Genomic DNA, 112,575 nt, shown 5'->3' with positions numbered 1-112,575 from the left:
ACCGTCGCCTGGTGCTTCTGGGCGATCTCCCTGACGATCGCCAGGCCCAGCCCGCTGCCGTCGGACAGCGTGCCCAGCACCCGGTAGAAGCGGTCGAAGACCCGCTCGCGCTCCTCCGGCGCGATGCCGGGGCCGGAGTCCTCTACCTCCAGGATGCCCTGGCCGCCGTGGCCTTGCACCCGCACCGTGATGTGGCCGCCGCGCGGCGTGTAGCGCAGGGCGTTGTCGACCAGGTTGTTGAGCAGCTCCGCCAGCAGCAGCGGGTTGCCGTTGATCAGCACCGGCGTCTCCGAGCCTTCGAAGCCCAGATCGGTGCCCAGCGACAGCGCTTGTGGCACCCAGTGCATGGCCTGCTCGTAGGCGATGGCGTTCAGATCGGTGGCGGCCAGGCCGATGGCGCTGGGGTTTTCCGCCCGCGCCAGCAGCAGCAACTGGTTCACCAGGCGGGTGGCGCGCTCGGACCCGGTCACCAGCTGGCGCAGGCTGGCCTGCATTTCCTCGGGGCTGGCATCGCGCAGGGCCAGCTCGGCCTGGGTTCGCAGACCGGCCAGCGGCGTCTTCAACTGGTGCGCGGCATCGGCGACGAAGCGGCGCTGCGCCTGCACGTTGGCCGACAGGCGGTCGAGCAGATCGTTCATGGCCGCCACCAGCGGCGCGATCTCGGAGGGCGCGGCGCGCTCGTCGATGGGCGAAAGATCGTCCGGTCGGCGCGCCCGCAGCCGCTGTTGCAGCGCGTTCAGCGGCGCCACGCCGCGCGACAGTCCGAACCACACCAGCAGCACCGCGATCGGCAGCACCACGAACTGGGGAATGATCACGCCTTTGATGATGTCGTTGGCCAGTTGGGTGCGCTTTTCCACCGTCTCGGCCACGATCAGCAGCGCCGGCTGGGTATTGGGCAGGTTCAGGTCGACCCAGGTGAAGGCCAGGCGGATACCGAAGCCGCGCAGGGTGTCGTCTTCGTATTGCACCTCGCCGGGGCGCGGCTGGCCGACCGACGCCGGCAGGGGCAGGGCGCGATCGCCGCCCAGGTATTCGCCGCGGCTGCCCAGCGCCAGCCAGAACACGCTGTCGGTTTCATCGGCGCGCAGCACCTCGCGCGCCGGGTCGGTCATGCGCAGCACCGCGCGGCCGTCCTGGGCGTGGACCTGGCGCGTCAGCACGTGCAGGTTGTTGGCCAGCGCGCGATCGTACGGCACGTTGGCGATGTTCTGCGCCACCACGTAGGTGATGGCGACGCTCATGGGCCACAGCAGGAACAGCGGCGCCAGCATCCAGTCGAGGATCTCGCCCAGCAGCGAACGTTGCGGCGGCGCAAAGCTGGGGCCGCGGGCCCCGGCCCGCATCACATCCAGCGCTTCCTGGTTGAGCGCCTCCGGCTGTGGCGGTTCAGCTTGCGAGGTAGGCCGCACCCTGGTCCCGTTCGAGGCAATAGCCCAGGCCGCGCACCGTCACGATCTTCACGCCGCTGGGCTCGAGTTTCTTGCGCAGGCGGTGCACGTAGACCTCAATGGCATTGGTGCTGACTTCCTCGCCCCATTCGCACAGATGGTCGACCAGCTGGGTCTTGCTGACCATGCGCCCGCTGCGGGTCAGCAGGATCTCCAGCAGGCTGACCTCGCGCGCGGAAAGGTCCAGCGTCTGGTCGTCGACCATGGCAACGCGCCCGGTCTGGTCGAACACGAGACGGCCGTGCTTGAGCAGCGTGGCGCCGCCGCCGGCGCCGCGGCGGGTCAGGGCGCGCACGCGGGCTTCCAGCTCGGACAGGGCGAAGGGCTTGGCCATGTAGTCGTCGGCGCCCAGGTCCAGTCCCTTGACGCGTTGCTCGATACTGTCGGCGGCGGTCAGGATCAGGACAGGCAGGGCGGAATTGCGGGCCCGCAGCCGGCGCAGGACCTCCAGGCCGGCCAGTTGCGGCAGGCCGAGGTCGAGGATCAGCAGGTCGAAGGCCTGGGCCGCCAGCGCCGAATCGGCCGCCAGGCCGTCGCGCACGGCATCGACCGCGTAGCCGTTGTGACGCAACGAGCGTGACAGGCCGTCGGCCAGGATGCTGTCGTCTTCCGCGATCAGGATGCGCATGGGCAGTCGAAAAGAAGAAGGGCGCCGGGTGAGCGGCGCACGCGTGCCGCCCTCGGTGGGAGGCCGGGGCGGCGTGCCGGGAGCGCAATGGGGACATAGCGCCAGTTTTTTCCTCGATTCTGTCATACGGCACCGGGCTTGCCCACTCAGGGAATACGTGGAAAACTGTGGCACACTGTTTTTTTGTACAGTACAATCCGATGCCATAATCTGCGCTATCGCTTTACTGATCACGCTTGAGCGCCACAGTTTGCACTGCCAGTTTTCTGGCAACAGCTGTCAGGCAACGGCCCGATCACCCCTTGCGACAACCCGTGCGCTGACCGACACCCCGTGCCGCGCCCCGATACGTTACAGACCCAGACCTGACAGGACACTACATGGACGACAAAACCACCAAGGCCGCCGCTTCGGAAAAAGCCAAGGCGCTGGCCGCCGCGCTCTCGCAGATCGAAAAGCAGTTCGGCAAGGGCTCGATCATGCGCTACGGCGACAACGAGGTCTCGCATGACATCCAGGTGGTGTCGACCGGCTCGCTGGGCCTGGACATCGCGCTGGGCGTCGGCGGCCTGCCGCGCGGCCGCGTGGTGGAAATCTACGGTCCGGAATCCTCGGGCAAGACCACCCTGACCCTGCAGGTCGTGGCCGAAATGCAGAAGCTGGGCGGCACCTGCGCCTTCGTCGACGCCGAACACGCGCTGGACGTGCAGTACGCCTCGAAGCTGGGCGTCAACCTGGCCGACCTGCTGATCTCGCAGCCGGACACGGGCGAGCAGGCGCTGGAAATCACCGACGCGCTGGTGCGCTCGGGCTCGGTCGACCTGATCGTGGTCGACTCGGTCGCGGCGCTGGTGCCCAAGGCCGAAATCGAAGGCGAAATGGGCGATTCGCTGCCCGGCCTGCAGGCCCGCCTGATGAGCCAGGCGCTGCGCAAGCTGACCGCCACCATCAAGAAGACCAACTGCATGGTCATCTTCATCAACCAGATCCGCATGAAGATCGGCGTGATGTTCGGCAACCCCGAAACCACCACCGGCGGCAATGCGCTCAAGTTCTACGCCTCGGTGCGCCTGGACATCCGCCGCATCGGCTCGATCAAGAAGGGCGACGAGGTGGTCGGCAACGAAACCCGCGTCAAGGTGGTCAAGAACAAGGTCGCGCCCCCGTTCAAGCAGGCCGAGTTCGACATCATGTACGGCGCCGGCATCTCGCGTGAAGGCGAAATCATCGACCTGGGCGTGGCCGCCAATGTGGTGGACAAGTCCGGCGCCTGGTACAGCTACAACGGCAACCGCATCGGCCAGGGCAAGGACAATGTCCGCGAATACTTGAAGGAACACAAGGAACTGGCCATCGAGATCGAGAACCGGGTCCGCGAGAACCAGGGCATCGTCAGCCGCGCCGCGGAATTCGTGCCCACCGCTGAAGACGACAGCGACGAGTAATCGCGTCGTCGCGTCATCGGATAGCGCCGGGCTCGCCAGCCCGGCCGCCAGCGGCAGGCTCCCTTACCGGGAGACCTGCCGCTGGCACATAGAGGAAGCGCATGAGCTGGAAACCGCCCGTCACGTCCGCTGATCGCCTGCGCGCCAGGCTGGACGATGAATTCGAGACCGTGGCCAAGCCCGAGGGGCTGCGCCGCACGTCTGACCTGCGGCGGGCTGCCGAAGCCTCCGCGGCGGCCGGCCAGGATCCCGAGGGCGCGAGCGCCCCGGCGTCGCAGTGGCAGCGCAGCTCCGAACGGCGCGCGGCCAGCGGACGCGGCCGGCGTGGCAAGGACGGCGAGGGCGATGACACGGGCGAGGGCGCGCGGACATCCGAAGACAAGCCCCGCACGCCTCCCAAGGGGCCGTCGCTGAAAATGCGCGCGGTGGGTTATCTGTCGCGACGCGAGCATGCCCGCGATGAGCTGGCGCGCAAACTCGCGCCCCATGCCGAAGACCCCGATGAGGTCGAACGCGTGCTGGACGCGCTGGAAAAGGAAGGCTGGCTGTCGACCGAGCGTTTTGCGCAAAGCCTGGTGCATCGCCGCGCGTCGCGCCAGGGGGCGGCCCGCATCGTGCAGGAATTGCGCCAGCACGGCGTGGATGACGCCCAGGTGTCCGAGCTGCGCGAGCAATTGCGCGCCACCGAATACGAGCGCGCGCTCGAGGTCTGGCAGAAACGCTTCGGCGCCAGGCCCGAGGACCGCGCCGCCTATGCCAAGCAGGCGCGCTTCCTGGCCAGCCGCGGCTTTGCGCACGACGTCATCCGCCGCATCCTGGGCGCCCGCGACGACGACTGAGCGGGCCGCGCGGCGAAGGCCGGTGCCGGCCCGCCCTTGCCCATTTTTCCTGTTTTTCCTATTTCGCCGACTTGATGCCGGTCAGCGTCTTGAAGCAGACATCGCGCGTCAGCGTCAGGAATTCGTCGATGTACGAGGCGTCGGTGTCCTCGCTGCGCACCGTCGCGTACAAGGTGCGCCACACGCCTTGCGGCCCCAGCCGGCACTGGCGCAGCCAACCCTGGTTCATGTATTCGGTGAGTGCCCAGTTGGGCAGGGCGGCCACGCCGCGGTTGCTGGCCACCAGCTGCGCGATGATGGGCGTCAGCTCCGCCTTGCGGATGGCGGCCGGTTCGACGTCGGCGGGGTCCAGGAAGGCCGTGAAGATATCCAGACGCTGCTTGTCCACCGGGTACGTGATGAGCGTCTGGTCGGCCAGTTGATCCGGCATGACGAACTTGCTGCCGGCCAGCGGATTCGATTCGGACACGGCCAGCACCAGTTCGTACTTGAACAGCGGCAGGTATTCGACGGCGTCCAGTTGCTGCGGGTCGGACGTGATGACCAGGTCCAGGTCGCCGCGCACCAGCGCGGGCAGGGGCGCGAAGGAGAACGCCGCCGACAGGTCCAGCGCCACGTCGGGCCATTGCGCGCGGAATGCGTCCAGCGACGGCATTAACCATTGGAAGCAGGAATGGCAATCGATCGCCAGGTGCAGCCGGCCGGTGCGGCCGGCGGCCAGCCGCTGCAATTCCCTTTCGGTGGCGCGCATGCGCGGCAGCACCTCGTCGGCCAGGGCCAGCACGCGCAGGCCCGCGGTGGTCAGGCGCGCGGGCCGGGTGCGGCGGTTCAGCAGCGGCGTGCCGAGCCGGGTCTCCAGGTCGCGCAACTGGTGCGACAGGGCCGACTGGGTCAGGTGCAGGCGATCGGCTGCTTCCTGCAGGCTGCCGCCTTCACGGATGGCGGTCAGGGTTTCGAGATGGCGGATTTCCAGCATGGGAGGGCGATAGGAAAGGCAGACCGGCACGGTCGGGGCTGGCCACGGAGGTGGGCGGCAATGAGCTTATATTTTATGAGGTTTTTTCATCTTATAAATGTAGACATTGATTTTGATTCATTTTTGTTTGGCTTCAGAATAGCTGGCACTTGAATAAATTTTGTCTGATGACGGGATTGCCATGACTACGATTCATAATTTGGGGTTTCCCCGCATTGGGGCCCAGCGGGAACTGAAGCGCGCCGTCGAAGCCTATTGGGCGGGCAAGCAGACTGGCGAGGCTTTGGAACAGACGGGCCGCGAGTTGCGCGCCCGGCACTGGAAGGTGCAGGCCGACGCTGGCGTCAAGTTCGTGCCCGTGGGCGATTTCGCCTGGTACGACCAGATCCTGGAATGGACCACGCTGCTGGGCGCCGTGCCGGCGCGTTTCGGCCAGAAGGACAACGAGCCGGTCTCGCTGGACACGCTGTTCCGCATGGGACGCGGCCGCGCCCCGTCGGGCAAGCCCGCCGCCGCCTGCGAAATGACCAAGTGGTTCGACACCAATTACCACTACATCGTGCCGGAGCTGGTGCCTGGCCAGACCTTCCGTATTGCGCGTGAATCGCTGTTCGAGCAGGTCCAGGAAGCGCAGGCGCTGGGCCACGCCGTCAAGCCGGTGATCCCGGGGCCGCTGACCTGGCTGTTCCAGGGCAAGGGCGACGCTTTCGGCGAGGGCGCGGCCGATGCGGCCAAGCTGCAACTGCTGGCCAACCTCGTGCCCGTGTACGAAGAAGTGCTGGCGCGCTTGGCCAAGCTGGGCGTGGAGTGGGTGCAGATCGACGAACCGATCCTGGTGCTGGACCTGCCGCAAGCCTGGCGCGACGCCTTCAAGCAGGTGTACGCCACGCTGTCGGCCAGCCCGGTCAAGCTGCTGATCGCCACCTATTTCGACGGCCTCAAGGACAACCTGGGCACGGCGCTGGGCCTGCCGGTGGCCGGCCTGCACGTGGACCTGGTGCGCGCGCCCGGGCAACTGACCGAGGTGTTGGCCGGCCTGGGCGCCGACAAGGTGCTGTCCGCCGGTATCATCAATGGCCGCAACATCTGGCGCACCGACCTGGACGCCGCCCTCGCCACGCTGGCGCCGGTCAGGCAGCAACTGGGCGAACGCCTGTGGCTGGCGCCGTCGTGCTCGCTGCTGCACGTGCCGGTGGATCTGGCCAACGAAACCGAGCTGGACGCCGAACTCAAGAGCTGGCTGTCTTTCGCGGCGCAGAAGCTGGAAGAACTGAGCCTGCTGGGCCGCGCGCTGGACGGCGTGGCCGATGCCGGCGTGCAGGAGGGTCTGGCCAGGCAGCGCGCGGCCCTGGCCGCGCGCCGCGCGTCGACCCGCATCCACAACCCCGCCGTGGCGCAGCGCATGGCGGCCTCGGCCAGCGTGTCGCGCGACCGCGCGCCGTTCGCCGGCCGCATCGCGCGCCAGCAGCAAGAGCTGGGCCTGCCGGCCTATCCCACCACCACCATCGGTTCCTTCCCGCAGACCGCCGAGATCCGCGCGCTGCGCCGCGACTGGAAGTCGGGCGCGCTGACGGACGCGGGCTACGAGACCGCCATCCGCAAGGAAATCGAGGAGGTGATCCGCTTCCAGGAAAAGGTCGGCCTGGACGTGCTGGTGCACGGCGAACCCGAGCGCAACGACATGGTGGAATACTTTGGCGAGCTGCTGGCCGGCTTCGCCTTCACCAAGAATGGCTGGGTGCAGAGCTACGGCTCGCGCTGCGTCAAGCCGCCGATCATCTTCGGCGACGTGGCCCGGCCCGCGCCGATGACGGTGGGCTGGTCCTCGTACGCCCAGTCGCTGACCGACAAGCCGGTCAAGGGCATGCTGACCGGGCCGGTCACCATTCTGCAGTGGTCGTTCGTGCGCGACGACCAGCCGCGTGAACAGACCTGCCGCCAGCTGGCGCTGGCGCTGCGCGACGAGGTGGTGGACCTGGAGGCCGCCGGCATCAGCGTCATCCAGATCGACGAACCGGCCATTCGCGAAGGCTTGCCGCTGCGCCGCGCCGACTGGCAGGCGTACCTGGACTGGGCGGTGGACTGCTTCCGCCTGGCGACCGCCGGCGTGCGCGACGAGACGCAGATCCACACGCACATGTGCTATTCGGAGTTCAACGACATCATCGAATCGATCGCCGCCATGGACGCGGACGTGATCACGATCGAAACGTCGCGCTCCAACATGGAGTTGCTCAAGGCGTTCGAGGACTTCCGCTATCCGAACGACATCGGCCCGGGCGTCTATGACATCCACTCGCCCAACGTGCCGGAGGTGGACTGGATGGTCGGCCTGATGCGCAAAGCCGCCGCCCGTCTGCCCAAGGAGCGCCTGTGGGTGAACCCGGATTGCGGCCTGAAGACCCGCGCCTGGCCGGAAACCGAAGCGGCGCTGATCGGCATGGTGCAAGCCGCCCGCGCGCTGCGCGAGGCCGCCTGACGCGAGGCGGCCGGCCGGTCGGGCGTTTGCCCGGGCCGGCAATCCGGAACCCCTGTGTTGCGTGCGGGATGCACACCACAGGGGTTTTTTGCGTCCGGGCTTGAACGATTTCGCGCCTTGTGGGTCAATACGCAAACATCCCTTCTGCCGGATTGTCGCCGTACCTATGATTCTCCAAGGCCCCTATCGGCCGGATCTGCTCCGAGCGGAGACGCTGCCCGATATTCTGGAAGCCACGATCCTGCGGTATCCCGCCGCCATCGCCATTCATTGGCTGGATCAATCCCTGACTTACGAGGCGCTCGGGCGCCGTGCCGACCTGGCGGCGCACCACCTGATCGAGGCTGGCGTGCGTCCCGGCGATATCGTCGGCCTGTGCCTGCCGCGCGGCGACGATCTGCTGGTGATGCAGGCCGCCATCGCCAAGGCGGGCGCGGCCTGGCTGCCGTTCGAATCCGACACGCCGCCCGACCGCATGCTGGTTTGCCTGCAGGACGCCGGCGCGCGCGGGCTGGTGGCCGGCGGCGAGGTGCAACTGGACGGCATGATCACCTGGACCACCTGGCAGTTGTCGGTGCCGGTCGAGGGGGCGCTGCGCCGGCGCGACGGCCTGCTGCCGGAACATCCGGCCTACGTCATCTATACCTCGGGATCCACCGGCAAGCCCAAGGGCGTGCCGATCAGCCAGGCCAGCATCTGCCATTTCCTGCGCAGCGAGAACGAAGTGCTGGGCGTGCGCCATGGCGACAAGGTCTACCAGGGTTTCTCGGTCGCCTTCGACATGTCGTTCGAGGAAATCTGGATCAGCTACCTGGTCGGCGCCACGCTCTGGGTGGCGCCCAAGATGCTGACCACCGATCCCGAGGCGCTGCCCGACGCGCTGGTGCGCGAGGGCGTGACGGTGCTGCACGCGGTGCCGACACTGCTGGCGCTGTTCGCGCGCGACGTGCCTGGCCTGCGCATCGTCAACCTGGGCGGCGAGATGTGCCCGGAGTTCCTGGTGCAGCGCTGGGCCACGCCCGGACGGCGCCTGTTCAATACCTATGGTCCCACCGAGACCACCGTATCGGCCAGCCTGGCAGAGCTGCTGCCGGGCCAGCCCGTGACCATCGGCACGCCGCTGCCCAACTACGGCATGCTGATCCGCGGCGAGGACGGCGCCGTGCTGCCGCAGGGCCAGACCGGCGAGCTCTGTATCACCGGCCCCGGCGTGGCCGGCGGCTATCTGGGGCGGCCCGAACTGACGGCCGAGAAGTTCCTGACCAATCCGCGCCCTAGCGGCGAACATGACACCCGCATGTACCGCAGCGGCGATCTGGCGCGCATCGACGAGAATGGCCAGATCCAGTGCCTGGGCCGCAGCGATGACCAGGTCAAGGTGCGTGGCTTTCGCGTCGAGCTGGGCGAGATCGAAGCCGCGCTGTACCGGCAGGCCGGCGTCGGCGCGGCCGCCGTGGTGCTGCGCGACCTGGCGGGCATCGACCAACTGGTGGCGTTCCTGACGCCGGAAGGCGATGCCCGGCTCGACCCGCACACGCTGCGCGCGGCATTGGCGGCCGAACTGCCCGCCTACATGATTCCGGCCCGATTCGAGCTGGTGGCCGAAGTGCCGCGCCTGACCTCGGGCAAGATCGACCGCAAGGCCCTGAAGGCGCGCGAACTGGCCACCGCGTCCGAGCCCAGCGGCGAGGACGACACCCCGGTCTCGCCCGCCGAACACGCCTTGTTCGAGGCGCTGCGGCCGCTGTTCCCGGGGCAGCCGCTGCGGCTGGCGAGCGATTTCTTCCGCGACCTGGGCGGCCATTCGCTGCTGGCGGCGCGGCTGGTGTCCTCGCTGCGCAAGCATCCACAGTTTTCCGCGCTGACCATGCACGAGCTCTACCAGCATTCCGTGCTGGGCGCGCTGGCGGCGCGGCTCGACGCGCTGGCGGCCGAATCGGCGGCCGCGGCGGCGCCGGCGCAACAGGCGCCGATCGAACGCGCGCCCGAATGGCGCCGCTGGACCTGTGGCCTGGCGCAACTGGCGGTGCTGCCGCTGTTGATCGGCGTGCGCATGCTGATCTGGCTGACGCCGTTCTTCACCTATCACTACTTTACTGGCGACGAGGGGGATTCGGTGTGGCGCGCGGTGGCCCTGTCAATCGCCAGCTACCTGGCCTGCAACCTGCTCAGCTTCGGCGTCGCGGTGGTCTGTAAGTGGGGCATCCTGGGCCGGCTCAAGGCGGGCCGCTATCCGCTCTATGGCTGGACCTTCTACCGCTGGTGGCTGGTCGACCGCATCCTCGATATCCCGCCCGCGTACCTGCTGGCGGGCTCGCCGCTGCAGGCCTGGTACCTGCGGGCGCTGGGCGCGCGCATCGGCCGCGATGCCGCCATCAGCCGCATTTCGGTGCGCGCCCCCGACCTGCTGACGGTGGGCGATGGCGCCAGCATCGGCGCCGCGGTGAACCTGGAGAACTTCGAGGTGCGCGGCGCGCATTGGGAAGTCGCGCCCATCACGCTGGGCGAGAATGCCTACATCGGCTCCTACGCGGTGGTGCAGGGCGATGTCGTGATCGAGGCCGACGGCCGGCTGGAAGGGCTGTCGTCGCTGCCCGCGGGGGCCCGCATTGGCGCCGGCGAGATTTGGACCGGCGCCCCGGCGCGCCACGACCCGCAGGCGCGGGCCCCAGAATTGCCCGAGCGCCCGGCGCGGGAAGGCCGCTGGGCGCGGCTCGACATGCTGGCCTATGCGGCCGGCGGCACGCTGATCGCGGCGCTGTTCTTCATGCCGGTGTTCCCGAGCTTCGTGCTGATCGACTGGATCGACGCTCGCTGGCTCGACCTGATGGGGTCGCGCGTATCCTGGCCGTACGCGTTCCTGGTCTACCTGTTGCTGGCGCTGCCGGCCAGCGCCTTGCTGCTGTTCCTGACGGTGCTGGTGTCCGCCCTGTTGCGCTGGACCTTGCTGCCGCGTCTGGCCAGCGGCCGATGGCCGGTGTATGGCCAGATCTACCTGCGGCGCTGGCTGACCAACCAGATCCAGGAGTCCAGCCTGAGCGTGCTGCACGGGCTGTACGCATCGATCTACGCCGGCACCTGGTACCGCCTGCTGGGCGCCAAGGTCGGGCGCGGCACCGAGATATCGACCGCGATGGGCATCGTGCCGGACATGTTGACGCTGGGCCGCGACAGTTTCATCGCCGACGGCGTGATGCTGGGCGACGAGGAAGTCGATCGCGGCTGGATGACCATGCGGCCCACCGTCATCGGCAACCGCAGCTTTGTCGGCAACGGCGCCTATGTGCCGGACGGCTCGGTGCTGCCCGACGACGTGCTGATCGGCGTGCAGAGCCGGGCGCCGGCCAACGCCCGCATGGCCAGCGGCCAGACCTGGCTCGGCAATCCGCCGCTGGCGCTGCCGGCGCGCGAACAGGCGGCCGGCTTTCCCGAGCACCTGACTTTCCGCCCGAGCCTGGGCCGCAAGGTGGCGCGCGGCGCGGTCGAGCTGATGCGCATGATCCTGCCGCTGGCGGTGGTGATCGCGGTGGGTTACCTGACGGTCATGAAAGTCATCCCGATCGCGGTGCGCGACGGTTTCGTGGCGGCGTTCGACGAGCTGATGCTGGCGGGCGTGCTGTACGGGGTGGGCACCTTCCTGTTCCTGATCCTGCTGAAGTGGCTGCTGATCGGCCGTTACCGGCCGCGCGCCGAGCCCATGTGGACGCCGTTCGTCTGGAAGAGCGAGGCTGTCACCAGCCTGTACGAATCCATCGCGGTGCCCAACTTCTTCAACTTCCTGCGCGCCACGCCCTGGCTGCCGTTGGCCCTGCGCTGCATGGGCGCGCGCATCGGCAAACGTGTGTTCATGGATACCACCGACGTCACCGAGTACGACTGCGTATCAATTGGGGACGATTCTGTCATGCACGCCTGGTCGGGGCCTCAGACGCACCTGTTCGAGGACCGCGTCATGAAAATCGGGCCGGTGCGGATCGGCAATGGCGTCAACGTCGGCCCGCGCAGCACCATCCTGTACGACACCCGGGTCGAGGACGGCGCCCGCCTGGGGCCGCTGACCCTGGTGCTCAAGGGAGAGAGCATTCCGGCCGGGCAGGCCTGGATGGGCAGCCCGGCCACGCCGTGGACGCGGCGCTGAGCCGGCGGACGCCCGCCCGCCGGCCGCCGGGGCGGGCGCGGCGCGCATTTTGACGGTCGGGGCAGGGCGGGCTGCGCTATACTTTGAAGGTTTTGTTGCCGCGCACCATGCGCCGGCCGTCTCTGCCCCGCAGGCCCCAAGCATGCCCTTGCCACCGCCGGATTGTCCTCGCCAGCCGCTGCACACGCGTTCCATACGCGTGCAGTCGTATGCGCGCGATGACGGCAACTGGGACCTGGAAGCCGAGCTCATCGACGTCAAGGCGTACGATTTTCCCAAGCGCGACGGCGAGATGTTCAAGGCGGGGCAACCCATCCACCATATGCACCTGCGCATCACCATCGATGGCGATTTCACCATCGTGGCCGCGCGGGCCGTCTATGATGCCGCTCCCTACGGCGAGCACTGCATGGCCATCGAATCCGCCTACGCTGACCTGGTCGGCATGAACCTGCTCAAGGGGTTCCGCCGTCAGGTCAAGGAGCGCTTCGGCCATGTCGAGGGCTGTACGCACATGACCGAGCTGTCGCAGGTGCTTCCCACCGCGGCGGTGCAGACCATGGCCAACCGCCGACGGCAGGAAAGCAACCCGAACCGGCGTCCATTCCAACTGGACGGCTGTCATGCCCTGAGCACCGACGGCCCGGTGGTGGCTGAGCACTATCCCAAGTGGTACACCGGGGGTAGCGCTGAGGCATCGGCCGATTCGACCTCCGATTCACCTTCTCTTTCTCATACGTCCTGACAGGTAACACATGAAAATCCACGAGTATCAAGGCAAGGAACTGCTGAAGCAATTTGGCATCCCGGTGCCGCGCGGGATTCCCGCTCTTTCCGTCGACGAGGCCGTGGCTGCCGCTGAAAAGCTGGGTGGACCGGTCTGGGTCGTCAAGGCACAGATCCACGCGGGCGGCCGCGGCAAGGGCGGCGGCGTGAAGCTGGCGCGCTCGCTGGACGACGTGCGCAAGCTCGCCTCCGAAATCCTGGGCATGCAGCTGGTCACGCACCAGACCGGCCCGGAAGGCCAGAAGGTCCGCCGCCTGTACATCGAAGACGGCGCCGACATCCAGAAGGAATACTACGTGTCGCTGGTCACCGACCGCGCCACCCAGAAGGTCGCCTTCATCGCCTCCAGCGAAGGCGGCATGGACATCGAGGAAGTGGCTCACTCCACTCCCGAGAAGATCGTCACCGAATACATCGATCCGCTGACCGGCCTGTCGGCCGAGCAAGCCACCAAGATCGCCAACGCGATCGGCCTGCCCGCCGACTCGACCGCCCAGGCCGTGGACGTGTTCCAGAAGCTCTACAAGTGCTACATGGACACCGACGCCTCGCTGGTCGAAATCAACCCGCTGAACCGTGACAGCAAGGGCAACATCATCGCCCTGGACGCCAAGTTCAACTTCGACTCCAACGCCCTGTTCCGTCACCCGGAAATCGTTGCCTACCGCGACCTGGACGAAGAAGATCCGGCTGAAATCGAAGCCTCGAAGTTCGACCTGGCCTACATCCAGCTCGACGGCAACATCGGCTGCCTGGTGAACGGCGCCGGCCTGGCCATGGCCACCATGGACACCATCAAGCTGTTCGGCGGCGAGCCGGCCAACTTCCTGGACGTCGGCGGCGGCGCCACGGCCGAGAAGGTCACGGAAGCCTTCAAGATCATGCTCAAGAACAAGAGCGTGAAGGCCATCCTGGTCAACATCTTCGGCGGCATCATGCGCTGCGACGTCATCGCCGAAGGCGTGATCGCCGCTTGCAAGGCCGTCAACCTGAACGTGCCGCTGGTCGTGCGCATGAAGGGCACCAACGAAGAACTCGGCAAGAAGATGCTGGCCGAGTCGGGCCTGCCGATCATCAGCGCCGACACGATGGCCGAAGCCGCCACCCGCGTCGTCGCCGCCGTCAAGTAAAGAGAAAAAATCCAAGGATTCACAAATGTCGATTCTGATCAACAAGGACACCAAGGTCATCACCCAGGGCATCACGGGCAAGACCGGTCAGTTCCACACTCGCATGTGCCGCGAGTACGCCAATGGCAAAGCCGCCTTCGTGGCCGGCGTGAACCCCAAGAAGGCCGGTGAGGACTTCGAAGGCGTGCCGATCTTCGCGTCGGTCAAGGACGCCAAGGCCGACACCGGCGCCACCGTGTCGGTCATCTACGTGCCGCCCGCCGGCGCTGCCGCCGCCATCTGGGAAGCCGTCGAGGCCGAGCTGGATCTGGTGATCTGCATCACCGAAGGCATCCCGGTCCGTGACATGCTGGAAGTCAAGAACCGCATGAAGGCCAAGGGCAGCAAGACGCTGCTGCTGGGCCCGAACTGCCCCGGCCTGATCACCCCGGACGAAATCAAGATCGGCATCATGCCCGGTCACATCCACCGCAAGGGCCGCATCGGCATCGTCAGCCGCTCGGGCACCCTGACGTACGAAGCCGTGGCGCAAGTCACCGAGCTGGGCCTGGGTCAATCCAGCGCCGTCGGCATCGGTGGCGACCCCATCAACGGCCTCAAGCACGTCGACGTCCTGAAGATGTTCAATGACGATCCCGACACCGACGCCGTCATCATGATCGGCGAGATCGGCGGTCCGGACGAAGTCAACGCCGCCCAGTGGGCCAAGGACAACATGAAGAAGCCGGTCGTCGGCTTCATCGCCGGTGTCACCGCCCCTCCCGGAAAGCGCATGGGCCACGCCGGCGCGCTGATCTCCGGCGGCGCCGACACGGCCGACGCCAAGCTGGAAGTCATGGAAGCCTGCGGCATCCGCACCACGCGCAACCCCTCCGAAATGGGCAAGCTGCTCAAGTCGGTGCTGTAAGGTTGTGTGCATGAAGAAGGCCCGCCTTGGCGGGCCTTTTTTTCGTTCCAGCCTAGGGAAATCCCGCGTCCATGATGCGGCCGGCGAAACATACGGAAAGCTGAACGAAACTATAATGAAAGAAATTCTGCACGTACCCAGCAAGAATGCCGTCGGGCTCGCACCAAGACGGTCAGTACGTCTTTTTGTCTTTTCCACCCATTCATTTGGTTTGTCCTAGGGGGATCACGTCCTAGGAAAGAGAGGTATGGAACTCAGTTCAGCGGCATTCTGGTTAGCGTTGCTCCAGATCATTTGGGTCAACATTCTGCTGTCGGGCGATAACGCCGTGGTGATTGCGCTGGCCGCGCGCTCGCTGCCGCCGGCGCAGCAAAAGAAAGCGATCGTGATCGGCTCGGCCGCCGCGATCATCATGCGTATCGTGCTGACGCTGGTGGCCGCCAAGCTGCTGATGCTGCCGTGGCTCAAGCTCATCGGCGCACTGCTGCTGGTGTATATCGGCGTGACCCTGTTGCTGCCGGAAGGCGAGGAAGAGGGGGACGGCAAGACCCATGGCAATCTGCTGACCGCAATCCGCACTATCATGATCGCCGACCTGGTCATGAGCCTGGACAATGTGGTGGCCGTGGCTGCCGCGGCGATGGGCGACACCACGCTGCTGGTACTGGGCCTGTCGATCAGTATTCCGCTTGTGATTTTCGGCAGCACGCTGCTGCTCAAGGTCATCGAACGCTTCCCGCTCATCGTCTGGGTGGGCGCGGCGCTGTTGGGCTTCATTGCCGGCGAATTGCTGGTGGGTGATCCCGCCCTGCAGGAGCCGGTGGCGCGCATCGATGCGGCATTGGGCGTGACCCAGCACAGCTTCGCGCTCATGTGCGGCGCGTTGGGCGCGGTGCTGGTCCTGGCGATCGGCAAAGTTTTGCTTCTGCGCCAGAAAGCTGACTGAAAGCTGAACTACAATAATAAGTTGTTCCAAGCCCGCCGCCACGGCGGCGGGCTGGCCGGCACGGGGCCGGCCTTTATTTTGATAAATGCCTTCGGGGGTTCAAATTGCTTGAGTTTTTCCAGACGCTGAGTTGGGCAGCGGTATTCCAGATCATCCTCATCGACATCCTGCTCGGCGGCGACAATGCGGTGGTGATCGCGTTGGCCTGCCGCAACCTGGAGCCCAAGCAGCGCATGCAGGGCATTCTGTGGGGCACCGCCGGCGCCATCCTGCTGCGCGTGGTCCTGATCGCCTTCGCGCTGACCCTGCTGTCGATCCCGTTCCTGAAGGTAGTGGGCGGCCTGCTGCTGGTCTGGATCGGCGTCAAGCTGCTGGTGCCCGAGGATGACGCCCATGGCAATGTGAAGGGCGGCACATCCATCATCGCCGCCATCAAGACCATCATCATCGCCGACTTCGTGATGAGCCTGGACAACGTCATCGCCATCGCCGGCGCGGCCCAGAACGCTCACGCTGATCATCAGATCGGTCTGGTTATCTTCGGCCTGGTCGTGAGCGTGCCCATCATCATCTGGGGCAGCACGCTGGTGCTGAAGCTGATCGACCGCTATCCGCTGGTGGTGACCTTCGGCGCGGCGCTGCTGGGCTGGATCGCGGGCGGCATGCTGGTCACGGACGTGTTTGTCGAAGGTCAATTCGGCGTCCAGCCCACTGCGGTTAAAATCGGCGTAGAAATCTTCGGCGCCTTGCTCGTTGTTGTCCTTGGACGGTGGCTGGCAAGCCGCAAAACCGCCTCCAAGGAATCCGTACATGAGTCTGCGTAGATCCGCCGATCCCCAGCAAACCGAATCAGGCCTGAGCCTCCTGCAGGGCCTGTTCGTGCTGGCCATCCTCGGGGTCGTGGCGACGGTCATCGTCTCAAACTTCGTTTGATGGCGCGACGTGTCGCTACCGCAACGCTTGGTCATCGCGACCCGCGCCAGCCGGCTTGCCCTGTGGCAAGCCGAGCATGTGCGCGATCGGCTGCGCACGCTGTATCCGGCGTGCGCGGTTGAACTCCTCACCCTGACGACCCGAGGCGACCAGATCCTCGACCGCACCCTCTCCAAGGTGGGCGGCAAGGGGCTCTTCGTCAAGGAACTCGAAAACGCCTTGCTCGACGGCCGCGCCGATCTGGCCGTGCATTGTCTGAAGGACATGCCGGTCGATCTGCAGGCGCCGTTCGAGCTGTGCGCCGTCCTCGATCGCGCCGATCCGCGCGATGCCTTCGTCTCCAATCGCCATGCCACGCTGGCCGACCTGCCGGCCGGGGCCGTCGTGGGCACCTCCAGCCTGCGGCGCGAGTCGCAGATCCGCGCGCGCTTTCCGCAACTGGTGGTCAAGCCCCTGCGCGGCAACCTCGACACCCGCCTGGCCAAGCTCGATCGCGATGAATACGATGCGATCGTGCTGGCCGCCGCGGGCTTGAACCGGTTGGGCCTGGCCGACCGCATCCGTTGCCTGCTCGATCCGGCGGATTGCCTGCCTGCGGCCGGGCAGGGCGCGCTGACCATCGAGATCCGCGACGACCGCGACGATCTGCGCGCCTGGCTGGCCCCGCTGAACGATGCGGGCGCCACCTCGATCGCGTTGGCGGAGCGCGCGGTGTCGCGCCGGCTGGGCGGTTCCTGTCAGGTGCCGCTGGCGGCCTACGCCGAAATCGAGGGCGATGGCCTGCACCTGCGCGCGCTGGTGGCCTCGCCCGACGGCACGCGCATGCTGCGCGCCGAAGGCAGTGGCCCGGTGGCCCAGGCGCAGGCGATCGGCGAGGCGGTCGCCGCCGAGCTGTTCGACGCCGGCGCCCAGGCCATTCTCGACGAACTGCTGCAAGACTCCGCGCCCGAGTGATGGACGGGGCCACCGCCCAAGCGCCGCGCGTGGCCGTGCTGACACGGCCCGCCGGTCGCAATGAGGGGCTGGCGGACCGCCTGCGCGGGGCCGGCTGGATGCCCTGCATCCTGCCCGCGCTCGATATCCAGCCTCTGGCCGTCGCCGCGGCCGACTTGCCGCGGCCGGCGGACTACGATCTGGTGGTGTTCGTCAGCGGCAATGCCGCCCGCTTCTATCTCGATCAACTGGCGCGGGCGGACGGCCAGGCGCCCTGGCCGGCGGGCGTGATGGCCGCCACGGTCGGCCCGGCCAGTGCCGCGGGCCTGCGCGAGCTGCCGGCTTTTGGCGCGAATACAACAGTCCTGCATCCCGGCGACCAGGCCGCCAGCCATGATTCGGAGGCGCTCTGGGAGGTGCTTTGCGGCCTGCCACGGCTGCCGGCACGGGTCTTGCTGGTGCGCGGCACGCAGGGGCGCGATTGGCTGGGTGACCGGCTGCAGGCACATGGCGTTGCCGTGACACGTCATGCGGCCTATGTGCGCCGCCCCGCGCAATGGAACGAATCCGCCTTCGCCCCCCTGCGGCGCTGGGCCACGCAGGGCGTGGCCGCCACCTGGCTGATCACGAGCGGCGAGGGCGCCGATGCGGTGGAAGAGCAACTGCGAGGGGCCGGACTGGCCGACTGGTGGGGCCGCTGCGGCTTCGTGGTGACCCATCCTTCACTGGCCCGGCGCCTGCCGCGGCATGCGCCTGACATGGGCCCGCAAGCAATGGTAAAAATCTGCTTGCCCAACGACGAGTCGATTTTCCAGGCTTTTGTTGCTGCTTGATTCGTTGCTTCGGACGGACACCGAATACAATCGCGTCATGACAGACAAGACTCCCGCTACCGATCCGGCCGTTCATGCGGCTGCCCCGGGCGCCAGCGCGCCCGCATCGGCCCCGGCCGATTCCGTCAAGGCCCGTCCGGCCAAGCGCGGCAGTGGCCCTCTGGTCACCGCGCTCATCATCGTCATCCTGCTGGCTGTCGGCCTGGGCTACGCCCTCTGGCAGCAACGCACCCAGTTCGTCGCGGCGGGCCGCGAGGTCGCTTCGCGCCTCGACACGCTGACGGCCGACGTGGCGCAGGCTCGCAAGGACACCCGTGAGGCCCTGGCCCTGGCGCAAGCCCAGGCTGGCCGCCTGGGCGACCTCGAGGAAAGCGTGCGCGAGACCCAGAGCCAGTACAACGCCTTGCAACAGGCCTGGCAGAACTTCAACGACAGCGCCAGCGACGAGCTGCTGGCCAACGACGTCGAGCGCCTGCTCACCATCGGCAGCCAGCAACTGCGCCTGGCCGGCAACGTCTCCAATGCCATCGTCGCGCTGGAAACGGCGCAAGCGCGCCTGGCCCGCGCCGACCGTCCACGCTTCTCCAGCCTGCAACAAGCCATCAATGGCGACCTGGACCGCCTGCGCGCCGTGTCCACCGTGGATATTCCCGCCCAGTCGGCCCGCATCGAGCGCCTGACCGCGCTGGTTGGCAAGGCGCCGCTGCTGGTGCCGGACGCCGCCGCGCCCGGCATCGCGCCCGCCGGCGAGACCCGTCCCGCCACGCCCGCGCCGGTCGCGGTCGATCCGCAGGCGGCGCTGCCCGCCGACGCGCCCTGGTGGCAACGCTGGCGCGCCGAAGTGGCCTCCTGGCCAGGCCGCGCCGGTTCGGCCCTGGCCCATGAGCTGGGCGGGCTGATCACCATCCAGCGCGTCGACGAGCCCGCCGCGCTGCTGCTGTCGCCGGAACAGGCTGACCAGGTGCGTGGCACGCTGCGCCAGCGCCTGCTGACCGTGCAACTGGCCATGCTGATGCGCCAGCCGACGGTCTGGAAGAGCGAACTCGACAATATCGGCGCCACGCTGGCCAAGTATTTCGACAACCGGTCCCCCGACACCGTCGCGGCCCAGAACCTGGCCCGTGAACTGGCGCAGACCGACATCGCCGTGCGCATGCCCGATGTGTCCGACAGCCTGAACGCCGTGGCCGCGTTGCGCGCCGCCGGCTTCAAGACCAGCGACCAGGATTGAGGCCTATGCGTACCTGGTTCTGGACTCTGCTGCTCGCCGTCATCGCCGTCGCCCTGGCGGTGGTGCTGCGTTCCCATTCCGGCAACGTGCTGCTGCTGGTGTGGCCGTGGCGCATCTCGATGTCGCTGACGCTGGCCGTGCTGCTGATCGTGGCCGCCTTCGTGGTGTTGTATGTGGGCCTGCGCCTGCTGGCCTGGCTGCTGGCCATTCCCGACCGTGTCCGCGCCTGGCGCGGCAAGCGCGCCCAGGCGCGCGATCACGAATTGCTCGAGCGCGGCTGGATCGGCCTGCTGGAAGGGCGCTACTCGCACGCCGAGAAGGACCTGACCCGTCTGCTCGAGCAGACCAAGGTGCAGACCCGCCGCGTGCTGGCCGCCTTGTCGGCCGCGCGGGCGGCGCATGGCCTGGGTGAATTCGACCGCCGCGACCGCCTGCTGGCGACCGCGCAGGAACAGGCTGGCACCGATCCCGGCCTGGTCGAAGCCACCGCGACCGTTTCGGCCGACATGCTGCTCGACCAGGGCCGCGCCGAACGCGCCCTGGCCGTGCTGGCGCCGCTTGCCGACGGCGGCGCGCGCCACTTGCACACCATGCGCCTGCTGCTGCGCGCGCACACGGCCCTGCGCCACGACGAGCAGGTCTTCACGCTGGCCCGCGGTTTGTTGCGCCGTAACGCGCTGGCGCGCAGCGAAGGCGACCACCTGATCGACGTGGCCGGCGCCGCGCGCCTGCGGGCGGGCGCCGCCAACGACGCCTGGCGCGCCATCTGGAAGGATCTCAAGGCCGAGGAACGGCTGTTGCCGGAAATCGCGCTGGCCGGCGCTTCCGCCTTCGAGGCGGCGGGCGAGGCCAACGAGGCCGCCAAGGTGCTCGAGGCCGCCATTGCCGTGAAGTTCAATCCCGCCCTGGTGGCGGCCTACGCCCGTTGTGATGCCGCGCAAGTGTCGCGCCGCCTGGCCAAGGCCGAGACCTGGCTGCAGCAGCGCCCGACCGATCCCGACCTGCTGACCGCGCTGGGCATGCTGTGCCTGAATGGCCAGCTGTGGGGGCAGGCCGAACGCTATCTGCTGCGCAGCCTGTCGCGCCGTGGCGATGCCCAGACCCACGCGCTGCTGGGCAGCCTGTACGACCGCCTCGACCGTCCGGCCGATGCGGTGCGCCACTGGCGCCTGGCAACCGCCGCCAGCATGGCGCTGCCGGTGCTGGCCGCCGACGCGGCATTGCCGGCCGCGGATACCGGTTCGGATCCCTACCATCTGGACGCGGAGGGTGGCTACGCGGTGGGCCTGTCGGATGGCGACGCCGAGATCGGCGGCGACTATCCCGCGCTGCCTCCGGCGGTGGCCGCGTCGGCCTCGGACTACGTGCTGGATCCGGATGCCCGGGCCAGCAAGGAGCAGCAGGCCCGCGCGCTGGCGCCCGAGGACGCGCCGGTGGTGGGCGGCACGTCCGACATCGACGAGTATTTCGACAGCGCGCCGATTCCGGCGGCGGCGTTCGACAACCCCGTGCCGACCTACACTCCCGCCGCCCCGGCCGTGCCGCCTGCGCCGGCCACGCCCAAGCCGGCCGCCGTGCCGGTCCCGACCACCAAGCCGCCGTTCAAGGACGACGGCTCGCTTTGATCCTCTTTCAGACTGACAAGGTTCAATCATGAGTTATGACCGCGTGTCCCCCGGCAAGAAGCTGCCGGAAGACTTCAATGTGATCATCGAGATCCCCATGAACGCCGACCCGGTGAAGTACGAGGTCGACAAGGAATCGGGCGCGATCTTCGTCGACCGCTTCATGCTGACGGCCATGCACTACCCGTGCAACTACGGCTATATCCCGCAAACGCTGTCGGAAGACGGCGACCCCGCCGACGTGCTGGTGCTGACCCCGTTCCCCATCCAGATCGGCGCCGTAGTGCGCTGCCGCGCCATCGGCGTGCTGGAAATGGACGACGAGTCGGGTGGCGACGCCAAGCTGCTGGCCGTGCCGATCGAAAAGCTCTACCCCCCGTACCGCAACATCAAGTCGTACGAAGACCTGCCGGCCGAAGACACGGCCCGCATCCAGCACTTCTTCGAGCACTACAAGGACCTGGAAAAGGGCAAGTGGGTCAAGGTCAAGGGCTGGAAGGGCGTTGATGCCGCCCACGAGGAAATCCTCAAGAGCGCCGAGCGCTACAACAAGGGCTGATCAGGCCTTGCGCCGCGCCGGTGTCGCACCGGCGGGCGCCTTCAAGCGGCGCGGCCGCGACGGCATGATGCCGATCGCCGCCGCGCCGTTGTCTTGCAGGCCCTGCAGATTCTGCGTCACCTGCGCCGCCGCCTCCTGAATGCGTTCCTGCAGCAGCGCCAGCCGCTTGGCGGGCGTGCGCGCCTCGGCGGCGATGAACACCAGGCTGCCCACCACCTTCTGGTCCGGCGTGAAGATCGCCGAGCCGATCCCCATCAATCCCGGATCGACCTCGCCGTGCGAGACGCAGACGCCGGCCGCCCGCAATTGCTTGAGGTTGGCGCGGAACGCATCCCAGTCCTCGCCCAGGCCGGCCTCGCGGATCTCGGCGGCGTGCCACAGCATCAGGTTGCGCAACTGGTAAGGCGGCAGATTGGCCAGGATGGGCTTGGCGGTGGCGCCGCGGAACATGGGGAAGGGGCGGCCGCGCGCGTAGCTGGATTCGATGGAATGGTCGGTCCAGTAGCGGTCCACGCACATGACCTTGTCGCCGTAGTAGCTGCACAGCATCAGGTTGGCGTTGAGTTCGTCGCCCGTGGCGCGCATGACCTCACGGGCCGCGCGCATCAGCGGGTCGTGCTGGCGCAGGTGCCGGTCCAGCTCGATGATGCGCGAGCCGAGCACGTAGGCGCCGCCGGCGGTCGGCGCCAGCAGGCCGCTTTCGGTGAGTGACTTGAGATAGCGGTAGGCGGTGGCGCGCGAACACTCCAGATGCGCCATGACGTCCTCCTGGAACGCGGCGGTGGTGTCGTCGCGGAAGAGGTCGAGGATGGACAACATGCGATCGGGAGTGCTCATTGCTGCTGATGCGCCTAGTGAATGTGGAAGCCGCCGTTGACGTCGACCACGATGCCGGTTGAGTAGGAGGACAGGTCCGAGGCCAGGAACAGAATGGCCTGCGCCACTTCGGCCGGGGAGCCGAAGCGTTGCAGCGGAATGCCCTGTTTGAGTTCTTGTTCCCAATTTTCGCCGAATTTGCCGAGCGTCATGTCGGTCTCGATGATGCCCGGCGCCACGCAGTTGGCGCGCACGCCGCGTGGGCCCAGTTCGCGCGCCAGTGCCTTGGTGAAACTGATGACGCCGCCCTTGGACGCGGCATAGTGCGAACCGCCCAGCAGGCCGCCGCCGCGCAGGGCGGCGGTCGAGCCCAGGTTGACGATGGCCGGGCGGCGCTCGCTTTCCAGCAAGTGGGGCAGGGCGGCGCGCGTCACGTTGTAGGTGCCGGTCAGGTTGACGTCGATCATGCGGCGGAACTCGTCCTCGGGCAGGTCCCAGATGCGGGTCGCGGCGACGATGCCGGCGTTGTTCACCAGCACGTCGATGCCGCCCAGCGCCTGCGCCGCCCGCGCCACGGCCTGCTCGCAGGAGGCGCTGCTCGACACGTCGCAGTGCAGATTGGCGCGGCCGCCGACGAGGCCGGCGTCGGCGTGGTCGGGGTAATCGCGGTCCAGCACCGCGACGCTGGCGCCTTGCGCCAGGAATTGCGCGACGATGGCGGCGCCGATGCCACGGGGGTTGGCGCCCCCCGTGATCACGGCGCGCTTGCCTGCCAGCAGGCCGGGCGCGCCGCCGCTCATGGCTTCACCAGCGCGCAGCCGCCCTGGTCCAGCGGACGGAACGCCTGTTCGGCGGGAATCTTGCGCACCAGCTTGTAGTAATCCCAGTCGCGCTTGGATTCCGACGGCTTCTTCACCTGCAACAGATACAGGTCGCGCATCACCCGGCCATCCTCGCGGATGCGGCCGTTCTCGGTCATGAAGTCGTTGATGGGGGTGTCATGCATCTTCTTGAGCACCGCCTCGGACGCATCGGTGCCGGCGGCCTTGACCGCGTTCAGGTAGTGCATGGTGGCGCTGTAGTTGCTGGCCTGCACCATCGATGGCATGCGGCCGGTGCGCTTGAAGTAGCGCTCGGACCATTGGCGCGCCTTGTCGTCCTGGTCCCAGTAGAACGGCTCCACCAGGTTCAGGCCCTGCGCGTATTCCAGCCCGACGCTGCGCACGTCGACGATGCTCATGAAGAGCGCGGCCACGCGCTGCTTGCTGCCCATGATGCCGAACTCGAACGCCTGCTTGATGCTGTTGATGGTGTCGCCGCTGCCGTTGGCCAGGCCGATCACCTGCGCCTTGGAGGCCTGCGCCTGCAGCAGGAACGACGAGAAGTCGGCGCTGGCGATGGGGTGGCGCACGCTGCCGACCACCTGTCCGCCCTTGGCCTTGACCACCGCCATGGCGTCGCGTTCGAGCGAGTGGCCGAATGCATAGTCGGAGGTGATGAAGAACCAGCTCTTGCCGCCATCTTCCATGACGCCGCTGGCCACGCCGGTGGCGTAGGCGTAGGTGTCGTAGGTCCAGTGCATGCCGTTGGGCGAGCAGGCCTTGCCGGTCAGGTCGGCCGAGCCGGCGCTGGTGAAGATCACCACGCGCTTCATCTGGCGGGTCAGGTCCTGCACCGCCAGGGCGATGGCGGAGTTGGGCACGTCCAGGATCAGGTCGACCTTGTCGTTCTCGTACCAGCGGCGCGCGATCGAGACGCCGATGTCCACCTTGTTCTGGTGGTCGGCGGACACCACCTCGATGGGTTTGCCCAGCACGCTGCCGCCGAAATCCTCGACGGCCATCTTCACGGCCTCGACGCCGAACTTGCCGGACAGGTCGGCCATCATGCCGGACTGGTCGCCCAGCACGCCGATCTTGACGACGTCGTCGGACACCTGGGCCTGGGCCGACAGCGAAACGGCGCCCAGCGCGCAGGCGGCCAGGCAATGCTTGAAACGGATCTTCATGGTTTTGTCTCCTCGGGGGCTTGTCGCTTGGCGCGCCGTCCTGTGCCGGGCGGTCGCGCGGGGTCTTGCCGGGGCGAGCCTATTCCAGCGTCTGGCCGGCGTAGGCGTCGATGAACAGGTTGGGTTTCAGGAAGAAGCTCAGCACCAGCGCGCCATGCGGAGCACGGGCCACGTGGCGGTTGCCGCGCGGGCGCCAGACGTAGTCGCCGGCGCGCACTTCGCCTTCGGCGTCGACGATCGAGCCTTCCAGCACGTAGGTCTGCTCGACCTCGACATGTTCATGTAGCGGCAGCTCGGTGCCGGGCTGCCAGCGGAACAGCGCGGTCAGCAGGCCGGACTCCTTGTCCTGCATCAGCACCTTCATGTCGATGCCTTCGACCTGCGTGGGTTTCCAGGGCAATTCATCCACTTTCAGGAAGCGCGATGCCAGTGGGGGCAGCGCGTTGGCCGCAGGGCAGCCAGGGGTTTCGAGGGCCATGATGTCTCCTAGCCAAAACTCGTTATGGAAGAAAAACTAAAAATCTTGTTATTGAGTGTTTGAAAATAGTCGCGTATATTGAGATTTATGTCAATCACGTTTTCCACCAAGGATGACGGAGCGACACGGGCCGGACCAGGGGGAGCACGCGTCAAGGGAGTCATCCCGGCGCGCATGCCGCTAGAGATCCGGCGCCAATAAAACAAGGAGACAAGCTGTGAATCAGGACTATCTGGGCCAGACCTTCGGGCTGGCCGGGCGCACGGCGCTGGTGACGGGGGGGGCGCGCGGGTTGGGCTTCGCCATCGCGGCCGGGCTGGGCCAGGCCGGCGCCGGCGTGGTGATCAACGACCTGTCGCAGGCGGCCTGCGATGCCGCCTGTGAACGGCTGGCCGCGGCCGGCATCGCCGCGCGCAGCGCGGTGTTCGATGTGGCCGACGGCGCCGCCGTCGAACGCGCGGTGGCGCGACTGGATGCCGATGGCGTGGCCGTCGACGTGCTGGTCAGCAATGCCGGCAACCAGAACCGCAAACCGGTGGTCGAGATGGCGCCCGCCGAATGGCAGGCGCTGCAGAACGTGCACGTGAATGGCGCCTTCCATTGCGCCCGCGCCGTGCTGCCGGGGATGGCGGCGCGCGGCTTTGGCCGCATCGTGCTGATGTCCTCCGTCGCGGGTCAGGCCACCATGCCGAACATCGCCGCTTATGCCACCGCCAAGGGCGCCATCGCGGCGTTCACCCGCGCGCTGGCGGTCGAGTATGGCGGTCAGGGCATCACCTGCAACGCATTGGCGCCGGGCTTCGTGCGCACGGACTTCACCCAGGGGCTGCAGGACAATCCGCAGTTCCAGTCGTTCCTGTCGACGGCGGTGCCGGTGGGACGGTGGGCCACGCCCGAGGACATCGCGCCGGCGGTGGTGTACCTGGCCTCGCCGGGGGCTTCGTTCGTCAACGGCCACGTGTTGGCGATCGACGGCGGCCTGCTGGCCCGCATGTAGGAGAACGGCCATGAGCACCCAAGCGGTTCTGTCCGCCCAGGGGCTGGTCAAGCGGTTCGGCGGCTTCAATGCCGTCGACGGCGTGTCCCTGGCCCTGCGGGAAGGTTCCATCCATGCCTTGATCGGCCCCAACGGCGCCGGCAAGACCACCTGCTTCAACCTGCTGACCAAGTTCCTGACGCCCGACCAGGGCGCAATCCATTATCGCGGCCGCGACATCACCGCGCTGGCGCCGGAGCAGATCGCGCGCCTGGGCATCGTGCGCTCGTTCCAGATTTCGGCGGTGTTCCTGGGGCTGACCGTGCTGCAGAACATGCGCGTGGCGCTGATGCGCCAGCATGGCGACGGGATGCGGTTCTGGCGCAGCCGTCGCAGTGTCGATCGCCTCAACGACCAGGGCCTGGCCCTGCTGGAGGCGGTCGGTCTGGCGGGCCTGGCCGACACCACGGCGGCCCTGTTGCCCTACGGCCGCAAGCGGGCGCTGGAAATCGCGATGACGCTGGCCCTGGAGCCCGAAGTGATGCTGCTGGACGAGCCAATGGCCGGCCTCGGCCAGGAAGACGTGGCCCGCATCGCGGCGCTGATCCGGCGCGTGTCGGCCAACCGCAGCATCCTGATGGTGGAGCACAACCTGTCGGTGGTGGCGGACCTGTCCGATTCCATTACGGTGCTGGCGCGCGGCGCGGTGCTGGCGCAGGGCGACTACGCCACGGTGTCGCGCGACGAGCGCGTCATTACCGCCTACATGGGCGCCGACGAGGGAGACGACTGATGCTGTCGATCAAGGACCTCAACGCCTGGTACGGCGAATCGCATGTGCTGCATGGCGTCGATATTGAAGTGCGGCGCGGCGAACTGGTCACCATCCTGGGCCGCAACGGCGCGGGCAAGACCACCACGCTGCGCGCCGTCATGGGCATCCTGGACAAGCGCCGCGGCTCGATCCTGTTGAATGGCCAGGAAACCGTGGGCATGGCGCCGCACCGCATCCCGCGGCTGGGCGTGGTGTATTGCCCGGAGGAACGGGCGGTGTTCCGCAGCCTGGATGTGACCGAGAACCTGCTGCTGCCGCCGCGCCTGGCCGATGGCGGCATGTCGCTGGACGAGATCTACACCCTGTTTCCCAACCTGCGCGAACGCAGCGCCAGCTCCGGCGGCAACCTGTCGGGCGGCGAGCAGCAGATGCTGGCGATCGCCCGCATCCTGCGCACCGGCGCCCAGCTGATCCTGCTGGACGAGCCCACCGAGGGGCTGGCGCCGGTGATCGTGCAGCAGATCGGGCAGGCCATCCGCACGCTCAAGGAGCGCGGTTTCACCATCGTGCTGGTGGAGCAGAATTTCCGCTTCGCCACCAAGGTGGCCGACCGCCACTACGTGATGGAGCACGGCCGCGTGGTCGACCAATTGTCGGCGCTAGAGGCGCGCAATGATCCCGAGCGGATCGCGCGCCGCCTGGGCGTCTGAGGGGGAGAATCCTGTGTTCGAAATTTTTGGCGTGCCGTCCACGGCACTGTTCGGCCAGCTCCTGCTCGGCCTGATCAACGGTTCGTTCTACGCCTTGCTCTCGATCGGGCTGGCGGTGATCTTCGGCCTGTTGAACATCATCAACTTCGCCCATGGCGCGCAGTACACGGCGGGCGCGTTCCTGGCCTGGATGCTGCTCAATTACCTGGGCGTGAACTACTGGGCCGCGCTGGTGCTGGTGCCGCTCATCATGGCGGCGTTCGCCATCGTGATCGAGCGCGTGCTGATCTCGCGCACCTACCGCATGGACCATCTGTACGGCTTGCTGCTGACCTTCGGGCTGGCGCTGCTGATTGAAGGCGGGCTGCGCCAGGCCTACGGCGTGTCGGGGTTGCCGTACACCATCCCCAAGGCGCTGACGGGCGGGGTCAACCTGGGCTTCATGTTCCTGCCGTGGTACCGCGGCTGGGCGGTGGCGGTGTCGCTGGTGCTGTGTCTGGCGGTGTGGGTGCTGATCGAGAAGACCCGCGTCGGCGCCATGCTGCGCGCGGCCACCGAGAACCCGACCATCGTGCGCTCGTTCGGCATCAACGTGCCGCTGTTGATCACGCTGACCTACGCGCTCGGCGTGGCGCTGGCGTCGGTGGCCGGCGTGATCGCCGCGCCCATCTACCAGGTCAGCCCGATGATGGGCTCGAACCTGGTGGTGGTGGTGTTCGCGGTGGTGGTGATAGGCGGCATGGGTTCCATCATGGGCGCCATCGTCAGCGGCTTCGGGCTGGGCATCATCGAGGGGCTGACCAAGGTGTTCTATCCGGAAGCCGCCAACCTGGCGATCTTCCTCATCATGGTGCTGGTGCTGCTGTGCAAGCCTGCCGGCCTGTTCGGCAAGCCGCTGCAGGTGCAGAACGTGCTGGCGGCCGAAGCCACGCGCGAACCGGTGCAGCTGGGTCGTCGCGCCATGCGCTGGAGCATGGCGGCCCTGGCGCTGGTGGCGCTGGCCGCGCCCTGGTTTGTCTATCCCACGTTCCTGATGAAGGTGCTGTGTTTCGCGCTGTTCGCCGCGGCCTTCAACCTGCTGGTGGGCTATGTCGGCCTGTTGTCGTTCGGCCACGCCGCCTTCTTCGGCGCGGCGGCCTATGCCACCGGCATTGTCATGAAGCTGCTGGGCGCCACGCCCGAACTGGGCCTGCTGGCCGGGGTGCTGACCGGCGGCCTGCTCGGGCTGGCGTTCGGCGCCATCGCGATCCGGCGCCAGGGTATCTACTTCGCCATGATCACGCTGGCGCTGTCGCAGCTGGTGTACTTCATCGCGGTGCAGGCGGGTTTCACCGGCGGCGAGGACGGCCTGCAGAGCGTGCCGCGCGGCAAGCTGTTCGGTCTGTTCGACCTGGACAGCGTGATGCCGATGTACTACTTCACGCTGGCGGTGTTCGCCCTGGGTTACGCCTTCGTGCTGCGGGTGCTCAATTCGCCGTTCGGCGAGGTGATCCGTTCCGTGCGCGACAACGAGCAACGGGCCCGCTCGCTGGGCTATTCGACGTCGCGCTACAAGCTGCTGGCGTTTACGTTGTCGGCCTCGGTGGCGGGATTGGCCGGCGGGCTCAAGGTGCTGGTGTTCGGCGTGGCCTCGCTGACCGACGTGCACTGGCACGCCAACGGCGAAGTGGTGCTGATGGCGCTGCTGGGCGGCATTGGCACGGTGTTCGGTCCGCTGGCCGGCGCGTTCACTTTCGTGTCGCTGCAGAATTACCTGGCGCCGCTGGGGTCCTGGGTGCTGATCGTGCAGGGGGCTATCTTCATCCTGTGCGTCCTGTTGTTCCGCGACGGCATCATGGGGCTGGTGTCGCGCGCCTGGCTGGCCGTCGCCCGTTCGAAAAAGGAGTCGTGATGTTCCTGCATGTCGTGATGCTGCAGCTTTCCGGCGCCGCCGACGCGCGCTTCCATGAACGGGTGCAGGGATACTGTGCCCGCATCATGGCCGAATGCGACGGGGTGGCCGCCTATGCCTTCCGGCCCAACGAGGCCAGCCGCTCGGATGGCCTGTCCCATGCGGTGGTGGCCGGCTTCGCCGACGTCGCCGCCCACGACCGCTATCAGGTGTCGCCCGCGCATCAGGAAATGAAAGCCTACATGGCCGACTTCATCACGCGCCTGGTGGTGTTTGACGGGGAAATCCCTACAATTCCCTGAATATTCGCGTTCCCGGAAAGGGATACACTCGCGGATGATTTTTTGCCATCGGACCGTTCCACCCGTCATAGGTTGATAGATCATGGACTACGTATTGCCTCCCCAGCCGCTGACCGCGGTTCCCGTTGCTGGCAGCGCCGCGCTGTTCCCGGTGCGCCGCGTCTATTGCGTCGGCCGCAACTACGCCGAGCACGCCAAGGAAATGGGCTTCACCGGCCGTGAAGATCCGTTCTTCTTCTGCAAGCCCGCCGACGCCGTGCTGAGCGTGGCCGATGGCGAGACCGGCAAGATGCCGTATCCGCCCAAGACCTCCAACCTGCACTACGAAATGGAACTGGTGGTGGTGCTGGGCAAGGGCGGTCGGGACATTCCGGTGGATCAGGCCAACGATTGCGTCTGGGGCTACGCCCTGGGCCTGGACATGACCCGCCGCGACCTGCAGGGCGAAATGAAGAAGCAGGGCCGTCCCTGGGAAGTGGGCAAGGCGTTCGACCTGTCCGCGCCCCTGGGGCCGATCCACCCGCGCAGCGTGGTCGGCACGCTCGACAAGGGCGCCATCTGGCTCGACGTCAACGGCCAGCGCAAGCAGGCCAGCGATATCTCCCAGATGATCTGGAACATCCCCGAAAGCATTGCCTACCTGTCGGGCCTGTTCGAGCTGCAGCCGGGCGACATCATCTTCACCGGCACGCCCGAGGGCGTGGGCGCCGTGGTGCAGGGCGATGTCATCACCGGCGGCGTGGATGGCCTGGGCGAACTTCGCGTCCAGATCGTTTAAAGTACGCCCCGGAACCGTTTCTTCACTTCAGGAGCGCCAGCATGCGCAGCAAGATCGTGCTGACCGCCTTCGTCGTGTTCGGCTTCGTACTCGCCGGTTGCAATACCGTGGCGGGCATGGGCAAGGACATGTCGCGGGCCGGCAACGCCATCACCAACGCCGCCGACAAATAATCGTCCGGCCGTGTGGAAAAAAAAGCCCCTTGATCGCTCAAGGGGCTTTTTCTTTGGCCGGGCGCGGCGTTACGGGGATTCCCTGCCAGCCGCTCCAAGGGGAAACAGTCCCCTCGGCGGGCAGCTAGCCCACGCCGCGTGGCGGCTCACAGCACGTCCCCGGCGTAGTCCGCCAGGCGCGAGCGCTCGCCGCGCTGCAAGGTTACGTGGCCCGAGTGCGGCCAGCCCTTGAAGCGGTCGACCACGAACGTCAGGCCCGAACTGCCTTCGGTCAGGTAAGGCGTGTCGATCTGGGCGATGTTGCCCAGGCAGATCACCTTGGTGCCGGGGCCGGCGCGCGTCACCAGCGTCTTCATCTGCTTGGGCGTCAGGTTCTGGGCCTCGTCGATGATCAGGTACTTGTTCAGGAAGGTGCGCCCGCGCATGAAGTTCAGCGACTTGACCTTGATGCGCGACCGGATCAGGTCCATGGTGGCGGCGCGCCCCCAGTCGCCGTTGCCTTCGCCTTCGCCCATGTTCAGCACGTCGAGGTTGTCTTCCAGCGCCCCCATCCAGGGCAGCATCTTCTCTTCCTCGGTGCCGGGCAGGAAGCCGATGTCTTCACCGACAGGCACCGTGACGCGGGTCATGATGATCTCGGTGTAGCGCTTGGTCTCCAGCACCTGGGTGATGCCGGCCGCCAGCGCCAGCAGCGTCTTGCCCGTGCCCGCCTGGCCCAGCAGCGACACGAAGTCGCATTCCGGGTTCATCAGCAGGTTCATGGCGAAGTTCTGCTCGCGGTTGCGCGCGGTGATGCCCCAGACGTTGTTCTTGCCGTGGGTGTAGTCGCGCAGCGTCGCCAGCACCGCCATCTTGCCGCTGACCTCGCGCACCTGGGCGTACAGCGGCATCTGGCCTTCGAAGTAGACGAACTGGTTGACCACGAACTGCGAACACAGCGGGCCGTGGATGCGGTAGAAGGTGGTGCCGCCCTGTTGCCAGGATTCGACGTCCTTGCCGTGCTTGTTCCAGAAATCCTCGGGCAGCTGCATCACGCCCGAGTACATCAGGTCCGAGTCTTCCAGGACGTGGTCGTTGAAGTAGTCTTCCGCGGCCATGCCCAGCGCGCGCGCCTTCAAGCGCATGTTGATGTCCTTGGACACCAGCACGACTTCGCGCTGCGGGTATTTTTCCTGCAGCGCCCGCACCACGCCCAGGATCTGATTGTCGGCCTTGCCCATGGGCAGGTCCGAGGGCAGGGTGCTGTGGATGGCGGTGGTCTGGAACATCAGGCGCCCGGTGGCGTCCTTGTTGCCCAGCTTGGCCAGTTCCAGGCCTTCGTCCAGCTGGGTCGCGTCCTGCACCAGGGCGTCGAGCGAACGGCTGACCTGGCGGGCGTTGCGCGCCACTTCGGACATGCCCTTTTTCTGGTGGTCCAGTTCTTCGAGCGTCATCATCGGCAGGAAGATGTCGTGCTCTTCGAAGCGGAACAGCGAGCTGGGGTCGTGCAGCAGCACGTTGGTGTCCAGCACGAACAGCTTGCGCGGCTCGTTCTGGGCGCGCGGCTTGGCGCGCTTGGCCGGAGTCGCGGCGGGCTTGGCCTGGCGCGCCTGGGCGCGCGGCGCCGGGGCCGGCGCGGCGGGGGCCGGCGGCGGCACCTGGCGGGCCGGAATCTGGGCCTTGCGGGCGGGATGGGCCATGCCGTCGAGTTCGGGCTGGACCAGCAGCTCGTCCTCGTCGTCTTCGGCCAGGACGGCCTGGGTGTTCGACCGCGCAGCGGCGGTCTTGGTGCTGCGGGCCTGCGCCCGGGCGTTATCGCCCGAGGGGAAGGTCAGGATGGCTGCGGGGCGGGTGGGCAACTTCGGAAGCGGCATATGCGTCACTCTCCAGTATGGGCCGGCTATGGCACCTGACGGGTATTCCTGTGCACGGCTAACCGATGCTCTTGGCGGCCTGCAGGACTTCCTTGGCGTGGCCCGGGACCTTCACCCCGCGCCACTCCTGCACCAGCACGCCATAAGCGTCGATCAGAAAGGTGCTGCGCTCGATGCCGCGCACCTGCTTGCCGTACATGTTCTTCTGCTTGATGACGCCGTACAGATTGCACACGGTTTCGTCGGCGTCGGAGATGAGAGGGAAAGGAAGCTCGTACTTGGCCTTGAAGTTCTCGTGCGACTTCAGCGAATCGCGCGAGATTCCGACCACCACGGCGCTGGCCGACAGGAAGTCGGCGTGCAGGTCGCGGAAATCCTGGCTCTCGGTCGTGCAGCCAGGGGTGTTGTCCTTGGGATAGAAATACAGGATCACGGCGCGACCCTGGCACTGCTCCAGGCTGATCGGCCCGATGGTGCTTTCAGCGGTGAACAGCGGGGCGGGCTTGCCGATGATGGGCATCATCATGTCTGGGGTTCTCCGTTCGGGGGGATGAGGGCGACGACCACGCGCCGGCCCTCCGCCATCAGGATGTTGTAGGTGCGCGAGGCGGCGTGGGTGTCCATGATTTCCACGCCGATGCCCGCGGCCAACAGGGGACGCAGCACTTCGGGGCGCAGGAACTGCTGGCGGCCGCCCGTGCCGACCAGCAGCACTTCCGGCGCATTGGCCGGGCGGCTGGGGGTGGCTTCGGGTTCGTCCAGGAACGCCAAGGGGTCGCGGACGGGTTCGGACAATCCGGCCGCCTGACGCAAGAGGGTGGGGGTGATGTCGGCCGGCGACTGAACGGGCCAAGGGGCAACTTCGCCTTCGGGGCCAAAAGCGACCGAGGAGGAAAAACGTACCTGGTTGACCTCGATATAACCGTCACCGTAGGCGGTGACGGTGTTCAGGGCGGCCGTCGCAGGATCGGTATGCAGCTTCAATAAATACTCCGGCTTTATGGCTCCGATAATAGCGCATCAGGATGGCGGCATGTTGCAAAGGGAATACCCCCACGCCTTGCTCGCTGCGCACTCTGCCCCGCGGGGGCTGCCCGCCCTTGGGGGCGGCCCGGCGGCCGGACGGGCATTTTTGCCACCAATTTTGCCCTCAAACAGGCCCTATTTTTGTTCCATTTGCCGCCCAGGCGTCCTTGCGCTAGATTACAGGGTTTTGCTGCGCCGCAAACCTTTGCTGGCGCGGCCTTTGAGCCCGTTTCCCCTTCGCGCCCTCGCGCCCTGGATTTTTGCCCCTTCGCCCCCTAAGGATTCCCATCATGAGGAAGTTCTCTCGCATTGAGCGTTTGCCCCCGTACGTTTTCAACATTACCGGCGAGCTCAAGATGGCAGCCCGTCGGCGCGGCGAGGACATCATCGACATGTCGATGGGCAATCCGGACGGCGCCACCCCCAAGCACATCGTCGACAAGATGGTCGAGGCCACCATCCGCCCGACCACCCACGGCTACTCGGTGTCCAAGGGCATCCCGCGCCTGCGCAAGGCCATCTGTGACTGGTACCAGCGCCGCTACGCGGTCGAACTCGACCCCGATTCCGAAGCCATCGTCACCATCGGCTCCAAGGAAGGCCTGGCGCACCTGATGCTGGCCACCCTGGACCGCGGCGACACCGTGCTGGTGCCCAACCCCAGCTACCCGATCCACATCTATGGCGCGGTCATCGCCGGCGCCAACATCCGTTCCGTGCGCATGACGCCGGGCGTGGACTTCTTCGAGGAACTCGAGCGCGCCGTGCGCGAGTCGATTCCCAAACCCAAGATGATGGTGCTGGGCTTCCCCAGCAACCCGACCGCCCAGTGCGTCGACCTGTCGTTCTTCGAGCGCGTGGTGGCCCTGGCCAAGGAACACGACATCCTGGTGGTGCACGACCTGGCCTACGCCGACATCACCTTCGACGGCTATGTCGCCCCCTCGATCATGCAGGTGCCCGGCGCGCGGGATGTCGCGGTCGAGTTCTTCACCATGAGCAAGAGCTACAACATGGCGGGTTGGCGCATCGGCTACATGGTCGGCAACCGCGAGCTGGTCGGCGCGCTGGCGCGCATCAAGAGCTATCACGACTACGGCACGTTCACGCCGATCCAGGTGGCCTCGATCGCCGCCCTGGACGGCCCGCAGGACTGCGTGAACGAGATCGTGGCGCAGTACCAAAGCCGCCGCGACGTGCTCGCGCGCGGTCTGCACGAAGCAGGTTGGAATGTGGAAATTCCCAAGGCGTCCATGTACATCTGGGCGCAGATCCCCGAACCCTACCGGGCAATGGGCTCTTTGGAATTTGCCAAGCGCGTCCTGTCGGATGCGAAAGTGGCCGTGTCCCCCGGGATCGGCTTCGGCGAGTATGGCGACGAATACGTACGCTTCGCTCTTATCGAAAACGAGCAGCGCACCCGCCAGGCGGTGCGCGGCATCAAGGATATGTTCCGCAAGGACGGCTATAGGTAAGGTCCCCCCCGAAGCGCTGCGCGCTTCCCCCCAGGGGGGCATGCTGGCGGACCGGCGGAGCCGGATCCGCGGCATCCCGATCGGGGGGCGCGTTTGTGGACTGCAGCCGTTATTGCGTGAGTGTTTGGAGAACTGAAATGAATTCCCCTCAACGCCCGCCCGCCGAGGGCGCCGCGATGAATCCCATGAAAGTGGGCCTGCTGGGCCTGGGCGTGGTCGGCGGCGGCACCTGGACGGTGCTGTCGCGCAATGCGGAAGAGATCGCGCGCCGCGCCGGTCGCCGCATTGAAGTGACCCGCGCCGCCGTGCGCGACGTGCCCAAGGCGCGCGCCCGCGTCGGCGACACGCTGCCCGTGGATACCGACGTGCACGCGCTGGTGCGCGATCCCGAGATCGACATCGTGGTCGAGCTGATCGGCGGCGATACGCTGGCGCGCGAGCTGGTGCTGGAAGCCATCGCCAACGGCAAGCACGTGGTCACCGCCAACAAGGCGCTGCTGGCCAAGCACGGCAATGAGATCTTCGCCGCGGCCTCCGAGCGCGGCGTGATGGTGGCCTTCGAAGCCGCCGTCGCCGGCGGCATCCCCATCATCAAGGCCATCCGCGAAGGCCTGACCGCCAACCGCATCCAGTGGGTCGCCGGCATCATCAACGGCACCACCAATTTCATCCTGTCGGAAATGCGCTCGCGCGGCCTGCCGTTCGCCGACGTGCTGGCCGAAGCCCAGCGCCTGGGCTACGCCGAAGCCGATCCCACGTTCGACGTGGAAGGCGTCGACGCCGCGCACAAGCTGACGCTGCTGGCCTCGCTGGCCTTCGGCGTGCCGGTGCAGTTCGACCGCGCCTACATCGAAGGCATCTCGCAACTGGCCGCCGAGGACATCGAGCACGCCGAGCGCCTGGGCTACCGCATCAAGCTGCTGGGCATCACCAAGCGCCGCGCCGACGGTATCGAGCTGCGCGTGCATCCCGCGCTGGTGCCGGCCGAGCGCCTGTTGGCCAACGTCGAAGGCGCCATGAACGCGGTGCTGGTCAAGGGCGACGCCGTCGGCCCGACGCTGTACTACGGCCAGGGCGCCGGCGAAGAGCCGACCGCCTCGGCGGTGGTGGCCGACCTGGTCGACGTGACCCGCCTGCATACCGCCGATCCGGGCAACCGCGTGCCGCATCTGGCGTTCCAGCCGGACGCCATGGCCGACACGCCGATCCTGCCGATCGAGCAGGTCAGCACCTCCTACTACCTGCGCCTGCGCGTGGACGACCAGCCGGGCGTGCTGGCCGACATCGCGCGCCTCCTGGCCGACCGCTCGATCTCGATCGGCTCGATGATCCAGCAGCCCTCGCACATCGGCGGCGCGGACATCATCTTCCTGACGCACGAAGCGGTGGAGGGCAACGTCAACCAGGCCATCGAGCGCATCGAGGCCTTGCCGTTCGTGCGGTCCAAGGTCACGCGCCTGCGCGTGGAGCATTTGGCATGAGGAAGGCCCACCCCCGAAGCGCCTGCGGCGCTTCCCCCTCAAGGGGGCGCCGGCGGCGGCCCGGCGGAGCCGGCTCCGCGCGGCCTGGCCTGGCGGGACGCAGTGCATTGTGGAGTCAATGACATGAACTACATTTCTACGCGGGGGGGCATGGCGCCCCTGCCGTTCTCCGACATCCTGCTCGAAGGGCTGGCGCCGGATGGCGGCCTGGCCGTGCCGGAGCAACTGCCGCAGATCTCGGCAGAGACGCTGGAATCGTGGCGTGGCCTGCCGTACGCCGACCTGGCGTTCGAAGTGCTGTCGCGCTTTGCCACCGACATCCCGGCCGAGGACCTGCGCCGCCTGACCCGCGCCGCCTACACCTCGCAGATCTTCAACAGCGAAGACATCGTCCCGCTACGTCCGCTGAACGACGGCCTGTCGCTGCTGGGGCTGTCCGAAGGCCCGACGCTGGCCTTCAAGGACATGGCCATGCAGTTCCTGGGCCAGGTGTTCGAGTACGTGCTGACCCAACGCGGCACCACGCTCAACATCGTCGGCGCCACCTCGGGCGACACCGGTTCGGCGGCCGAATACGCGCTGCGCGGCAAACGCGGCGTGGCCGTATTCATGCTGTCGCCGCACGGCCGCATGAGCGCGTTCCAGCGCGCCCAGATGTACTCGCTGCAGGACGAGAACATCCACAACATCGCCGTGCGCGGCGTGTTCGACGAAGCGCAGGACATCGTCAAGGCGCTGGCCGGCGACCTGGCCTTCAAGGCCAAGTACCGCCTGGGCGCGGTCAACTCGATCAACTGGGCGCGCATCGCCGCCCAGGTGGTGTACTACTTTCACGGCTGGCTGCGCGCCACCGACAAGCCGGGCCAGCAGGTCTCGTTCACGGTGCCCTCGGGCAACTTCGGCAACATCCTGTCGGGCCACATCGCCCGCGGCATGGGCCTGCCGGTACGCCGCCTGGTGCTGGCCACCAACGAGAACAACGTGCTGGAAGAATTCTTCCGCACCGGCATCTATCGCCCACGCCCGGCCGAGCAGACCTACGCCACCTCCAGCCCGTCGATGGACATTTCGCGCGCCTCGAACTTCGAGCGCTTCGTGTTCGACCTGGTCGGCCGCGATGCCGACCGCGTCAAGGCGCTGTGGGCCGACATGGCGCGCGACGGTTTCTTCGACCTGTCGGCGCTCAAGCCGCAATTCGAGGCACAGTACGGCTTCGTCTCGGGCGCCAGCTCGCACGAAGACCGCCTGGCCACGATCCGTTCGCTTTACGACGAGACCGGCGTGCTGGTCGATCCGCACACCGCCGACGGCGTCAAGGTCGCGCGCGAGCACGTCGAGCCCGGCGTGCCGATGCTGGTGCTGGAAACCGCCTTGCCGGCCAAGTTCTCGGAAACCATCGAGGCCGCGCTGGGCCGTCCGGCCACGCCGCCGGGCAATCTGGCCAACCTGGAATCCTTGCCGCAGCGCGTTGAAGTCATGGACTGCGATGCCGCCGCCGTGCGCCGCTACATCGAGGCCCACGCCAAGGTGTAAAGGCAGCTTGCGGTTGTATGGGGTTGCAACCTCTCGCGGTGTGAGCCGCGAGGGGTTTTTTACTTTCATACGCATTTTGGCCACATGCCGTCACTTTTTTTCGGCGCGCATCCGATACAGTGAATCCACCATTCACACTCGGAGAACACGCCCATGAACCTGAAGACCATGACGTTGGCCCTGGTGGTGACCGGAGTAGGGGTGCTGGCCGGATGCTCGTCGCCCTCGGTTATTCAGCAACGGGACGGGACCTCGACCGTGACGCCCGACACGCCGACCTATGACAAGAAGTCCGGCATGTACGAGTACGACAAGGACGGCAAGAAGGTCCAGATCAACAAGGACGATGTGAAGTCCATCGAAGAGGTCAAGTAAGCCCTTCGCCGGATCCCGACGAAAAAAAGCCCCGGCTCAGGCCGGGGCTTTTTGTTGGGCGAACACCGGGCTTACTTGCCCGCGTCCTCGGCGTGGTAGCGGCCCACGCGTTCGACTTCGTTCTTCGAGCCCAGGATCACGCTGACGCGCTGGTGCAGCTTGTCCGGCTGGATGTCGAGGATGCGCTGCGTGCCGTTGATTGCCGCGCCGCCGGCCTGTTCGATGAGGAAGCTCATGGGGTTGGCTTCGTACATCAGGCGCAGCTTGCCGGCCTTGCCCGGCTCGCGCGCATCCCAGGGGTACATGAAGATGCCGCCGCGGGTCAGGATGCGATGCACATCGGCCACCATCGAGGCGATCCAGCGCATGTTGTAGTCCTTGCCCAGGGGGCCGGTGGAACCGGCCAGGCAGTCGTCGATGTAGCGCTTGACCGGGGCGGCCCAGTGGCGCATGTTCGACATGTTGATGGCGAATTCCTTGGTGTCTTCGGGCACGCGGATGTTCTCGTGGGTCAGCACCCAGGAACCCATCTCGCGGTCCAGCGTGAAACCGACCACGCCGTTGCCGATGGTCAGCACCAGCATGGTCTGCGGGCCGTAGACGGCATAGCCGGCCACCACCTGCTTGTTGCCCGGCTGCAGGAAGTCGGCCTCACAGACCGGCGCGCCCGACACGTTGTGCGGGGCGTGCAGCACCGAAAAGATGGTGCCGATCGACACGTTCACGTCGATGTTCGAGGAGCCGTCCAGCGGATCGAACAGCAGCAGGTATTCGCCCTTGGGGTAACGGTTCGGAATCAGGTGGATGGTCTCCATCTCTTCCGAGGCCATGGCCGCCAGGTGGCCGCCCCATTCGTTGGCTTCGAGCAGGATCTCGTTGGACAGCACGTCCAGCTTCTTCTGCACTTCGCCCTGCACGTTCTCGCTTTCGAGACTGCCCAGGACGCCGCCGAGCGCGCCCTTGCTGACCGCGTGGCTGATCGCCTTGCAGGCGCGCGCCACCACTTCGATGAGCAGCCGCACTTCGGGGGCCAGGGCCTGCGCGGAGCGTTGCTGCTCCACCAGGTATTGGGTAAGTGTTTTACGTTTCAAGAGGTTCTCCCTATGCTGCGAATTCTAAAGCCTTGGATACGATTTCCTGCACGTTGCGCGACAGCCCTTCGTGGGCGCGCACCCGCTGCAGCGCTTCCTGCATGGGGCCGCGCAGGGCCGGCACGTAGCGCGACCAGTTGTCCAGCGCGCGCGCCAGGCGGGCGGCGATTTCCGGGTTGAGGGCGTCCAGCGCCAGCACCTGGTCGGCCCAGAAGGCGTAGCCCGAGCCATCCGGGTGGTGCATGCCGCGGGCATTGTTCAGGCAGAACTGGAAAATCAGCGCGCGCGCCCGGTTCGGGTTGCGCAGCGTGAACGCCGGGTGCGTCATCAGTTCGCGCGCGGTCTGCACCGTGGTGTAGCGCGCCGCCGCCTGCAGCGCGAACCACTTGTCCACCACCAGCGCGTTGTCATGCCATTTGTCGTAGAACGCCGCCAGCGCCCGTTGCGGGAAGTCGCCCTGGCCGTAGTTGATCAGGGCCGACAATGCCGCCATGCTGTCGGTCATGTTGCCGGCGTGTTCGTATTGCTGTTCGGCCAGGCGCTGCGCCTCGTGCTCGCCGGCCGCCATCAGGTGGCTGAGCGCCAGGTTCTTCATGGCCCGCTTGCCGGCCGGCACGGGCGCGGGGCTGTATTCGCCCGGCGTCTGGTTGTCGTCGAAGGCCTGGCGGAATTCGGCCGCCAACTGCCGGCCCAGCTCGGCGCGCAGGAAATCGCGCGCCACCGCCAGCGCCGGCGGATCGACGGCCTGCATGCGTTCGGCCAGGGTCTTTTCCGAGGGCAGCGCCAGGGCGCGGGCGCGGTAAGCGGCATCCAGCGCCGGGTCGGTCAACAGCGCGCGCCAGGCGGCGATGAAGGCCGGGTCGGCGTGCAGCGTGCGGCCGGCCTGGCGCGCCTCGGCCAGCGCCAGGATCTGGCGGGTGGCCAGTTCCTGGCCGGCTTCCCAGCGCGCGAACGGGTTGCCGTCGTGGGCCGACAGCAGCGCCAACTCCTCGTCGGTCCAGTCGTAATCGACGATCACCGGCGCGGAAAAGTCGCGCAGCAGCGACGGCACCGGCATTTCGTCGATGTCGTCGAAATGCCATTGCTGGCTCTGCGTGGTCAGTTCCAGCAGCGCGGTGTCCTTGACCGCGCCGTCATGGCGCAAGGGCAGGGCGCGGCCATTGCGGTCCAGCAGGCCGATGGCGAAGGGGATATGGTAGGGCGCCTTGACGAAGCCGGCGGGGGCCTTTTTCTCGACACCGACCGGCTGGCATTCCTGCGACAACGTCACGGTGCAGCGGCGCGCGGCGGCGTCGTGCGTCAACTGGACGCTAACGCGCGGCGTGCCGGCCTGGCGGTACCAGTTGCGGAACACCGACAGATCGCGGCCCGGGTGCTGACGGGTGTAGACCGATTCCATGGCGGCGACGAAGTCGTCGCAGGTCACGGCCTGGCCGTCGTGGCGGCGGAAATACTCGTCCATGCCGGCGCGGAAACCGGCTTCGCCCAGCAGCGTGTGCTGCATGCGGATGACCTCGGCGCCTTTCTCGTACACCGTGGCGGTATAGAAGTTGCCGATTTCCTGATAACTGTCGGGGCGGATCGGGTGGGCCATCGGACCCGCGTCCTCCGGGAATTGCGCCGCGCGCAGTGTCACCACGTCGTCGATGCGCTTGACCGCGCGGGCGCTGGCGGCGGCGGTTTCGTCCATGCCTTGCGCCATCATGTCGGCGCTGAATTCCTGGTCGCGGAAGACGGTCAGCCCTTCCTTCAGGCTCAACTGGAACCAGTCGCGGCAGGTGACGCGGTTGCCGGTCCAGTTGTGAAAGTACTCGTGGCCGATGACCGATTCGATGCCCTCGTAATTGGCGTCCGTGGCGGTATCCGCGTCGGCCAGCACGTAGGCGGCATTGAAGATGTTCAGGCCCTTGTTCTCCATCGCGCCCATATTGAAGTCATGGACGGCCACCACCATGAAGCGGTCCAGGTCGAGTTCCAGGCCGAAACGGGTTTCGTCCCAACGCAACGCGCGCACCAGGGAGTCCAGCGCCCATTCGGTCTTGGTCTCGGCGCCCGGGTCGCTGTAGACCTGCAGCAGCACGTCACGGCCGCTGGCGGTCTTGACCTTGGTTTCGCGCTGCGTCAGGTTGCCGCCCACCAGCGCGAACAGATAGCAGGGCTTGGGGAACGGGTCTTCCCATTCCACCTCGTTGCGGCCGTCGGGCAACTGGCGCGAGGCAACCAGGTTGCCGTTGGACAGCAGCACCGGATAGGCCGGCGCGGCGCGCAAGGTCACGCGGTAGCGCGACATGACGTCCGGCCTGTCGGCGAACCAGGTGATGCGGCGAAATCCCTCCGCCTCGCATTGGGTGAAGAAATTGCCGCCCGAGACGTACAGGCCCATCAGCGTTGAGTTGGCCGAGGGCTTGCAACGGCTGACGATCTCCACGGTGGCTTCGGCGGGCAGGCCGTACAGCGCCAGGCTGTGTTCGGACAGGTGGTAGCGGTCGGCCGGCAGGGCCTGGCCGTCCACGCCTACCGAGACGAGTTCCAGCTCTTCGCCGTCCAGCACCAGGGCGGCGTCGGCGCTGGCATCGGCCTTGCGCCGCACCTGCATGATGCAGCGCACCTCGGTGCTGTCGGGCGCCAGGTCGAAGGCCAGGGAGACTTGCGGAATGTCGTAGGGGTAGGGCTGGTAATCCTTGCGGTATACGGTAACGGGCGTGTCTGTGCGCATGGGATTGCAGTCCTGTATGAACGAGAGTCCTATTGTAGTGGCTGGGCCGTGACACACAGGCGCATCGGCCCCGGGGGAGCGTAAACTTTCGGCGGCCCGCGCGGTCAAAGCTCAGTATGATGGGCGCCGTCGCGCAATGAGGAGTTGCAAATGTTCCGTTCCGTACCGTTCAATACCGGCCGTTGGGCCGCCGTCCTGGCCGTACTGGGGGCGCTGGTGCTGAGCGGATGCGCCACTCCCACCGTGTCGGCGCGCGTCACCTCGTTCCAGCAATGGCCCACCGGCGTCGAAGGCCAGACCTATCAATTCGTGCCCGCCGAACCGTCACAGGCCAATAATCTTGAATACCAGTCCTACCAGGACATGGTTCGTGCCGGTATCGGCGCCACCGGCCTGGTGGAAGCCCCGGCCGGCGCCAAGGCCCGTTTCGACGTGTCGTTCCGTTATGGCACGGCACAGACGCAAGTCATGGTGCGGCGGCCTTATGACCCATATTTCAACGGCGGGTATGGCTACGGCGGCTTCTATGGTCCGCGTCCGTGGGGCGGCTATTACGGCTACTGGGGCCCGGAATGGGTGGACGTGCCCGTGGTGGCCCAGCGCAATACGCTCTCGCTGCAGATCCACGACAGCCAGCGCGGCGGGGCCGAGGTCTACCGGTCCAGCGCCTTCATACTCAGCGAGCAGGACAATTTCGTCCGCATGATGCCCTACCTGGTTCGTGCAATATTTGACAACTTCCCGGGAAATAATGGCGCCGAGCGTGAAATCCAATTTCCCGTTCAGTAAATTTCAGCCGCCGCGGGCGGCAAGCCAAAAATAATAAAGGCGCACCACAATGGTGCGCCTTTATTTTTCTTACTGAAAAATAGGTTTTATTCTTTGATGAGAAAACTGTCGCGCGTGGCGCCGGCGGCTTCTTCCGCGGCGAGCCAGCGCGGCGCCTTGCCACGACCGCTCCAGGTTTCCCCGGTTTGGGGGTGGCGGTACTTGGGCGCAACGGCGCGTTTGGCGGCGTTGGCGGGGCGGCCGGCGGCGCCAGCCTTGCGGCGGCCGGCGCTGGCGGCGCGGACAGGCTTGCCGGCGCCGTAGGCGGCGGCGATCTCTTCGGGGGTGATGTCGTACTCGCGCATCGACGTGATGATCGACGAGATCACCGGCTTGCGACGCTTGGTTTGGAGGACTTCAGCCTTCTTTTGGAGCTTGTTGATTTCCTTTTCGATCTTTGCTTGCAGAGCTGCGTAGGTTTCTCGGGCCATGGTTATTCCTGATTATGGAACTGCTTTAATCGCCGGCGGAGTTATGTTTATTTGTTGTGCCTCGCATAATACAGAAATTGCCGGTCGAGTGCCGCAGTTTTGGACTAATTACTTTGTATCAAAACCGCCGGAGAGTCTTTAGTCTTGCGGGTTCCCGCAAGGAACAAGTTTTGGGAATGATATTCTCAAATTTGGGACCAATTGAAACAAAACCCGCTTTGGTTCACGGGGCGGACGAATGCAACTTCATGGCGCCGGAATTGCGTGCTTTTGTTTCAGGAAGCGAGCGGATGGATGAAAGATCCGGAAATTTCAGCGATAGGTAAGAATGCGTCACCCCGGTTTCGGAAAGCGCGTCCGCATCGTCTCGGACTGATCTTCCAGAGATCGGACGACTGGGGCATTGCGCGTATTTCAGCGATTTGAGCGGGTATACGGATTTTCCTTCCCGATTCTCGGGAAAGTTATGTCGGTGTAAAGATTTTCGTCATTCTCCCCGGTATCTCTATTTTGTTGTTGAGTTGTATGACAAGTTTGGCACTGTCTTCCGCCATGCTGCATTGCGGTCGGCAGGGGCCGCTGGAAGCAATGCGTGGCGGCAGGATCCTATTTTCGGCTAGCGTTGGCGCCAGTTTGGGAGCGGCCGCAAATTGGTTAACTTGCTAGACAATATTCGAGCGGCGCGACGTCGGACCCGTGTCGGCGGTACGATATAGCCTTGAGCGTCCTGGCAGCCGCGTGTGCGCGCCGGCGCCCCCGAACAGAGTCCTATGAAAATCATCGATCCCGCTATTGCATCCCTGGCCACCGCCAAATCGCTGTTGCTCGACCCCTGGGGGCTGACCGAGGCCGACATGGCGCGCGCGCTGGGCGAAATCTTCACCCACAAGGTCGACTATGCCGACCTGTATTTCCAGTACACCCGCAGCGAGGGCTGGAGCCTGGAAGAGGGCATCGTCAAGACCGGCAGCTTCTCGATCAGCCAGGGCGTCGGCGTGCGCGCCGTCAGCGGCGAGAAAACCGCGTTCGCCTATTCCGATTCGCTCTCGGCCGACGCCTTGCTGTCCTCGGCCCATGCGGTGCGCGGCATCGCCCGCCGCGGCGCCGGCAAGGTCAAGGTGGCGGCGCAAGTCGAGGCCGAAATGGGCCGCAGCCTGTATGCCGACATCGATCCGGTGGCGACCCTGAGCGCGCCCGAGAAGGTCGCGCTGCTTGAACGCATCGAGCGCATGGCGCGGGCCCGCGATCCGCACGTGATCCAGGTCATGGCCGGCCTGGGGGCCGAATATGACGTTGTGCTGGTGGCTGGCAGCGATGGCCGCCTGGCAGCGGACGTGCGGCCGCTGGTGCGCCTGTCGCTGACCGTCATCGCCGAACGCAATGGCCGCCGCGAAATGGGTCATGCCGGCGGCGGCGGCCGCCTGGGGCTGGCGTATTTCACCGACGAAATGCTGCAGGGCTACGTCGAGCGCGCCGTGCATGAAGCCATGGTCAACCTGGAGGCGCGCCCGGCGCCCGCTGGCGAGATGACGGTGGTGCTGGGATCCGGCTGGCCCGGCATCCTGCTGCACGAAGCCGTCGGCCACGGCCTGGAAGGCGACTTCAACCGCAAAGGCTCCAGCGTGTTCTCGGGCCGCATCGGCGAGCGTGTCGCGTCCAAGGGCGTGACCGTGGTCGACGACGGCACCATTCCCGATCGCCGCGGCTCGCTCAACATCGACGATGAAGGCAACGCCACCCAGCGCAACGTGCTGATCGAAGACGGCATCCTGCGCGGCTACATGCAGGACACGCTGAACGCGCGCCTGATGAAGACCGCCGCCACCGGCAACGGCCGCCGCGAATCGTTCGCGCATCTGCCCATGCCGCGCATGACCAATACCTACATGCTGGCCGGCGACAAGGCGCCCGAGGAAATCATCTCGTCCGTCAAGCGCGGCCTGTACGCGGCCAATTTCGGCGGCGGGCAGGTCGACATCACCAACGGCAAGTTCGTGTTCTCGGCCTCCGAGGCCTACATGATCGAAGACGGCAAGATCACGTATCCGGTCAAGGGCGCCACCCTGATCGGCAACGGCCCCGACGCCATGACCCGCGTCAGCATGATCGGCGACGACCTGAAGCTGGATTCCGGCGTGGGCACGTGTGGCAAGGATGGCCAGAGCGTGCCGGTGGGCGTGGGCATGCCCACGGTGCGCATGGAAGGCCTGACCGTCGGCGGGACGGCCTGACCGGGCGCCAGGCCGCCAGCAGGGCCGCCACGCCGCGTCATAAACCGGCGTGACGGCCCGAAAAAATTGTGCTAGAGTCTTTTCCCATGAAATTCGCTTCCCCCGCCTTTTACTTTTATTTTTTTGGTTTTCTGAAGCCGCTGGCGGAGGAAGGGAAGCGCTCAATCTGAAGTTTGGAAAGAATCCCCCCAAAAAAGCCGCCAGCGAACTGGCGGCTTTTTTTGTGCCGTCAGCTTGAGGAACAACCCCGGGACCGATCCCGGTGGCGGGAAACCCAGGAGCAGTACCGTGTCACACAATACCGACGACCTTCGCATCCGAGAAATCAAAGAGCTGAACCCGCCCGCGCACGTCATGCGCGAGTTCGCCTGCACCAAGGAAGCTTCCGACACCGTGTTCGCCGCCCGGCAGTCGATGCACCGCATCCTGCATGGCATGGACGACCGCATGATCGTCGTGATCGGCCCGTGTTCGATCCACGACACCCGCGCCGCGATCGAATACGCGAAGCGCCTGAAGCCGGTGCGTGACCGTCTCAGCGCGGACCTGGAAATCGTGATGCGCGTGTATTTCGAGAAGCCCCGCACCACGGTCGGTTGGAAGGGGCTGATCAACGACCCGGACCTGGATGGCAGCTTCGACATCAACAAGGGCGTGCGCGTGGCGCGCGAGCTGCTGCTGGATATCAACAGCCTGGGGCTGCCGGCGGGGTGCGAGTTCCTGGACATGATTACGCCGCAGTACATTGCGGACCTGGTTTCCTGGGGGGCGATCGGGGCGCGCACGACGGAGAGCCAGGTGCATCGCGAACTGGCATCCGGACTGTCGTGTCCGGTGGGTTTCAAGAACGGCACGGATGGCAATGTGAAGATCGCCGTGGACGCGATCAAGGCGGCATCGCAGCCGCACCATTTCCTGTCGGTGACCAAGGGCGGGCATTCGGCCATCGTCTCGACGGCCGGCAACGAGGACTGTCACGTCATCCTGCGCGGCGGCAAGACGCCGAACTACGACGCCGCCAGTGTCGATGCGGCCTGCCAGGACATGTCCAAGGCCGGCCTGGCGCAACGCATCATGATCGACGCCAGCCACGCCAACAGCAGCAAGAAGCCCGAGAACCAGCCTCTGGTGATCGAGGACGTGGCGCGTCAGATGGAAGCGGGCGACGCGCGTCTTGTCGGCGTGATGGTCGAAAGCCATCTGCTCGGCGGCCGCCAGGACATGGTGCCGGGCACGCCGCTGGTCTACGGCCAGAGCATCACTGACGGCTGCATCGACTGGGACGCCTCGGTGGCCGTGCTCGAGCGCCTGGCGCATGCCGTGCGGGAGCGCCGCCGGGTTGCGCTTACCTCCGGCAAATGAGCCGCAACGGCCGCGAGCCGTCCAGGCGGACGGTTTGCGGCGCAGCAAGGCGGGCGGCGTAGAATATCCGGATTCCCCATCCGAGAATCCGCTGATCATGAACGCTCCCTTGCACGCTGAATCGTTGCGCCGCGCGGTGCCGGCCGCTTGTCTCGAGGCCCTGCGCGCCCGCTTCGGCGACCGCTTCTCCGAATCCGCCGCGGTGCGCGAACACCATGGCCGCGATGAGTCGCCGTATCCGGCGATGCTGCCCGATGCCGTGGTCTTCGCCCAGAGCACCGAGGAAGTCGCCGAGGTCGCCAGGCTGTGCAACGAACACCGCGTGCCGCTGATTCCCTACGGCGCGGGGTCGTCGCTGGAGGGCCACATCCTGGCGATCCAGGGCGGCATCAGCCTGGACCTGTCGCAGATGAACAAGGTGCTGGCCGTCAACGCCGAAGACCTGACCGCCACCGTGCAGGCCGGCGTGCTGCGCAAGCAGCTCAATGAAGAGATCCGCGGCACCGGCCTGTTCTTCCCGATCGATCCGGGCGCCGACGCCAGCCTGGGCGGCATGGCCGCCACGCGCGCCTCCGGCACCAACGCCGTGCGCTACGGCACCATGCGCGAGAACGTCATGTCGCTGACCGTGGTCACCGCCGACGGCCGCATCGTGCGCACCGCCGGCCGCGCCCGCAAGTCGTCGGCCGGCTACGACCTGACCCGCATCTTCGTGGGCAGCGAAGGCACGCTGGGCATCATCACCGAAGTCACCGTGCGCCTGTATCCGCAGCCCGAGGCCGTGTCGGCCGCGGTCTGCAACTTCCCCACGCTCGATGCCGCGGTACAGAGCGTGATCGAAATCATCCAGATGGGCGTGCCGGTGGCGCGCGTCGAGTTCATGGACGCGGCCAGCGTGCGCGCTGTCAACCTGCACAGCAAGCTGACGCTGCGCGAAACGCCGCTGCTGGTGTTTGAATTCCACGGCAGTCCGGCGGGCGTGCAGGAGCAGGCCGAGACCGTGCAGGCCATCACCGCCGAGCATGGCGGCATGGACTTCGAATGGGCCGAGCGCCCCGAGGACCGCAGCCGCCTGTGGACCGCGCGCCACAACGCTTACTTCGCCGGCCTGCAATTGCGCCCCGGCTGCCGCGCCAGCACCACCGACGTGTGCGTGCCGATCTCGCGCCTGGCCGACTGCGTGCGCGACACGGTCGAGGAACTGGACCGCGCCAGCTTCCCGTACACCATCGTCGGCCACGTCGGTGATGGCAACTTCCACGTGCTGATGCTGCTGGACGCCGACAGCGAGCGCGAATGGCAGGAGTCCGAGACCATCAATCACAACCTGGTGCGCCGAGCCATCGCGGCCGATGGCACCTGCACGGGCGAGCATGGCGTCGGCCTGCACAAGATGCAGTTCATGGCCGAAGAGCACGGCGATGACGCGCTGGCGCTGATGCGCAGCCTCAAGCACGCGTTCGATCCGAACAACATTCTCAACCCGGGCAAGATCGTGTCCTGGTAAGGCGTCCGCAGGGGCGCAACGAAGAAGCCGGCGGGGCGATCCGCCGGTTTTTTTTCGGCCTCAGGAAAACCCCCGCCGGCGCGGCGGATAAAAATTCCCAAGGGATGGGAATGGCGAGCGGTCCTGCCCGCCGCGCGCTTGTCCACGCCGCGCGCAGGGGTTTTACGGCTGGTTACGTCCGCGGTCACGCGCGGCCGTTGGATGTACGCAGGATGCGGGTAAATCCCGGCCTGCGTCCAGCCTGCGGTCGCGCTATTGTTGCGCTCATGAATTCACTGGTCGAAACCGGCCTGGCACAAGTGCCGGCGCCTTATTCGTTGCAGCAACTCGTCGAGGCGTTGTCGGCCGCGCTGCCGTCGCATTGCGTGCTGTTTCGTGAAGAGGACACCCGCCCCTACGAGTGCGACGGCCTGTCGCTCTACCGCGCATTGCCCGCGGTGGTGGCGTTGCCCGAGACCGAGGAACAGGTGCAGGCCGTGATGCGCATCTGCAAGCGCCTGAATGCGCCGGTGGTGGCGCGCGGCGCCGGCACCGGCCTGTCGGGCGGCGCGATGCCGCATAGCCAGGGCGTGCTGCTGGGCCTGTCCAAGTTCAATCGCATCAAGCACATCGACCTGGCCAGCGCGACCGCGGTGGTTGAACCCGGGGTGCGCAACCTGGCCATTTCGGAAGCCGCGGCGCCCTACGGGCTGTACTACGCGCCCGACCCGTCGAGCCAGATCGCCTGTTCGATCGGCGGCAACGTCGCCGAGAATTCCGGGGGGGTGCATTGCCTGAAATACGGCCTCACGGTGCACAACGTGCTGCGGGTGCGCATGGTCACCATCGACGGCGACGTGGTCGAACTGGGCTCTGAGGCGCCGGACGCCCCGGGGCCGGACCTGCTGTCGGTGTTCATCGGCTCGGAAGGCATGCTGGGCGTGGTGACCGAGGTGACGGTCAAGCTGATTCCCAAGCCGGCCTGCGCCCAGGTGGTGATGGCGAGCTTTGCCAGCGTCGAGGCCGCGGGCAACGCGGTAACGCGGGTGATCGCCGACGGCATCATTCCCGCCGGGCTGGAGATGATGGACCGGCGCGCGACGCACATGGTCGAGCCCTTCGTGCGCGCTGGCTACGACATGGACGCGCAGGCCATCCTGCTGTGCGAATCCGATGGCACGCCCGAGGAAGTGGCGCACGAGATCGCGCGCATGGAAGCCATCTTCCGCGCGGCCGGTTCCACCCGCTGCCAGGTGTCGGCCTCGGAGGCCGAGCGGCTCAAATTCTGGGCGGGACGCAAGAACGCGTTTCCCGCCGCCGGGCGCGTGTCGCCCGATTACTACTGCATGGACGGCACGATTCCGCGCCGTCATCTCGCCCGGGTGCTGGGCGCCATCGAGCAAATGGAAGACGAGTTCGGCCTGCGCTGCGCCAACGTGTTCCATGCGGGCGATGGCAACCTGCATCCGTTGATCCTGTTCGATTCGAATAAACCGGACGAAGTGGAACGCGCCGAGAAGTTCGGCGCGGCCATACTCGAACTGTGCGTGCAGGTGGGAGGAACCGTGACTGGAGAGCACGGTGTGGGAATGGAGAAAATAAATCAAATGTGCGTGCAATTCTCTCGCGAAGAACTCGACGCGTTCCTGGCGGTCAAGCGGGCATTCGATCCGCCGTGCCTGCTCAATCCCGAAAAGGTCATCCCTACGCTGGCCCGCTGCGCCGAGTACGGCAAGATGCACGTACACGCGGGCGAGCTGCGCTTCCCGGATCTCGCACGCTTCTAGGACGTCTCCCTTATGGACTTCGTCCTGTCGGAATTGTGCGACCAGGTCATGACGGCTCGCGCCGGTCACAAGCCGCTGTTCGTCATGGGCGGCGGCAGCAAGGCCTTCTATGGCAACTACCGGCCGGTGACGCCGCAGGATGGCCATTGCCTGCTGGACATGACCCCGTATCGCGGCATCGTCAGTTATCACCCGTCGGAACTGGTGGTGACGGTCAGGGCCGGCACGCCGTTGGCTGAGCTGGAGGCGGCACTGGCCGAACACGGCCAGATGCTGGCCTTCGAGCCGCCGCATTTTTCGCCTGCCGCCACCATTGGGGGCTGCGTGGCCGCGGGCCTGTCGGGGCCGCGCCGCATGAGCGCGGGTGCCTTGCGCGACTTCGTGCTGGGGGCGCAGCTGCTGGATTCGGACGGCCGGGTGCTGTCGTTCGGCGGCGAGGTCATGAAGAACGTGGCCGGCTACGACGTATCGCGCCTGCTGGCCGGTTCCCATGGCATCTTCGGGGCAATCCTCGAGGTGTCGCTGAAGGTCGTGCCGCGGCCGATGGAGGAATTGACGCTGGTGCTGCCGGCGACCCAGGCCCAGGCATTGGCCAGCTTCGCGCTGTGGCGCGGCAAGCCCTTGCCGATCTCGGCCACCAGCTGGGTGGGGACCGTGCGGGAGGAAGGCCAGATGCACGTGCGGCTGTCGGGCGCGCCACCGGCCATCGCTGGCGCGCGGCAGGTGATCGGCGGTGATGCGCTGGCGCCCGAGGCCGCGCAGGCCTGGTGGAGCGGGCTGCGCGAACAGACCCATCCTTTCTTTGCGCCGGGCCAGCCCTTGTGGCGGCTGGCTTTGCCGCCGACGGCGGCGGCGGTCGGCAGCGGGCAGGCCCTGCTGGAGTGGGGCGGCGGTCAGCGCTGGCTGTCGGGACCGCAGGACGCCGCCGAGCTGCGCGAACTGGCGCAGCGGCTGGGCGGCCACGCGACGCTGTTCCGTGCGGCCGGCACGCGGCCGCCGGCCGATGGCGTGTTCCATCCGCTGTCGCCGGGCGTGGCGCTGATCACGCGCCGCCTCAAGCAAGAACTCGATCCGGCGGGGCTGTTCAATCCCGGCCGGCTGGTCCTGGAGCTATAGGCATCATGCAAACCAATCTGGCAGCCTGGGCCCGCGATACCGATCTGGGCAAAGAGGCCGATGCGATCCTGCGGCGCTGCGTGCACTGCGGCTTCTGCACGGCCACCTGTCCCACCTACCAGGTGCTGGGCGACGAACTCGACAGCCCGCGTGGCCGCATCTACCTGATCAAGCAGGTGCTGGAAGGCGCCGAGCCGACCCAGTCGACCCAGCAGCATCTGGACCGCTGCCTGACCTGCCGCAACTGCGAGACCACCTGTCCGTCGGGCGTGGAGTACGGGCATCTGGTGGACATCGGCCGCCAGATCGTCGAGGAACGGGTGCCGCGACCCTGGGCCGAGAAGGCCAAGCGCAAAATGCTGCGCCGGGCCATGCTGTCGCCGCTGTTCGGGCCCGCGATGCGGCTGGGGCAGGCGGTGCGCGGCGTCTTGCCGGAAGCGCTCAGGCGCAAGGTGCCGGAGCGTCGTCCCGCCGGCGCCTTGCCGCAGGTGGCGGGGCATGCGCGGCAGGTGCTGATGCTGGCCGGCTGCGTGCAGCCGTCGATGATGCCGTCGATCGATGCCGCCACCATCCGCGTGCTGGATGCCATTGGCATCGGCGCGCGCATCGCGCCGGGGGCGGGCTGCTGTGGCGCCGCCAGCTTTCACCTGGACGCGCAGGCTGCGGCCCTGGACCAGATGCGCGCCAACATCGATGCCTGGTGGCCGCTGGTGAAGGACGGCGCGGTCGAGGCCATTGTCATGAATGCGTCGGGCTGCGGCGCCATGGTCAAGGAGTACGCCCATCATCTGCGCCACGACCCGGCCTACGCGCAGCGTGCCGCGGACATCGTGGCGCGGGTCAAGGACGTGGCGGAAATCGTGGCGCCGCATGCGGCGCAACTGCGCCAGCGGCTGGCGGGCAAGGGCGCGCGGGCATCGTTCCACCCGCCATGCACCCTGCAGCACTGGCAGGGACTGCGGCCGTTGTCGGAACGCTTGCTGGTCGAGTTGGGGTTCGAGTTGCAGCCGTTTGCGGAGCAGCACCTGTGCTGCGGCTCGGCGGGCGCGTATTCAGTGCTGAATCCCGACATCGCGTTGGCGCTGCGCGACCGCAAGCTGGCCGCGATCGCGCCGGCCGCGCCGGACGTGATCCTGTCGGCCAATATCGGCTGCATCGGGCACTTGCAGAGCGGCACCAGCACGCCGGTGCGGCACTGGATCGAAGTGGTGGACGAGCAGCTGGCGCGGGCCTGATCGCGCGGACGCCGCGGTGGGTGTTGCCGCGGACACTGCGTGCGGTGCCGCGGCCTGGGCTGGGAGCAGCCTCGCGGATGCGCATGCGCACCGCCAGGCCACGCCTATCACTCCACCGCCTTGACCATCTCTTCCAGCACCTTCTTGGCGTCGCCGAAGACCATCATGGTGCGGTCCATGTAGAACAGTTCGTTGTCCAGGCCGGCGTAGCCGGAGGCCATCGAGCGCTTGTTCACGATCACGGTGCGGGCCTTGTAGGCTTCCAGGATCGGCATGCCGGCAATCGGCGACTTGGGATCGTTCTTGGCCGCCGGGTTGACCACGTCGTTGGCGCCCAGCACCAGCACCACGTCGGTCTGGCCGAACTCGCTGTTGATGTCTTCCATCTCGAAGACCTGGTCGTAAGGCACTTCCGCCTCGGCCAGCAGCACGTTCATATGGCCCGGCATGCGGCCGGCGACCGGGTGGATCGCGTACTTGACCGTCACGCCGCGCTCGGTGAGTTTTTCGGCCAGTTCCTTGAGCGCGTGCTGGGCGCGCGCCACCGCCAGGCCGTAGCCCGGCACGATGGTGACGCTTTCGGCGTTGGTCATCAGGAAGGCCGCGTCGTCGGGGCTGCCCGACTTGACGCTGCGCTGCTGGCCGCCGCCCGCCGCCGCCGCCTCGCCGGCCTGGCCGCCGAAGCCGCCCAGAATGACGTTGAAGAACGAGCGGTTCATCGCCTTGCACATGATGTACGAGAGGATGGCGCCGGACGAGCCCACCAGCGAGCCGGCGATGATCAGCATCGGGTTGTTCAGCGAGAAGCCGATGCCCGCCGCCGCCCAGCCCGAATAGCTGTTCAGCATCGACACCACCACCGGCATGTCGGCGCCGCCGATCGGGATGATGATCAGCACGCCCAGCACGAAGGCGATCAGCGTCATGATGATGAACGGCGTCCAGGCCTGCGTCAGCATGAACCACACGCCCATCGCCAGCATCAGCAGCGCCAGCGCCAGGTTCAGCATGTGCTGGCCGGCGAACACCACCGGCGCCCCCTGGAATAGCCGGAACTTGTACTTGCCCGACAGCTTGCCGAAGGCGATCACCGAGCCCGAGAAGGTGATGGCGCCGACGAAGGTGCCGATGAACAGCTCGAAGCGGTTGCCGGTGGGGATCAGCGTGCCCGCGGCGACGATGCCAAAGGCGTGCGGCTCGGCCACCACCGCGACCGCGATGGCGACCGCCGCCAGGCCGATCATGCTGTGCATGAAGGCGACCAGCTCGGGCATCTTGGTCATTTCGACGCGCTTGGCCATCAGGGTGCCGATGGAGCCGCCGACCAGCAGGCCCAGCAGCACCCAGCCCAGCCCGATGCCGGCGGTGCCGCTGCGCGCCAGGCCGACGATGAGCGCGCCGGTGGTCAGCACCGCGATCGCCATGCCGGCCATGCCGAAGGCATTGCCCAGGCGCGACGTTGTTGGATGCGACAGGCCCTTGAGCGCCTGGATGAAGCAGACCGAGGCAATCAGGTAAAGCAGCGTGACGAGGTTCAGCGAGATCATTTCGCGTCCTCCTTGGCCGGCTTCTTCTCTTTCTTCTTGAACATCTCCAGCATGCGCCGCGTGACCAGGAAGCCGCCGAACACGTTGACCGCGGCCAGCGCCACGGCGAACACGCCCATGCCGCGCGCCAGTCCACCTTCGGTCAGCGCCGCCGCCAGCATGGCGCCGACGATGATGATGGCCGAGATCGCGTTGGTCACCGCCATCAGCGGGGTGTGCAGCGCGGGGGTGACATTCCAGACCACGTGGTAGCCGACGTAGATGGCCAGCACGAAGATGATGAGATTCATCAGGGTAGGGTTGATCGCTTCCATGCTGTTAGCTCCCGCGCGTCACATTGCCGCCTTCACACACCAGGCAGGCCGCCACGATTTCATCGTCGCGCTGGATCGCCAGCGCGCCGTCCGCATTGATGATGAGTTTCAGGAAGTCGAGGATGTTGCGGGCGTAGAGCGCCGACGCGTCCGTCGCGACCAGGCCGGGCAGGTTGGTCAGCCCCACCAGGGTCACGCCGTGCTTTTCGACCACCTTGCCTTTTTCGGACAGCGGGCAGTTGCCGCCGCGCTCGACCGCCAGGTCCACCAGCACCGAGCCGGGCTTCATGGCCGCGACGGTTTCGGCCGACACCAGCGTCGGCGCGGGCCGGCCCGGTATCAGGGCGGTGGTGATGACGATGTCGGCCTGCTTGCAGCGCTCCGACACCAGCGCCGCCTGCCGCGCCATCCAGGCCGGCGGCATGGGGCGGGCGTAACCGCCCACGCCCTGCGCGATCTCGCGTTCCTCGTCGGTTTCGAACGGCACGTCGATGAACTTGGCGCCGAGCGATTCGACCTGCTCGCGCGCGGCCGGCCGCACGTCGGAGGCCTCGACCACCGCGCCCAGGCGCTTGGCCGTGGCGATGGCCTGCAGGCCGGCGACGCCGGTGCCCAGCACCACCGCGCGCGCGGCCTTGAGGGTGCCGGCGGCGGTCATCATCATGGGGATCAGGCGGCCGTAGTGGTGGGCCGCCAGCAGCACGGCCTTGTAGCCGGCCAGGTTGGCCTGCGACGACAGCACGTCCAGGCTCTGCGCGCGGGTGATGCGGGGCGCGGCTTCCAGCGCGAAGCCGGTCAGGCCGGCCGCGGCCATCTGCGCGAGGCCCTCGGCGTCGAAGGGATCGAGCATGCCGATGACCACGGCGCCGGCCTTCATCTGCGGCAGTTCGACCGCGGAGGGCGCGCGAACCTTCATGACCAGCTCCGCCCCCAGGGCCTCCTGGGCACTGCCGAGCGTGGCGCCGGCGGCCTCGTAGGCTTCATCCAGATAGCGCGCCGCGGTGCCCGCGCCACGCTCTACGACAACGGTGTGTTTGCCGCCCACGTACTTCTTGACGGTCTCCGGTGTTGCTGCGACACGGGTTTCCCCGTCTCGGGTTTCCCTTGGTATCCCGATGTGCATCGACGCCTCTCCTCAGAAGGTTCGCCGTAGTTATAACGGATATACGCCCAGGGGAGGAGTTTGCGCGCCGTCCAAAAGAAAAGCCCCATGGGGTTAACCATGGGGCTTTGGGGCTCGCGCCCCGGTCATACCGGCCAGACTGACAACGGGCTGCTGGCCGGCACTGGCGCGCAGGCGTCCGGCGTCAGGCCGTCTGCGCGCGAGTCCAGTCGATCAGCGCGGCGGTGAGGTCGCGCAGGTCGGCCTTGAGGCGGCCATAATTGGCCGACGGACGCAGGCTGACCTCGTCCATGTAGAGCTTGCGGTTGATCTCGATCTGCAGGCTGTGGCGGCCTTCTTCGGGGCGGCCGAAAGCGCGCACCAGTTCGACGCCCTTGTAGGGATCGTTCACGGTCACGTTGTAGCCGCGCTCGCGCAGCCAGGCCGCGATGAATTCGCGGAAGGCCGGGTCGCTGGTGCTGCCGTCGCGGTCGCCCAGCACGAAGTCGGGGTGGACCAGGCCGGGACGGTCGGTGGCGTAGGCGCCGGCGACGCTGGGCATGGAGTGGCAGTTGATGTGCCAGACCTTGCCAAACTTCTGGTGGGCGCTGTCGAGCACCTGGCCGAGGGCGGCGTGGTACGGCTTCCAGCAGGCCTCGATGCGGTGCGTCACTTCCTCGACGCTCAGCTTGCGGTCGTACAGCGGCGTGCCGTCATCCAGCATGCGCCAGATCAGGCCCTTGCCCAGCTTGACCTTGGGCGAGGCGTTGACCGCCCCGGGCCAGGCCTGGTCCAGCAGCAGTTCGTCGATTTCGTCGGGGGCGCGATTGGCGTCGATATAGGCGCGCGGAAAGCTCGCGGCGATCATGGGCACGCCCATGTCTATGGCGTCGCCCCACAGATCGTCAACCCAGGTGTCCTCGGCGGTGCGCAAAGCGCCAAAATCAACCGCGGGCGCGAAGTCGGGCGGGTAGGTGGTGCCGCTGTGCGGGGAGTCCAGCACTAGCGGGGCCGAGGGCGCCGAGTTCGGATATTGCTGCGGGAGGTCGAGCCGATAGGACAGGGGTTGGGTAATTCGCATATGGGGGTATTGCGTTCGTGAATCGGAGATCCCCGCGCGCCGCGCGGGCGCGGCGGGGATCGAAGATCGCTCAGTCGATCTTCACATTGGCTTCTTTGGCGATGCGCTTGTTCTTGGCGATTTCCGCCGAGATCTGCTTGGCAAACGCTTCCGGGCTGTTGGCGGCCGGTTCGGCGCCCAGCGCTTCCAGGCGCGACTTGACGTCGGCTTCGGCGCTGACCTTCTGCACGGCGGCGTTCAGCTTGGCCAGGATCGGGGCCGGCAGCTTGGCCGGGGCGACCAGGCCGAACCACGAGGCGTCGTTGACGGCGGGCAGGCCGACTTCAGCGAAGGTGGGCACGTTCGGCAGGCTGGCCACGCGCTTGGGCGAGGCGACGGCCATGGCGATCAGGCGGCCGGACTGCACGTGCGGCAGGGTGGACGGCAGGTTGTCATACATGACGTCGACCTGGCCGGCCAGCGCGTCGTTCAGCGCCGGGCCCACGCCACGGTAGGGCACGTGCATCAGGTCGGTGCCCGAGGCCATCTTGAACAGTTCGCCCATCATGTGCGAGACCGAGCCGTTGCCGGCCGAGGCGTACGTCAGCTTGCCCGGCTGGCTCTTGGCCAGCTTGATGAACTCGGCCATGTCCTTGGCCTGCACCTTCGGGTTGATGGTCATGATGTTCGGGACGGCGGCCAGGTTCGAGACCGGCGTGAAGTCCTTCTCGCCATCGAACGGCAGGTTCGGGTAGATGGCCGGGTTGATGCCGTGCGTGCTGACGGTGGCGATGCCCAGGGTGTAGCCGTCCGGCGCGCTGCTGGCGACGAAGGCGCTGCCGATCGAGCCGCCGGCGCCGCCGCGGTTTTCCACCACCACGGTCTGGTTCAGTTCCTTGCCGAGCTTGTCGGCGAACAGGCGGCCGACGATGTCGGTGGTGCCTCCGGGCGGGAACGGCACGATCAGGCGGATCGGCTTGCTCGGGTAGGCGTCCTCGGCATGGGCGATGCCCGAGGTCAGCGGCGTGGCCAGGGTCGCGGCGGCGACACACAGGCCCAGGACTACATTACGGCGTTGCATGAATTCCCCTATGAATTGGAACGCGGATGCGCAAAAGGCAGACGCAAACAGGAAGATTCTTTCTTGCAAGGCCAGTTTGCACAAACGAAACTTTCTCCTTAAGCTATGACTTTTTTTCATGCCTCTCTTTCGGCGGAGTTTCTTTTTGTAACTTAGCCGTCCGGCGCTGCCGGTATCGAGGCGCTATTCCATGAGACGGTTCTGTCCTTCGCTCACCGACCTGCAGGCCTTTGAAGTGGCTGCCAGGCATAGCAGCTTCACCCGCGCCGCCCAGGAACTGTGCGTCACGCAGGGCGCCGTAAGTAAGCAAGTGAAACATCTGGAGGAGTTCGTCGGCGTCGAACTATTCCTGCGCATCAGGCAAGGACTGGTGCTGACCGAGGCCGGCCGCAGCTACCTGACCAAGGTGCAGGCAGGCCTGGGCCAGATCGAGGCGGCCACCGTCGAGCTGATCGCACACCAGGGGCAGGGCGGCACGCTCAACCTGACCTGTATGCCGACCTTCGGCGCCCGTTGGTTGATCCCGCGCCTGACGGCCTTCATGCGGTTGCGCCCGGACATCCACGTCGAATTCCTGCCGCACCGGCAAGGTTACGATTTCTCCTCGCCCGAACTGGACGCCGCGGTCCGCTTCGGCGAGGGCATCTGGCCGGGCAGCGGCGCCGACTACATCGTCGGCCGCGAGATCCTGCCGGTCTGCAGCCCGCGCCTGATTCCGGGCGGCTGTAGCACGCCGGCGGACCTGCTGGCCTACCCCCTGCTGCATCACACCTCGGCCCTGGAGGGCTGGCGCGACTGGTTCGAACAGGCCGGCTGCGACACCCGGCGCAGCCTGGAAGGGGCGCGCTTCGATCAGTACGCGCTGTTGTCGCAGGCGGCCGCCGCCGGTTTCGGCGTGGCGCTGATCCCGCGTTGCCTGATCGAAGACGAGCTGCGCGACGGCAAGCTGGCGGTGGCGATCCAGCTGCCGATCCGCGCGCGCATGGGCTACTACCTGTGCTACCCCGACCAGAAGGCCAACCTGCCGACGCTGCAAGCGTTCCGGACCTGGCTGATGGAGGTCTCGCGGGCGGCCGAGCCGCAGCCGCAGGACGCGGCCAGCCCACAGTAAAATGGCACCATCATGAGTCAAACATCCACCAAGAAAGGCCGCGTTGTCGTCGGCATGTCCGGCGGGGTCGATTCTTCGGTCACCGCCTGGCTGCTCAAGCAGCAAGGCTACGAGGTCGTCGGCCTGTTCATGAAGAACTGGGAAGACGACGACGATTCCGAATACTGCTCCACCCGCCAGGACCTGCTGGACGCGGCCAGCGTGGCCGATCGAGTGGGCGTGGAATTCGAGTACGTCAATTTCGCCGCCGAATACAAGGACCGCGTGTTCGCCGAATTCCTGCGCGAATACTCGGCCGGCCGCACGCCCAATCCGGACGTGCTGTGCAATGCCGAGATCAAGTTCAAGGCCTTCCTCGACCACGCCATGGCGCTCGGCGCCGAACACATCGCCACCGGCCACTACGCCCGTGTGCGCGAAGTGGCGGCCGAGGGCGGCGGCTCGCGCTTCGAGCTGCTCAAGGCGCTGGACGGCTCCAAGGACCAGAGCTATTTCCTGCACCGCTTGAACCAGGCGCAGCTGTCGCGCACCCTGTTCCCGCTGGGCGAGATCCACAAGACCGAAGTGCGCCGCATCGCGCACGAGATCGGCCTGCACAACGCGGCCAAGAAGGACTCCACCGGCATCTGCTTCATCGGCGAGCGGCCGTTCCGCGAGTTCCTCAACCGCTACCTGCCGACCGAGCCGGGCCCGATCCTGACGCCCGAGGGGCAGAAGGTCGGACGCCACGAGGGCCTGTCGTTCTACACGCTGGGCCAGCGCAAGGGCTTGGGCGTGGGCGGCGTGAAGGGCCGCCAGCGCGAGGACGGCACGGCCGAGGCCTGGTACGTGGCGCGCAAGGATCTGGAGCGCAACGTGCTCTACGTGGTGCAGGGGCATGACCATCCCTGGCTGCTGTCCGGCTCGCTGCGGGCGCAGGACGTCAGCTGGGTCGCCGGACACGCGCCCGCCGCGGGGGAATACGGCGCCAAGACGCGCTACCGCCAGGCCGACGCCGCCTGCCGCCTGGAAGACGCGACCAGCGCGGGCTTCACGCTCGACTTCAGCGAGCCGCAATGGGCGGTCACGCCCGGGCAATCGGCGGTGCTTTACGATGGCGATATCTGCCTGGGCGGCGGCATCATCGTCTAGGCGCGCCGGCCCGCGACAGGCCGTCGCAATACCGATAGCAGTTCCAGCCAGGCCCCGCGGGCGTCGCGTTCGCGGGGCCTGGCTCATGAAAAACGGCGCACGCCGACAACGAGAGGAGAGGGATGTGGATGTAACGATGGTGATTTGCCTGCTGGCGCTGGGCGCGGTGGCGGGGTTCGCGGCGGGCTTGCTGGGCATTGGCGGCGGCATGCTGCTGGTGCCGTTCCTGACGATGCTGTTCGCCTGGAAGGGAATGCCGGCCGACCTGGTGGTGCATGCCGCCATCGCCACTTCGATGACCTCGATCCTGTTCACCTCGATCTCCAGCGTGCGCGCGCACCAGCAGAAGGGCACCATCAAGTGGCCGATCGTCTGGGCCATGGCGCCGGGCATCATCCTGGGCGGCCTGCTGTCGGGCGGCGCGGTGTTCGCGGCGCTCAGCACCCTGTGGCTATCGCTGTTCTTCGCGCTGTTCGTGGGCTATTCCGGCTGGAACATGCTGCGCAACAAGAAGCCCAAGCCCAGCCGCCAGATGCCCGGCGTGGTCGGCACCAGCGCGGCCGGCGCCGGCATCGGCTTCCTGTCGGGGCTGGTGGGGGCGGGCGGCGGCTTCCTGTCGGTGCCGTTCATGGTCTGGTGCAACGTGGCGCTGCACAACGCGGTCTCGACCTCGGCGGCGCTGGGCTTTCCCATCGCGCTGGCCAACAGCATCGGCTATGTGGTGTCGGGCCTGAACGAGGGCGCGACCCGACCCGGCATGCTGGGTTACATCTACTGGCCGGCGCTGCTGGTGCTGGTGTGCGTGAGCGTGCTGACCGCGCCGCTGGGCGCGCGCATGGCGCACCGCCTGCCGGTGCAGACCCTGAAGCGGGTGTTCGCCTGCCTGCTGTTCGCGCTGGCGGCCTACATGCTGTTCAAGGCCGGCCAGGCGTTCCGGGCCTGAGCCGGACGTGAAACCGGCCGCGCGAGGCGGCCGGAGCGGTGCGGAGGGGCGCCGGGGGCGCGTCAGGCCGTCTTGGGGATGGTGTCGACGAACGACTGGCGCTGCGACAGCTTGTCGTACAGGCGCGCCAGGTTGGGGTGGTTGGCGCGCCAGTCCAGTTCGGCAAAGCGCAGGTCCAGGTAGCCCAGGCCACAGCCCACGGCGATGTCGGCCAGGCTGTAGTTGATGCCCATGCAGTGGGCGTTGTCGCCCAGGCTCTTGTCCATGGCGTCCAGGCTGGCGTGGATCTTGCCGTATTGGCGTTCGATCCATTCGGGGCTGCGCTGCGCCTCGGGGCGCTGCTTTTCCTTGACGATGGTGACGCACGCATCCAGCAGGCCATCGGCGATGGCTTCCCAGCACTTGACGGCCGCGCGGTCGCGGCCCGGCTGCGGAATCAGGCGGGCGACGGGAGACAAGGTATCCAGGTATTCGACGATGACGCGCGAATCGAACAGGGCGCCGCCATCTTCCATGACCAGGCAGGGCACCTTGCCCAGGGGGTTGTACGTTTGGATCTGCGTGTCGGCGGACCAGACGTTTTCGAGTTCAAGCCGATAATCCAGCTTTTTCTCGGCCATGACGATACGCACCTTGCGCACGTATGGACTGGTAAGCGAGCCGATCAGTTTCATGGATTCACAAGCGGAGTCGGAAAGCGGCCGAAGTATAGCAGGCCGTATAACGGCCAAACCGTCCGCGGGACGGAATCCCGTCCAGTTTGCCACAATGTTGCGCGGCCCTGAATGATAAAATCGCCGGGTTTTCCCATCCGCCGCTTTTTCTTTCCCAGACCATGCAAATCGCCGACCAGCTTAGCCAACTTAACGCCCTTTCGCCACTGGATGGCCGATACGCCTCCCGCGGCGACGCGCTGCGCGGGCTGCTTTCGGAGGCCGGCTTCATGGCCCACCGCGTCGAAGTCGAGGTGGCCTGGCTGGTGGCCCTGTCCGATGCCGGCCTGCCGGAACTGCCCGCTTTCTCCCAGGAAGCCCGCGCCCGCCTGCAACAACTGGTGCGCGACTTCTCCGAGGCCGACGCCGCCCGCATCAAGGACATCGAGCGCGTCACCAACCACGACGTCAAGGCGGTCGAGTACTGGCTCAAGGAAAAGGTCGCCGACCACGCCGAACTGGCGGCCGCGGCCGAATTCATCCACTTCGCCTGCACCTCCGAGGACATCAACAACACCTCGCACGCGCTGATGCTGTCGCGCGCCCGCAGCGAAGTGGTGCTGCCGCGCCTGCGTGAAATCGCCGCCAAGCTCAATGACATGGCCGTGGCCCAGGCCGACCAGCCGATGCTGTCGCGCACCCATGGCCAGCCGGCCAGCCCGACCACGCTGGGCAAGGAATTCGCCAACGTCGCGGCGCGCCTGAACCGCGCCATCGCCGCGGTCGAAGCGGTCGAGCCGCTGGCCAAGCTCAACGGCGCCACCGGCAACTACAACGCCCACTTGTCGGCCTACCCGGAAATCGACTGGCCCGCCTTCAGTCAGCGCGTGCTCGCCGGCCTGGGCCTGACCCAGAACCGCCACACCATCCAGATCGAACCGCACGACTGGATGTCGGCGCTGTTCGACGCCATCGTGCGCGCCAACATCATCGTGCTCGACCTGGACCGCGACATCTGGGGCTACGTGGCCCTGGGCTACTTCAAGCAGCGCCTGAAGGAAGGCGAGGTTGGTTCGTCGACCATGCCGCACAAGGTCAACCCGATCGACTTCGAAAACTCCGAAGGCAACCTGGGCCTGGCCAACGCGGTGCTGCGCCACCTGTCCGACAAGCTGCCGATCTCCCGTTGGCAGCGCGACCTGACCGACTCCACCGTGCTGCGCAACCTGGGCGTGGGCCTGGGCTACTGCCTGGTGGCATGGGATGCCTGCATGCGCGGCCTGGGCAAGCTGGAAGTCAACGCCGCCGCGATCGACGCCGACATCGACGCCTGCTGGGAAGTGCTGGCCGAGCCGGTGCAGACCGTCATGCGTCGCTATGGCCTGCCGCAGCCGTACGAACAGCTCAAGGCCTTGACGCGCGGCAAGGGCATCACCGAGGAAGCCCTGCGAGAATTCATCCAGGGCCTGGCCCTGCCGGACGAACCCAAGGCGCGCCTCCTGGCGATGACCCCGCGTTCGTATATCGGCCTGGCCGCGGACCTGGCCCGGGCGGTATAGTCGCCTTGCCGCGCGCAGGGCGCGCGGCATTCTTGTTGTACTTACGGGAGATTGCAATGAAGAAGTTGTCCACGCTCGCCGCGCTGGCCTGTATGACCGTCGGGTCGCTGCTGGCGACCTCGGCCCAGGCGCAGTTCGCCAAGCCCGAAGACGCCGTCAAGTACCGCCAGTCGGCGCTGACGCTGATGGCCTCGCACTTCGGCCGCATGACGCCGGTGATCAAGGGCCAGGCGCCCTACGACGCGGCCCAGATCAAGGCCAACGTCGAAGTGCTCAAGACCCTGTCGGCGCTGCCGTGGACGGCTTTCGGCGCGGGCACGGAAGGCGGCGATGCCCGTCCGGAAATCTGGAGCGACGCGGCCGGCTTCAAGCAGAAGCAGCAGGCGTTCCAGGACAACATCGTCAAGCTGTCGGCCGCCGCCGACGCCGGCGACCTCGACAAGCTGCGCGCCGCCTTCGGCGACGTGGGCGCCAGCTGCAAGGCCTGTCACGACGCCTACCGCAAGAAGAAGTAAGCCGGCCGCGCCCGCCGTGGCGCATCCGCCGCATGCGAAAAGCCCCTCGAACGAGGGGCTTTTCTTTTGGCGCGCGGTTTGGTTGTCGCGCCCTGCGGGTTGGCTCGCGCGATGCGCGAGCCGGACAGCTATGAGAACGACATGTCCGCGGCGATCTCCAGCGAGCGGATCCACAGCACCAGGCCGGTGACACAGGCGCCCAGGATCAGGGCGCGCAGCCAGATTGTGAACCCGTCCTGGGTCGGGGGTGTGCCGGCCGGGACGTCTTTCGGGTCGACATTGCCGGTGATGATGGCGCGCACCAGTCGCTTGCGGCGCACCAGCGCGTACCAGGCCACGGCCAGCAAGTGCAGGGCGACCAGGCCGATGATGACCCATTCATTGAGCTTGTGCCACGAGGTCAACAGGCTGGCGGTGGATTCGCTGACGTGGCCGAACAGCGGACCCTGGGTCATGATGTCGTCGGTGGTGAACAGGCCGCTCACGGCCTGGAATCCGACCACCAGCAGCAGTGCCAGCACCGATAGCGCGCCCAGCGGATTGTGGCCGGCGGGCGCGGCCGCGCCCTTGAGGTACCTGGCCACCGCGCGCGGGCCGCGCACGAACTGCGCGAAGCGCGCATAGCGCGGGCCGACAAAGCCCCACAGCAGGCGAAAGATGATCAGGCCCAGCGCAACGCAGCCGAAGCGCACGTGCCAGTCCATGTACAGACCGCCCAGTTTGACGCTGACGAAGGCGCCGACGATACAGACGACGAGGGCCCAGTGGAAGAGGCGGGTGGGAAGGTCCCAGATGCGGATGGCGAGCCGGTTGTTTTGCATGATGGTCGGGCGATGACTGCGGTGCCTGGAACTTTATCACGCACGAATGAAGCCGCCGCGGCACGGCCGCGGCGGGTTTGCGCTGGCTCAGCGAGCGGCGCGACGCACCGGTTCGATGCGGTGCACGTGCTCGTGACGGAAGCGGATGCGCTGACCGGGCGCCTTTTGCGCGGCCGCTCCGCACGGCACGACTTCGGTGGTGTACGTGGTCGTGCCGTCGATCGGCGCGTTGAAGATCACGGCGGCACGGATGGCCGGGCCGTGGGCCGGTTGCAGGTAAACGATGTCGCCGATGTGGATCGGCATGTTGTCCAGCTTGGTATGGGCCGGGCGTCGGATCAGGTCCGAGGTGGTGAAACGAGTATTCATGTTGTGTTCTCTTTCAAGTTCTTGTTATAGGAATGGCCGCGTCGTGCATGCCGCGAGAAAGGGGCGAGGGCGCTGTCGCGCGCCGCGTCCCGTCCGCGCGCCGGGTCATGCATGACACTAACGCGTTTTCGCCGCCGGTCCTTTGCGCATTCTCATGGTTTGCGGGCGCGCCGGACTGGCTGCGGGGTGCGATGGCGGGCCGGGCCCGGAATCGCTGCCAGGGTGGTCGGCCATCAGCGATGGGCGGCGAACCTGGCGGGCGGCGGCGTGGCAACGCCACCGCGGGTCGATTGCAGCGGATCAACGCTGCGCTGGATACGTTCCGAACAGGCCGGACTCGGCGGCGTGGTCGGGGCGAATGTGTCGGGTTCGATCAGGGACGTCGTGGGATCAACGGGCCTGGCGAGCCGGCAACGGGTATGTGTCAGCGAAGGTGCGGGGCCTGTCTACAGGTCTAGTCCGATCGGTCGCTTTCGGCGGGTCGTGCGACAGGCCTTGCATTCAGCAGGCTGTCTTTCATATAGCGGGCCGGTTTTGATGGACTGTTGTTGGCAGACCATCTTCACAGGCTTTCTTCGGCAACTTCTTTCTGGCGGCTTCTTCAGCAGTCTCATTCGACAGGCTGCTTCAGACATGCTGCTTCAGACATGCCGCTTCATCGGCCGGCGCCCGCTCTGCGTTCTTAGGGTTGTGTGTCGCAGAAGAGGCAAAAAGCCTGGCCGATAAAAAGGGGGAAAAGACTACGGGCCGAAGGGCTATGACTGGAAAATTCGCTGAGCTTTTATTGGCTCAACAAACGATTATATAACTAACGCCATGATTTTGCAAGGTTCTGCTTGGCCGACGCATCGCCAGGCCAGGGGTCAGTGCCGGCCCCGCGGCTGCCGGACGCGAACCTGCCGCGCGAAAGCCCGCCGGCGGCCCCTTCCGGCGGCGTCGGATGATCGGCTCAATGCGTGGCTGGGCGGGCCTGGCGCTGCGCCTCGATGATCAGCGCTTCCAGGCGTGGCGACATGCGCAGGGCGACCTGGGCGGCGGTGGAGCCATCGGGGCGGGTGTCGGTCTCCAGTGCCAGTTCGATGCGTTCGCCGTCGAAGGCTTGCGGGGCGGCCTGGATCTCGACATAGCGTTGCAGTAGCGCGTCCACCGCCTTCTGCGCGTCGGCCAGGGCTTCCTCGCCCAGATGGCCCGGGCGCAGGTACTGGTTGGCCACGCGCGCCAGGTCGTTCATGAAAAACAGCAGGGCGGCGGCGCCGCGGCAATCGGGATGGGCAAAGCCCCAGGTGTCGGGGGAAGCGTCTTGGGTCATTCAGGCGGGAGGGTAAAGGGTGGGTAAAGCCGGTGAGGGCCGCCAAGCCTACATTCTAGGGGGTGCCGGCCCGGCATGGGGCGGCCTCCCTGGGAATCTGGCCCGTGGGCGGGCCGGAGCCGCCCCCCGGGAGCCGCCCACTTGGGGCATACTTGGCGCCCCATGATCAGACACGCACGCTCCGCCGACCTGGCGCTCCTGCCCGACATCGAACGCTCCGCCGCTGGACGCTTCCTGGGAACCGCGATGGCCTGGGCCGCGGCCGGCGATCCCTTGCCGCCGGTCGAACTGGCGCGGGCCGCCGCCGTGGGCCTGCTGTGGGTGGCGCCGGGCGATGACGAGCAGCCGGCGGGATTCGCGCTGGCGCGGCCGATGGATGACGACCTCTATCTGGTGGAAATGTCGGTGGCCCTGCCGATGCAGGGGCGGGGCCTGGGGCGCGACCTGCTGCGCGCGGTGATCGAGCATGCGCGCGCCGCGCGGGTCTATCGCGGCGTGACGCTGACCACGGATCGCGAGCTGTCCTGGAATGGGCCGTTCTACCAGCGCCACGGCTTTGCCGAAGTGCCCGTGGCGCTACTGTCGCCCGCCTTGCGCGCCCGCCTGCGGGCCGAAGCCGACGCCGGCTTCGATCCGGCGCGCCGCTGCGCAATGCGCCTGGCGCTGCGGGAGTGAGCGGCCGCCCCCGCGGCTCCCTGTGTCATATCGATTCGATGGCAACAAAATCCGCCCGCTGGCGGCGCCTGTCGGGCGCTTCGGGATAATCTGCCGGAAGGACGCCGGCCGTCGGCCGGGTCCCCGGAATACAACGCTTTACGCAAGGGGGGAAGGGCATGGCATTGCTGCGCATCTGCCTGGCCGGGCTGGCGGCGGCTTTAGTGCTCGCGCTGGCGGCGTGCGGCAACCGCGAACCGCAGGAGCGGGCGGCGTTCATCAGCCTGTTGCAAAGCCGGCTTGCGGCCGGAACGCTGGTGCCGATCGGCGCTCTCGATGCGGCCGAGAAGAAGGCGGTGGGCCGCTATGACGATGCCTACGACGTGATCGTCGATTTCCAGGCCGCCTTGGCCAAGGCGGCGCAGCCGCTGCGGCCGATCTTGGCGGCGGAACGCATCCAGTCCGTCGATGACATCGTGCGGCGGCGCGAGGCGCTGCAGGCCGCGCGCAAGACCCTGGCCGAAAGTGCTGGCGCGGTGCAGGATGCCAAGGCCCGCGCGGACAAGGCGCGGGGCGGACTGGATCTGGCGCCGGACCTGGCGCCCGTCTATGACGGCGTGTATGACGAGGCGGTTACGGCGCCCGCGGCCGAATTCCTGGGCGCGGCGGCCGGTATGGACACGGTAGCCCGCGATGCGTTGGGCGTTGCGGACTTCGTCGCCGCCAATGCGGCCGGGATCACGCTCGAGGACGGGCAGGCCAAAGTCGCCACGCCCTCGTTGCAGGAGGCGCTCAATCTGCGGTTGCAGGGGCTGAATGCGCAATCGCAGGCGCTGGAACAGGCGCGCGCCGTGGTGTCGCGCGCGGCGGCCGGCGAGCATTGATCGACACGCTGGCGGCGGCCTGCCGCAGGGGCGGGCGGCGGGGCGTAGGCAATCGAGGGAAGCGGGGCGGAGCGCCGCTTTGTACAATGCGGGTCTCGCGGCGCATGCCGCGCCTTGGACGGAACATGAGCCAATCTTCCAGCTTGCACTATCGGACCTTCCTGCTCCTCCTGGTGGTTGTTTCCATCGCATTCGGCTGGCTGCTGTGGCCGTTCTATGGCGCCGTGTTCTGGGGCGCCATCCTGGCCATCCTGTTCGCGCCGTTGCAGCGGCGCCTGGTGCCGCGCATCGGCGGGCGACGCAACCTGGCGGCGCTGATCACGTTGGCGCTGGTGCTGCTGCTGGTGATCCTGCCGCTGGTGGTGATCAGCGGTTCGCTGGTGAGCGAGGGCGCGAACCTCTATCAGAGCATCAAGTCCGGGCAGATCAACTTCGGCGCGTATTTCCAGCAGGCGATGGAGGCGCTGCCGCCATCGGTGCATGACCTGCTGGCGCGTTTCGACCTGGCCGACATTCCCAGTCTGCAGGAAAAACTCAGCGCCGGGGCCATGCAGGCCAGCCAGTTCCTGGCCACGCAGGCGCTGAGCATCGGGCAGGACACGTTCCAGTTCGTGATCAGCTTCGGCATCATGTTGTACCTGCTGTTCTTCCTGCTGCGCGATGGCCCCCAGCTGGGCCAGCGCATCAAGCGCGCCATGCCGCTGAGCGACGCGCACAAGCACCATCTGTTCCGCAAGTTCACGACGGTGGTGCGCGCCACGGTCAAGGGCAACATCGCCGTGGCGGCATCGCAGGGCGCCCTGGGGGGCATCATCTTTTCCATCCTGGGTATCCAGGGGGCGCTGCTGTGGGGCGTCATCATGGGCTTCCTGTCGTTGTTGCCGGCGGTGGGCGCGGGGCTGATCTGGGCGCCCGTGGCGATCTATTTCCTGCTGACCGGCGCCACGATCAAGGGGGTGGTGCTGATCGCCTTCGGCGTGCTGGTGATCGGCATGGTCGACAACGTCCTGCGTCCGATCCTGGTGGGGAAAGACACCAAGATGCCCGACTACGTGGTGCTGATCTCGACCCTGGGCGGCATGGCCTTGTTCGGCCTGAACGGCTTTGTGATCGGCCCGTTGATCGCGGCGCTGTTCATGGCCAGCTGGGATCTGTTCTCGCCCCCCGAGGAAGCCGCCGCCGCGCCGGCCGCCACGCCGGCGCCGCCGCCAGCCGAGACCTCGTCCTCCCAGGCCGACTGACGGGCGCGACGGGGCGGGCCGGCGGGCGGCGCCTGTCCGCGGTCAAGACGGCGTCAGGGCGGAGCGTGTAAGGTGTGGTGTGGGTGTGCCGGCTCGCTGAAGCCGGCGCCCGGTGTCCGCGGCGCCGCCTGCCTGGCCGGTGGCGCCGCCAACTTTCCTCAAGAGGAGCGCGTCGGCTATGGACTGGAAACTGCACAAGTCGGGTTGGATCGAAGAGCGCAACTTCGACATCGAATTCGCCGAAACCCCGGAGGGCTATCACGCCCGTGTGCGCGTCTTCGGCTTTCCCGTGCTGGAAGACACCCGCAATGTGTTTCCGAACGAGGCGCTGGCGGAAAAGGGCGCGTTGACGCTGCTCAAGAGCCAGTTCGCCGGCACCCCGGACCTGGAAGAAAAGTAACCGTCATGGTGGGGGCGGCGTGGCCCGCGTGTCACGCCCGCGCCACGCCCGCAGCGCCCATGCGACGCCGCTCAGCGCAGTGGCAGGCGCTGCCCACCCACGATCAGGTCCCGGTCCTGGCGCGGTTCGGTATGCACCTGGCCCTGCGCCAGCGCGCCGGCGATATCGACGTCCGGTTCGCCTTCCTTGCTGCGATGGGTCTTGGAGGACAGCACGCGCCAGGTGTTTTCGTCCAGCCGTTGGTAGCTCAGGAATGTCTGGTAGCCTCCCGCGCCGGCGTCCGCGCGTGGCGGTACGTACAGGACCAGGTCATCCACGCCGGGTCCGGTGATATCCGCATGGATCAGCCAGCAACGCGCGCCTTGCAAGGCGGGGTCGGTGGGGGAGGCGGCCGCGGCCTGTTCGGCGTTCACGCATCGGTCCAGGTCGAACGGGCTTTGCTCCGCGGCATAGCGCCACCATGCGTCCGGCACCGGGCTGCCGGCCGGGTAGACCTGCAGGCTGTCCGGCTTGATCAGCGAGGCGGCCAGGCTGGACTTGCGCGGCCCCCAGTCGTAATACTTGCCCTTCAACGCATCCGCGGCGGCGACCGCGATCCGGGGCGATTGCGCCTGGGCGGCGCCGGCGGCCAGCTTGTGCATCGCTTGCCGGCCGTATTCACCGCGGTCGTTCGCGGCCGAGAGATAGCTGAAGTCCTCGGGAGGAACGTGACCGTCAATCAGGCGTTGCACCTGGCTGTCGATCTCGATGCGCTCGGGGCTCAGGAGCGGCGTGCTCACCAGGGCCAGCACGACCAGCGCGCAGAACGCCGCGACGATGTTGGTGCCGCCCAGGATCGTGTGAAAGCGCCGCGCCGCCAACGCCGCCCAGGCATAGCCCAGCGCGTAGAGCGTCAGCAGGATGGCGGCGTACAGGCCCCAGACGCGCGGAACGGTCCAGCCGTACTGCTCGATGCGCACCACCAGTCCGTACAACGCCACCAGCGCCAGCGGCAGCAGGCCGACCGCCGCCACGCGCAGCACCGCGCGCAGGCGCGGGCCGAAGGGCGGGGCCTGCGGGCTGTCCTGCCAGGCGGAGTTGATGAGCTTGATCCATAGCGCGCTGAAGGCGATCAGCGCCCCGGCGGACAGCGCGCCGGCCTGCAGGTCCAGCGTCAGCCGGGCCGCCAGCGCCAGTACGAAAGCGATGCCGACCAGCGCGACCAGCGGCAGTAGCCAGGCGGTGAGCGTCAGCCACGAGCGTTGCAGCGTGTCCGCCAGCTGCGGGCGGCGATGCACGCCCACCAGGCACACCGCCAGCACCAGCGGCATGACACCCAGCACGAAGCGGGTGGATTTGACGACCTGGCCGACCGCGGCGATGCCGATCATGCCGAACATGGCGCTGGCGGCCCAGAACAGCAGCCAGACCGCCAGCGCGAGGCCGCCGGCCAGCGCCAGCTTGACGGTGTTGCGCCAGGCGGCGCGGAACACGGCGGGATAGTCCCAGCCAGGCCGGGACGGGTCGAGCGCCTGGATCAGCGGCAGCAGCATGAAGCCGCTGGCGGCGGTGATCAGCGTCGCCAGGGACCGGGGGCCGCTGTCGGTATAGGGCAGGGGCTGCGAGCCCAGCAGCGCGACCAGCCCATACGCGTGCAGCGCGGGCAGCACCAGGCCGTAGGCCACCAGCGCCAGCAGCCAGCGCCGGCCCGCGGGCATGCCGGCCAGCATCGCGCCCGCCAGCGGCACCAGCCAGATCCACTGGATCGCGAACAGGGTGGCGAACAGGTTATGCCATGGCCACACACGGTTCAGCAGCGCGGCATGCAGCGCCAAGGCCAGCAGCGCGCCGAGCGCGCCATAGACCAGGATGGTTTTTTCGGGAGCCGACAGGCGGGAAGGGGTTGCCATGGGGGGTTAGAAGTCCTCGCTGCGCCAGACCTTCAGCACGCGGCCGAAGACCTCGAAATCCATGCCTTCGGTGATGTCCCAGGCATCGTACTTGGTGTTTTCGGACTTGGCGCGCACCACCAGCCCGTTGGCGGTGGGAATGCGCTGCAGTCGCTTGATGAAGCCCTCGCTGCCGACGCGGAAGAAATAGATGGCGTCGTACTCGACGGCCTGCACGCCACGGTCGACGATCAGCGGATCGCCGGGGTTGAACATGGGACGCATGGAGTCGCCGAAACCCGTGACGATGCACAGGTTCTTCGAGGCGGAATAGCCGCGGACGTTCTTTTGCAGCCATTCGGGGCTGACGTTCCAGCTTTGGATGACGCCGGGCTGGTCGCGCAGTTCCAGGCCATTGCCCATTGCGCCGCCGGTATCGAACTGGGCGATGAGGACGTTGCCGTGATCGGGCCTGCCCAGCCGCGGCGCGTGGAAGGAGACAAGCCGGGCCGCGGGCTCGTCCGCGATGACGTCGGGGGCAAGCTCGCCCCACAGGTCGGGGTGGGCGGTGTCCATCCAGTGCGCCGGCTGGCCCAGCCCCGTGGCGAGCTTGGCGGCCAGCGCGTCGCCGACCCGGCGCGGGTTCTTGTCCCGCTTGCCCTGGAACCCCTGAAGGATCTGGTCCAGGTACTTGCGACTGACGCCGGCGCGTTCGGCCAGGCGCTCGACGCCGCCCGCCTCGTGCACGGCGTACTTGAGATTGTTCAGTCGTATCGAGCGGATATCCATGGTAGCGATAGTAGCAATCCGCTACCCGAAAGTACAGTAGCGATTCGCTGTTGATTTTTGGGTAGCGACTCGCTACCATTGATTTCATCCTGGAGATAGTCGGGCCGGCCGCAAGTCATCGTGCAGATGGCCCGCGGTTCATACGGATGCGGCGGGGCTCGCCGTCGCGTCCGTGGTGATCGGGGGGAACCGGCAGATGTGACCCATCATCGCTACCCAGGTAGCGATTACCCGCCGCCGACCTTCTCGGGAATATGACGAACGGCAAACTTGCATCAAGGAAAAAAAGCATGGACAAGCGTCTTGGCGGGGAGGCATCCCAATGAAATATGCAACCGAAGTGCTGGATCTCATGGCGGCGGCGCCGGGGCGTCCGTGGCGCATGGCGGACCTGGTGCGCGGCGCGTCCGGCGCGCGCGAGCTGACGCGGCGTGAACGCAACGCGATGCGACAGGCGATCCTGCGGGTGCTCGAAGCCTTGCACGAGGGCGGCCAGGTGGCCCGCATCGAGCACGCCCGCAACTCGCTGACCTACGTCTGGGGCGAAGTGCGACGCGAGGGGGATTGCCTGCGCGCCTGATGGGGCGGCAGAATGCATCCATGTCGTCGCGTCACCCGCCGACGATCCGTCCAAGCGCCGACGCGCTGGCACGCAGCAGAAACAGGCCCGCTCAAACCGCGGGCCTTTTTTATGAGAGGGTACGTTCGTGCGAAGGCGCCATTCATGATGCGGCGTGAGGCGGGGCCGTGCCAGGCACGCACCAGGCATGCACCAGGCACATACCCCGGGCAGACACCCGGCGCGCACCAGCTACATACCAGGTACCAGGCACACGGCAGACACACGCCAGACACACGCCAGACACATCTGGCACCCGTCTGGCACCCGTCTGGCACAAGCCAGGCTCACGCGAAACGCCCGCCGGATAACGCTGCAACGCGGTGCGACATGCGGGGATTGCTTCGGCGGCAGGTGTTGCGCCACAATTCGGTCATGGCGTCGCGGTTCACGCCGACGGACTCTCCAGGCAGCAGCAAGCCCGCAACAAGCAACAGGCAGGCAAGCGACAAGCAAGCAGCAATAAGCAAGCAACATACAAACAAGCCAGCAGCAAGCAACAAACAAGCCAGCAGCAAGCAACAAACAAGCAAGCAACAAACCAACCAGGCCCGCCGACAGCGGGCCTTATTTATGAGAGGGTACGTGCGCCCGGCCAACGCGCCGGAAGACGGTTGAATCGCCGGATGCGCGTCCCCCACGTTCTTTGCAGTTCCCCGATACAGGCTCGCCGCAGGCGGGCCTTTTTCATTTGCGCGCCCCGCGTTCTCTTCGAGAGCGCGGGGCGTTTTGTTAGGCGCCGCCCGCAAGGCGGGGCCCAGCGGCCTGCCGCCTCGCCGTTCCTTCCATGACCGGGCCTTTCTCCCGCCCGCGGTGACCTGGAATGGCTCGAGGCGGCAGCCCGGTGGGCGACAGCCGGAATCCGCCGCAACCCGGCCGCACGCATCACGCAACGCGGCACCGCGCCGATGGCGCAGCAAAGTCGGCGTTCCGCCTCCAGGCCTCTGGATTCCCCCAAACCCGCCCTCGGGCATCTCAACACGACAAAGGAGCGACGCATGGCGAACAGTTCGGCCACCGGCGGCTACCTGGCGCCGATCGCCATTTCTCCGCCCCTGGAGGATGCCGAGCTCGAGGCGCTGTTCCAAGGGTTCATCGCCGGCGTGGCCGGCCTGCCCCTTGACCTGGTTCGTACGCGCTGGCCTGCCGCCGGCGTGGAACCGCCCGCGCAGACCGAGACCTGGTGCCTGATGGACATCCGGTCGCAAACCGCGGACGCCGGTCCGGTCGTCACCCACGACCCGGCCGGGGAAGGATCTGATTCATACGTTCGGCACGAACACATCGAGGTGCTTTGCTCGATGTTCGGGCCGCGCGCGCTGCGCCACGCGGCGCTGCTGCGCGACGGCGCCGCCGTGCCGCAGAACCGCGAGCCCTTGCTGGCGCAAGGCATGGCGGTGAGCGGCGCGGGGCCGATCGTGGCCATGCACGAACTGGTGAATCAGCAGTGGATACGGCAGTTCGACATGACCCTGCGTTTTGCGCGCCGGGTCGCGCGCAGCTATCCGGTCCTGAATCTCCTGTCGGCGCAAGTCACGACGCATGCCGCGTCGCTGTCCCCGACGGACAACATCAACCACCTTGCAGATTAAGGGATTTACCATGGCTAATGGATTGCCGGTATCACGCCTGATCAACGTCACGATCAACATGTCGCCGCTCGCGGCGCAAGGCGCGAGCCTGAACACCGCGCTGCTGCTGGGCTCGTCCGCGGTCATCGACACCGGCGAGCGCATGCGCTCCTATGGCGGCATCGACGCCGTCGCCGCCGACTTCGGCACCGGCGCGCCCGAGTACCGCGCGGCCCTGCTGTATTTCCAGCAGACGCCCCAACCCTCGCAGTTGTACATCGGCCGCTGGGCCAAGGGCGCGACCTCGGCCACGCTGCGCGGCGCCGTGCTGTCGGCCGCCGAGAAGCAGATGTCGGCCTGGACCGCGGTGACCGCGGGCGCCTTCACGCTGACCGTCGACGGCACCGCCAAGACGGTTAACGGCCTGGACTTCTCCGGCGCCACCAACCTGAACGGGGTCGCCGCGATCATCTCGACGGCCCTGGCGTCGGCCTCGGTGCTGTGGAACGGCGCGCAGTTCGTCGTGACCTCGAACACCTCCGGCGCGACCTCGACGCTGGGCTACGCCACGGCCGCGGGCACCGGCACCGACATCTCGTCGATGCTGGGCCTGACCGCGGGCAAGGCCTCGACGCCCGTCGCCGGCATCGTCGCCGAAACGCCGGTGGACGCCGTGTCGCTGTTCCTGGACCGCTTCGCCAACAAGTTCCTGGGCCTGGCCTTCGCCGACGCCGACATCACCGACGCTCAGCACCTGGCCGTGGCCGGCCTGATCGAGGCCGACCAGCGCCATCTGTACGGCGTGTCGACCCAGGCGCCGCAGGTGCTCGATCCGACCCACCACGACGACATCGCCAGCCAGCTGAAGGCGCTGAAGTACAAGTACTCGATCGTGCAGTTCTCCAGCGCCAGTCCGTACGCGGTGGCCTCGCTGCTGGGCCGCCTGCTGACGGTGAACTTCAACGCCAACAACACCACCATCACGCTGATGTACAAGCAGGAACCCGGCATCGTCGCCGAGACCCTGACCAGCAGCCAGGCCGATACGCTGGCCGCCAAGAACTGCAACGTGTTCGTCAACTACGACAACGACACGGCCATCATCCAGTACGGCGTGACGCCCAGCGGCATCTTCATCGACTCGGTCTACAACGCGATCTGGTTCCGCAATCGCGTCCAGACCGACGTCTACAACCTGCTGTACACCAGCCCGACCAAGGTGCCGCAGACCGACGCCGGCAACCAGCTGATCGCCTCGGTGATCGAGGCCGCGTGCGAGGCCGCCGTCAACAACGGCTACCTGGCCCCGGGCGTGTGGAACTCGGCCGGCTTCGGCGCCCTCAAGCAGGGCGACACGCTGGCCAAGGGCTACTACGTCTACGCGCCGGCGATCGCCACCCAGTCGCAGGCCGACCGCGAAGCGCGCAAGGCCGTCCCGTTCCAGGTCGCCGCCAAGGAAGCCGGCGCCATCCACACCGTCGACGTTCTGGTCACGGTCAACCGCTAAACAGGAGTAGCAGATGTCTACCTATTCGTTCGCTGATATCAGCGCCAGTCTCGTGGGCCCGGGCGGGGCGATCTCGCTGGGTTCCGGCTCGGGCGTGGCCGATGAAGGCATCGCCATCGCCGCCAAGGGCGAAAAGAGCGCCATGACGGTGGGCGCCGATGGCGAAGTCATGCACACGCTGCGCGCCGACAAGAGCGGCACCGTGACGCTGAGCTACCTGAAGACCTCGCCCGTCAATGCCCAGCTGCAGGCGCTGTACGACGCCCAGTCGCTGGACAGCCGCCTGTGGGGCAAGAACCTGATCACCATCACCAATCCGGCCACGGGCGACGTGACGGCGTGCCGTTCGTGCGCCTTCAGCAAGAAGCCCGACCTGACCTACAAGAAGGACGGCGACGTGGTGAAGTGGACCTTCGACGCCGCGAAGATCGACACGATCCTGGGAACCTACTAAGCCATGTCGCAGGAACTTGATCTGAACGGCCACCGGTACTCCATCGGGAAACTGAGCGCCAAGCAACAGTTCCACGTGTCGCGCCGCATCGCTCCGATCGTTCCTACGCTGATCCCCGTGTTCGTCCGCCTCGCGGCGGGCGGCCGCGGGATCACCGAGGACCCGGGCGGCTTGGCCGATGTCCTGCAACCGCTGGCCGACGGCCTGGCGGCGATGAAGGACGAGGACGCCGACTATGTGCTGGACACCTGCATGCAGGCGGTCCAGCGCCGGCAGGAGCATGGCTGGACCGCCATCTGGTCGGCCAGCCAGCGCGTGCCGATGTTCCAGGACATCGACCTGGCGGTGATGCTGCCGCTGGCCGTGCGCGTCATCGTGGCAAGCCTCGGGCCTTTTATTCAAGGGCTGCTTACCAGCCAGACCGGCAGCCCCGAGGCGACACAGGCTGGCTGAAGAGCCTGCCCGGTGGCGAGGACTGGTTGCTGGCGCCGGTCCTCGAGGGGCTCTGCAAGTACGAGTCCCTCAAGGACGGCACCCTGGACCTGGCCGACATCGCGCTGCTGAACGACGCGTTGTCGGTGCGGGCAGACAACAAGGCGGAAGCGTACCGCCGCCACATGGCAGAAAAAAATGGCTAATACAACCGTGCCCATCGACCCGTCGGGGTTGATTGGCATATTCAAGATCGACAAGGACGACCTGAAGGACCTCAAGCAGGCGATCGGCGACTCGCGCAAGCAGAGCCTGGCCGACGCGCTGGCGGTGTTCGCGGGGCGGGCCAAGAGCGTTGTCGACTTCGCCGAAAACAAGATCGCCCAGTTCGAGCAAGGCTATTTCGCCGCCAAGCTGGGCGGCACATCGGGCCGGGACATGCGGGCGCTGGAGACGGTGGCGCAGGACTTCGGTGTCTCCGTCGAAGCAATGCGCAACAGTACCCAGGCGCTGCACCGCAACGTGCGCGACGATCCCAAGATCGCCGCGCTGCTGGAACAGCTGCACATCTCGTCGAGCGATGGCGCGGGCGCCCAGCGCAACAGCGCCGACCTGATGCTGGAGCTGAGCGACGCGCTCAAACGCATGGATCCGGCGCAGGCCCGGGCGACGGGCCAGGGCCTGGGGCTGGACCCAGGCGTCATGGAAGCCCTGCGCGATCCCGGGTTCGGGCAGCGCCTGTCGGCGCAGCGCGATACCCAGGAAAACAGCACCGTCGAAGCGGCCGGTGAACGCGCGCACCAGCTGATGGGCACCGTCCGTGAATTGAGCGCCTCCGTCAACGCGATGTTCGCGCAGGCGCTCCTGACGATGGGCCCGAAGCTGCAGGAGACGCTCGACGGTATTTCGGCCTGGTTCAAGGAGAACGGCCAGACGGCCGGCAAGCGGCTGGGCGAGGTCGGCAATTTCGTGCTGTCGATCATGTCGTTGCTGGGACCGGTGATCAGCCTGATCACCTGGCTCGACGGGCTGACCGGGGGCCTGAGTTCGCAGCTCCTGGTGCTGGTCGGCGGCTTCCTGATGCTGGGCGGCGGTGGCGTGGTGGGGGCCTTGATGGGCCTGGTCTCGCGACTGGGCGGCATGCGCTCGATCATTGGCGGGCTGGGCACGCAGCTGGCCTCGCTGCCTGGCCGGATCAGCGGTCTCATGAGCCGGGCCTGGACGGCGACCAGCAACTTCGTGGGCGGCGTGTTCGGCAGAATGACCTCGATGGGACGGACGGCCGTCACCCAGATGGGCAACATGGCCAGCGCGGTCTGGTCCTGGATGGGCAACATGGCCGCGCGCGGGGGGGCGTTGGTGGTCGACAGCGTCAAGGCGGCCGGCGCCATCGCGTTGCAATGGGGGCAGTCACTGTGGGCCTCCGCCGGCTCGTGGATCGGCCGCATCGTCGATGGCGCCAAGAGCCTGGCCCGCGGCGTGGCGATATCGCCGGTGGCGGTGGGGGTGGGACTGGCCCTGTATCCCCGCACGCTTGGGGACGGCACGCTGAAGTCGCTGCAAGGCGACGGGCGTTTCGGCCTCGGGCAAGCGGAGCCGGATTTCAACGGGGCCGGCGGCAGCTGGCAACCGCCTCCCATGGACGGCGCCCGGATCGAACCGTGGCGCGATTACCACTCCGGCTTCGCGCTTGGCGAAGCGGGGGGCGCCGCGCTGGCGCCGGCGGCCGCCGCCGCGCCGGTGTCGGTCAATGCCACCACCACCATCTACGTCAACGGGTCGGCCGACCCCGGCGCGACCGGAGCGGCCGTGGCCAATCAACAAAGCCGGGTCAACGCCGACCTGACGCGCAACCTGCAGGGGTCCTATGACTGACACGAATTTCACGGGCGCCGACATGGTGGGCCTGCTGTCGAAGAAGATCGGCGACATTGTGGTGCAGGCGACCATCACCGAGTCGCACGACGATACGCTGAAGATCACTAGCCACCCGGTGGAGTCGGGCCCCTATGGCCGCTCGGCGATCAGCGACCATGCCTTCAAGCTGCCGCTGTCGCTGACCATGAAGTGCGCCTGGAGCAACGCCTCGTACGAGGCGTTGCGCGGCGCCCGGGCCAGGGACGTGGCCAATGGCAAGGCGGCCGCCGACGACTACGCCACCGCGATCTACTCGCAACTGCTCAATCTGCAGGAGTCGCGCGAGCCGGTGGATGTGATTACCAGCCGGCGCCGCTACAGCAGCATGCTGATAGAGAAGATCGCGGTCGAGAACAGCCGGGAGACCTCCGGCGCCGTGTTCGCGACCGTGACGCTGCGCGAAGTGATCGTGGCGCAGACCCGCAGCACGTCGCTGCCGCCCTACGCGCACCAGAAAGAGAAGGAAAAGACCGCGGACAGGCAGAACCTGGGCGTGAAAGCGTCCCGGCCCGCGGCCGCGCCCAACGGCGGCTCGCTGCATTGGAACTAGGAGATCCGCATGAACTACTTCGAGATACCTCTGTCGCCGATTCCGCAGGTGTTCGCCATCTCGCTGGGCGGTGACGACTACCGGCTGACGCTGCAGTATCGCGAGGGCTGGATATTGGACGTGGCCGATGACCTCGGCCAGCCGCTGGTGTCCGGCATTCCGCTGGTGACGGGCCTGAACCTGCTGGGGCAATACCGGCACCTGGGCTTTGCCGGGGGCCTGCGCGTGACCGGGGCGGAGTCGCCCGACGACGCGCCGACGGCCACCGACCTGGGCCGTGGCGCCAAGCTCTACTGGGTGGCGGACTGACATGGCAGACACGACCACAATGGAGCCGATCGCCGTATACGGCGATCCGGTCGATGACGATGAGGGCGTGCGCCAGTGGGGCCGGAAGGTCTCGCTGATCGTCGGCGACGAGGAGGCGCTGGATCTGTCGGCGCTGAGCTTCAGCTTCGGCATCAAGCGCAACGACGCCAAGTCCCCCAACACCGCCACCATCAAGGTGATGAACGCCAGCCGTGAAACCGCCAGCCTGGCGCAGCGCGAATTCACCCGAGTGGTGCTGCAGGCCGGCTATGAAGGCAATTACGGCGTGATCTTCCACGGCAACGTGGTGCGCGCCAAATGGGGCGGCTCGGGTGACACCGAGACCGTGCTGGAAATCACCGCGGCCGATGGCGACAAGGCCTACAACTTTGCGGTGGTCAACGCCACCGTGCCCAAGGGCAGCGACCGCGCCGACAAGGTGCGGCTGCTGTGCTCGGCCATGAACCCATACGGCGTGCGCCAGGGCTACGTGCCCGACCTGGGCGGCAAGAAGTCGATCCGCGGGGCCGTCATGTCCGGCATGGTGCGGGACTACCTGCAGGATGTCTGCGGCAGTGCGAACACCTTGTGGAGCATCCAGGACGGCAAGGTGGTGGTGGTTCCCGAAACCGCCTATGTGCCGGGCTCGGTGCCCGTGCTGTCCCACGACAGCGGCCTGGTCGGCATGCCGGAGCAGACCGAGAAGGGCATCAAGCTGCGGATGCTGCTCAACCCCAGCATCCGCGTGGGCGGGCTGGTCAACCTGGACAACAGCCGGATCGCCGAGTATGGCTTCCAGGCCCGTTCCGAGCGCAAGGACGCGAACGAGATCGATCGCGCCGAGCAGCGCCGCATCAGCGGCGATGGCTACTACTACGTGATGGAAGTCGAGCACCGCGGCAATACGCGCGACGACGAGTGGTACACGGAGGTCCTTTGCCTGGCCACCGACGCCACCCTGTTTCCCGGCGACCTGGGACGGGCCGGCGCCGAGGGCGACGCGGCCAAGCCAGCCGCCGTCGTCAAGTAGCGCGCGGTCCGGCCCTATCCCTGCAGGAAGATTCATGAACCGACTTGAGACTTTGAACGATCCGCAAGCCGCGATCGGCGCGGCGCTGCATGGCGCGCTGGCGCAGACCTGGACCGCCATGCCGGCGATCATCGGCGCCTTCGATCCGGTGGCGATGACGTGCACGGCGCAACCGGCCATCCGCGCGCGGGTCAAGACACCCGAGGGCCGGCAGCACAGCCTGGCGTTGCCGTTGCTGGTGGATTGCCCGGTGTATTTCCCCTCGGGCGGCAATTGCACGCTGACCTTTCCGGTCAAGCCGGGCGATGAGTGCCTGGTGGTGTTTGCCTCGCGCTGCATCGACGCCTGGTGGCAATCCGGCCAGGTACAGGACCAGGCCGAAATGCGGATGCATGACCTGTCCGACGGCTTCGTCTACGTGGGCGTGCGCTCGCAACCCCGCGTGCTGCCGGCGGTCAGCACCAGCGCGACCCAGCTGCGCAGTGACGATGGCACGACTTTCCTGGAGCTGGACCCGGCCGCCGGCAAGGTGAAGATCGTGGCGCCCGGCGGTTTCGATGTGGTTGCGCCGGTATCCGAGTTTTCCGGGCAGGTGCTGGTCAACGGACTGTTGAGCTACCTGGCGGGACTGGTCGGCAGCGGCGGCCAGGGCAATACCGCCCAGATCACCGGCGTGCTGAACGTGATCGGCCAGATCCTCGCCAACGGCAAACGGGTCGACGACACCCATACCCATACCGCGCAGGGCGCCAATGCGGTGACCACGCCACCCAACTGAGGATTCCTATGCGTTACCGAAAACTGGACGCCGATGGCGACTATTCGTTCGGCTCGGCACGGGCCGATTTCCACCGCGATACGGCGCAGGCCGTGGCCCAGGCTGTCAAGACCCGGCTGATGCTGGCGCGCGGCGAGTGGTTCCTGGACGTGACCGAAGGCACGCCCTGGAACGGCGAAGTGCTGGGCAAGCAGCCGCGCGCCAGCTACGACTGGGCCATCCGCCAGCGCATCCTGGGCACGGCAGGTGTCATCGACCTGGCCGAATACTCGAGCCGGCTCGACCCGCAAACACGCGGCTTGAGCGTGACGGCATCCATTTCAACCCTTTATGGCACGGCCACTGTGCAGGCGGCATTATGACGATTCTATCCACGGCCCCGGTCATCGACGCCACGGGCATCCGTGCGCCGAGTTATGGCGAGGTGCTGCAGTATTTCAAGGAGCAGTACCGCGGCATCTACGGCGCCGACACCTATCTAGAGGCGGACAGCCAGGACGGCCAGTTGCTGGCCGTGTTCGCCCTGGCCATCCATGAGGCCAATACCGCGGCGATCAACGTCTACAACGCGTTTTCGCCCGCCACCGCCGCCAACGCGGCGTTGTCGAGCAACGTCAAGATCAACGGCCTGGCGCGGGGCGTGGCCACGCGCTCGTCGGTGGACCTGCGCATTGTCGGGCAAGGCGGCGTCACCATCGTCGATGGCGTCGCCACCGATGCCGACCGCGGCCGCTGGCTGTTGCCGGCCAGCGTGACCATCCCGCCGGGCGGCGAGATCACTGTCACGGCGCAATCCCAGGCGCTGGGCGCCGTGACCGCGGCGGCGGGCAGCATCAACCAGATCGGCACGCCGACGCTGGGCTGGCAGTCGGTCTCGAATCCGGCGGCCGCGACGCCTGGCGCGCCGGTCGAAAGCGACGCGGCCTTGCGGGTGCGCCAGGCGGTGTCGGTGGCCTTGCCGTCGCGCAGCGTGCTGGAAGGCACGATCGGCGCGGTGGCGTCGGTGCCGGGCGTGCTGCGCCACGCGGCATACGAGAACGACACGGCGGCGGCCGACGCGCACGGCCTGCCGCCGCACAGCATCGCCCTGGTGGTTGACGGTGGCGATGCCGCGCTGATCGCGCAGGCGATCGCCGCCAAGAAGACGCCGGGCACGGGCACCCATGGGACCACCACGGTAGTCGTGACGGACATCTACGGCATCGCCCATCGCATCCGCTTCTTCCGCCCGACCATCGTGCCGCTTGCGGTCGATGTGCAGATGCGCGCGCTGGCGGGCTACAACACGGCGACGGGGCAGGCGGTGCAGCGGGCAGTGGCGGACTACATCAACGGCGTCGCGATCGGCGGCGGCGCCAGCGCCTCGGTGGAGTGGGCCGATGCCATCTCGGCGGCCAATGGCGTGCCGGGCAACGGCACGTTCAAGATCACCGGCCTGACGTTGCGGGGCCCGGCCGGCAACGGCGTGCCCGATGTGCCGCTGGCCTTCAACGAGGCCGCCGCCGCGACCCCGGACGACGTGAAACTCACGGTGACCTGACATGGCCAATACAGACGACTACATCGCGCGGCTGTCGGCCTACCACCGTGGCAAGCCCAAGTTCACCGCCACCGTGACGGCCCTGTGCGACGCGGCGGCCAGCCTGCGCGAGTTGTACGGTGGCATGCCGGCGGCCTTCGACCTGGACCTGGCCGTCGGCGCGCAATTGGACGCAGTGGGGCGCTGGGTGGGATTGGAGCGCAAAGTCAGCACGCCTATCGCCAACGTGTATTTCTCGCACGACCTGGACGGCCTGGGCTTTGACCAGGGCGTATGGCAGGGACCCTTCGATCCGGACAGCGGCCTGACCGAGCTGGATGACGATACCTACCGCCTGCTGCTGCGCGCCAAGATCGGCGCCAACCACTGGGACGGCACGCTCGAGACCTCGGCCGCCATCCTGGACCGCATCTTCGGTGGCGGCACCCATGTATTCATCCAGGACAACGGCGACATGTCGGTCGACATCGGCGTGGCCGGCGCGCCGCCGTCGGCGCTGTTCCTGGCGCTCCTGACGGGCGGGTACATCCCGCTCAAGCCGGAGGGCGTGCGCATCAGTTACTACGTCATCCCCTCGCAAGAGGGGCCCTTGTTCGGTTTTGACGTTCAAAACCACTACATCTCGGGGTTCGACAGCGGACTCTGGGGTTCGCTTTTTGCCGGTTGAATAAGGACAATTCCGTGGCTATCAATCAAATTCTTCCTTTCGGCACCGTTCCCGGCGCCAATGTGCTCGCTCCCGCCGACTACCAGGCGCTGGCCGCCCGGCTGGGCGGTTTCTCGGCCGGCACGGCCAAATCCAAGGAACTCAACACGGTCTGGCGCCAGGCTTCGTTCGTGGCCGCCATGATCGGCCAGTACATCGCCGACAAGGCTGGTCAGGACGTGCTGGACGACGGCGACCTGGCGGCGCTGCAGGCCAGGTTCGTGGCGGCGCTGGCGGCGTCGCCGGCGTTTACTGGAACGCCGACCGCGCCGACGCCGGCCGCCACTGACAAGAGCACCCGGATCGCAACGACCGCATTCGTGGCGGGCAACTTTCCGCGAATCTATTCGATCGGCGCGCTGCCGACGCAGGACGTCGGTCCCATCATCGTGGCGGAGTGTGCCGAAGTGTGGACATGGGGAACCGCAGCTTTCCATACCGGTTATCGGTCGCCACTGTCCGGGCAGATTGCCTATTTCCCATTCTCGAAGGTGCCTTACGGGTGGATGCGGGCCAACGGCGCGGCAGCCTCGGTCAGCGCCTATGCGGCATTGGCTTCGGCCATCTATTGCGGCGACGCTTTGAATGCGACGGCGCAGGTGGGCTATCGCTGCACCAATGCCGCAGATCCGACGAATACGCGCAGCATCACCGGCGCATACATCGTGCTGCCAGATCTGCGTGGAGAGTTCGTGCGGGGCTGGGACGATGGCCGCGGAGCGGACGTCGGACGGCAATTGGGCTCGAGCCAGCGCGCTTCGCGTGTGATTGGCTCGGTCAGCAACCCTTCCTTTCCGTATCTATCAGGCAGTGGAGAGTGGCGATACAGCACGGATAACGGCAATACCTCGTTCAAGGTGGGGGACGCCTATACGGAGGGGTTTGACATGGTCAGTGGATCCGGTTCGTTCTTGGCCGGGTGGTCCTACACAAATATGGGCACTACGGCCTCGATGGCTTCGGTCCGCCCGCGCAACATCGCGTTGCTTGCGTGCATTAAATATTGAGGGGAACTCTTATGGAAAAAATCGTTTCGCAACTGACTCCCGACGGTTTCTACGTCGGCCCAGCTATCGCAGACATGTCTCCCCTGGAGCCAGGGGTGTTTCTGATGCCGGGTGGGGCCATCGACATCGCGCCGCCCGATCGCCAGGAACCCGGCAAACGCTACAGACTCGAGGATGGTCGTTGGACGGCGCTGGACATCCCGGGTTTCGATTCATCGAGAGAGACGGGATTGCCGAGCGAGGAGCACCAGGATCTGGCTGCCCGTGTCCGGCGGGACGTTTTGTTGGAGCATGCCGGGCTGCGTATGGCGCCATTACAGGATGCTGTCGATCTTGGTATTGCGACGAATGCTGAGCAGGAGTCTCTGACAGCATGGAAGACCTATCGCGTGCACTTGAACCGCGTGCCTGACCAAGCCGGATATCCCGCCGCAATCGATTGGCCCATTGAGCCCGCCTGACATACTGACATACGGGACTGACGGAGAGCAGCGATACACGGGAGCAGAGCACGTGCAGGCACTGGCTGCGCCTGCACGAAAGGGGCGACAGTGTCGCCCACATTTCAATTGGTCCATCCGGCGCGCCCCCGCGGCGCCCGTGATGTTCACGGGAGGCAGCGATGCGCACCGTCGACAGGAGCGGTGTAACCATGGAACCGGCATCTACGGGATTGGGCGGGTTCGCCGCCCTGAAAATTGCGCTGGCTTTCGGCATGCCGGCGGCGATGGCGGCGTTGATCGGCATGTTGCTGATGCCGCCGCGCAGCCCGCGCGAGTTCGTCGCGCGCACCGCCTGTACGGTGGTCAGCTCTTTTCTGTTCGGGCCATTGCTGGCGATCGGCATGATCGCGTGGATGCCCGACATCATGTCGTCCGCCTACTGGATGGCGCAGCGCACCGGGCTGGGCGAGGACGGGCTGTTGGCCATGTTCTACGTGCTCGGCCCCTGCATGCTGCTGGCCGGGCTGCCGGCCTGGTGGGTGCTGGGCGCCTACCTGCGCCTGACCGCCAAGCTGCAGAACCAGGACCTGGTGGATTGGGCGGTGGAGATCCGGCGCAAGACGCTGGGGATGGATACGCAAACGGACAAGGAGGGCAGGCATGACGCTTGACCAGATCATGGATGAGGCGCTGCGGCCGGCGCTGGCGCTGTTGCCGGCGCGCATGGATACGCGCGAGGCGCAATGCATGCTGTTGGCGATCGGCTCGCAGGAGAGCCGCTTCGTGCACCGGCGCCAGATCGGCGGACCGGCTCGGGGTTTCTGGCAATTCGAGAAGGGCACGCGCGCCAGCCGCGGCGGGGTGTGGGGGGTATTCCTGCACGCCGCGAGCAAGGCGCCCCTGGTCGTGCTGTGCCAGGCGCGCGGCGTGGCCTGCGATCCGGACGCGATCCACGCCGCGCTCGAGCGTGACGATGTGCTGGCGGCGGGCGTTGCGCGCCTGTTGCTCTGGACCGACCCGAAGGCATTGCCGCCGGTTGGCGATGCGGTCGCGGCCTGGGCGCTGTATCTGCGCACCTGGCGTCCGGGCAAGCCCAAGCCGGACAGCTGGCCCGCCCTGTATTCACAGGCGGTGGCGGCCGTGCGGGCCCGGGCGGACAGGAGCGCGACCCATGTTGCAGGTGTGGATTAAGCGGGGCCTCGGCGTAATGGCGGCAGTGCTGGCGGGCCTGGCCGCCATTGCCGGGGTTTATTGGCGGGGGCGGGCCATGGGCCGGGCGCGGGAACGCTCGGACAATGCGGCCCGCCTCCAGGAGCGGGCCGGCCAGGCTCGCAGGGAGGCCAGGGATGTGCAGGAAAAGGTGGCTCGCAGCGATGACGACGCCGTGGCTGATCGCCTCAAGTCTGGGTGGGTGCGCGCCGCTCCCCCCTCGGACCGGGATTGAGTATTGCGATCATGCGCGGCCGGTGTATTTCAATTCCTCGGCCGAAGTCGATGCCACGCCAGCGGCCATTCGCCGCCAGATACTCGAACATAACGAGATGGTTGCCCGGCTCTGTTTTTGAGGTAAATTGGGGACGCGACTTTTCCGTTGCGGGCACATCCGATTGCCGGCGCCGGTTCAAGGGCGGATGGACACGTCGCGGTCTGGTTCTGCAATAATTTCTGGTTTGCCGTGCTGCCGGGTTCCGGTCCGGCCGATAGTTCCAGGAGACGCGCCATGGGTCAGAAAGTGCAGTGTCGGCAAGCGCTTTGCGCCGCGCAAAAGCGCCAGGAAAAATAATATGGCTGATGGCGAAAGCCTGGTCGCCACGCAGGTTCGCCCGCGCTACCGGTATTCGATGCGAGCCGGTTTGCTGGTGCTGGTGTTCGCCTGTATCGCGCCGGCCCTGATGGTGGCCTCGGTCGCGGTCTATGAAAGCTACCAGATCCAGCGCGAGCGGATTTTCCGCGACACGATTTTCCTGGCGCGCAATCTGACCGCCATCCTCGACCGTGAAATGACCGGGGTCGAGGCCGGTGTGCAGATATTGGCTTCGTCGCCCGACCTGCTCGCAGGGGATCTGGCGGGATTCCACCAGCGCGCGCGCGATGCCATCAAGTTCCAGATCGTCGACAGTTATGTGCTGACCGACAAGGATGGCCACCAAGTGGTCAACACGTTGGTGCCTTATGGCACGGCGCTGCCATCCTCGGGCGTGTCGCAGGAGCTGACGCGGGTGTTCCGGGCGCGCGAACCGGTGCTGAGCAGCCTGTTCACGGGGGCGGTCAGCCGGGTCCCCGTCATTGCGCTAGGGGTGCCGGTGGTGCGGGGCGACGAAGTCATCTACAGCCTCAATGTCGGGCTGTCGCCCGAGCGCATCGGCAATGTGCTCGGCCGGCGCGGCCTGCCGGAGGGCTGGGTGGCGGCGGTGCTGGACAGGAGCGGCACCATCATTGCGCGCACCCGCGACGCCGAGAGGTATGTCGGCCAGAAGGCCGTGCCGACGCTGGCGCGGGCGGTGCAGATGGAAAGCGAGGGTTCGCTCGAATCCACCACCAAAGAGGGCACGCCGGTCTACACCGCCTTCAGCCGTTCCACGCTGACCGGCTGGACCATCGCGGCCGGGGCGCCGATGACGCTGGTGACGACCGACCTGTACCGTTCCATCGCCTGGCTGGCGCTGGGCACGCTGACGGCTTTCAGCCTGGGCCTGTGGCTGGCGTTGCGCCTGGCGAATCGCCTGACGTCGGCGGTGCAGGGCCTGGTGGGGCCGGCGCTGGCGCTGGGCGAAGGCCGTACCGTGGAGTTGCCGGCCACGAGCGTCAAGGAGGCCGAAGAGGTTGGCACGGCGTTGTTGCAGGCCTCCCGCATGCTGGCGCACGCGCAGCACCTGGCCCACTACGATCCCCTGACGGGGCTGTGCAACCGGGTGCTTTTCGGCGAACTGGTGCTGCGCGAACTGGCCGTGGCCCAGCGCAGCGGCCAGTCCTTCGCCATCCTGGCAATCGATCTGGACGGCTTCAAGGCCGTCAACGATCTGCATGGGCATGCGGCCGGCGATACCGTGCTGAAAGAGGCCGCTGACCGCATGGCGCGTGCCATCCGGGTGTCGGATGTGGCGGCGCGGTTGGGGGGCGACGAGTTCGCGGTGCTGCTGCTGGAGAGCGACCAGGACGGGGCCCAGGCGGTAGCCGAGGCGCTGGTCGAAAGCCTGTCGCTGCCCTATCCCAAGATCAGGGTGGCGGTGTCGGCCAGTGTGGGGATCGCGGTGTATCCGCAGTCGGGCGTCACCATGCTGCAGTTGCTGGAGCGGGCCGATGTCGCGCTGTATCGGGCCAAGGGCCTGGGCAAGCGGCGGGTGGCATCCGATCGCTGACGCGGTTGATCCCGGCATGCCGCCGGGGCGCCGCGATGCGGTTCAGGCATCGTGGCGCGGCGCCGGCGCGGCCGCGAGCGCGGTCAGCACTTCACCCGATTTCAAGCGGTAGCGCCGTTCGCCCAGGGCGATGACGCGTTCGCCTTCCGTCGTCCTGAGGATGTAGCGAGTGACCGCGGGCGGGCCGGCTTGAGGGTCGGCCTGCGAGAACACTTCGATGCGATAGAGTCGGCCCGCTGCCGTGGCGGCGAGTACGTCGGCCAGTCTGCGTACAGAGATTGTCATGCGGCTTGGTCTCCCTCTTGTTCCTAGTCGGACGGTTGCGCCGCGCGCCGGCATCAATTCCCTGGATGCCGGCCATGCCGCGGCCCTGTTCCCGTTTTCGCTACACTGCGTCGTTCTCGCGCGTGGCCCGGCGCGGCGTATCGGGTGGAAATCGGGTAATCGGAAAAAGTGATGCAACATGCTCCCGGCCGGAATACGGCGACATTCCTGGGACTGATGGCTGTCGTGCTGTGGGGCACCGTCGTCGGCCTGATCCGCAGCGTCAGCGAAAGCTTCGGGCCGATCGGGGGCGCGGCCCTGATCTATACGGTCGGTTCGATCTTCCTGGTGCTGCTGTTGGGATTTCCCCGGCTGCGCACGTTCCCGCGGTCTTATCTTGTGTGCGGCAGCGTCCTTTTCGTGGCCTATGAAATCTGCCTGTCGCTGTCGCTGGGTTTTGCCGCCAACCGCGGCCAGGCGATCGAGCTGGGCATCGTCAATTACCTGTGGCCGTGCTTCACGGTCATCCTGGCGATACTGATCAACGGCCAGCGCGCGGGCGCCTGGGTGGTGCCGGGCATCGCGCTGTCGCTGTGCGGCATCGTCTGGGTGGTCGGCGGCGACGGCGGCGTCTCGTGGCTGCGCGTGGTCGCCAATGTATCGAGCAATCCCCTCAGTTATGGCCTGGCGTTCAGCGGTGCCATCATATGGGCCGTTTATTGCAATGTCACCAAACGCTTTGCCGACGGCAAGAACGGCGTGGCATTGTTTTTCATGTTGACCGCGGCGGCGCTGTGGATCAAATACGCCCTGAGCGCGGAACCGGCGCTGGCATTCAAGGGGGCCGCCGTGCTGGAGTTGTGCGTGACGGGCGGCGCCATGGCGGCGGGCTATGCGCTGTGGAACGTGGGCATACTGAACGGCAATCTGACCTTGCTGGCCACGGCGTCGTATTTCACGCCGGTGCTGTCGACTTTTTTCGCGGCGGTCTGGCTGTCGACGCGCCTGACCGCGACGTTCTGGCAAGGCGTGGCCATGGTCACCGCCGGCTCGTTGATCTGCTGGGCGGCGACACGCGGCCGGCCGGCCCGGGGTGGGTAACCCCCGGGCGTCGAAAAGCGGGATCGATCCCGGTTCAGCCGCGCAGCGGCTGCGCGCTCATTCCAAAACCATGGTCTGGGCCACGGCGTAGCCCAGCGGAATGAGCAACAGGGAAGCGAACAGGGAACTGACAATCGCCGCCGATATCTTCAGCCAGGGCTCGGGCCCCGCGCTTTGAATCGTTTGAATCACCAACGCGACGATACCCACAACCATCAAACAGCTGATTACCACTGCTACGTAAGTCATGTTGTCTCCGTCCTCGCCTGATTAAGGGATTGCGGCGCCGTTGCTACGGTCTAGGTGTTTGGTCTGATTGTGCGCCTGTATTGGGGGGCTTGGCGCTAGGGTTTTCCTGGCCCCCGCCAACCGGTGTGGCGTTTTCGCCGCGCACGCTGCAGCATGAAATCGGTGTGCGGCGCAACATTCCCGCCGTGTCGCGGAGCACGCGCTTTGCGCTACGATGGCGGCGTCGAATCACTCGAATCTCCTCTTGAGGCCGCGAAATGCCGCAACGACTCCGCCCCGGCACGCGCGCCACATTGCAGATCAGGCAATTGCTGCCGGGCGAGTTCGCCTGGATCATCACCTTGCTGGATCCGGATACGGGCAATGTGCGCAGCACCAATTATTCCGAGCGCCGCTACTCCAGCCACGACGAGGCCTCCGCTGCCGGCAAGGCCGCGGTAATGGAATTCCTGGGAAACCAGAACGACGGGGACGCCAAGACGTCCAGGCCCTGAGACCGCTTCCCAATGCCCCCAAAGCCCTCGAACGAGGGCTTTTTTTCGTTCCGCGAGCCGGTGCGGACATGGGCACGGCAATTGCTGATAGCGGACCGGCGCGTTTTGGCGCCGCCGAGGAGATCCGCCATGTCTGTAATCCAACACCGTCCGCCAGGCGCGCCTGACGACGTGCCGGCCGACGATCCGCCGCTGCCCGGCAATCCGCCGCCGGACGATCCGCGTCCGGACCCCCGTCATTCGCCCGGCGACCCGGGCGGACCCGATGTCACCCCGCCTGCGCCCAATCCGCGTGCGCCGGGCACCATCGACCTGGCCTGATCCGCCGGGAATCATTTCGCTCGAGCAAAGGAGGCTTGTATGCGTTCCATTCTGCTGTGGCTGTTGGGCGTGCCCATTCCCATCATCATCCTGCTGGCGCTGTTCTGGCATTGAAGGACGGCTTGAATCCGCGCCGGCAACCGCCGCGCGCGAACTGAACAAGGAACCACCATGGAAAATGCAATATCGGGCGGCCGCGCCCTGGACGGCGCGCCAGCGGTGCGCGAATCGGCGGTCTCGGCCGTTTCCTGGGCGGCGGTGTTCGCCGGCGCGGTGATCGCCGCCGCCTTGTCGCTGGCATTGTTTGCCGGCGGTTCCGGGCTGGGCCTGCTGTCGGTTTCCCCTTGGAGCGGGGAAGGCCTGTCGGCTCCGGCCGCCGGCATCGGCATCGTTGCCTGGATGCTGTTCACACAGATCGTGGCCTATGGCATCGGTGGCTATGTCGCCGGTCGCCTGCGCACCAAGTGGGTGGACGCGCATCTTGACGAGGTCTATTTCCGCGATACCGCGCACGGGTTCCTGGTGTGGGCATTGAGCGCCGTGGTCAGCGCGGCATTGCTTGGGTCCGCGCTCGCGACGCTGGCCTCCGGCGCGGCCAAGGCTGGCGCTTCGGTGGCGGCGGGAGCGGGCGCGGCCGTGACCGCCACCGCGGCCGCTGGCGCGGGGGCGGGCGGCGGCATGGATCAGGCCGGCGACTATTTCAGCGATGTGCTGCTGCGCTCGGAGCGGCCGGACGCCGCGGGCGACCGCGTTGCGGCCCGGGCCGAAGTCGGTCGGATCGTGGCGATGAGCCTGGCGCGCGGCGAGATGGCGCCGGCGGATCGGGATTATGTGGCCAAGGTGGTCGCGGCCCAGGCGGGCATTGATCCGGCCGCGGCGCAACAGCGGGTCGACCAGACCCTGCAGAGCGCCCGACAGGCGGTTGATGACGCCAAGCGCAAGGCGCGCGAGGCCGCCGATCAGGCGCGCAAGGCGGCGGCGACGGTGGCGCTGTGGGGCTTCGCATCCATGTTGATCGGCGCGTTCGTGGCCAGCCTGTGCGCCACCTGGGGCGGCCGGCGCCGTGATCTGCCGTTCAAGGTGTAGCGCAGGCGTGTCGCGCCGGGGTTTGCCGCAAGGGCGGGCGTTGCTGGAACAACCCGTCGCGCCAAGGCCCCGCGGCCGGCAGCTCCGGCGCGATGCGATGATGGATACCGCATTCGGGGGAGGGCAGACGACACCCCCAGGCGTTCGCGCCGCACGTACGAGGGCGGGCGGCGCAGGGGGATCGATGCGCGATCGTGGCGTATTCCAAGCCGTGGGTGAGGGCGGTGCGTGACAGTAGGGGGCGGTGTTTTAAGCCGGCGCCTTTAAACCGATACGGTGCCCACGTCGATGCAGCCCCAAGCCGCCGCTGCCGCCCAGTCCATGGAAAATCGCCATCGGTAGGTATTTTTTTCCGCGTATTTTTCCGCGTATTTTTCCGCTTTGGGGCCGCCTCGCACAATCCACGAGGGGCGCTGCACGCCGCCCCGCCTTTTGCACCCACCCGGCGCCAGGGGCGACCCACCAGAAATAACGCGGGTCGGGCGGCCTAAATGAAAAAGGCCTTCACGCAAAGTGAAGGCCTTTTGAATTCCTTGGTGGCGCATCCCTGATTCGAACAGGGGACCTGCGGATTATGATTCCGTCGCTCTAACCGGCTGAGCTAATGCGCCATCCTTATCGCCGCTCAATTCAAAGAGAGTCAAGCAACGAAGAACGAAATTCTAGCATGGAATTTTCGGCCGATGCAACTGTCCCAGGCAGCTTTTTTTGCTGGCCGCCTCAATCGTCCCGCGCCAGGCGGATGCCGGAGAACTGCCAGCGGGCCTCGGGCGGAAAGAAGTTGCGGTAGCTGGGGCGGATGTGGCCGCGCGGCGTGGCGCAGGAGCCGCCGCGCAGCACGTATTGGTTGCACATGAATTTGCCGTTGTATTCACCCACGGCGCCGGCATCGGGGGTAAAGCCGGGATAGGCGTCATAGGCGCTGGCGGTCCATTCCCAGGCATCGCCGTACAACTGCGCGGGCCCGCTGGCGCCGAGCCGGGCTGGCGCGGGCCGGGGATCGAGATGGCCGTTTTCCAGCAGGTTGGCGCGGCTCGAGCGGGCGCCGTCGGGCAATTGCCGGGCGGCGTGCTCCCATTCCGCCTCGCGGGGCAGGCGCACCCGGGCCCAGCGCGCATAGGCGTCGGCCTCGTAATAGCTGATATGGGTGACGGGCGCCTGCAACTCCAGCTCCTGCATGCCGCGCAGCGTGAAGACGCGCCAGTCGTCGCGCTGGCCCTCCCAGTAAAGCGGCGCGCGCCAGCCTTCGGCACAGACCCGTTCCCAGCCCAGCGACAGCCACAGTTCCGGCCGCTTGTAGCCGCCGTCGCGGATGAACGCCAGGTACTCGTGCTGCGTCACCAGGCGATCAGCCAGGTGAAACGGCCGCAGCAACACCTCGTGCGCCGGCCCTTCGTTGTCGAAGGCGAAATCGCGGCCATCATGGCCGATGCGGACCACGCCGCCGGCGTAGCGCGTCCAGCCGGCCGGCGTGCCCGGCGGCAGGGCCGGCGAGCCCGAAGCCACATAGGCAGGCCGCAATGGATTGGCGTATAGCAGGTGCTTGAGATCCGTCAGGATCAGTTCCTGGTGCTGTTGCTCGTGGTTCAAGCCGAGTTCCAGCAGCGCGTCAAAGGCGGGGTCGTTGCCGCCCAGCCGCGAGATCAGCGTGTGCATCGCCTGGTCCACGTGCTGGCGGTAGCGCATCACGTCCGCCAGCGGCGGTCGGGTCAGCAGGCCGCGTTGCGGCCGCGGATGCTTGGCGCCGACGGCGTTGTAGTACGAATTGAACAGCATCCGATACTGCGGATGGAACACCGGCACGGGCGGCGGGAAATGGGTCAGCAGGAAGGTCTCGAAGAACCAGGTGGTGTGTGCCAGGTGCCATTTGACCGGGCTGCAGTCCGGCATGGACTGCGCCTGGCAGTCCTCCGGACTCAAAGGCGCCGCCAGCGCCATGGTGGTGGCGCGTACGGCGTCGTAGCGGTCGTGCTGGCCGGCCTGTCCGGCCGCGTAGGGGCCGTTGGCGGGATGGGTCAGCAGGCAGGCAGGTTCCATGGCGATCCTCCGGGGGCGGGTTGAGGGGGCCGCGTCAGGCGCGGGCGCTGAATACCGAAAACCAGCCGCGCGTGTCCGACCAGTGCTCGATGCCGTCGAAGCCCGCCCGCCGCAGCAGATCAGTGAAGGCCGGCGGCGTGAACTTGTACGAGTTTTCCGTGTGGATCCGTTCGCCGGCGGCGAAGTGGCGCGCATCGCCAGGCCAGGTGACGGTGACCGGATGGCGCGCCTGCAGGTGCATTTCGATGCGTGACCGTTCGCTGTTGAACAGCGCGACATGGGACCAGTCGCCCACGTCGAAGTCGCTGCCCAGCACACCGTTGACGTGGCGCAGCAGGTTGAGGTTGAAGGCGGCCGTCAGATGCAGGGCATCGTCGTAGGCCGGTTCCAGGACCTGCCGGGGCTTGACCCGGTCGACGCCCACCAGCAGCCCGCCGCCCGCGCATTGGCGCCGGATGCGTCGCAGCATCGCCAGGGCGGCGTCCGGATCCAGGTTGCCGATGCTGGAGCCGGGGTAGAAGAACAGGCGCTGCTCGGGCGCGATGTCGGCGGGCAGCGCCAGCGCCTGGGAAAAGTCCAGGCCGATCGGGGTGATGCGCAGGTCGGGATACGACAGGCGCAGCCGGCGCACCGCCGATTCCAGGTAGTCGGCGGAGATGTCGATGGGCACGTAGTGGCGCGGCCGCAGGCTGGCGAACAGCCGTTCGGCCTTGGCACAGTCGCCCGCGCCCAGGTCGATCATGGTCTGCACCGGCCCGATGTGGCGGGCAATGTCCTGACCGTGGCGTTCGAAGATCTCGGCCTCGCAGCGCGTCGGGTAATACTCGGGTAATTGGGTGATGGCGGTAAAGAGCGACGAGCCGAGCGCGTCGTACAGGAACTTCGGATCGATATGGGCGGGGTCGTCCAGCAACCCGTCGCGCAATTCGTGCTGCTCGGCGCTGTGGGGCTGGGGGGAGGGCGCGAGGAAGTGCGGGTCGGCGCCAGCGAGCAGTGCGGAGGGGGAGACCATGCGTTCAGTTCCTTTTTGAGGCTGATGAAGCGCATTGCAAAGGCTTATTGTGGCCGCCAGAGGGGTTCTGGTGTCAAGTCTAAGCGCCTGAAATGCAATGGACTTTTACTAAATCAACGTGACCGGAGGAGGGGCGGGTCCACGGGCGTGGGCCGCCGGGCCGGGATGCTCAGCAAGTTCCGCGCCGCTGAAATATCGGTTAACGGCTGGTTGCGAAAGCTCGGGGCGCGCCGCGCCGGGAATGGCCACAATGGGACACGGTCTGGCGCCATGCGCCCGGCCCCCGCCGGGCACGGCGTCGCGTCGTGCCCGACAGGCCCCATACACCACAAGCAATAAGGAGCGACCATGAATCGAAAGCACCAACGCGCTGAAATGGCCCTGCATCGCGAACGCGTGAGCGATAGCTTCCAAGAGCTGCTGGCCGGAACGGAAGACCTGCTGCGTTCGACGGCTTCATATACGGGCTCCGAGATCGAGGCGGCGCGCGCGCGCCTGAAGCAGCAACTGGCCGATGCGCGCGAATCCGCGGGTGACTGGGAAGGCGCGGCGCGGGAACGGGCTCGCCGTGCCAAGGCCTACGCCGATGAATATGTCCATGAACACGCGTGGAAGTCGGTTGGCGTGGCCACGTTGGTGGGGGTATTGCTGGGCTGCTGCCTGCTGGCCAATCGGCGCTGAGCCGGTCTGCCATGAGGCCGCCATCGGCCCCGTCCCGCGACGACCGCGCGGCGGCGTGGACCGCGTCCGCGGCGTGGCGGCGCGGGTGGCGGGCGGTAGCGCTGGCCTGCTGCGCCGCCATGCTGGCCGCTTGCGCCAGCGTGCCCGATGCGCAGGAACGGGCCGCCCGCAAAGCGCAGGCCGGCCTGTCGGCCGACGCGGCCCGGGACAGCTACCGCCGCGGCCACGACATCGCGGCGGATCCCCGCAACAACCGGGAGGATTTCCTTGCCCGCCACCTGGCGGTGGAAGAAGCCGTCAGCGGCGCGCCGCTCATGGCGGGCAATCGCGTGCGCCTGCTGGCCGACGGCCCGGGCACCTACCAGGCCATGCTGCGTTCCATCGCGCAGGCGCGGCGCTACGTCCACATGGAAACCTACATCTTCGACGATGACGAAGCGGGGCGGCGCTTTGCCGAAGCCCTGATCGCCGCGCGCAACCGCGGCGCCGACGTTGCGTTGATGGTGGACGCGGTGGGCACCATCAAGACGCCCGATGCGCTGTTCCAGCGACTGCGCGACGCGGGTGTGCAGGTCGCGGTCTTCAATCCTGTCAGCCCGGTCAACGGCAGCCGCGCCGGCTGGTCGCCCAACCAGCGCAACCACCGCAAGATCCTGGTGGTGGATGGCAAGGTCGGCTACCTGGGAGGCATCAACGTCAGCGCCGTGTACGCCTCATCGCCGGCCGGCGGCAGCGGCGGCTCGGGCGGCGGCGTCGGTAGCGGGGCGGATGGCGCGGATGGCGCGCGCGCCGATGCCGATGGCGCGCCCTGGCGCGACACGCACCTGCGTATCGAAGGGCCGGCGGTGGCGCAGCTGGAGGCGGTGATCCAGGACGGCTGGCAATCCCAGGCCAAGGAGCCGCTGCGGGGCGGCGGCCAAGTCATCGCGCCGGCCGCCGCCGGGCCGACCCGCGTGCGGATCCTGGCCAACCAGCCCGATCGCAGCGACGGCTATACCGTCTACCTGACGCTGATGTCCGCCTTTGAAAGCGCACAGCGCTCGATCCACATCACCATGGCGTACTTCGTGCCGGATCCGGCCTTTGTCGATGTCCTGGCGGGCGCCGCGCAGCGCGGCGTGGACGTGGTGCTGGTGCTGCCCGGCTTCAGCGATTCCTCGCTGGTGTTCAACGCCGGGCGCTCCCATTACACGCGATTGCTGCAGGCCGGCGTGAAGCTGTACGAGCGGCGCGACGCGCTGCTGCATGCCAAGACGGCGGTGGTCGACGGGGTCTGGTCCACCGTGGGTTCTAGCAACATGGATTGGCGCAGCTTCGCGCTGAACTACGAGGTCAACGCGGTGGTGCTGGGGCCGGAGTTCGCGGCCGAGATGGAGGCATTGTTTCAGCGCGACGTGGCCGAGTCGGTGCGCATCACGCCCGAGGCCTGGCGGGCCCGGGGCGTGGATGACCGATTCATGGAGTTCTTCTCGCGCATGTTCGAGCGCTGGCTGTAGGCCGGATTGCCGCCCGCGGACGAGCGCCAGGACGGCCTGCGCCGCCGCCGGCCGTCAGGCCGGCGTGCCCTGGGGCGGATGCGTCATGACGTATTCCTGCGCCAGGGCGGTGCTGATGTCGTGCGTGGGCTGGAACGAATCGGCGCGCGCCATCGACCAGCCGGCGCGAAACACCTGGTGGCGGAACTCGCCGCGCAGCAGCTCGCCGGGGGCCAGCTCGGGAAACAGCGCCGACAGCAGCCGGATCTCGCTCGATGAAATGCGGCGCGCGATGTGATGCGGGCGCAACTGGCTCGGATGGGTCAGGCCCGCGGCCGCCAGCAGTTCGGCCAGCGCGTGCAGCGTGTTCTTGTGGAAATTGGCCACGCGCTCGGCCTTGTCCGGCACCACCAGGGCGCGCTGGCGCAACGGATCCTGGGTGGTGACGCCGGTGGGGCACTTGCCCGTGTGGCAGGCCTGGGCCTGGATGCAGCCGATGGCGAACATGAAGCCGCGCGCGGCGTTGCACCAGTCCGCGCCCATGGCCATGACGCGGGCCATGTCGAACGCGGTGATGATCTTGCCCGAGGCCCCCAGTTTGATGCGGTCGCGCAGGTTCACGCCGATCAACGTGTTGTGCACCAGGCGCAGCGCCTCGCGCAGCGGCGTGCCGACGTGGTCGACGAACTCGACCGGCGCGGCGCCGGTGCCGCCTTCGGCGCCGTCGACCACGATGAAATCGGGCGTGATGCCGGTTTCCAGCATGGCCTTGACGATGGCGAACCATTCCCACGGATGGCCGACGCAGAACTTGAAACCGACCGGCTTGCCGCCGGACAGCTCGCGCAGGCGTGCCACGAACTTCATCAGGCCAATGGGCGAGTCGAAGGCCGAGTGGCTGGCGGGTGAGTTGCAGTCCTGCCATGGCGCCACGCCGCGCGCCTCGGCGATCTCGGGCGTGACCTTGCCGGCTGGCAGGATGCCGCCGTGGCCCGGCTTGGCGCCCTGCGACAGCTTGATCTCGATCATCTTCACCTGTGGCGTACAGGCGTTCTTGACGAAGGCTTCCTCGGAGAAGGCGCCGTGCTCGTCGCGGCAGCCGAAGTAGCCCGAGCCGATGTTCCACACCAGGCTGCCGCCCGGCTGGCGATGGTAGCGGCTGATGCCGCCCTCGCCGGTGTCATGCGCGAAGTTGCCCTGGCGCGCACCTTCGTTCAGCGCCAGCACGGCGTTGGCCGACAGCGCGCCGAAGCTCATGGCCGAGACGTTGAAGGCCGACATCGAATACGGCTGGCTGCAGTCGGGCCCGCCGACCGCCACGCGGAAGTCGGTGTCGCCGATGTGGGTGGGCGACATGGAATGGTTGATCCATTCGTAGCGGTCGCCGTACACGTCTTCCTGGGTGCCGAAGGGGCGCTTGTCGATCTCGCGCTTGGCGCGCTGGTACACGATCGAGCGCTGCGCGCGCGAGAACGGCGAGGCCTGCGTGTCGTCTTCCAGGAAGTACTGGCGGATCTCGGGGCGGATGAATTCGAACAGGAAGCGCAGGTTGCCCAGCACCGGATAGTTGCGGCGGATGGCGTGGCGCGTCTGGATCAGGTCGTACACGCCCAGCAGGCCCAGCAGCACCAGCGGCACGGCGGCCCACAGCCACCAGTACGAGTCCGTGAACACCAGGATGGTGGTCGCGGCGGCGGCCACCAGGGTCAAGATAAAAGCCGTGAAGCGGCCGGCGATCCATTGCATGGTCCATCTCCGTATTGCGGAATGCAGCAACCATACACCAGGGCGGCTGTAAAACCGGTAAACGGGCGGGACGGCAGGGCGCGCTTTCCGGACCCGTCCGTTACCCCGGAAACGGCGCCAGTGCTGGCGCTGCGGGGCGCGGACGTAAAAAAGCCCCCTTTTCGGGGGCCGGTGCTGGAACAGTGTTTCTCAGCAGCTGGATGCCGACGGCGTCTTTTCCACCGCCAGGCCGAACAACGGACGCAGGCGCACGCCCAGGGCGCTGCCGGCGAAGGCCGCCGGCAGCCACAGCCAGGCATGCAGGCTGCCCGACAGGATGCCGCTGAAGTAGGCGCCGATGTTGCAGCCGAAGGCCAGGCGCGCGCCGTAGCCCAGCAGCAGGCCGCCGATGACCGCGCCGGCCAGCGAGCGGGCCGGCACCTTCCAGACCGGCGCGAACTTGCCGGCGGCGCTGGCCGCGGCCAGCGCGCCCAGCATCAGGCCGATGTCCATCACCGTGGTCACGTCCTGGCGCAGCGGCGCGCCCAGCGCGGCCTGCTTGCTCCAGTAAGCCCAGGTGGCCACGTCGCCGCCCATCGCGTCCAGCGCCTTGGCGCCCCACAGCGCGAACGCCGAGGTGATGCCCCAGGGCCGGCCGGCCAGCGCCAGTGTGGCGAAGTTCAGCGCCACCAGCGCCACGCCGCCCCAGATCAGCGGCCACGGACCCTGCAGCAGCGAGGCCGGGCGCGCGGTGCGCGAGGCGAACGAGATCACGTGGCCGTGGCGGCGTTTTTCCAGCACGGTGGCGATCCAGGCGATCAGCGCAAACACCGCCAGGTTGGCGACGATGGCGGGCGCCAGGCCCCAGGTCTTGATGAGCGAGGTCGGCGCCAGCGCGGGCAGGGTCGACCACCAGCCGAAGTGGGCGGTGGCGATGACCGAGCCGATGATGAAGAACAGCAGCGTGACCAGCATGCGGGTATTGCCGCCGCCCACCGCGAACAGCGTGCCCGAGGCGCAGCCGCCGCCCAGCTGCATGCCGATGCCGAACAGGAACGCGCCCAGCAGCACCGACACACCCGGGGGCGAGACCAGGCCGTTGACCGGCTGGCCGAACAGCGAGCCTTGCGCCAGGAACGGGAAGAACAGCAGCACGCCGATGGCCAGCATGAACATCTGCGCGCGCAGGCCGGCGCCGCGACGGTCCGACACGAACACGCGCCATGCCTGGGTGAAGCCGAACGACGCGTGGTACAGCGCCACGCCCAGCAGCGCGCCGACGATCCACAGCGCGCCCTGGCGCCAACTGACGGTCTGGTTCAGGTACAGGGCGCCGGCCAGCACCAGCAGCAGCGCGATCCAGAGCGGCTTGCGGTTGATCTGGATGGGCGGCAGCGCCGAGGGCAGGGGCAGGGTGGAGGCGTTGGTGCTCATGATCGGGGTCCGAGGCAATCGGTAGGGCCGGAATGCGGCGAAGGAAAAGCAAACGGGCGCGTCGCCGCACCCGTCATCGTGGCGTCCAGTCTAAAGGGTGCGGAACATTTCTCAAAACACAAATTCACGCTTTTTTAATAACCATAAGTTATATAAACGACATTATCCAGCCGTTATGTGATCGGGTTGGCGCTGATCCAGGCCACCAGCAGGCTCACCGTCAGGACCGACAGCACTGTCGACACCAGAATGGCGCGGGACGTCACGCGCGCGTCGCGTCCGTACATCTGCGCCAGCATGAAGGGGCCCGTGCCAATCGGTAGCGCGCTCATCAGCACCGCCGTCCAGGCCCACAGCGGCGGCATGGAGAACACCTGGAACGCCAGCAGCGCGGTCACGGCCGGTTGCAGCAGCAGCTTGCCGGCCACCAGCCGCAGCACGCCCGGTCCCGGGCTGGCGGTCTCGGTCTGCGCCAGGAACAGGCCGATGGTGACCAGCGCGCAGGGGCTGGCGGATGCGCCCAGCAGCGACACGTAGCGATCCAGTCCCTCGGGCAACGCCAGCCCGGTGCCGGCCCACGCCAGGCCCAGCACCGGCGCGGCCAGCAGCGGATTGCGCATCAGCGCGCGGCCGACCTTCACCAGCGTGGCGCCCAGGCCGGGCGCCTGCTGGCGGTCGAACTCAATCAGGGCGATGGCAAAGCCGAACAGCACGCTGGCCGTCATCAATGTGGTGAAGGCCGCCGGCGCCAGGCTTTCGGCGCCAAACAGCGCCAGGCACAGCGGGATGCCCATATAGCCGGCATTGGCGTAGGCCGCCGCCAGTCCTTCGATGCTGCGGTCGGTCAGCCCGCGCGGGCCGCGCTTGCGCGGCAGGAACGACAGCGCGAAGGTGACGGCGATGCCGCCGGCGAACGCGCCGACGAAGCCCCAGTGCGCCATGTGCGCCAGGTCCACCTGCGTCATGGCGCGGAACAGCAGCGCCGGCAGCGACAGGTAGACCACGTAGCGGTTCAGCGCGTCGGTGGCGGCCGGCCCCAGGATGCGCCAGCGCGCCGCCAGCCATCCGGTCAGGATCAGCGCGAAGACCGGCAGGGCGGCGGTGATGACGGCATTCATGGCGGCGGCAGAAATGGGCGCGAAAGGGCGCTCATTCTACTTGCCGCGCCGGCGCGGGCGTGCGCGCCGAACGGGTCACCAGCAGGATACCGAGCGCGGCCAGCGCCATGCCGGGCCAGGCCAGCGGCGGGATCGGCTCGTCCAGCACCAGCAGCGCGATGACGGCGGTCGATGGCGGCACCAGGAAGAACAGCGCCGACACGCGCGAGGCTTCGCCATGGCGCAGCATGGCCAGCAGCAACGTGATGGCGACCAGCGAATTGCCAATCACCAGGTACGCCAGCGATCCGAACAGCGGGCCGGTCCAGTCGATGCGCATCGGCTCCAGCCAGAAGGCCAGCGGCGCCGTGACCGCCAGGCCCACGGCGTATTGCACGGTGTTGGACGTGACGGGGTGGGTCTGCACGCCGAAGCGCTTTTCATACAGCGTGCCGCTGGTGATGCAGAGCAGCGCGGCCGCCGCGAACACCAGGCCGAGCGTCGAAGCCAGGTCGACCGAGGCCTTGGCGACGATGACCAGCGCTGCGCCCGACACGCCCAGTCCCAGCCCGGCCCAGCGCCGCGCGTCGACGCGTTCGTGCGCGATCACCGGCGCCAGCAGCCCGATCAGGATAGGCTGCAGCGACGTGATCAACGCCAGCCCGCCGGCGGACATGCCTTGCTTGAGCGACAGATAGGTGAAGCAGAAGTAGCCCGCCTGCAGCAGCAGGCCGACCATGGCCAGGTGGCCCCACGCCCGTGCGCCTTGCGGCAGCGGCGGCCGCAGCGCCAGCAGAAATGGCATCAGCAGCGCCACCACGCAGGCATAGCGCAATGCCAGAAAGGTCATGGGATCGGCATAGGCCAGCCCCACTTTCAGCACGACGAAGCCGCTGGACCACAGCAGCAGGAAAAGCGCGGGCGCGAATTTCAACCAGGCGGGCGTTGCGGCTTGCGGCATGATGGCGATCAGCTGCGGGAATGGGCCAGCCGCGATGGTACGCCTGTTTCGCCGACACGCCATCCCTGCGAAAATGTCGACAGAAGATTCACATTCAGCAGTGGCGCGAGGGAAAAAATGGCCAACCAACAAAAGCCGACGGTACGTATCACCCTGGGAACCTGGGATCGCCTGCGCGAGGACGCCTCGTCGGTCCGCTATGACGTTTTCGTGGTCGAGCAGAAGGTGCCGCCCGAAGTCGAGATGGACGACGACGACGCGGTCTCGGTGCATGCGGTGGCCTACGCCGCTGACGGCACGCCGCTGGGCACCGGCCGCCTGCTGCCCGACGGCCACATCGGCCGCATGGCCGTGCACAAGCGGGCGCGCGGCCTGGGCGTGGGCGGCCAGTTGCTAGACGCCCTGATCGGCCAGGGCCATGGCGATGGCCACCGCATGCTGGTGCTGCACGCGCAGACCCACGCCAAGGGCTTCTACGAGGCCCACGGGTTCCAGGTGGAAGGCGAGGAGTTCATGGAAGCCGGCATCGCGCACGTCGTCATGACGCGGGTGCTGGCCTAGGCGCGGCAAGCGATCGGACAGCCCTGGCGGCAGCGGTGTCGCGGCCAGCTTGTCGCAGTGGGCTTGTGGCAGCGGGCTTGTGGCAGCGGGCTGGCGAGGTGCGGCTGGCGTGGTGCACGCTGGGGTGGTGCACGTTGGCGCGGTGCAGATGGCTAGTCGCAACTGGCTAGTCGCAACTGGCGTGGCGCAACTGGCGTGGCGCAACTGGCGTGGCGCAACTGGCGTGGCGCAACTGGCGTGGCGGGCTCGTTGTTATGGCGGGCTTGTCGTCGTCAGGCAAATCGCCTGGTGCGGCGGCGGATGTCGATGCCGCCGCCGCCCGGTCTCATGATCGGAACCGGAAAAGAAAAAACCCCGGACGCTTTCGCGAACGGGGTTTTTCTTGGCGCATCACGACAGGTACCTCGTGATGTAATAATTGGTGCCCAGGAGAGGACTCGAACCTCCACACCTTGCGGCACATGGACCTGAACCATGCGCGTCTACCAATTCCGCCACCTGGGCGCTGATGTCTTACCTTCCGCGTCGCTTTCCAGTTTGCATTTGATCTTTCGACTTCTTGCTACCGGCTGCGTTTCGTTTCGTGTTCAACAGCAGAGGAACGAGATTATGCATACTTTTTTGGAAGTGTGCAAGTCATGCTGCATTTTTTTCACTTTTTTTTCGGTGCGGCCGGCTTCGCTATAGTGTCGCCCCATGTCACGCCCTCTTTGCCTGCGCTGTAAGCGCCCCGAATCCCATTGCCTGTGCGCCCTGATCCCGGCGCTGAGTCCGCGAACCCGCGTGGTGGTGTTGCAGCATCCGAGCGAGGCGCGCCATGCGCTGAACACAGCGCGGCTGGCGGTGCTGGGGCTGGATGGGGCGCGGCGCCTGGTGGGGGAATACTTTCAGCATGAGCAGTGGGCCGAACCCGGCTATGCGCCCCGCGTGTTGTTTCCCGGCGAGGGCGCGGAGGTATTGGTGCCCGGGTGCGCCGCCGCGGCGGGCGCGCCGGTGCAATTGATCGTGCCCGACGGCACCTGGACCCATGCGCGCAAGCTGCTGCACATCAATCCGCAACTGGCCGCGTTGCCGCGCGTGATGCTGCCGCCCGGCCTGGCGACGCGCTACCGGGTGCGGCACGCGGACATCCCGGGCGCGCTGTCCACCATCGAGGCGGTGACGCATGCGCTCAATGCGCTGGAGGCGCCCCGCGATTTCGATGAACTGCTGCGGCCGTTCGAGGCCTTGATCGATGGCCAGATCGCGGGGATGGGCGCGGACCTGTATGCGCGCCACCATTTGAACCGCAAGGTGCCGTGGCGCTGAAAGAAGGTCTTGGCGTGGGCGGCGGGGAAGGGGCGGGACTGCCGCGCAAAGCGCAAGTCGCAAAGCAAAAACCCCGAAAATCTCGCGATTTTCGGGGTTTTCAACTTTTTGCCAACGCTGCCTGTTTATATTGCGACGTGATGTCATCGCAAGCCAAACAGCCTTGGCTGAAATTCCGTGGTGCCCAGGAGAGGACTCGAACCTCCACACCTTGCGGCACATGGACCTGAACCATGCGCGTCTACCAATTCCGCCACCTGGGCACTGAGACATTGCAGCCAGAACTTTGTGATACGCTGCCACTTCGATTGCATGAGGTTTTTATTCCCATGTATTCAAAGCGCAATTGCAAAATCACTCTACAATCCGTCTGACCATTTCTGCTTCAGTGTTCAGCCTTGGGCGAACCACAGAAGCTGCGCATTATATACGGAAAAATTAGCTTTGGCAAAACGATCGAATAACGAATCGAACAACAACAGATCCACTCCGTTGCCGGAAGCGCCGCCAGACTTCGATCCTGATGTCCCGTCCCGTGAAGCCATCCTGAAAGCGCTGCGATCCGCGGGGGCGCCGTTGTCTCCGGTGGAGCTGGCCGAGCGCATGGGCGTGGAGCGTCCGGCGACGATGGTGGGATTCGAGCGCCGCCTGGGTGCGATGGAACGCGACGGCCAGCTGATGCCGAACCGCAAGGGCGTGCTGCTGCTGGCCACCAAGCTGGATTTCGTTGCCGGCAAGGTGCTGGGCCATCGCGATGGCTTCGGCTTCCTGTTGCGCGATGACGGCGGGCCGGACCTGTTCCTGTCGCCGCGCGAAATGCTCAAGGTGCTGCACGGCGACCGTGTGCTGGTCAAGCCGTCGGGCGAATACCGCGGCAAGCCGGAAGGCACCATTGTCGAGGTCATCGAGCGCCGCACCAACAAGCTGGTGGGCCGCTTCCTGCACGAGCACGGCCTTTCCATCGTGGTGCCGGAAGACCAGCGCATCAAGCACGACATCCTGATTCCTCCCAGCGACACCAACGGCGCCCAGCATGGGCAGGTGGTGTCGGTCGAGATCATGGAGCAGCCGACCCGCCACACGCAACCGCTGGGGCGCGTGGCCGAGGTGCTGGGCGAGATCGACGATCCCGGCATGGAAATCGAGATCGCGGTGCGCAAGTTCGATGTGCCCGTGGAATTCTCCGAGGCCGCGCGCAAGCAGGCCGCCCGCCTGCCGGACGTGGTCCGCAAGGGCGACCTGAAAGACCGCGTCGACCTGCGCGATGTGCCGCTGATCACCATCGACGGCGAAGACGCGCGCGATTTCGACGATGCCGTCTATTGTGAAGCGGTGGAACTGGGCACCGGCCAGCGCAAGCGGCCGGGCTGGCGCCTGTTGGTGGCCATTGCCGACGTCAGCCACTACGTGCGTCCCGGCGACGCGCTGGACGATGACGCGCTCGAGCGCGGCACCAGCGTGTATTTCCCGCGCCGCGTCATCCCGATGCTGCCCGAGTCACTGTCCAACGGCCTGTGCTCGCTGAATCCCGATGTCGATCGCCTGGTGCTGGTCTGCGACATGGTGATCCCGGCGTCGGGCGCCAAGGCCGGCACGGTCACGGCATACCAGTTCTACAACGCGGTGATGCACTCGCATGCCCGCACCACCTATACCAATATCTGGGCGGCGCTGCAGCAGCCCGGCGGCCCGGCGGCCCACGCCATGCGCGCCGTCATGCCGCAGGTGCAGAGCCTGTATGAACTGTTCCACCTGCTTTCGCAGAGCCGCAAGAAGCGCGGCGCGATCGATTTCGATACGGTCGAGACCAAGATCGTCTGCAATGAGCTGGGGCGCATCGAACAGATCGTGCCTTCGGTGCGCAACGATGCCCACAAGCTGATCGAAGAGTGCATGCTGGCCGCCAACACCTGCGCGGCCGACTTCATGACGCGCAGCAAGCATCCGGGCCTGTACCGCATCCACGAGGGCCCGACGCCCGAGCGCCTGCAGTCGCTGCGTGAATTCCTGCGCACCATGGGGCTGTCGCTGGGCGGGGGCGATACGCCCACGGCCAAGGACTACGGCGACTTCCTCGACTCCGTGCGCGGCCGTCCCGACTACCAACTGCTGCAGACCATGTGCCTGCGCTCGATGCAGCAGGCCATCTACAGCCCCGACAATCTGGGCCACTTCGGCCTGTCGTATCCCGGCTACAGCCACTTCACCTCGCCGATCCGGCGCTATCCCGACCTGCTCACGCACCGCGTCATCAAGGCCCTGCTGGCCGGCCAGCGCTACGTGCCGAGCCTGGACGACCAGCCGGTCGTCATCGGCCGCACCCAGCGCGAGCACGAGCACGCCATCTGGGAAAAGCTGGGCCTGGTGCTGTCGGCCAGCGAACGCCGCGCCGACGAGGCCTCGCGCGACGTCGAGGCCTGGCTCAAGTGCTGGTTCGTCAAGGAGCGCGTGGGCGAGGACTTCAGCGGCACCGTTACCGGCGTGGCCAGCTTCGGCATCTTCGTCACGCTGGATACGCTGCACGTCGAAGGGCTGGTGCACGTGTCCGAGCTGGGCGGCGAATACTTCCAGTTCAACGACGCGCTGCACGAGCTGCGCGGCGAACGCACCGGCATGCGCTACCGCCTGACCGACAAGGTCCAGGTGCAGGTGTCGCGGGTCGACCTGGAAGCCCGTCGCATCGAGTTCCGCCTGGTGCAAGGCACCAGCTTCGATGCCTTGCGCAAGGCGGCCGCGCGTGGTCCCGATGAAGGTCCGCGCCGCGTGAAGAAGGCGGCGGCGCCCAAGCCGGCCGCGCTCAAGGGCCAGACCGCCAAGGAGCGGCGCGCCGAGGCCAAGAAGGCCGGCAAGCCGTCCAATACCCCGCAACGCGCCGCGCCGGCCAAGAAAGCCACGCGCAAGCGCCACTGATGCGGCGCGGCGTTCCGCCCGGGAGGGCGGGCGCCGCGGCACCCCGCCGCCGGGCCCGCGATTCGCCGGCACGCTGTTTTGGGGGCGCAACTTCGGTCGGGCAAAGGCGGGTGACGGCGCCATAAGGGGTAACATTGCGCCTATGGCCGGCCTGTCCGGCGGCCCGTTCCGCTCTGGGACGGGCATTCGTTTCTCTAAAGGTATTTGCATTTATGGCGTCGACCCAAGTCCTTGCCGGGTTTCACGCGGTTGTCGCGCGGCTGCGCCACGCGCCCGAGTCGATCAAGGAAATCTACGTAGAAGCGTCGCGCCGCGACAAGCGCATGCAGACGTTCATCGAGCAGGCCGAGAAGGCCGGCTGCCGCCTGCACCCGGTCGCCATGGAGCGCCTGGATGGCCTGGCGCGCGGCACCCGCCACCAGGGCGTGGTGGCGCTGGCTGACGAGCGCCAGCTGGCGGTGGACGTGGATGAGGTGCTCGACGTGATCGAGGGGCCGCCGCTGCTGCTGATCCTGGATGGCGTGACCGATCCGCACAATCTGGGCGCCTGCCTGCGGACGGCGGACGCCGCCGGCGTGCACGCAGTGATCGCGCCGCGCGACCGCGCGGTGGGGTTGAACAGCACCGTGCAGCGCGTGGCCTGCGGCGCGGCCGATACCGTGCCGTACCTGATGGTCACCAACCTTGCGCGCACCATGCGCGGCCTGAAGGATCGCGGCGTGTGGCTGGTCGGCACCGACGACCAGGCCACGACAAGCATGCACCAGGTCGATGCGCGCCAGCCGATGGCCTGGGTCATGGGCGCCGAGGGCGAGGGCATGCGCCGCCTGACGCGCGAGACCTGCGACCAACTGGTCAACATTCCCATGCTGGGCTCGGTCGAAAGCCTGAACGTCAGCGTGGCCAGCGCGGTGTGCCTGTACGAGACCGTGCGTCAGCGGCAGGCCTGAGCCGGCCGCGCCCTTCTTTTCGTAGTTCCCTTCTTTCCGCGTAGCCCATCATGCACCAGAACGGCTTTACCACCACGATCCTCCATTCCGACCGCCAGCAATCCGTCGAGCACGGAGCGGTGCACAAGCCGATGCACCCTTCGTCGGAGTTTGCATACGCCGATGCGCGCGAGCTGGCCGCGGTGTTCCAGGGCAAGCCCGGCTTCACCTATGCCCGCCAGGGCACGCCGACCACCACGGCGCTGGAAGCCAAGATCAACCACATGGAAGCCGGCAAGGGCACGGTGAGTTTCGCCACCGGCATGGCCGCGCTGGCCGCCATTTTCACCACGCTGCTGCGCCGGGGCGACCATCTGGTGTCGAGCCAGTACGTGTTCGGCAACACCAACAGCCTGCTGGGCACGCTGCTGGAACTGGGCGTGGAAATCACGTTCGTGGATGCCACCGATTCGGCGCAGGTGCGCGCGGCGATCCAGCCCAACACCCGCATGGTGTTCACCGAGACCATCGCCAATCCCGGCACCCAGGTTGCCGACCTGGCGGTGATCGGCGAGATCTGCCGCGAAAAGGGGCTGGTCTATGTGGTGGACAACACGCTGACCTCGCCGTGGATGTTCCGGCCGTCGACGGTCGGCGCGTCGCTGGTGATGAACTCGCTGTCGAAGTACATCGGCGGCCATGGCAACGCGCTGGGCGGCGCGGTCACCGACACCGGCCTGTACGACTGGGCCGATTATTCGAACATCTACGACGCCTATCGCAAGGGCCCGTCCACCGGCTGGGGCCTGACCCAGATCAAGAAGAAAGGCCTGCGCGACATGGGTGGCACGCTGGCGGCCGAGCCCGCGCACCGCATTGCGGTGGGCGCCGAGACGCTGGCCCTGCGCATGGCCAAGCATTGTTCCAACGCGTTGGCGCTGGCGCGCTTCCTGGAAGAGCATCGCGGCGTGGCCAAGGTGCATTATCCGGGCCTGGCCAGCCACCCGCAGCATGCGCGCGCCGCGGCACTGTTCGGTTCGCGCTTCGGCGGCCTGCTGGGCGTGGAGCTGGCCGACGGCGTCGACTGCTTCGATTTCCTGAACCGCCTGCGCATCGTGTTGATGGCCACGCACCTGGGCGACACGCGCAGCCTGGCGCTGCCCGCCGCGCACACCATCTACTACGAGATGGGCGCCGAGCGTCGTAAGCAGATGGGCATCGCCGACAGTCTGATCCGGGTGTCGGTGGGCATCGAAGACGAGACTGATCTGCTATTTGACTTCGATCAGGCGCTCAACGGCTGCCTGCAGGGATAATCTGGCGGGGCTCGGCGCGGTGACGCGCCGGCCGTTACCTGCGCAGGAACCCATGCTTATACAGATCGCCGAAGTATTCACCCCCGACGAGGCGGCCGCCATCCGCCAGCGTCTCGATGCCGCCGATTGGGTGGATGGCAAGGTTACCGCGGGCTTCCAGTCCGCCTCGGTCAAGCACAACCGCCAGTTGTCCGAGCAGCATCCGCTGGCGCAGGAACTCGGCAACCTGATCCTGCAGCGCCTGTCCGGCAACAACCTGTTCATGTCGGCGGCGCTGCCGCGCAAGATCTTTCCGCCGCTGTTCAACCGCTACGAGGGTGGCGAGGCCTTCGGTTATCACGTCGACAACGCCGTGCGCGGCATCGTCGGCACCGCCGAGCGCGTGCGCACGGACCTGTCGGCCACGCTGTTCTTCTCCGAGCCTGATTCCTACGACGGCGGCGAGCTGGTCATCGACGACACCTACGGGCCGCGCACCGTGAAGCTGCCGGCCGGGCACATGGTGCTGTATCCCGGCACCAGCCTGCACAAGGTCAATCCGGTCACGCGCGGCGCCCGTGTCAGCGCGTTCTTCTGGATGCAGAGCCTGGTGCGCGAAGACAGCCAGCGTGCGCTGTTGCTCGACATGGATGTGGCCATCCAGCGTTTGAACCAGGATGCCGCGGGCCACCCTTCGATCGTCCAGCTCACCGGCATCTATCACAATTTGCTGCGGCGCTGGGCCGATGTGTGAAGGCCGTGCCGAGGGGCCGTGCGCCGGTGTCGCGCAAACCCCGAAATGCGCGTTTATGTTTATTGCGGAAAGGCCTAAAAGCTAGTATTGGTGCGGCTTGACGTGAGGTTTTCGCTTGACAGCCGCTCTACGCCAAGGCCTAATACATGTCTGCGTCGCTGACGGTTCAGGGGTCTTGAAACCCTTGAAACCTAGGCGGCGCAGCAGTTTAAAAGTTGTGCTTTGCAGCGCAAGAAAAAGTTTATCCACTAGTCTGTTCGTCGTTTGTCGGGTCTACGCGCCTAGTCGTGATGTCCAGCATGACAGCCATGATGAACTGCACTCCCGGCAGACTCCATACCTTGTGAGGGGTACACCTGCATGAACAAAACCGAACTCATCGATCACATTGCCAGCAAGGCCGATATCTCCAAGGCTGCCGCCGGTCGTTCGCTTGACGCCCTGATTGGCGCCGTCAAGACCACCCTGAAGAAGGGCGGTACGGTCACCCTGGTGGGCTTCGGCACGTTTGCCGTGTCGGCCCGCGCCGCTCGCACCGGCCGCAATCCGCGCACGGGCGAAACCATCAAGATCAAGAAGGCCAAGGTGCCGAAGTTCCGTCCGGGCAAGGCCCTGAAGGACGCCGTCAACTAATTGACGGATCGGCGGATCGAGCGGGCACGGCACCCGTTGATTTGCCGACAGGTACGCGGTCCGGTATACTCCGGCCCGCGTATTGCTTTTGAGTACCCCGGCTAGCGTTTTCCGCAGTTCGTTTGCGGCGAAACCATCATCAGGACGGGTGCTTAGCTCAGTTGGTAGAGCGGCGCCCTTACAAGGCGTAGGTCACAGGTTCGACCCCTGTAGCACCCACCATCAGCAAGCCGAAACAGAAACCCGCACACGGTAACGTGGCGGGTTTTTTGTTTGCGCGCTTGGGATGCGCGTTTCGGGTTCGTGTTTCGGTTCAGGGCTGCGATCGCATGCTTCGGGTACGGGCATGGAGCACGCGCACGGGCTGCATGCATGGGGCGCGTGCGCGACCCAGAGCGCATTCATGGGTAAAGCGCTTCAGGCGTGCGCTCGGGGTGTGTGCGCGGCATTTCGGCGCTTGCCTGCGTCCCTCGCAGGGATTGCCTGCCCGCCAGCGCCCGTTGCGGGGGCGGGTTGTGCGAGCGGGATGCGCGGGCGGGATGCACGAGCGGGATGCACGAGCGGGATGCACGAGCGGGATGCACGAGCGGGATGCGCAGGCGGGATGCGCAGGCGGGATGCGCAGGCGGGATGCGCAGGCGGGATGCGCGGGCGGGATGCGCAGGCGGGATGCGCGGGCGGAATGCGCGGGCGGAATGCACGGGCGGAATCCGCGGGCGGAATCCGCGGGCGACGCCGCGCGTGCCGCCTGCACGTCGCGCCTGCACGGCCCCGCTGGCGCAATCGACGTTTGCACTGCCGCCGTTTGCGCCAGCGCAGGGTTGGCGCCGCATCGGGGTGTTACGCTATTGCAGACGAAATATGACGTGCGAATCATTCGCATTTAAGCTATGATCTTTGGCTTGTACCGGTCAGCCAGCGTGCGCTCGTTGCGCGCGTTTTTTCCTGGCTGGCCAGATAAGTTAATGCACCCTGGCTGATTCATGCCTAGCTTTCAACGTGGTCTGAACTCTTCACCGCCGTCTTCCCTTGGTATACGCATAGGCGCAGGCCTGGCGGTCGTTGCGCTACATGCCGCAGTGGTTTATGCCATTTACCTGGCGCCCGAGAACCGCCCTGAACTGGAGGAACCCGAGGCCATCATGGTGAGCGTGGTGGATGCGCCCACGCCGCAGATCGCCAAAGCCGAGCCCACGCCGGAAGTGCCGCAGCCGGTGACGGAACCGCCGCCCGAGCCGCAACCCGAGATCGAGCCCGAAACCGAACCGGATCCCAAGGTGGAGCCGGAACCCGAGCCCGAACCCGAGCCGGTGGTCGAGAAGCCGCCGATGCCGGCCCCCAAGCCGAAGCCCAAACCCAAACCCAAGCCCCAGCCCAAGCAGGAAGTCAAACCCGAGCCCAAGCCCGAGACGCCGCCGGTGGAAACGCCGCCGGCCGGCGCCACGGAAGGCGCGCAGACCACCCAGGCCCCGCGCCAGGGTCCGCCGCCCGACCAGATCCTGCAGGAAACCCAGATCGAATACCTGGGCGCGCGACCCATGCCCAACTACCCGATGGCATCGCGCCGCATGCGGGAAGAGGGGCGGGTGGTGGTGCTGGTGGAAATCAATACCCAGGGGCTGGTCGAGCGGGCCACCATCGACGCGTCCTCGGGCTTTCCCAGGCTGGACGAGTCGGCACTGGCCGCCGCGCGCAAGGCCCGCATGAAACCTTATAGCCGCAATGGCGTGGCATATCCCGCCAAAGCAAAGATTCCGTTCGATTTCGTAATGAGGAACTGAGATGTCCAACGCAATGCACAGCGCCACCCTGGTGGCGCAGGCGGCCACCAGCCCGGCAGCGGCTCCGGCGGCCGCGGCACCCGCCGCTGCCGCGGCGCCCGCCGCCCAGCAAGCCGCGACCG

Annotated in this window: 108 protein-coding genes and 4 tRNA genes (1 of these 112 only partly in view); 77 read left to right on the top strand and 35 right to left on the bottom strand. The window is 66.9% G+C overall.

Annotated elements, in window-relative coordinates:
• Positions 1-1,274: the 5' portion of a sensor histidine kinase gene (locus HV742_RS16630; RefSeq protein ID WP_100504346.1), read on the bottom strand. Its footprint begins 103 nt before the window's first position; only the first 1,274 of its 1,377 coding nucleotides appear in the window; its start codon is at positions 1,272-1,274; its stop codon lies off the left edge, out of view.
• Positions 1,275-1,389: 115 nt separating this feature from the next.
• Positions 1,390-2,079 carry a response regulator transcription factor gene (locus tag HV742_RS16625; RefSeq protein WP_006393745.1) on the bottom strand — a complete coding sequence of 230 codons (690 nt, stop codon included), beginning with the start codon at positions 2,077-2,079 and terminating at the stop codon, positions 1,390-1,392.
• A gap of 380 nt (positions 2,080-2,459) precedes the next feature.
• On the opposite strand from HV742_RS16625, the gene recA reads away from it, so the two are divergent.
• Both recA and recX read left to right on the top strand, forming a co-directional pair.
• A complete protein-coding gene (gene recA / locus HV742_RS16620) occupies positions 2,460-3,524 on the top strand; it encodes a recombinase RecA (RefSeq protein WP_054417614.1) in 1,065 nt (354 codons plus the stop codon).
• Between the two features lie 101 nt (positions 3,525-3,625).
• Entirely contained in the window at positions 3,626-4,363 is a 738-nt protein-coding gene (recX, locus tag HV742_RS16615; protein ID WP_175145918.1) for a recombination regulator RecX, read from the top strand.
• Between the two features lie 58 nt (positions 4,364-4,421).
• On the opposite strand, the gene HV742_RS16610 is transcribed toward recX, so the two are convergent.
• Complete coding sequence (locus HV742_RS16610) at positions 4,422-5,339, bottom strand: LysR family transcriptional regulator (RefSeq protein WP_049072468.1); 918 nt, start codon at positions 5,337-5,339, stop codon at positions 4,422-4,424.
• Positions 5,340-5,520: 181 nt separating this feature from the next.
• On the opposite strand from HV742_RS16610, the gene metE reads away from it, so the two are divergent.
• The 13 genes from metE to ppa all read left to right on the top strand — a co-directional run bounded on the left by metE (position 5,521) and on the right by ppa (position 21,839).
• Positions 5,521-7,818 carry a 5-methyltetrahydropteroyltriglutamate--homocysteine S-methyltransferase gene (gene metE, locus HV742_RS16605; protein ID WP_175145917.1) on the top strand — a complete coding sequence of 766 codons (2,298 nt, stop codon included), beginning with the start codon at positions 5,521-5,523 and terminating at the stop codon, positions 7,816-7,818.
• A gap of 166 nt (positions 7,819-7,984) precedes the next feature.
• On the top strand, positions 7,985-11,956 hold the full coding sequence (locus HV742_RS16600; RefSeq protein WP_175145916.1) for a Pls/PosA family non-ribosomal peptide synthetase: 3,972 nt from the start codon (positions 7,985-7,987) through the stop codon (positions 11,954-11,956).
• Between the two features lie 142 nt (positions 11,957-12,098).
• Complete coding sequence (locus HV742_RS16595) at positions 12,099-12,701, top strand: DUF2889 domain-containing protein (protein ID WP_049072472.1); 603 nt, start codon at positions 12,099-12,101, stop codon at positions 12,699-12,701.
• A gap of 10 nt (positions 12,702-12,711) precedes the next feature.
• On the top strand, positions 12,712-13,872 hold the full coding sequence (sucC, locus tag HV742_RS16590; protein WP_006388409.1) for an ADP-forming succinate--CoA ligase subunit beta: 1,161 nt from the start codon (positions 12,712-12,714) through the stop codon (positions 13,870-13,872).
• A gap of 25 nt (positions 13,873-13,897) precedes the next feature.
• On the top strand, positions 13,898-14,779 hold the full coding sequence (gene sucD, locus HV742_RS16585; RefSeq protein ID WP_006388410.1) for a succinate--CoA ligase subunit alpha: 882 nt from the start codon (positions 13,898-13,900) through the stop codon (positions 14,777-14,779).
• Between the two features lie 247 nt (positions 14,780-15,026).
• Positions 15,027-15,725, top strand: a complete 699-nt coding sequence (locus HV742_RS16580; RefSeq protein WP_175145915.1) for a TerC family protein — start codon at positions 15,027-15,029, stop codon at positions 15,723-15,725.
• Between the two features lie 104 nt (positions 15,726-15,829).
• The gene (locus tag HV742_RS16575) at positions 15,830-16,549 is read left to right on the top strand and encodes a TerC family protein (protein WP_049072474.1); all 720 of its coding nucleotides are present in this window, start codon (positions 15,830-15,832) and stop codon (positions 16,547-16,549) included.
• The gene (locus HV742_RS32460; RefSeq protein WP_049072475.1) at positions 16,536-16,658 is read left to right on the top strand and encodes a hypothetical protein; all 123 of its coding nucleotides are present in this window, start codon (positions 16,536-16,538) and stop codon (positions 16,656-16,658) included. The genes HV742_RS16575 and HV742_RS32460 overlap by 14 nt, the downstream gene beginning before the upstream one ends.
• Before the next feature lie 9 nt (positions 16,659-16,667).
• Complete coding sequence (hemC, locus tag HV742_RS16570; RefSeq protein ID WP_049072477.1) at positions 16,668-17,612, top strand: hydroxymethylbilane synthase; 945 nt, start codon at positions 16,668-16,670, stop codon at positions 17,610-17,612.
• Positions 17,612-18,424, top strand: a complete 813-nt coding sequence (locus tag HV742_RS16565) for a uroporphyrinogen-III synthase (RefSeq protein WP_175145914.1) — start codon at positions 17,612-17,614, stop codon at positions 18,422-18,424. Before hemC ends, HV742_RS16565 begins: the two co-directional genes overlap by 1 nt.
• Before the next feature lie 37 nt (positions 18,425-18,461).
• Positions 18,462-19,655, top strand: coding sequence for a uroporphyrinogen-III C-methyltransferase (locus HV742_RS16560; protein ID WP_049077585.1), 1,194 nt, complete (start codon positions 18,462-18,464; stop codon positions 19,653-19,655).
• A 5-nt stretch (positions 19,656-19,660) separates the two neighbouring features.
• Positions 19,661-21,280: a heme biosynthesis HemY N-terminal domain-containing protein gene (locus HV742_RS16555; RefSeq protein ID WP_054417619.1), complete on the top strand. Its 1,620-nt coding sequence runs from the start codon at positions 19,661-19,663 to the stop codon at positions 21,278-21,280.
• Positions 21,281-21,308: 28 nt separating this feature from the next.
• Positions 21,309-21,839 (top strand): inorganic diphosphatase, encoded by a 531-nt coding sequence (gene ppa / locus HV742_RS16550; RefSeq protein ID WP_049072482.1) that lies wholly within the window; start codon positions 21,309-21,311, stop codon positions 21,837-21,839.
• On the opposite strand, the gene HV742_RS16545 is transcribed toward ppa, so the two are convergent.
• The 4 genes from HV742_RS16545 to HV742_RS16530 all read right to left on the bottom strand — a co-directional run bounded on the left by HV742_RS16545 (position 21,840) and on the right by HV742_RS16530 (position 25,141).
• A complete protein-coding gene (locus tag HV742_RS16545; RefSeq protein ID WP_059269646.1) occupies positions 21,840-22,676 on the bottom strand; it encodes an IclR family transcriptional regulator in 837 nt (278 codons plus the stop codon).
• A gap of 14 nt (positions 22,677-22,690) precedes the next feature.
• On the bottom strand, positions 22,691-23,455 hold the full coding sequence (locus HV742_RS16540; RefSeq protein ID WP_100509293.1) for an SDR family NAD(P)-dependent oxidoreductase: 765 nt from the start codon (positions 23,453-23,455) through the stop codon (positions 22,691-22,693).
• Complete coding sequence (locus tag HV742_RS16535; RefSeq protein WP_175145913.1) at positions 23,452-24,663, bottom strand: ABC transporter substrate-binding protein; 1,212 nt, start codon at positions 24,661-24,663, stop codon at positions 23,452-23,454. Before HV742_RS16535 ends, HV742_RS16540 begins: the two co-directional genes overlap by 4 nt.
• Before the next feature lie 79 nt (positions 24,664-24,742).
• The gene (locus HV742_RS16530) at positions 24,743-25,141 is read right to left on the bottom strand and encodes a cupin domain-containing protein (protein WP_049072486.1); all 399 of its coding nucleotides are present in this window, start codon (positions 25,139-25,141) and stop codon (positions 24,743-24,745) included.
• A 217-nt stretch (positions 25,142-25,358) separates the two neighbouring features.
• On the opposite strand from HV742_RS16530, the gene HV742_RS16525 reads away from it, so the two are divergent.
• The 7 genes from HV742_RS16525 to HV742_RS16495 all read left to right on the top strand — a co-directional run bounded on the left by HV742_RS16525 (position 25,359) and on the right by HV742_RS16495 (position 30,746).
• Positions 25,359-26,138 carry an SDR family NAD(P)-dependent oxidoreductase gene (locus HV742_RS16525; protein ID WP_049072487.1) on the top strand — a complete coding sequence of 260 codons (780 nt, stop codon included), beginning with the start codon at positions 25,359-25,361 and terminating at the stop codon, positions 26,136-26,138.
• Between the two features lie 10 nt (positions 26,139-26,148).
• Complete coding sequence (locus tag HV742_RS16520; RefSeq protein ID WP_054417623.1) at positions 26,149-26,910, top strand: ABC transporter ATP-binding protein; 762 nt, start codon at positions 26,149-26,151, stop codon at positions 26,908-26,910.
• Positions 26,910-27,602 carry an ABC transporter ATP-binding protein gene (locus HV742_RS16515; protein ID WP_175145912.1) on the top strand — a complete coding sequence of 231 codons (693 nt, stop codon included), beginning with the start codon at positions 26,910-26,912 and terminating at the stop codon, positions 27,600-27,602. Before HV742_RS16520 ends, HV742_RS16515 begins: the two co-directional genes overlap by 1 nt.
• 13 nt (positions 27,603-27,615) lie before the next feature.
• Positions 27,616-29,493, top strand: a complete 1,878-nt coding sequence (locus tag HV742_RS16510; protein WP_049072490.1) for an ABC transporter permease — start codon at positions 27,616-27,618, stop codon at positions 29,491-29,493.
• Positions 29,493-29,795: a Dabb family protein gene (locus HV742_RS16505; RefSeq protein WP_175145911.1), complete on the top strand. Its 303-nt coding sequence runs from the start codon at positions 29,493-29,495 to the stop codon at positions 29,793-29,795. Before HV742_RS16510 ends, HV742_RS16505 begins: the two co-directional genes overlap by 1 nt.
• An 82-nt stretch (positions 29,796-29,877) precedes the next feature.
• Entirely contained in the window at positions 29,878-30,573 is a 696-nt protein-coding gene (locus tag HV742_RS16500; protein WP_049072492.1) for a fumarylacetoacetate hydrolase family protein, read from the top strand.
• A gap of 41 nt (positions 30,574-30,614) precedes the next feature.
• Complete coding sequence (locus tag HV742_RS16495; RefSeq protein ID WP_006388428.1) at positions 30,615-30,746, top strand: entericidin A/B family lipoprotein; 132 nt, start codon at positions 30,615-30,617, stop codon at positions 30,744-30,746.
• A gap of 146 nt (positions 30,747-30,892) precedes the next feature.
• Here HV742_RS16495 and HV742_RS16490 read toward each other — a convergent pair whose 3' ends face one another.
• The 3 genes from HV742_RS16490 to HV742_RS16480 are packed head-to-tail and all read right to left on the bottom strand — an operon-like array spanning position 30,893 to position 33,583.
• Positions 30,893-32,599, bottom strand: coding sequence for a PhoH family protein (locus HV742_RS16490; protein ID WP_054417624.1), 1,707 nt, complete (start codon positions 32,597-32,599; stop codon positions 30,893-30,895).
• Positions 32,600-32,657: 58 nt separating this feature from the next.
• A complete protein-coding gene (locus HV742_RS16485; RefSeq protein WP_006388430.1) occupies positions 32,658-33,122 on the bottom strand; it encodes a peroxiredoxin in 465 nt (154 codons plus the stop codon).
• Positions 33,122-33,583 (bottom strand): Mth938-like domain-containing protein, encoded by a 462-nt coding sequence (locus HV742_RS16480; RefSeq protein WP_049072493.1) that lies wholly within the window; start codon positions 33,581-33,583, stop codon positions 33,122-33,124. Before HV742_RS16480 ends, HV742_RS16485 begins: the two co-directional genes overlap by 1 nt.
• A 332-nt stretch (positions 33,584-33,915) precedes the next feature.
• Between HV742_RS16480 and alaC the strand changes: the two genes are divergently transcribed.
• From alaC to HV742_RS16460, 4 genes are all read left to right on the top strand, one after another.
• On the top strand, positions 33,916-35,100 hold the full coding sequence (alaC, locus tag HV742_RS16475) for an alanine transaminase (protein WP_059269648.1): 1,185 nt from the start codon (positions 33,916-33,918) through the stop codon (positions 35,098-35,100).
• Between the two features lie 176 nt (positions 35,101-35,276).
• The gene (locus tag HV742_RS16470) at positions 35,277-36,581 is read left to right on the top strand and encodes a homoserine dehydrogenase (RefSeq protein WP_049072494.1); all 1,305 of its coding nucleotides are present in this window, start codon (positions 35,277-35,279) and stop codon (positions 36,579-36,581) included.
• A gap of 123 nt (positions 36,582-36,704) precedes the next feature.
• Positions 36,705-38,114 (top strand): threonine synthase, encoded by a 1,410-nt coding sequence (thrC, locus tag HV742_RS16465; RefSeq protein WP_059269649.1) that lies wholly within the window; start codon positions 36,705-36,707, stop codon positions 38,112-38,114.
• A 153-nt stretch (positions 38,115-38,267) separates the two neighbouring features.
• The gene (locus HV742_RS16460) at positions 38,268-38,489 is read left to right on the top strand and encodes a YgdI/YgdR family lipoprotein (protein ID WP_006393778.1); all 222 of its coding nucleotides are present in this window, start codon (positions 38,268-38,270) and stop codon (positions 38,487-38,489) included.
• A 71-nt stretch (positions 38,490-38,560) separates the two neighbouring features.
• Here the strand turns inward: HV742_RS16460 and HV742_RS16455 are convergent, their stop codons facing one another.
• Positions 38,561-39,580, bottom strand: a complete 1,020-nt coding sequence (locus HV742_RS16455; protein ID WP_054417627.1) for a class 1 fructose-bisphosphatase — start codon at positions 39,578-39,580, stop codon at positions 38,561-38,563.
• Between the two features lie 10 nt (positions 39,581-39,590).
• A complete protein-coding gene (gene pepN / locus HV742_RS16450; RefSeq protein ID WP_175145910.1) occupies positions 39,591-42,296 on the bottom strand; it encodes an aminopeptidase N in 2,706 nt (901 codons plus the stop codon).
• Between the two features lie 150 nt (positions 42,297-42,446).
• Here pepN and HV742_RS16445 point away from each other — a divergent pair, with 150 nt between their 5' ends.
• Positions 42,447-43,085 carry a DUF4136 domain-containing protein gene (locus HV742_RS16445; RefSeq protein ID WP_175145909.1) on the top strand — a complete coding sequence of 213 codons (639 nt, stop codon included), beginning with the start codon at positions 42,447-42,449 and terminating at the stop codon, positions 43,083-43,085.
• 86 nt (positions 43,086-43,171) lie between these two features.
• On the opposite strand, the gene HV742_RS16440 is transcribed toward HV742_RS16445, so the two are convergent.
• Positions 43,172-43,555, bottom strand: a complete 384-nt coding sequence (locus HV742_RS16440; RefSeq protein ID WP_049072500.1) for an H-NS histone family protein — start codon at positions 43,553-43,555, stop codon at positions 43,172-43,174.
• A gap of 770 nt (positions 43,556-44,325) precedes the next feature.
• Here HV742_RS16440 and tldD point away from each other — a divergent pair.
• The 6 genes from tldD to glcF all read left to right on the top strand — a co-directional run bounded on the left by tldD (position 44,326) and on the right by glcF (position 52,772).
• Complete coding sequence (tldD, locus tag HV742_RS16435) at positions 44,326-45,786, top strand: metalloprotease TldD (protein WP_049072501.1); 1,461 nt, start codon at positions 44,326-44,328, stop codon at positions 45,784-45,786.
• Between the two features lie 288 nt (positions 45,787-46,074).
• Positions 46,075-47,148, top strand: coding sequence for a 3-deoxy-7-phosphoheptulonate synthase AroG (aroG, locus tag HV742_RS16430; RefSeq protein ID WP_049072502.1), 1,074 nt, complete (start codon positions 46,075-46,077; stop codon positions 47,146-47,148).
• A 97-nt stretch (positions 47,149-47,245) separates the two neighbouring features.
• Positions 47,246-48,655 (top strand): FAD-binding oxidoreductase, encoded by a 1,410-nt coding sequence (locus HV742_RS16425; RefSeq protein ID WP_175145908.1) that lies wholly within the window; start codon positions 47,246-47,248, stop codon positions 48,653-48,655.
• Positions 48,656-48,921: 266 nt separating this feature from the next.
• Positions 48,922-50,421, top strand: coding sequence for an FAD-linked oxidase C-terminal domain-containing protein (locus HV742_RS16420; protein WP_175145907.1), 1,500 nt, complete (start codon positions 48,922-48,924; stop codon positions 50,419-50,421).
• A 12-nt stretch (positions 50,422-50,433) separates the two neighbouring features.
• Positions 50,434-51,537: a glycolate oxidase subunit GlcE gene (gene glcE / locus HV742_RS16415; protein ID WP_169536414.1), complete on the top strand. Its 1,104-nt coding sequence runs from the start codon at positions 50,434-50,436 to the stop codon at positions 51,535-51,537.
• A 5-nt stretch (positions 51,538-51,542) separates the two neighbouring features.
• Entirely contained in the window at positions 51,543-52,772 is a 1,230-nt protein-coding gene (gene glcF, locus HV742_RS16410; protein ID WP_175145906.1) for a glycolate oxidase subunit GlcF, read from the top strand.
• A gap of 107 nt (positions 52,773-52,879) precedes the next feature.
• On the opposite strand, the gene HV742_RS16405 is transcribed toward glcF, so the two are convergent.
• The 5 genes from HV742_RS16405 to HV742_RS16385 form a co-directional block, all read right to left on the bottom strand.
• Entirely contained in the window at positions 52,880-54,319 is a 1,440-nt protein-coding gene (locus tag HV742_RS16405) for an NAD(P)(+) transhydrogenase (Re/Si-specific) subunit beta (protein ID WP_175145905.1), read from the bottom strand.
• Entirely contained in the window at positions 54,316-54,633 is a 318-nt protein-coding gene (locus tag HV742_RS16400) for an NAD(P) transhydrogenase subunit alpha part 2 (protein ID WP_049072509.1), read from the bottom strand. The genes HV742_RS16405 and HV742_RS16400 overlap by 4 nt, the downstream gene beginning before the upstream one ends.
• 4 nt (positions 54,634-54,637) lie before the next feature.
• Positions 54,638-55,756 carry a Re/Si-specific NAD(P)(+) transhydrogenase subunit alpha gene (locus HV742_RS16395; protein WP_059269655.1) on the bottom strand — a complete coding sequence of 373 codons (1,119 nt, stop codon included), beginning with the start codon at positions 55,754-55,756 and terminating at the stop codon, positions 54,638-54,640.
• A gap of 184 nt (positions 55,757-55,940) precedes the next feature.
• Positions 55,941-56,816, bottom strand: coding sequence for an N-formylglutamate amidohydrolase (locus HV742_RS16390; RefSeq protein ID WP_047992307.1), 876 nt, complete (start codon positions 56,814-56,816; stop codon positions 55,941-55,943).
• A 70-nt stretch (positions 56,817-56,886) separates the two neighbouring features.
• A complete protein-coding gene (locus tag HV742_RS16385; RefSeq protein ID WP_049072511.1) occupies positions 56,887-57,876 on the bottom strand; it encodes a Bug family tripartite tricarboxylate transporter substrate binding protein in 990 nt (329 codons plus the stop codon).
• Between the two features lie 190 nt (positions 57,877-58,066).
• Between HV742_RS16385 and gcvA the strand changes: the two genes are divergently transcribed.
• The 3 genes from gcvA to HV742_RS16370 all read left to right on the top strand — a co-directional run bounded on the left by gcvA (position 58,067) and on the right by HV742_RS16370 (position 61,061).
• The gene (gene gcvA, locus HV742_RS16380) at positions 58,067-58,987 is read left to right on the top strand and encodes a transcriptional regulator GcvA (RefSeq protein ID WP_049072512.1); all 921 of its coding nucleotides are present in this window, start codon (positions 58,067-58,069) and stop codon (positions 58,985-58,987) included.
• Positions 58,988-58,999: 12 nt separating this feature from the next.
• Complete coding sequence (gene mnmA, locus HV742_RS16375) at positions 59,000-60,118, top strand: tRNA 2-thiouridine(34) synthase MnmA (protein WP_059269656.1); 1,119 nt, start codon at positions 59,000-59,002, stop codon at positions 60,116-60,118.
• A 124-nt stretch (positions 60,119-60,242) separates the two neighbouring features.
• On the top strand, positions 60,243-61,061 hold the full coding sequence (locus tag HV742_RS16370; protein ID WP_049072514.1) for a sulfite exporter TauE/SafE family protein: 819 nt from the start codon (positions 60,243-60,245) through the stop codon (positions 61,059-61,061).
• A 62-nt stretch (positions 61,062-61,123) separates the two neighbouring features.
• Here the strand turns inward: HV742_RS16370 and HV742_RS16365 are convergent, their stop codons facing one another.
• Entirely contained in the window at positions 61,124-61,735 is a 612-nt protein-coding gene (locus HV742_RS16365; protein ID WP_049072515.1) for a glutathione S-transferase, read from the bottom strand.
• A 161-nt stretch (positions 61,736-61,896) separates the two neighbouring features.
• Here HV742_RS16365 and purB point away from each other — a divergent pair, with 161 nt between their 5' ends.
• On the top strand, positions 61,897-63,273 hold the full coding sequence (gene purB / locus HV742_RS16360; protein WP_049072517.1) for an adenylosuccinate lyase: 1,377 nt from the start codon (positions 61,897-61,899) through the stop codon (positions 63,271-63,273).
• Positions 63,274-63,329: 56 nt separating this feature from the next.
• A complete protein-coding gene (locus HV742_RS16355; RefSeq protein WP_006393799.1) occupies positions 63,330-63,788 on the top strand; it encodes a c-type cytochrome in 459 nt (152 codons plus the stop codon).
• A 128-nt stretch (positions 63,789-63,916) separates the two neighbouring features.
• On the opposite strand, the gene HV742_RS16350 is transcribed toward HV742_RS16355, so the two are convergent.
• The 3 genes from HV742_RS16350 to HV742_RS16340 all read right to left on the bottom strand — a co-directional run bounded on the left by HV742_RS16350 (position 63,917) and on the right by HV742_RS16340 (position 66,287).
• Entirely contained in the window at positions 63,917-64,609 is a 693-nt protein-coding gene (locus HV742_RS16350; protein ID WP_049072519.1) for a cytochrome b/b6 domain-containing protein, read from the bottom strand.
• Positions 64,610-64,696: 87 nt separating this feature from the next.
• A complete protein-coding gene (locus tag HV742_RS16345; protein WP_006393801.1) occupies positions 64,697-64,978 on the bottom strand; it encodes a hypothetical protein in 282 nt (93 codons plus the stop codon).
• 949 nt (positions 64,979-65,927) lie between these two features.
• Positions 65,928-66,287 (bottom strand): hypothetical protein, encoded by a 360-nt coding sequence (locus HV742_RS16340; RefSeq protein ID WP_049072521.1) that lies wholly within the window; start codon positions 66,285-66,287, stop codon positions 65,928-65,930.
• A gap of 162 nt (positions 66,288-66,449) precedes the next feature.
• Between HV742_RS16340 and HV742_RS16335 the strand changes: the two genes are divergently transcribed.
• From HV742_RS16335 to HV742_RS16320, 4 genes are all read left to right on the top strand, one after another.
• Positions 66,450-66,962, top strand: a complete 513-nt coding sequence (locus HV742_RS16335) for a GNAT family N-acetyltransferase (RefSeq protein ID WP_175145904.1) — start codon at positions 66,450-66,452, stop codon at positions 66,960-66,962.
• Between the two features lie 158 nt (positions 66,963-67,120).
• Positions 67,121-67,825 (top strand): DUF3053 family protein, encoded by a 705-nt coding sequence (locus HV742_RS16330; protein WP_175145903.1) that lies wholly within the window; start codon positions 67,121-67,123, stop codon positions 67,823-67,825.
• A gap of 125 nt (positions 67,826-67,950) precedes the next feature.
• Positions 67,951-69,066: an AI-2E family transporter gene (locus tag HV742_RS16325; protein ID WP_063580442.1), complete on the top strand. Its 1,116-nt coding sequence runs from the start codon at positions 67,951-67,953 to the stop codon at positions 69,064-69,066.
• A 178-nt stretch (positions 69,067-69,244) separates the two neighbouring features.
• On the top strand, positions 69,245-69,466 hold the full coding sequence (locus tag HV742_RS16320) for a hypothetical protein (protein WP_049072527.1): 222 nt from the start codon (positions 69,245-69,247) through the stop codon (positions 69,464-69,466).
• Positions 69,467-69,537: 71 nt separating this feature from the next.
• On the opposite strand, the gene HV742_RS16315 is transcribed toward HV742_RS16320, so the two are convergent.
• Together HV742_RS16315 and HV742_RS16310 are read right to left on the bottom strand one after the other, a co-directional pair.
• The gene (locus tag HV742_RS16315; RefSeq protein WP_175145902.1) at positions 69,538-71,355 is read right to left on the bottom strand and encodes a DUF4153 domain-containing protein; all 1,818 of its coding nucleotides are present in this window, start codon (positions 71,353-71,355) and stop codon (positions 69,538-69,540) included.
• Positions 71,356-71,361: 6 nt separating this feature from the next.
• Positions 71,362-72,123: a S24 family peptidase gene (locus tag HV742_RS16310; RefSeq protein WP_063580440.1), complete on the bottom strand. Its 762-nt coding sequence runs from the start codon at positions 72,121-72,123 to the stop codon at positions 71,362-71,364.
• A gap of 322 nt (positions 72,124-72,445) precedes the next feature.
• Between HV742_RS16310 and HV742_RS16305 the strand changes: the two genes are divergently transcribed.
• The 20 genes from HV742_RS16305 to HV742_RS16210 all read left to right on the top strand — a co-directional run bounded on the left by HV742_RS16305 (position 72,446) and on the right by HV742_RS16210 (position 88,345).
• A complete protein-coding gene (locus HV742_RS16305; protein WP_049072531.1) occupies positions 72,446-72,703 on the top strand; it encodes a hypothetical protein in 258 nt (85 codons plus the stop codon).
• A 1,037-nt stretch (positions 72,704-73,740) separates the two neighbouring features.
• On the top strand, positions 73,741-74,334 hold the full coding sequence (locus tag HV742_RS16300; protein WP_049072533.1) for a phage neck terminator protein: 594 nt from the start codon (positions 73,741-73,743) through the stop codon (positions 74,332-74,334).
• 10 nt (positions 74,335-74,344) lie between these two features.
• Positions 74,345-75,820: a DUF3383 domain-containing protein gene (locus HV742_RS16295; RefSeq protein WP_063580438.1), complete on the top strand. Its 1,476-nt coding sequence runs from the start codon at positions 74,345-74,347 to the stop codon at positions 75,818-75,820.
• A 13-nt stretch (positions 75,821-75,833) separates the two neighbouring features.
• Entirely contained in the window at positions 75,834-76,274 is a 441-nt protein-coding gene (locus tag HV742_RS16290; protein ID WP_006388470.1) for a tail tube family protein, read from the top strand.
• Between the two features lie 3 nt (positions 76,275-76,277).
• Positions 76,278-76,727, top strand: coding sequence for a phage tail assembly chaperone (locus tag HV742_RS16285; RefSeq protein ID WP_049072535.1), 450 nt, complete (start codon positions 76,278-76,280; stop codon positions 76,725-76,727).
• A 26-nt stretch (positions 76,728-76,753) separates the two neighbouring features.
• Complete coding sequence (locus HV742_RS16280) at positions 76,754-76,912, top strand: DUF6889 family protein (RefSeq protein ID WP_006393814.1); 159 nt, start codon at positions 76,754-76,756, stop codon at positions 76,910-76,912.
• Positions 76,905-78,581 (top strand): phage tail tape measure protein, encoded by a 1,677-nt coding sequence (locus HV742_RS16275; protein WP_175145901.1) that lies wholly within the window; start codon positions 76,905-76,907, stop codon positions 78,579-78,581. The genes HV742_RS16280 and HV742_RS16275 overlap by 8 nt, the downstream gene beginning before the upstream one ends.
• The gene (locus tag HV742_RS16270; RefSeq protein ID WP_175145900.1) at positions 78,574-79,173 is read left to right on the top strand and encodes a phage baseplate protein; all 600 of its coding nucleotides are present in this window, start codon (positions 78,574-78,576) and stop codon (positions 79,171-79,173) included. Before HV742_RS16275 ends, HV742_RS16270 begins: the two co-directional genes overlap by 8 nt.
• Positions 79,174-79,182: 9 nt before the next feature.
• Positions 79,183-79,482: a phage baseplate plug family protein gene (locus tag HV742_RS16265; RefSeq protein ID WP_054501319.1), complete on the top strand. Its 300-nt coding sequence runs from the start codon at positions 79,183-79,185 to the stop codon at positions 79,480-79,482.
• 1 nt (position 79,483) lies between these two features.
• Positions 79,484-80,512: a phage protein gene (locus HV742_RS16260; RefSeq protein ID WP_254601149.1), complete on the top strand. Its 1,029-nt coding sequence runs from the start codon at positions 79,484-79,486 to the stop codon at positions 80,510-80,512.
• 34 nt (positions 80,513-80,546) lie between these two features.
• Positions 80,547-81,290 (top strand): Gp138 family membrane-puncturing spike protein, encoded by a 744-nt coding sequence (locus tag HV742_RS16255; protein WP_068980169.1) that lies wholly within the window; start codon positions 80,547-80,549, stop codon positions 81,288-81,290.
• Positions 81,291-81,298: 8 nt separating this feature from the next.
• On the top strand, positions 81,299-81,652 hold the full coding sequence (locus HV742_RS16250) for a contractile injection system sheath initiator (protein WP_175145899.1): 354 nt from the start codon (positions 81,299-81,301) through the stop codon (positions 81,650-81,652).
• Positions 81,649-82,830, top strand: coding sequence for a baseplate J/gp47 family protein (locus HV742_RS16245; RefSeq protein ID WP_049072544.1), 1,182 nt, complete (start codon positions 81,649-81,651; stop codon positions 82,828-82,830). Before HV742_RS16250 ends, HV742_RS16245 begins: the two co-directional genes overlap by 4 nt.
• 1 nt (position 82,831) lies before the next feature.
• Positions 82,832-83,497, top strand: coding sequence for a DUF2612 domain-containing protein (locus HV742_RS16240; protein WP_175145898.1), 666 nt, complete (start codon positions 82,832-82,834; stop codon positions 83,495-83,497).
• 14 nt (positions 83,498-83,511) lie between these two features.
• Complete coding sequence (locus HV742_RS32285; protein ID WP_054417651.1) at positions 83,512-84,543, top strand: tail fiber protein; 1,032 nt, start codon at positions 83,512-83,514, stop codon at positions 84,541-84,543.
• 11 nt (positions 84,544-84,554) lie between these two features.
• Positions 84,555-85,004, top strand: coding sequence for a tail fiber assembly protein (locus HV742_RS16230; RefSeq protein WP_063589448.1), 450 nt, complete (start codon positions 84,555-84,557; stop codon positions 85,002-85,004).
• Between the two features lie 191 nt (positions 85,005-85,195).
• Positions 85,196-85,657, top strand: coding sequence for a hypothetical protein (locus tag HV742_RS16225; protein WP_049072550.1), 462 nt, complete (start codon positions 85,196-85,198; stop codon positions 85,655-85,657).
• Positions 85,647-86,177 carry a hypothetical protein gene (locus HV742_RS16220; protein ID WP_175145897.1) on the top strand — a complete coding sequence of 177 codons (531 nt, stop codon included), beginning with the start codon at positions 85,647-85,649 and terminating at the stop codon, positions 86,175-86,177. The genes HV742_RS16225 and HV742_RS16220 overlap by 11 nt, the downstream gene beginning before the upstream one ends.
• Positions 86,158-86,430: a hypothetical protein gene (locus tag HV742_RS16215; protein WP_175145896.1), complete on the top strand. Its 273-nt coding sequence runs from the start codon at positions 86,158-86,160 to the stop codon at positions 86,428-86,430. Before HV742_RS16220 ends, HV742_RS16215 begins: the two co-directional genes overlap by 20 nt.
• A 340-nt stretch (positions 86,431-86,770) precedes the next feature.
• Entirely contained in the window at positions 86,771-88,345 is a 1,575-nt protein-coding gene (locus tag HV742_RS16210; RefSeq protein WP_059269672.1) for a sensor domain-containing diguanylate cyclase, read from the top strand.
• A 42-nt stretch (positions 88,346-88,387) separates the two neighbouring features.
• Here the strand turns inward: HV742_RS16210 and HV742_RS16205 are convergent, their stop codons facing one another.
• A complete protein-coding gene (locus tag HV742_RS16205) occupies positions 88,388-88,630 on the bottom strand; it encodes a 6-phosphofructokinase (RefSeq protein ID WP_068952388.1) in 243 nt (80 codons plus the stop codon).
• A 171-nt stretch (positions 88,631-88,801) separates the two neighbouring features.
• Here HV742_RS16205 and yddG point away from each other — a divergent pair, with 171 nt between their 5' ends.
• Positions 88,802-89,710, top strand: a complete 909-nt coding sequence (gene yddG, locus HV742_RS16200; protein ID WP_175145895.1) for an aromatic amino acid DMT transporter YddG — start codon at positions 88,802-88,804, stop codon at positions 89,708-89,710.
• 57 nt (positions 89,711-89,767) lie between these two features.
• Here yddG and HV742_RS16195 read toward each other — a convergent pair whose 3' ends face one another.
• Positions 89,768-89,959, bottom strand: a complete 192-nt coding sequence (locus HV742_RS16195) for a hypothetical protein (protein ID WP_049072557.1) — start codon at positions 89,957-89,959, stop codon at positions 89,768-89,770.
• Positions 89,960-90,216: 257 nt separating this feature from the next.
• On the opposite strand from HV742_RS16195, the gene HV742_RS16190 reads away from it, so the two are divergent.
• From HV742_RS16190 to HV742_RS16180, 3 genes are all read left to right on the top strand, one after another.
• Positions 90,217-90,453: a hypothetical protein gene (locus HV742_RS16190; RefSeq protein ID WP_049072559.1), complete on the top strand. Its 237-nt coding sequence runs from the start codon at positions 90,217-90,219 to the stop codon at positions 90,451-90,453.
• 129 nt (positions 90,454-90,582) lie between these two features.
• A complete protein-coding gene (locus HV742_RS16185; protein ID WP_059269674.1) occupies positions 90,583-90,774 on the top strand; it encodes a hypothetical protein in 192 nt (63 codons plus the stop codon).
• A gap of 171 nt (positions 90,775-90,945) precedes the next feature.
• Positions 90,946-91,860 (top strand): hypothetical protein, encoded by a 915-nt coding sequence (locus tag HV742_RS16180; protein ID WP_175145894.1) that lies wholly within the window; start codon positions 90,946-90,948, stop codon positions 91,858-91,860.
• A 534-nt stretch (positions 91,861-92,394) separates the two neighbouring features.
• On the opposite strand, the gene HV742_RS16175 is transcribed toward HV742_RS16180, so the two are convergent.
• The 3 genes from HV742_RS16175 to egtD all read right to left on the bottom strand — a co-directional run bounded on the left by HV742_RS16175 (position 92,395) and on the right by egtD (position 94,909).
• A tRNA-Met gene (locus HV742_RS16175) sits at positions 92,395-92,471 on the bottom strand.
• 109 nt (positions 92,472-92,580) lie between these two features.
• Positions 92,581-93,897, bottom strand: coding sequence for an ergothioneine biosynthesis protein EgtB (gene egtB, locus HV742_RS16170; protein ID WP_063583279.1), 1,317 nt, complete (start codon positions 93,895-93,897; stop codon positions 92,581-92,583).
• 34 nt (positions 93,898-93,931) lie between these two features.
• Positions 93,932-94,909, bottom strand: a complete 978-nt coding sequence (gene egtD, locus HV742_RS16165; protein WP_175145893.1) for an L-histidine N(alpha)-methyltransferase — start codon at positions 94,907-94,909, stop codon at positions 93,932-93,934.
• A 348-nt stretch (positions 94,910-95,257) separates the two neighbouring features.
• Between egtD and HV742_RS16160 the strand changes: the two genes are divergently transcribed.
• Together HV742_RS16160 and HV742_RS16155 are read left to right on the top strand one after the other, a co-directional pair.
• On the top strand, positions 95,258-95,590 hold the full coding sequence (locus HV742_RS16160) for an ElaB/YgaM/YqjD family protein (RefSeq protein ID WP_049072568.1): 333 nt from the start codon (positions 95,258-95,260) through the stop codon (positions 95,588-95,590).
• A 119-nt stretch (positions 95,591-95,709) separates the two neighbouring features.
• Entirely contained in the window at positions 95,710-97,086 is a 1,377-nt protein-coding gene (locus HV742_RS16155; RefSeq protein WP_049072571.1) for a phospholipase D-like domain-containing protein, read from the top strand.
• 54 nt (positions 97,087-97,140) lie between these two features.
• Here the strand turns inward: HV742_RS16155 and HV742_RS16150 are convergent, their stop codons facing one another.
• From HV742_RS16150 to HV742_RS16135, 4 genes are all read right to left on the bottom strand, one after another.
• Entirely contained in the window at positions 97,141-98,811 is a 1,671-nt protein-coding gene (locus HV742_RS16150) for an FMN-binding glutamate synthase family protein (protein ID WP_054417662.1), read from the bottom strand.
• A 189-nt stretch (positions 98,812-99,000) separates the two neighbouring features.
• Positions 99,001-100,224: a YeeE/YedE family protein gene (locus tag HV742_RS16145; RefSeq protein WP_063583277.1), complete on the bottom strand. Its 1,224-nt coding sequence runs from the start codon at positions 100,222-100,224 to the stop codon at positions 99,001-99,003.
• Between the two features lie 173 nt (positions 100,225-100,397).
• Entirely contained in the window at positions 100,398-101,342 is a 945-nt protein-coding gene (locus tag HV742_RS16140; protein WP_054417664.1) for an AEC family transporter, read from the bottom strand.
• A gap of 31 nt (positions 101,343-101,373) precedes the next feature.
• A complete protein-coding gene (locus tag HV742_RS16135; protein WP_175145892.1) occupies positions 101,374-102,282 on the bottom strand; it encodes a DMT family transporter in 909 nt (302 codons plus the stop codon).
• A 117-nt stretch (positions 102,283-102,399) separates the two neighbouring features.
• On the opposite strand from HV742_RS16135, the gene HV742_RS16130 reads away from it, so the two are divergent.
• Positions 102,400-102,843 (top strand): GNAT family N-acetyltransferase, encoded by a 444-nt coding sequence (locus tag HV742_RS16130; protein ID WP_054417666.1) that lies wholly within the window; start codon positions 102,400-102,402, stop codon positions 102,841-102,843.
• A 419-nt stretch (positions 102,844-103,262) separates the two neighbouring features.
• Here the strand turns inward: HV742_RS16130 and HV742_RS16125 are convergent.
• A tRNA-Leu gene (locus HV742_RS16125) sits at positions 103,263-103,347 on the bottom strand.
• Between the two features lie 192 nt (positions 103,348-103,539).
• On the opposite strand from HV742_RS16125, the gene HV742_RS16120 reads away from it, so the two are divergent.
• Positions 103,540-104,151, top strand: coding sequence for a tRNA-uridine aminocarboxypropyltransferase (locus tag HV742_RS16120; RefSeq protein WP_175145891.1), 612 nt, complete (start codon positions 103,540-103,542; stop codon positions 104,149-104,151).
• A 178-nt stretch (positions 104,152-104,329) separates the two neighbouring features.
• On the opposite strand, the gene HV742_RS16115 is transcribed toward HV742_RS16120, so the two are convergent.
• Positions 104,330-104,414 (bottom strand) — tRNA-Leu (locus tag HV742_RS16115).
• Between the two features lie 181 nt (positions 104,415-104,595).
• Between HV742_RS16115 and rnr the strand changes: the two genes are divergently transcribed.
• The 7 genes from rnr (at position 104,596) to HV742_RS16080 (ending at position 112,453) form a co-directional block, all read left to right on the top strand.
• Positions 104,596-107,061, top strand: coding sequence for a ribonuclease R (gene rnr, locus HV742_RS16110; RefSeq protein ID WP_049072580.1), 2,466 nt, complete (start codon positions 104,596-104,598; stop codon positions 107,059-107,061).
• Between the two features lie 212 nt (positions 107,062-107,273).
• A complete protein-coding gene (gene rlmB, locus HV742_RS16105) occupies positions 107,274-108,011 on the top strand; it encodes a 23S rRNA (guanosine(2251)-2'-O)-methyltransferase RlmB (protein WP_049072581.1) in 738 nt (245 codons plus the stop codon).
• A gap of 50 nt (positions 108,012-108,061) precedes the next feature.
• Positions 108,062-109,306 carry a cystathionine gamma-synthase family protein gene (locus tag HV742_RS16100; protein WP_059269680.1) on the top strand — a complete coding sequence of 415 codons (1,245 nt, stop codon included), beginning with the start codon at positions 108,062-108,064 and terminating at the stop codon, positions 109,304-109,306.
• Between the two features lie 52 nt (positions 109,307-109,358).
• Positions 109,359-110,039 (top strand): Fe2+-dependent dioxygenase, encoded by a 681-nt coding sequence (locus tag HV742_RS16095; RefSeq protein ID WP_059269681.1) that lies wholly within the window; start codon positions 109,359-109,361, stop codon positions 110,037-110,039.
• A 360-nt stretch (positions 110,040-110,399) separates the two neighbouring features.
• Positions 110,400-110,672: an HU family DNA-binding protein gene (locus HV742_RS16090; protein WP_003812968.1), complete on the top strand. Its 273-nt coding sequence runs from the start codon at positions 110,400-110,402 to the stop codon at positions 110,670-110,672.
• Between the two features lie 146 nt (positions 110,673-110,818).
• Positions 110,819-110,894: transfer RNA gene (locus tag HV742_RS16085), tRNA-Val, on the top strand.
• Between the two features lie 761 nt (positions 110,895-111,655).
• Positions 111,656-112,453: an energy transducer TonB gene (locus HV742_RS16080; protein WP_049072584.1), complete on the top strand. Its 798-nt coding sequence runs from the start codon at positions 111,656-111,658 to the stop codon at positions 112,451-112,453.
• Positions 112,454-112,575: the final 122 nt, after the last annotated feature.

The sequence above is a fragment of the Achromobacter ruhlandii genome, assembly GCF_902859695.1.
Taxonomy (GTDB): domain Bacteria; phylum Pseudomonadota; class Gammaproteobacteria; order Burkholderiales; family Burkholderiaceae_B; genus Achromobacter; species Achromobacter ruhlandii.
This window is presented reverse-complemented; position numbering and strand designations above follow the sequence as displayed.

Excerpts from the sequence above, each read along its gene's own strand:
- HV742_RS16335 (WP_175145904.1), top strand. The coding sequence starts at position 66,450 with ATGATCAGACACGCACGCTCCGCCGACCTGGCGCTCCTGCCCGACATC.
- HV742_RS16470 (WP_049072494.1), top strand. The coding sequence starts at position 35,277 with ATGAATCCCATGAAAGTGGGCCTGCTGGGCCTGGGCGTGGTCGGCGGC.
- pepN (WP_175145910.1), bottom strand. The coding sequence starts at position 42,296 with ATGCGCACAGACACGCCCGTTACCGTATACCGCAAGGATTACCAGCCC.
- HV742_RS16395 (WP_059269655.1), bottom strand. The coding sequence starts at position 55,756 with ATGCACATCGGGATACCAAGGGAAACCCGAGACGGGGAAACCCGTGTC.
- HV742_RS16310 (WP_063580440.1), bottom strand. The coding sequence starts at position 72,123 with ATGGATATCCGCTCGATACGACTGAACAATCTCAAGTACGCCGTGCAC.
- yddG (WP_175145895.1), top strand. The coding sequence starts at position 88,802 with ATGCAACATGCTCCCGGCCGGAATACGGCGACATTCCTGGGACTGATG.
- HV742_RS16445 (WP_175145909.1), top strand. The coding sequence starts at position 42,447 with ATGTTCCGTTCCGTACCGTTCAATACCGGCCGTTGGGCCGCCGTCCTG.
- HV742_RS16080 (WP_049072584.1), top strand. The coding sequence starts at position 111,656 with ATGCCTAGCTTTCAACGTGGTCTGAACTCTTCACCGCCGTCTTCCCTT.
- HV742_RS16610 (WP_049072468.1), bottom strand. The coding sequence starts at position 5,339 with ATGCTGGAAATCCGCCATCTCGAAACCCTGACCGCCATCCGTGAAGGC.
- HV742_RS16295 (WP_063580438.1), top strand. The coding sequence starts at position 74,345 with ATGGCTAATGGATTGCCGGTATCACGCCTGATCAACGTCACGATCAAC.
- glcF (WP_175145906.1), top strand. The coding sequence starts at position 51,543 with ATGCAAACCAATCTGGCAGCCTGGGCCCGCGATACCGATCTGGGCAAA.
- HV742_RS16580 (WP_175145915.1), top strand. The coding sequence starts at position 15,027 with ATGGAACTCAGTTCAGCGGCATTCTGGTTAGCGTTGCTCCAGATCATT.
- HV742_RS16130 (WP_054417666.1), top strand. The coding sequence starts at position 102,400 with ATGGCCAACCAACAAAAGCCGACGGTACGTATCACCCTGGGAACCTGG.
- HV742_RS16160 (WP_049072568.1), top strand. The coding sequence starts at position 95,258 with ATGAATCGAAAGCACCAACGCGCTGAAATGGCCCTGCATCGCGAACGC.
- HV742_RS16505 (WP_175145911.1), top strand. The coding sequence starts at position 29,493 with ATGTTCCTGCATGTCGTGATGCTGCAGCTTTCCGGCGCCGCCGACGCG.
- HV742_RS16390 (WP_047992307.1), bottom strand. The coding sequence starts at position 56,816 with ATGCGAATTACCCAACCCCTGTCCTATCGGCTCGACCTCCCGCAGCAA.
- HV742_RS16275 (WP_175145901.1), top strand. The coding sequence starts at position 76,905 with ATGGCTAATACAACCGTGCCCATCGACCCGTCGGGGTTGATTGGCATA.
- HV742_RS16140 (WP_054417664.1), bottom strand. The coding sequence starts at position 101,342 with ATGAATGCCGTCATCACCGCCGCCCTGCCGGTCTTCGCGCTGATCCTG.
- HV742_RS16545 (WP_059269646.1), bottom strand. The coding sequence starts at position 22,676 with ATGAGCACTCCCGATCGCATGTTGTCCATCCTCGACCTCTTCCGCGAC.
- HV742_RS16340 (WP_049072521.1), bottom strand. The coding sequence starts at position 66,287 with ATGACCCAAGACGCTTCCCCCGACACCTGGGGCTTTGCCCATCCCGAT.
- HV742_RS16325 (WP_063580442.1), top strand. The coding sequence starts at position 67,951 with ATGAGCCAATCTTCCAGCTTGCACTATCGGACCTTCCTGCTCCTCCTG.
- HV742_RS16230 (WP_063589448.1), top strand. The coding sequence starts at position 84,555 with ATGGAAAAAATCGTTTCGCAACTGACTCCCGACGGTTTCTACGTCGGC.
- HV742_RS16290 (WP_006388470.1), top strand. The coding sequence starts at position 75,834 with ATGTCTACCTATTCGTTCGCTGATATCAGCGCCAGTCTCGTGGGCCCG.
- ppa (WP_049072482.1), top strand. The coding sequence starts at position 21,309 with ATGAGTTATGACCGCGTGTCCCCCGGCAAGAAGCTGCCGGAAGACTTC.
- HV742_RS16600 (WP_175145916.1), top strand. The coding sequence starts at position 7,985 with ATGATTCTCCAAGGCCCCTATCGGCCGGATCTGCTCCGAGCGGAGACG.
- HV742_RS16530 (WP_049072486.1), bottom strand. The coding sequence starts at position 25,141 with ATGGCCCTCGAAACCCCTGGCTGCCCTGCGGCCAACGCGCTGCCCCCA.
- HV742_RS16315 (WP_175145902.1), bottom strand. The coding sequence starts at position 71,355 with ATGGCAACCCCTTCCCGCCTGTCGGCTCCCGAAAAAACCATCCTGGTC.
- HV742_RS16285 (WP_049072535.1), top strand. The coding sequence starts at position 76,278 with ATGTCGCAGGAACTTGATCTGAACGGCCACCGGTACTCCATCGGGAAA.
- HV742_RS16535 (WP_175145913.1), bottom strand. The coding sequence starts at position 24,663 with ATGAAGATCCGTTTCAAGCATTGCCTGGCCGCCTGCGCGCTGGGCGCC.
- HV742_RS16120 (WP_175145891.1), top strand. The coding sequence starts at position 103,540 with ATGTCACGCCCTCTTTGCCTGCGCTGTAAGCGCCCCGAATCCCATTGC.
- HV742_RS16420 (WP_175145907.1), top strand. The coding sequence starts at position 48,922 with ATGAATTCACTGGTCGAAACCGGCCTGGCACAAGTGCCGGCGCCTTAT.
- HV742_RS16205 (WP_068952388.1), bottom strand. The coding sequence starts at position 88,630 with ATGACAATCTCTGTACGCAGACTGGCCGACGTACTCGCCGCCACGGCA.
- HV742_RS16400 (WP_049072509.1), bottom strand. The coding sequence starts at position 54,633 with ATGGAAGCGATCAACCCTACCCTGATGAATCTCATCATCTTCGTGCTG.
- HV742_RS16490 (WP_054417624.1), bottom strand. The coding sequence starts at position 32,599 with ATGCCGCTTCCGAAGTTGCCCACCCGCCCCGCAGCCATCCTGACCTTC.
- mnmA (WP_059269656.1), top strand. The coding sequence starts at position 59,000 with ATGAGTCAAACATCCACCAAGAAAGGCCGCGTTGTCGTCGGCATGTCC.
- rlmB (WP_049072581.1), top strand. The coding sequence starts at position 107,274 with ATGGCGTCGACCCAAGTCCTTGCCGGGTTTCACGCGGTTGTCGCGCGG.
- HV742_RS16485 (WP_006388430.1), bottom strand. The coding sequence starts at position 33,122 with ATGATGCCCATCATCGGCAAGCCCGCCCCGCTGTTCACCGCTGAAAGC.
- HV742_RS16240 (WP_175145898.1), top strand. The coding sequence starts at position 82,832 with ATGGCCAATACAGACGACTACATCGCGCGGCTGTCGGCCTACCACCGT.
- recA (WP_054417614.1), top strand. The coding sequence starts at position 2,460 with ATGGACGACAAAACCACCAAGGCCGCCGCTTCGGAAAAAGCCAAGGCG.
- HV742_RS16460 (WP_006393778.1), top strand. The coding sequence starts at position 38,268 with ATGAACCTGAAGACCATGACGTTGGCCCTGGTGGTGACCGGAGTAGGG.
- HV742_RS16225 (WP_049072550.1), top strand. The coding sequence starts at position 85,196 with ATGGAACCGGCATCTACGGGATTGGGCGGGTTCGCCGCCCTGAAAATT.
- HV742_RS16500 (WP_049072492.1), top strand. The coding sequence starts at position 29,878 with ATGGACTACGTATTGCCTCCCCAGCCGCTGACCGCGGTTCCCGTTGCT.
- thrC (WP_059269649.1), top strand. The coding sequence starts at position 36,705 with ATGAACTACATTTCTACGCGGGGGGGCATGGCGCCCCTGCCGTTCTCC.
- egtD (WP_175145893.1), bottom strand. The coding sequence starts at position 94,909 with ATGGTCTCCCCCTCCGCACTGCTCGCTGGCGCCGACCCGCACTTCCTC.
- HV742_RS16555 (WP_054417619.1), top strand. The coding sequence starts at position 19,661 with ATGCGTACCTGGTTCTGGACTCTGCTGCTCGCCGTCATCGCCGTCGCC.
- HV742_RS16260 (WP_254601149.1), top strand. The coding sequence starts at position 79,484 with ATGGCAGACACGACCACAATGGAGCCGATCGCCGTATACGGCGATCCG.
- HV742_RS16595 (WP_049072472.1), top strand. The coding sequence starts at position 12,099 with ATGCCCTTGCCACCGCCGGATTGTCCTCGCCAGCCGCTGCACACGCGT.
- HV742_RS32460 (WP_049072475.1), top strand. The coding sequence starts at position 16,536 with ATGAGTCTGCGTAGATCCGCCGATCCCCAGCAAACCGAATCAGGCCTG.
- HV742_RS16350 (WP_049072519.1), bottom strand. The coding sequence starts at position 64,609 with ATGCAAAACAACCGGCTCGCCATCCGCATCTGGGACCTTCCCACCCGC.
- HV742_RS16210 (WP_059269672.1), top strand. The coding sequence starts at position 86,771 with ATGGCTGATGGCGAAAGCCTGGTCGCCACGCAGGTTCGCCCGCGCTAC.
- glcE (WP_169536414.1), top strand. The coding sequence starts at position 50,434 with ATGGACTTCGTCCTGTCGGAATTGTGCGACCAGGTCATGACGGCTCGC.
- HV742_RS16215 (WP_175145896.1), top strand. The coding sequence starts at position 86,158 with ATGTTGCAGGTGTGGATTAAGCGGGGCCTCGGCGTAATGGCGGCAGTG.
- HV742_RS16265 (WP_054501319.1), top strand. The coding sequence starts at position 79,183 with ATGAACTACTTCGAGATACCTCTGTCGCCGATTCCGCAGGTGTTCGCC.
- gcvA (WP_049072512.1), top strand. The coding sequence starts at position 58,067 with ATGAGACGGTTCTGTCCTTCGCTCACCGACCTGCAGGCCTTTGAAGTG.
- recX (WP_175145918.1), top strand. The coding sequence starts at position 3,626 with ATGAGCTGGAAACCGCCCGTCACGTCCGCTGATCGCCTGCGCGCCAGG.
- HV742_RS16270 (WP_175145900.1), top strand. The coding sequence starts at position 78,574 with ATGACTGACACGAATTTCACGGGCGCCGACATGGTGGGCCTGCTGTCG.
- HV742_RS16100 (WP_059269680.1), top strand. The coding sequence starts at position 108,062 with ATGCACCAGAACGGCTTTACCACCACGATCCTCCATTCCGACCGCCAG.
- HV742_RS16220 (WP_175145897.1), top strand. The coding sequence starts at position 85,647 with ATGACGCTTGACCAGATCATGGATGAGGCGCTGCGGCCGGCGCTGGCG.
- HV742_RS16330 (WP_175145903.1), top strand. The coding sequence starts at position 67,121 with ATGGCATTGCTGCGCATCTGCCTGGCCGGGCTGGCGGCGGCTTTAGTG.
- HV742_RS16560 (WP_049077585.1), top strand. The coding sequence starts at position 18,462 with ATGACAGACAAGACTCCCGCTACCGATCCGGCCGTTCATGCGGCTGCC.
- HV742_RS16345 (WP_006393801.1), bottom strand. The coding sequence starts at position 64,978 with ATGAATACTCGTTTCACCACCTCGGACCTGATCCGACGCCCGGCCCAT.
- HV742_RS16355 (WP_006393799.1), top strand. The coding sequence starts at position 63,330 with ATGAAGAAGTTGTCCACGCTCGCCGCGCTGGCCTGTATGACCGTCGGG.
- HV742_RS16520 (WP_054417623.1), top strand. The coding sequence starts at position 26,149 with ATGAGCACCCAAGCGGTTCTGTCCGCCCAGGGGCTGGTCAAGCGGTTC.
- HV742_RS16365 (WP_049072515.1), bottom strand. The coding sequence starts at position 61,735 with ATGAAACTGATCGGCTCGCTTACCAGTCCATACGTGCGCAAGGTGCGT.
- HV742_RS16185 (WP_059269674.1), top strand. The coding sequence starts at position 90,583 with ATGTCTGTAATCCAACACCGTCCGCCAGGCGCGCCTGACGACGTGCCG.
- purB (WP_049072517.1), top strand. The coding sequence starts at position 61,897 with ATGCAAATCGCCGACCAGCTTAGCCAACTTAACGCCCTTTCGCCACTG.
- alaC (WP_059269648.1), top strand. The coding sequence starts at position 33,916 with ATGAGGAAGTTCTCTCGCATTGAGCGTTTGCCCCCGTACGTTTTCAAC.
- HV742_RS16405 (WP_175145905.1), bottom strand. The coding sequence starts at position 54,319 with ATGATCTCGCTGAACCTCGTCACGCTGCTTTACCTGATTGCCTCGGTC.
- HV742_RS16135 (WP_175145892.1), bottom strand. The coding sequence starts at position 102,282 with ATGCCGCAAGCCGCAACGCCCGCCTGGTTGAAATTCGCGCCCGCGCTT.
- HV742_RS16540 (WP_100509293.1), bottom strand. The coding sequence starts at position 23,455 with ATGAGCGGCGGCGCGCCCGGCCTGCTGGCAGGCAAGCGCGCCGTGATC.
- HV742_RS16320 (WP_049072527.1), top strand. The coding sequence starts at position 69,245 with ATGGACTGGAAACTGCACAAGTCGGGTTGGATCGAAGAGCGCAACTTC.
- HV742_RS16090 (WP_003812968.1), top strand. The coding sequence starts at position 110,400 with ATGAACAAAACCGAACTCATCGATCACATTGCCAGCAAGGCCGATATC.
- HV742_RS16195 (WP_049072557.1), bottom strand. The coding sequence starts at position 89,959 with ATGACTTACGTAGCAGTGGTAATCAGCTGTTTGATGGTTGTGGGTATC.
- HV742_RS16245 (WP_049072544.1), top strand. The coding sequence starts at position 81,649 with ATGACGATTCTATCCACGGCCCCGGTCATCGACGCCACGGGCATCCGT.
- HV742_RS16625 (WP_006393745.1), bottom strand. The coding sequence starts at position 2,079 with ATGCGCATCCTGATCGCGGAAGACGACAGCATCCTGGCCGACGGCCTG.
- HV742_RS16190 (WP_049072559.1), top strand. The coding sequence starts at position 90,217 with ATGCCGCAACGACTCCGCCCCGGCACGCGCGCCACATTGCAGATCAGG.
- HV742_RS16305 (WP_049072531.1), top strand. The coding sequence starts at position 72,446 with ATGAAATATGCAACCGAAGTGCTGGATCTCATGGCGGCGGCGCCGGGG.
- HV742_RS16300 (WP_049072533.1), top strand. The coding sequence starts at position 73,741 with ATGGCGAACAGTTCGGCCACCGGCGGCTACCTGGCGCCGATCGCCATT.
- tldD (WP_049072501.1), top strand. The coding sequence starts at position 44,326 with ATGAAAATCATCGATCCCGCTATTGCATCCCTGGCCACCGCCAAATCG.
- HV742_RS16515 (WP_175145912.1), top strand. The coding sequence starts at position 26,910 with ATGCTGTCGATCAAGGACCTCAACGCCTGGTACGGCGAATCGCATGTG.
- metE (WP_175145917.1), top strand. The coding sequence starts at position 5,521 with ATGACTACGATTCATAATTTGGGGTTTCCCCGCATTGGGGCCCAGCGG.
- HV742_RS16495 (WP_006388428.1), top strand. The coding sequence starts at position 30,615 with ATGCGCAGCAAGATCGTGCTGACCGCCTTCGTCGTGTTCGGCTTCGTA.
- sucD (WP_006388410.1), top strand. The coding sequence starts at position 13,898 with ATGTCGATTCTGATCAACAAGGACACCAAGGTCATCACCCAGGGCATC.
- HV742_RS16255 (WP_068980169.1), top strand. The coding sequence starts at position 80,547 with ATGAACCGACTTGAGACTTTGAACGATCCGCAAGCCGCGATCGGCGCG.
- HV742_RS16385 (WP_049072511.1), bottom strand. The coding sequence starts at position 57,876 with ATGCAACGCCGTAATGTAGTCCTGGGCCTGTGTGTCGCCGCCGCGACC.
- HV742_RS16150 (WP_054417662.1), bottom strand. The coding sequence starts at position 98,811 with ATGCAATGGATCGCCGGCCGCTTCACGGCTTTTATCTTGACCCTGGTG.
- HV742_RS16095 (WP_059269681.1), top strand. The coding sequence starts at position 109,359 with ATGCTTATACAGATCGCCGAAGTATTCACCCCCGACGAGGCGGCCGCC.
- HV742_RS16565 (WP_175145914.1), top strand. The coding sequence starts at position 17,612 with ATGGACGGGGCCACCGCCCAAGCGCCGCGCGTGGCCGTGCTGACACGG.
- HV742_RS16145 (WP_063583277.1), bottom strand. The coding sequence starts at position 100,224 with ATGAGCACCAACGCCTCCACCCTGCCCCTGCCCTCGGCGCTGCCGCCC.
- HV742_RS16155 (WP_049072571.1), top strand. The coding sequence starts at position 95,710 with ATGCTGGCCGCTTGCGCCAGCGTGCCCGATGCGCAGGAACGGGCCGCC.
- HV742_RS16425 (WP_175145908.1), top strand. The coding sequence starts at position 47,246 with ATGAACGCTCCCTTGCACGCTGAATCGTTGCGCCGCGCGGTGCCGGCC.
- HV742_RS16440 (WP_049072500.1), bottom strand. The coding sequence starts at position 43,555 with ATGGCCCGAGAAACCTACGCAGCTCTGCAAGCAAAGATCGAAAAGGAA.
- HV742_RS16250 (WP_175145899.1), top strand. The coding sequence starts at position 81,299 with ATGCGTTACCGAAAACTGGACGCCGATGGCGACTATTCGTTCGGCTCG.
- HV742_RS16180 (WP_175145894.1), top strand. The coding sequence starts at position 90,946 with ATGGAAAATGCAATATCGGGCGGCCGCGCCCTGGACGGCGCGCCAGCG.
- egtB (WP_063583279.1), bottom strand. The coding sequence starts at position 93,897 with ATGGAACCTGCCTGCCTGCTGACCCATCCCGCCAACGGCCCCTACGCG.
- sucC (WP_006388409.1), top strand. The coding sequence starts at position 12,712 with ATGAAAATCCACGAGTATCAAGGCAAGGAACTGCTGAAGCAATTTGGC.